This window comes from Streptomyces sp. NPDC002181 (assembly GCF_042890485.1).
GTDB lineage: Bacteria > Actinomycetota > Actinomycetes > Streptomycetales > Streptomycetaceae > Streptomyces.
This window is the reverse complement of record NZ_JBIASC010000012.1, coordinates 166,093-248,695: the sequence shown is the minus strand read 5'-3', so window position 1 is coordinate 248,695 and position 82,603 is coordinate 166,093. Positions and strand designations below refer to the sequence as shown.

At 71.8% G+C, this 82,603-nt stretch carries 88 protein-coding genes and 1 tRNA gene (1 of these 89 cut by a window edge); 50 read left to right on the top strand and 39 right to left on the bottom strand.

The features are described from left to right. Positions 1-122 precede the first annotated feature (122 nt). Positions 123-680 carry a GNAT family N-acetyltransferase gene (locus ACFYXV_RS27010; protein WP_389384243.1) on the top strand — a complete coding sequence of 186 codons (558 nt, stop codon included), beginning with the start codon at positions 123-125 and terminating at the stop codon, positions 678-680. A gap of 8 nt (positions 681-688) precedes the next feature. Here the strand turns inward: ACFYXV_RS27010 and ACFYXV_RS27005 are convergent, their stop codons facing one another. From ACFYXV_RS27005 to ACFYXV_RS26980, 6 genes are all read right to left on the bottom strand, one after another. Continuing rightward, positions 689-2,200, bottom strand: a complete 1,512-nt coding sequence (locus ACFYXV_RS27005) for a type VI secretion protein (protein ID WP_389384241.1) — start codon at positions 2,198-2,200, stop codon at positions 689-691. After that, entirely contained in the window at positions 2,201-3,619 is a 1,419-nt protein-coding gene (locus ACFYXV_RS27000; protein WP_366100777.1) for an ATP-binding protein, read from the bottom strand. A 19-nt stretch (positions 3,620-3,638) separates the two neighbouring features. Beyond that, positions 3,639-5,201, bottom strand: a complete 1,563-nt coding sequence (locus tag ACFYXV_RS26995) for an SCO6880 family protein (protein ID WP_385470364.1) — start codon at positions 5,199-5,201, stop codon at positions 3,639-3,641. Beyond that, complete coding sequence (locus tag ACFYXV_RS26990) at positions 5,198-6,517, bottom strand: hypothetical protein (RefSeq protein ID WP_389384240.1); 1,320 nt, start codon at positions 6,515-6,517, stop codon at positions 5,198-5,200. The genes ACFYXV_RS26995 and ACFYXV_RS26990 overlap by 4 nt, the downstream gene beginning before the upstream one ends. Beyond that, positions 6,507-7,349, bottom strand: coding sequence for a hypothetical protein (locus ACFYXV_RS26985; RefSeq protein WP_389384239.1), 843 nt, complete (start codon positions 7,347-7,349; stop codon positions 6,507-6,509). Before ACFYXV_RS26985 ends, ACFYXV_RS26990 begins: the two co-directional genes overlap by 11 nt. Positions 7,350-7,428: 79 nt before the next feature. Next, positions 7,429-7,737 (bottom strand): hypothetical protein, encoded by a 309-nt coding sequence (locus ACFYXV_RS26980; RefSeq protein WP_008742356.1) that lies wholly within the window; start codon positions 7,735-7,737, stop codon positions 7,429-7,431. A 403-nt stretch (positions 7,738-8,140) separates the two neighbouring features. Here ACFYXV_RS26980 and ACFYXV_RS26975 point away from each other — a divergent pair, with 403 nt between their 5' ends. Continuing rightward, on the top strand, positions 8,141-8,833 hold the full coding sequence (locus tag ACFYXV_RS26975) for a hypothetical protein (RefSeq protein WP_385470358.1): 693 nt from the start codon (positions 8,141-8,143) through the stop codon (positions 8,831-8,833). 60 nt (positions 8,834-8,893) lie between these two features. Here ACFYXV_RS26975 and ACFYXV_RS26970 read toward each other — a convergent pair whose 3' ends face one another. Then, complete coding sequence (locus ACFYXV_RS26970) at positions 8,894-9,721, bottom strand: pentapeptide repeat-containing protein (RefSeq protein ID WP_389384238.1); 828 nt, start codon at positions 9,719-9,721, stop codon at positions 8,894-8,896. Between the two features lie 69 nt (positions 9,722-9,790). On the opposite strand from ACFYXV_RS26970, the gene ACFYXV_RS26965 reads away from it, so the two are divergent. The 3 genes from ACFYXV_RS26965 (at position 9,791) to ACFYXV_RS26955 (ending at position 12,768) form a co-directional block, all read left to right on the top strand. Continuing rightward, positions 9,791-10,585: a thioesterase family protein gene (locus tag ACFYXV_RS26965; protein ID WP_389384237.1), complete on the top strand. Its 795-nt coding sequence runs from the start codon at positions 9,791-9,793 to the stop codon at positions 10,583-10,585. Between the two features lie 236 nt (positions 10,586-10,821). Then, entirely contained in the window at positions 10,822-11,832 is a 1,011-nt protein-coding gene (locus tag ACFYXV_RS26960; RefSeq protein ID WP_385470373.1) for an NlpC/P60 family protein, read from the top strand. A 219-nt stretch (positions 11,833-12,051) separates the two neighbouring features. Next, positions 12,052-12,768: a phosphatase PAP2 family protein gene (locus ACFYXV_RS26955; protein ID WP_389384236.1), complete on the top strand. Its 717-nt coding sequence runs from the start codon at positions 12,052-12,054 to the stop codon at positions 12,766-12,768. 18 nt (positions 12,769-12,786) lie between these two features. Here ACFYXV_RS26955 and ACFYXV_RS26950 read toward each other — a convergent pair whose 3' ends face one another. After that, the gene (locus ACFYXV_RS26950) at positions 12,787-13,020 is read right to left on the bottom strand and encodes a hypothetical protein (RefSeq protein ID WP_385470350.1); all 234 of its coding nucleotides are present in this window, start codon (positions 13,018-13,020) and stop codon (positions 12,787-12,789) included. A 459-nt stretch (positions 13,021-13,479) separates the two neighbouring features. On the opposite strand from ACFYXV_RS26950, the gene ACFYXV_RS26945 reads away from it, so the two are divergent. Both ACFYXV_RS26945 and ACFYXV_RS26940 read left to right on the top strand, forming a co-directional pair. Next, positions 13,480-14,313 (top strand): hypothetical protein, encoded by an 834-nt coding sequence (locus tag ACFYXV_RS26945; protein ID WP_389384235.1) that lies wholly within the window; start codon positions 13,480-13,482, stop codon positions 14,311-14,313. A gap of 141 nt (positions 14,314-14,454) precedes the next feature. Beyond that, complete coding sequence (locus ACFYXV_RS26940; RefSeq protein ID WP_167352574.1) at positions 14,455-14,607, top strand: hypothetical protein; 153 nt, start codon at positions 14,455-14,457, stop codon at positions 14,605-14,607. An 87-nt stretch (positions 14,608-14,694) separates the two neighbouring features. Here ACFYXV_RS26940 and ACFYXV_RS26935 read toward each other — a convergent pair whose 3' ends face one another. Further along, positions 14,695-15,093 carry a metal-sensitive transcriptional regulator gene (locus ACFYXV_RS26935; protein ID WP_385470346.1) on the bottom strand — a complete coding sequence of 133 codons (399 nt, stop codon included), beginning with the start codon at positions 15,091-15,093 and terminating at the stop codon, positions 14,695-14,697. Positions 15,094-15,255: 162 nt separating this feature from the next. Between ACFYXV_RS26935 and ACFYXV_RS26930 the strand changes: the two genes are divergently transcribed. Then, entirely contained in the window at positions 15,256-15,876 is a 621-nt protein-coding gene (locus ACFYXV_RS26930) for a DUF47 domain-containing protein (RefSeq protein WP_030858724.1), read from the top strand. 5 nt (positions 15,877-15,881) lie between these two features. Next, a complete protein-coding gene (locus ACFYXV_RS26925; RefSeq protein ID WP_030858722.1) occupies positions 15,882-16,883 on the top strand; it encodes an inorganic phosphate transporter in 1,002 nt (333 codons plus the stop codon). 138 nt (positions 16,884-17,021) lie between these two features. On the opposite strand, the gene pstB is transcribed toward ACFYXV_RS26925, so the two are convergent. The 7 genes from pstB to mshD all read right to left on the bottom strand — a co-directional run bounded on the left by pstB (position 17,022) and on the right by mshD (position 26,025). Beyond that, positions 17,022-17,798, bottom strand: coding sequence for a phosphate ABC transporter ATP-binding protein PstB (gene pstB / locus ACFYXV_RS26920; RefSeq protein WP_385470343.1), 777 nt, complete (start codon positions 17,796-17,798; stop codon positions 17,022-17,024). A 30-nt stretch (positions 17,799-17,828) separates the two neighbouring features. Continuing rightward, on the bottom strand, positions 17,829-18,911 hold the full coding sequence (gene pstA / locus ACFYXV_RS26915) for a phosphate ABC transporter permease PstA (RefSeq protein WP_385470341.1): 1,083 nt from the start codon (positions 18,909-18,911) through the stop codon (positions 17,829-17,831). Then, positions 18,911-19,900 carry a phosphate ABC transporter permease subunit PstC gene (gene pstC / locus ACFYXV_RS26910; protein ID WP_383347089.1) on the bottom strand — a complete coding sequence of 330 codons (990 nt, stop codon included), beginning with the start codon at positions 19,898-19,900 and terminating at the stop codon, positions 18,911-18,913. The genes pstA and pstC overlap by 1 nt, the downstream gene beginning before the upstream one ends. A gap of 129 nt (positions 19,901-20,029) precedes the next feature. Beyond that, positions 20,030-21,169 (bottom strand): phosphate ABC transporter substrate-binding protein PstS, encoded by a 1,140-nt coding sequence (pstS, locus tag ACFYXV_RS26905; RefSeq protein WP_383347086.1) that lies wholly within the window; start codon positions 21,167-21,169, stop codon positions 20,030-20,032. A gap of 322 nt (positions 21,170-21,491) precedes the next feature. Beyond that, entirely contained in the window at positions 21,492-22,475 is a 984-nt protein-coding gene (locus ACFYXV_RS26900) for a CHAD domain-containing protein (RefSeq protein ID WP_385470338.1), read from the bottom strand. Then, positions 22,456-24,750, bottom strand: a complete 2,295-nt coding sequence (locus ACFYXV_RS26895) for an RNA degradosome polyphosphate kinase (protein ID WP_385470336.1) — start codon at positions 24,748-24,750, stop codon at positions 22,456-22,458. Before ACFYXV_RS26895 ends, ACFYXV_RS26900 begins: the two co-directional genes overlap by 20 nt. A 342-nt stretch (positions 24,751-25,092) precedes the next feature. Further along, positions 25,093-26,025 carry a mycothiol synthase gene (gene mshD, locus ACFYXV_RS26890; RefSeq protein WP_385470334.1) on the bottom strand — a complete coding sequence of 311 codons (933 nt, stop codon included), beginning with the start codon at positions 26,023-26,025 and terminating at the stop codon, positions 25,093-25,095. Between the two features lie 175 nt (positions 26,026-26,200). Here mshD and ACFYXV_RS26885 point away from each other — a divergent pair, with 175 nt between their 5' ends. After that, positions 26,201-28,015, top strand: a complete 1,815-nt coding sequence (locus ACFYXV_RS26885) for a bifunctional metallophosphatase/5'-nucleotidase (RefSeq protein ID WP_385470332.1) — start codon at positions 26,201-26,203, stop codon at positions 28,013-28,015. A 144-nt stretch (positions 28,016-28,159) separates the two neighbouring features. Here the strand turns inward: ACFYXV_RS26885 and ACFYXV_RS26880 are convergent, their stop codons facing one another. Further along, positions 28,160-28,942: an alpha/beta fold hydrolase gene (locus ACFYXV_RS26880; RefSeq protein ID WP_389384234.1), complete on the bottom strand. Its 783-nt coding sequence runs from the start codon at positions 28,940-28,942 to the stop codon at positions 28,160-28,162. A 144-nt stretch (positions 28,943-29,086) separates the two neighbouring features. Here ACFYXV_RS26880 and ACFYXV_RS26875 point away from each other — a divergent pair, with 144 nt between their 5' ends. Both ACFYXV_RS26875 and ACFYXV_RS26870 read left to right on the top strand, forming a co-directional pair. Continuing rightward, entirely contained in the window at positions 29,087-29,656 is a 570-nt protein-coding gene (locus ACFYXV_RS26875) for a TetR/AcrR family transcriptional regulator (protein ID WP_385470328.1), read from the top strand. Positions 29,657-29,757: 101 nt separating this feature from the next. Beyond that, positions 29,758-30,660, top strand: coding sequence for a phosphatidylinositol-specific phospholipase C (locus tag ACFYXV_RS26870; RefSeq protein WP_385470326.1), 903 nt, complete (start codon positions 29,758-29,760; stop codon positions 30,658-30,660). Here ACFYXV_RS26870 and ACFYXV_RS26865 read toward each other — a convergent pair. The 5 genes from ACFYXV_RS26865 to ACFYXV_RS26845 all read right to left on the bottom strand — a co-directional run bounded on the left by ACFYXV_RS26865 (position 30,640) and on the right by ACFYXV_RS26845 (position 36,007). Further along, complete coding sequence (locus tag ACFYXV_RS26865; protein ID WP_385470324.1) at positions 30,640-32,091, bottom strand: sensor histidine kinase; 1,452 nt, start codon at positions 32,089-32,091, stop codon at positions 30,640-30,642. The genes ACFYXV_RS26870 and ACFYXV_RS26865 overlap by 21 nt on opposite strands. Beyond that, entirely contained in the window at positions 32,088-32,843 is a 756-nt protein-coding gene (locus ACFYXV_RS26860) for a response regulator transcription factor (protein ID WP_389384233.1), read from the bottom strand. The genes ACFYXV_RS26865 and ACFYXV_RS26860 overlap by 4 nt, the downstream gene beginning before the upstream one ends. A 54-nt stretch (positions 32,844-32,897) precedes the next feature. Further along, the gene (locus ACFYXV_RS26855; protein WP_389384232.1) at positions 32,898-34,031 is read right to left on the bottom strand and encodes a S1C family serine protease; all 1,134 of its coding nucleotides are present in this window, start codon (positions 34,029-34,031) and stop codon (positions 32,898-32,900) included. A 125-nt stretch (positions 34,032-34,156) separates the two neighbouring features. After that, positions 34,157-35,179, bottom strand: a complete 1,023-nt coding sequence (locus ACFYXV_RS26850) for a LacI family DNA-binding transcriptional regulator (RefSeq protein ID WP_385470320.1) — start codon at positions 35,177-35,179, stop codon at positions 34,157-34,159. Between the two features lie 24 nt (positions 35,180-35,203). After that, positions 35,204-36,007 (bottom strand): response regulator transcription factor, encoded by an 804-nt coding sequence (locus ACFYXV_RS26845; protein WP_383499246.1) that lies wholly within the window; start codon positions 36,005-36,007, stop codon positions 35,204-35,206. A 451-nt stretch (positions 36,008-36,458) separates the two neighbouring features. Between ACFYXV_RS26845 and ACFYXV_RS26840 the strand changes: the two genes are divergently transcribed. The 13 genes from ACFYXV_RS26840 to ACFYXV_RS26780 all read left to right on the top strand — a co-directional run bounded on the left by ACFYXV_RS26840 (position 36,459) and on the right by ACFYXV_RS26780 (position 46,414). Continuing rightward, positions 36,459-36,713 carry a MoaD/ThiS family protein gene (locus tag ACFYXV_RS26840; protein WP_030157092.1) on the top strand — a complete coding sequence of 85 codons (255 nt, stop codon included), beginning with the start codon at positions 36,459-36,461 and terminating at the stop codon, positions 36,711-36,713. A 10-nt stretch (positions 36,714-36,723) separates the two neighbouring features. Further along, a complete protein-coding gene (locus ACFYXV_RS26835) occupies positions 36,724-38,394 on the top strand; it encodes a hypothetical protein (protein WP_389384231.1) in 1,671 nt (556 codons plus the stop codon). Between the two features lie 168 nt (positions 38,395-38,562). Beyond that, a complete protein-coding gene (locus ACFYXV_RS26830) occupies positions 38,563-39,273 on the top strand; it encodes a DUF2993 domain-containing protein (protein WP_389384230.1) in 711 nt (236 codons plus the stop codon). Between the two features lie 155 nt (positions 39,274-39,428). Then, complete coding sequence (locus ACFYXV_RS26825) at positions 39,429-39,518, top strand: Ms5788A family Cys-rich leader peptide (protein WP_350875872.1); 90 nt, start codon at positions 39,429-39,431, stop codon at positions 39,516-39,518. Positions 39,519-39,751: 233 nt separating this feature from the next. Then, positions 39,752-40,597, top strand: a complete 846-nt coding sequence (locus tag ACFYXV_RS26820) for a sulfurtransferase (protein ID WP_385470313.1) — start codon at positions 39,752-39,754, stop codon at positions 40,595-40,597. 60 nt (positions 40,598-40,657) lie between these two features. Beyond that, entirely contained in the window at positions 40,658-40,948 is a 291-nt protein-coding gene (locus ACFYXV_RS26815; protein WP_030030422.1) for a DUF1416 domain-containing protein, read from the top strand. A 57-nt stretch (positions 40,949-41,005) separates the two neighbouring features. Next, positions 41,006-41,341, top strand: coding sequence for a DUF3099 domain-containing protein (locus ACFYXV_RS26810; protein ID WP_385470371.1), 336 nt, complete (start codon positions 41,006-41,008; stop codon positions 41,339-41,341). Positions 41,342-41,455: 114 nt separating this feature from the next. Further along, a complete protein-coding gene (locus ACFYXV_RS26805; protein WP_389384229.1) occupies positions 41,456-42,268 on the top strand; it encodes a hypothetical protein in 813 nt (270 codons plus the stop codon). Next, a complete protein-coding gene (locus tag ACFYXV_RS26800) occupies positions 42,265-43,089 on the top strand; it encodes a hypothetical protein (protein ID WP_389384228.1) in 825 nt (274 codons plus the stop codon). Before ACFYXV_RS26805 ends, ACFYXV_RS26800 begins: the two co-directional genes overlap by 4 nt. After that, positions 43,086-44,033 (top strand): hypothetical protein, encoded by a 948-nt coding sequence (locus ACFYXV_RS26795; RefSeq protein WP_385470307.1) that lies wholly within the window; start codon positions 43,086-43,088, stop codon positions 44,031-44,033. The genes ACFYXV_RS26800 and ACFYXV_RS26795 overlap by 4 nt, the downstream gene beginning before the upstream one ends. A 280-nt stretch (positions 44,034-44,313) precedes the next feature. Continuing rightward, positions 44,314-44,886 (top strand): FABP family protein, encoded by a 573-nt coding sequence (locus ACFYXV_RS26790; protein WP_030718398.1) that lies wholly within the window; start codon positions 44,314-44,316, stop codon positions 44,884-44,886. 93 nt (positions 44,887-44,979) lie between these two features. Continuing rightward, positions 44,980-45,435, top strand: a complete 456-nt coding sequence (locus ACFYXV_RS26785) for a Fur family transcriptional regulator (protein ID WP_383347029.1) — start codon at positions 44,980-44,982, stop codon at positions 45,433-45,435. A 10-nt stretch (positions 45,436-45,445) separates the two neighbouring features. Beyond that, a complete protein-coding gene (locus ACFYXV_RS26780; protein WP_385470305.1) occupies positions 45,446-46,414 on the top strand; it encodes a YgfZ/GcvT domain-containing protein in 969 nt (322 codons plus the stop codon). A 19-nt stretch (positions 46,415-46,433) separates the two neighbouring features. Here the strand turns inward: ACFYXV_RS26780 and dtd are convergent, their stop codons facing one another. Next, positions 46,434-46,859: a D-aminoacyl-tRNA deacylase gene (dtd, locus tag ACFYXV_RS26775; RefSeq protein ID WP_383347023.1), complete on the bottom strand. Its 426-nt coding sequence runs from the start codon at positions 46,857-46,859 to the stop codon at positions 46,434-46,436. A gap of 162 nt (positions 46,860-47,021) precedes the next feature. Between dtd and ACFYXV_RS26770 the strand changes: the two genes are divergently transcribed. The 3 genes from ACFYXV_RS26770 (at position 47,022) to ACFYXV_RS26760 (ending at position 49,766) form a co-directional block, all read left to right on the top strand. Then, positions 47,022-47,657: an AmfC protein gene (locus tag ACFYXV_RS26770; RefSeq protein WP_385470302.1), complete on the top strand. Its 636-nt coding sequence runs from the start codon at positions 47,022-47,024 to the stop codon at positions 47,655-47,657. A gap of 81 nt (positions 47,658-47,738) precedes the next feature. Beyond that, on the top strand, positions 47,739-48,983 hold the full coding sequence (locus ACFYXV_RS26765; protein WP_385470300.1) for a GNAT family N-acetyltransferase: 1,245 nt from the start codon (positions 47,739-47,741) through the stop codon (positions 48,981-48,983). Positions 48,984-48,989: 6 nt separating this feature from the next. Then, positions 48,990-49,766 carry a putative protein N(5)-glutamine methyltransferase gene (locus tag ACFYXV_RS26760; RefSeq protein ID WP_389384227.1) on the top strand — a complete coding sequence of 259 codons (777 nt, stop codon included), beginning with the start codon at positions 48,990-48,992 and terminating at the stop codon, positions 49,764-49,766. 17 nt (positions 49,767-49,783) lie between these two features. Here ACFYXV_RS26760 and ACFYXV_RS26755 read toward each other — a convergent pair whose 3' ends face one another. Then, positions 49,784-50,143 (bottom strand): deoxyxylulose-5-phosphate synthase, encoded by a 360-nt coding sequence (locus tag ACFYXV_RS26755; RefSeq protein ID WP_385470296.1) that lies wholly within the window; start codon positions 50,141-50,143, stop codon positions 49,784-49,786. A 90-nt stretch (positions 50,144-50,233) separates the two neighbouring features. On the opposite strand from ACFYXV_RS26755, the gene ACFYXV_RS26750 reads away from it, so the two are divergent. Further along, positions 50,234-50,716 (top strand): helix-turn-helix transcriptional regulator, encoded by a 483-nt coding sequence (locus ACFYXV_RS26750; protein WP_385470294.1) that lies wholly within the window; start codon positions 50,234-50,236, stop codon positions 50,714-50,716. Between the two features lie 10 nt (positions 50,717-50,726). Beyond that, positions 50,727-50,921: a hypothetical protein gene (locus tag ACFYXV_RS26745; RefSeq protein WP_385470292.1), complete on the top strand. Its 195-nt coding sequence runs from the start codon at positions 50,727-50,729 to the stop codon at positions 50,919-50,921. A gap of 199 nt (positions 50,922-51,120) precedes the next feature. Here ACFYXV_RS26745 and ACFYXV_RS26740 read toward each other — a convergent pair whose 3' ends face one another. After that, complete coding sequence (locus ACFYXV_RS26740) at positions 51,121-51,327, bottom strand: cold-shock protein (RefSeq protein ID WP_385470290.1); 207 nt, start codon at positions 51,325-51,327, stop codon at positions 51,121-51,123. 228 nt (positions 51,328-51,555) lie between these two features. Here ACFYXV_RS26740 and ACFYXV_RS26735 point away from each other — a divergent pair, with 228 nt between their 5' ends. The 4 genes from ACFYXV_RS26735 (at position 51,556) to ACFYXV_RS26720 (ending at position 53,772) form a co-directional block, all read left to right on the top strand. After that, a complete protein-coding gene (locus ACFYXV_RS26735) occupies positions 51,556-51,945 on the top strand; it encodes a hypothetical protein (RefSeq protein ID WP_385470288.1) in 390 nt (129 codons plus the stop codon). 318 nt (positions 51,946-52,263) lie between these two features. Then, the gene (locus tag ACFYXV_RS26730; RefSeq protein ID WP_383347002.1) at positions 52,264-52,674 is read left to right on the top strand and encodes a helix-turn-helix domain-containing protein; all 411 of its coding nucleotides are present in this window, start codon (positions 52,264-52,266) and stop codon (positions 52,672-52,674) included. Positions 52,675-52,700: 26 nt separating this feature from the next. Next, complete coding sequence (locus ACFYXV_RS26725; RefSeq protein WP_385470285.1) at positions 52,701-53,282, top strand: hypothetical protein; 582 nt, start codon at positions 52,701-52,703, stop codon at positions 53,280-53,282. A 142-nt stretch (positions 53,283-53,424) separates the two neighbouring features. After that, positions 53,425-53,772 carry a DUF2516 family protein gene (locus ACFYXV_RS26720; protein ID WP_366100734.1) on the top strand — a complete coding sequence of 116 codons (348 nt, stop codon included), beginning with the start codon at positions 53,425-53,427 and terminating at the stop codon, positions 53,770-53,772. A gap of 48 nt (positions 53,773-53,820) precedes the next feature. Here ACFYXV_RS26720 and ACFYXV_RS26715 read toward each other — a convergent pair whose 3' ends face one another. The 3 genes from ACFYXV_RS26715 to ACFYXV_RS26705 all read right to left on the bottom strand — a co-directional run bounded on the left by ACFYXV_RS26715 (position 53,821) and on the right by ACFYXV_RS26705 (position 57,457). After that, entirely contained in the window at positions 53,821-55,122 is a 1,302-nt protein-coding gene (locus ACFYXV_RS26715; RefSeq protein ID WP_389384226.1) for a PP2C family protein-serine/threonine phosphatase, read from the bottom strand. A gap of 233 nt (positions 55,123-55,355) precedes the next feature. Next, positions 55,356-56,417, bottom strand: coding sequence for an NlpC/P60 family protein (locus tag ACFYXV_RS26710; RefSeq protein WP_389384225.1), 1,062 nt, complete (start codon positions 56,415-56,417; stop codon positions 55,356-55,358). A 227-nt stretch (positions 56,418-56,644) separates the two neighbouring features. Continuing rightward, positions 56,645-57,457, bottom strand: a complete 813-nt coding sequence (locus ACFYXV_RS26705) for a class I SAM-dependent methyltransferase (protein ID WP_385470279.1) — start codon at positions 57,455-57,457, stop codon at positions 56,645-56,647. A 252-nt stretch (positions 57,458-57,709) separates the two neighbouring features. Here ACFYXV_RS26705 and mshA point away from each other — a divergent pair, with 252 nt between their 5' ends. Continuing rightward, positions 57,710-59,080 (top strand): D-inositol-3-phosphate glycosyltransferase, encoded by a 1,371-nt coding sequence (mshA, locus tag ACFYXV_RS26700; RefSeq protein WP_389384224.1) that lies wholly within the window; start codon positions 57,710-57,712, stop codon positions 59,078-59,080. Then, positions 59,073-59,561 (top strand): YbjN domain-containing protein, encoded by a 489-nt coding sequence (locus ACFYXV_RS26695; protein WP_385470275.1) that lies wholly within the window; start codon positions 59,073-59,075, stop codon positions 59,559-59,561. Before mshA ends, ACFYXV_RS26695 begins: the two co-directional genes overlap by 8 nt. 39 nt (positions 59,562-59,600) lie before the next feature. Here ACFYXV_RS26695 and ACFYXV_RS26690 read toward each other — a convergent pair whose 3' ends face one another. Further along, on the bottom strand, positions 59,601-60,911 hold the full coding sequence (locus tag ACFYXV_RS26690; protein ID WP_389384223.1) for an MDR family MFS transporter: 1,311 nt from the start codon (positions 60,909-60,911) through the stop codon (positions 59,601-59,603). Between the two features lie 164 nt (positions 60,912-61,075). Here ACFYXV_RS26690 and ACFYXV_RS26685 point away from each other — a divergent pair, with 164 nt between their 5' ends. Together ACFYXV_RS26685 and ACFYXV_RS26680 are read left to right on the top strand one after the other, a co-directional pair. Further along, entirely contained in the window at positions 61,076-61,834 is a 759-nt protein-coding gene (locus ACFYXV_RS26685) for a phosphoglyceromutase (protein ID WP_385470273.1), read from the top strand. Positions 61,835-62,794: 960 nt separating this feature from the next. Then, positions 62,795-63,097 (top strand): hypothetical protein, encoded by a 303-nt coding sequence (locus ACFYXV_RS26680; RefSeq protein WP_385470271.1) that lies wholly within the window; start codon positions 62,795-62,797, stop codon positions 63,095-63,097. A gap of 227 nt (positions 63,098-63,324) precedes the next feature. Here the strand turns inward: ACFYXV_RS26680 and ACFYXV_RS26675 are convergent, their stop codons facing one another. Both ACFYXV_RS26675 and phoU read right to left on the bottom strand, forming a co-directional pair. After that, positions 63,325-63,477 carry a hypothetical protein gene (locus ACFYXV_RS26675; protein ID WP_199809224.1) on the bottom strand — a complete coding sequence of 51 codons (153 nt, stop codon included), beginning with the start codon at positions 63,475-63,477 and terminating at the stop codon, positions 63,325-63,327. 99 nt (positions 63,478-63,576) lie between these two features. Continuing rightward, entirely contained in the window at positions 63,577-64,254 is a 678-nt protein-coding gene (gene phoU, locus ACFYXV_RS26670) for a phosphate signaling complex protein PhoU (RefSeq protein WP_030157050.1), read from the bottom strand. Positions 64,255-64,470: 216 nt separating this feature from the next. Between phoU and ACFYXV_RS26665 the strand changes: the two genes are divergently transcribed. Next, entirely contained in the window at positions 64,471-65,697 is a 1,227-nt protein-coding gene (locus ACFYXV_RS26665; RefSeq protein ID WP_383346979.1) for a sensor histidine kinase, read from the top strand. A gap of 35 nt (positions 65,698-65,732) precedes the next feature. After that, positions 65,733-66,413 carry a response regulator transcription factor gene (locus ACFYXV_RS26660; RefSeq protein WP_007265514.1) on the top strand — a complete coding sequence of 227 codons (681 nt, stop codon included), beginning with the start codon at positions 65,733-65,735 and terminating at the stop codon, positions 66,411-66,413. Positions 66,414-66,514: 101 nt separating this feature from the next. Here the strand turns inward: ACFYXV_RS26660 and ACFYXV_RS26655 are convergent, their stop codons facing one another. Continuing rightward, positions 66,515-67,192, bottom strand: coding sequence for a DUF461 domain-containing protein (locus ACFYXV_RS26655; RefSeq protein ID WP_389384222.1), 678 nt, complete (start codon positions 67,190-67,192; stop codon positions 66,515-66,517). Between the two features lie 591 nt (positions 67,193-67,783). On the opposite strand from ACFYXV_RS26655, the gene ACFYXV_RS26650 reads away from it, so the two are divergent. From ACFYXV_RS26650 to ACFYXV_RS26625, 6 genes are all read left to right on the top strand, one after another. Next, entirely contained in the window at positions 67,784-68,266 is a 483-nt protein-coding gene (locus ACFYXV_RS26650) for a CarD family transcriptional regulator (protein WP_003953493.1), read from the top strand. A gap of 258 nt (positions 68,267-68,524) precedes the next feature. Then, entirely contained in the window at positions 68,525-69,271 is a 747-nt protein-coding gene (gene ispD, locus ACFYXV_RS26645; RefSeq protein WP_385470266.1) for a 2-C-methyl-D-erythritol 4-phosphate cytidylyltransferase, read from the top strand. Further along, positions 69,261-69,770 (top strand): 2-C-methyl-D-erythritol 2,4-cyclodiphosphate synthase, encoded by a 510-nt coding sequence (ispF, locus tag ACFYXV_RS26640; RefSeq protein WP_385470264.1) that lies wholly within the window; start codon positions 69,261-69,263, stop codon positions 69,768-69,770. Before ispD ends, ispF begins: the two co-directional genes overlap by 11 nt. 87 nt (positions 69,771-69,857) lie before the next feature. Next, the gene (gene cysS, locus ACFYXV_RS26635) at positions 69,858-71,258 is read left to right on the top strand and encodes a cysteine--tRNA ligase (protein WP_385470262.1); all 1,401 of its coding nucleotides are present in this window, start codon (positions 69,858-69,860) and stop codon (positions 71,256-71,258) included. 101 nt (positions 71,259-71,359) lie between these two features. Continuing rightward, positions 71,360-72,331, top strand: a complete 972-nt coding sequence (gene rlmB, locus ACFYXV_RS26630) for a 23S rRNA (guanosine(2251)-2'-O)-methyltransferase RlmB (protein ID WP_048475743.1) — start codon at positions 71,360-71,362, stop codon at positions 72,329-72,331. A 201-nt stretch (positions 72,332-72,532) separates the two neighbouring features. Beyond that, on the top strand, positions 72,533-74,098 hold the full coding sequence (locus tag ACFYXV_RS26625) for a DoxX family protein (RefSeq protein WP_389384221.1): 1,566 nt from the start codon (positions 72,533-72,535) through the stop codon (positions 74,096-74,098). 121 nt (positions 74,099-74,219) lie between these two features. Here the strand turns inward: ACFYXV_RS26625 and ACFYXV_RS26620 are convergent, their stop codons facing one another. The 3 genes from ACFYXV_RS26620 to ACFYXV_RS26610 all read right to left on the bottom strand — a co-directional run bounded on the left by ACFYXV_RS26620 (position 74,220) and on the right by ACFYXV_RS26610 (position 76,742). Then, on the bottom strand, positions 74,220-74,999 hold the full coding sequence (locus ACFYXV_RS26620) for an NDP-sugar synthase (RefSeq protein WP_389384220.1): 780 nt from the start codon (positions 74,997-74,999) through the stop codon (positions 74,220-74,222). Positions 75,000-75,053: 54 nt separating this feature from the next. After that, on the bottom strand, positions 75,054-75,467 hold the full coding sequence (locus ACFYXV_RS26615) for a hypothetical protein (RefSeq protein ID WP_030157024.1): 414 nt from the start codon (positions 75,465-75,467) through the stop codon (positions 75,054-75,056). Positions 75,468-75,653: 186 nt separating this feature from the next. Then, positions 75,654-76,742, bottom strand: coding sequence for an ABC transporter ATP-binding protein (locus ACFYXV_RS26610; RefSeq protein ID WP_385474943.1), 1,089 nt, complete (start codon positions 76,740-76,742; stop codon positions 75,654-75,656). 221 nt (positions 76,743-76,963) lie between these two features. Here ACFYXV_RS26610 and ACFYXV_RS26605 point away from each other — a divergent pair. Further along, positions 76,964-77,038: transfer RNA gene (locus ACFYXV_RS26605), tRNA-Thr, on the top strand. Between the two features lie 44 nt (positions 77,039-77,082). Here ACFYXV_RS26605 and ACFYXV_RS26600 read toward each other — a convergent pair. Next, positions 77,083-78,465, bottom strand: coding sequence for an NAD(P)/FAD-dependent oxidoreductase (locus ACFYXV_RS26600; protein ID WP_385474941.1), 1,383 nt, complete (start codon positions 78,463-78,465; stop codon positions 77,083-77,085). Positions 78,466-78,677: 212 nt separating this feature from the next. Between ACFYXV_RS26600 and ACFYXV_RS26595 the strand changes: the two genes are divergently transcribed. Beyond that, entirely contained in the window at positions 78,678-79,571 is an 894-nt protein-coding gene (locus ACFYXV_RS26595) for an aminoglycoside phosphotransferase family protein (RefSeq protein WP_389384219.1), read from the top strand. A 30-nt stretch (positions 79,572-79,601) separates the two neighbouring features. Then, positions 79,602-80,081, top strand: coding sequence for a GNAT family N-acetyltransferase (locus ACFYXV_RS26590; protein ID WP_385474938.1), 480 nt, complete (start codon positions 79,602-79,604; stop codon positions 80,079-80,081). 94 nt (positions 80,082-80,175) lie between these two features. Here the strand turns inward: ACFYXV_RS26590 and ACFYXV_RS26585 are convergent, their stop codons facing one another. Both ACFYXV_RS26585 and ACFYXV_RS26580 read right to left on the bottom strand, forming a co-directional pair. Continuing rightward, positions 80,176-80,682: an FBP domain-containing protein gene (locus ACFYXV_RS26585; protein WP_383342748.1), complete on the bottom strand. Its 507-nt coding sequence runs from the start codon at positions 80,680-80,682 to the stop codon at positions 80,176-80,178. 90 nt (positions 80,683-80,772) lie between these two features. Continuing rightward, the gene (locus ACFYXV_RS26580) at positions 80,773-81,777 is read right to left on the bottom strand and encodes a zinc-binding dehydrogenase (protein ID WP_383343117.1); all 1,005 of its coding nucleotides are present in this window, start codon (positions 81,775-81,777) and stop codon (positions 80,773-80,775) included. A 107-nt stretch (positions 81,778-81,884) separates the two neighbouring features. Here ACFYXV_RS26580 and ACFYXV_RS26575 point away from each other — a divergent pair, with 107 nt between their 5' ends. Continuing rightward, positions 81,885-82,562: a pentapeptide repeat-containing protein gene (locus ACFYXV_RS26575; protein ID WP_389384218.1), complete on the top strand. Its 678-nt coding sequence runs from the start codon at positions 81,885-81,887 to the stop codon at positions 82,560-82,562. 32 nt (positions 82,563-82,594) lie between these two features. Here ACFYXV_RS26575 and ACFYXV_RS26570 read toward each other — a convergent pair whose 3' ends face one another. Further along, on the bottom strand, positions 82,595-82,603 hold the 3' end of the coding sequence (locus tag ACFYXV_RS26570) for a hypothetical protein (RefSeq protein ID WP_383495768.1). 495 nt of this gene lie beyond the right edge of the window; 9 of the gene's 504 nt are visible here — the last part of the coding sequence; the start codon falls outside the window, past its right edge; its stop codon occupies positions 82,595-82,597.

The following is an 82,603-nucleotide window of genomic DNA, read 5'->3' as shown; positions in this document are numbered from 1 at the left end:
GGGGGGACCCTGTGGGAGAGTAGGACGCCGCCGAACAATCATTGTGAAAAGCCCCGTACCGGGTATCCGGTACGGGGCTTTTTGCGTTTACGGGCATTCGGTCCTGTGGTTGGATCCGGGCTATGGATGATCAGTATGTGATGCGTGCCGTCCGGGCCGACGAGTGGGAAAAGGTCAAGGATCTGCGGATCGCCGCGCTCAAGGACCCGGCTGCGCCGGTGGCCTTTCTGGAGACGCTGGAGCAGGCCGAGGCCAGGGCGGACGAGTTCTGGCAGGACCGGGCCAAGGGGGCTTCGCACGGTCGGCATGCGCGGCAGTTCGTGGCCGAGGCGCCGGGCGGGGAGTGGGTCGGGTCCGTGACCGTCCTCGTCGAGGAACACGGGATCGCCGACTTCTTCGAGCGGGCCGTCGAGCAGACCCAGGGGCACCTGGTGGGTGTGTACGTCCGCCCCGAGCAGCGGGGGAGCGGGCTCACCGAGAGGCTTTTCGCCGCCGCGCTGGAGTGGGCCTGGGCGCTGGAGGGGCCGGCGCTGGAACGCGTACGGCTCTTCGTGCACGAGAACAACGCGCGGGCCGCGGCCTTCTACCGGCGGTTCGGGTTCCGGCCGAGCGGGCACGTCGTGCCGGTGCCGGCGGATCCGGCAGCCAAGGAGTTCGAGTACGTGCTGCCGCGGCCGTAGCGCACGCCCTAGTGCTGGAGTGCGGCCGCCTCCGGCCAGCGGGCGCGGGCCTGCTCGCGGCTGCGGCACAGGGCGAGGAGGGGGAGGGATTCCTCCTGGAGCAGCTCGGGGAGCTGGGGGATCGGGGCCACGGCCGCGACGTCCTCCAGGACCAGGGTGAGTGGTGGGTCGAGCCGGCCGTGGGATGACCGTACGGCCATGCGGCGGCCGTGCTCGACCACGCTCGCGGCGAGTGCGGTGAGCAAAGGCATCGCACCCGGGTGGGTACGGGGATCTTCCAGCGATTCGCCCACCACGTAGAGGGTGCCCCCTTCGGCCGCGAACGATGCCAGCGTCAGTGCATCTGTTCGGTTCGGGTTGCAGGCTTCGCGGATGTGGATCGACGTGAGGCAGGAGAGGGCACGGGCCGTCAGGTGCTGGGCCTGCTCGCGGCGTTCGGGGTGGGCGGTGAGGGCGCTCTCCAGCTCGCCGGCTGCGCCGGGGGCGGCCTGGGGGTGTATGCGGAGGATGCGTACCGGGTCCTGGGCGCTGTTGCCCTGGGCCCAGCGGTGGAGCTGCTTGAACGGGCGGTCTTCGAGGGCCACCGCCTGCAGCCAGCTGCGGAGGAGCGTTTCCGCCGTGTCGGCGATGGCGGCGTCCATACGGGCCTGGGGGCGTACGGGAGCCAGCAGCGCGATCGCGCGGGCCGCGGCGGTGTCGCGGTCGGCGCAGGCGTCGGCCGGGTTCCAGTGCATGCGGGCCGGGGTGTCGCAGAGGTGCGAGGGGTCGTAGAGGAGGACCGGGCCGAGTTTGGCGCGGGCGTCCTTCGTCTCCGCCCACAGAGCGGGGGAGGAAGTGACGACGAGGGCCGCGCCTTCGGCTGCCGCCAGGGCCTGGAGGGCGAGGGCGTGGCGCTCGGCCGGACTGCCGTAGGCCAGGTGGCCCTGGAGGTCGCTGCTGCCGTGGGCTCCGCTCCCGGATCGGGCCCCGGACCCGAACGCCGTCGCGGCCGGGCCGGACGGTGCGGGTGCCGGGTGGGGCAGCGGGGCCGGGACGGGCAGTGGCTGCGTGGTGGGCTGGGGTGGGCCGGCCGGGGGCGGGATCGGGGGCGGGATCGGGGCTGTGACGGCCGGTTCGGCCGGTTCGGCCGGTTCGGCCGGAGTGGCCGGAGTGGCCGGAGCGGAGGGCTTCCTGTGGCGGGACCTCGTACGGGCGATGACGCCCATGACGAAGACCGTCAGCACGAAGACGATCAGGAGCTGGCTGATGAAGAGGCCCCAGAAGAGCCCCCAGCCCGAGAGGGCCTGGGGGTCGGTGTCCGGCCAGGCTCCCGGGACGTCGTGGGGTTGGGTTATCAGGGCGCGGACCGCCCCCGGCGTGTGGGTGAACGTCACCGTTGACGGCCAGGCGCCCTTCGAGAAGAGCGCGGCCAGGCCCGTCGACGTCCAGACCAGGGCTGCCAGGCCCAGGAGGAAGGCGAGGAGGGCGATCAGGAGGGCGTCCGGGATGCCGCCCTGCTCCTTTCCCGTGCGTTCTTGCATTTACGCCACCGTTGTCGCCGAGCCCGGGCCGCCGTTGCGGTGGCGTTCCATCAGGAGGGCTCTTTCCTCCGCCTCCAGCTCGGCCGCCAGCAGGTCGTCGGGGAGCTGGGACGGGGACGAGGACTCCGTCATGGCGCGGTCCGTGTAGACCAGGGGGCGTTCCGCCTCCGTGATCAGGTGTTTGACCACCTGGACGTTGCCGTTGACGTCCCAGACCGCGATGCCGGGGGTGAGGGTGGGGATGATCTCCACCGCCCAGCGGGGCAGGCCGAGTACCCGGCCCGTCGCTCTGGCCTCGTCCGCCTTCTGGGCGTAGATCGTGCGGGTCGAGGCCATCTTGAGGATGGCGGCGGCCTCGCGGGCGGCCGCGCCGTCGACCACGTCGGAGAGGTGGTGGACGACGGCCACGAAGGACAGGCCGAGGCGGCGGCCGAACTTCAGGAGGCGCTGGAACAGCTGGGCCACGAAGGGGCTGTTGATGATGTGCCAGGCCTCTTCGACCAGGAAGATGCGCTTCTTGCGGTCCGGGCGGATCCAGGTGTGCTCCAGCCAGACGCCGACGATCGCCATCAGGATCGGCATGGCGATCGAGTTGCGGTCGATGTGCGAGAGGTCGAAGACGATGAGGGGGGCGTCGAGGTCGATGCCCACCGTCGTGGGGCCGTCGAACATGCCGCGGAGGTCGCCGTCGACCAGGCGGTCGATCACGAGGGCCACGTCGAGGCCCCAGGCCCGTACATCGTCTATGTCGACGTTCATGGCCTCCGCGGATTCGGCCTCCGGGTGGCGGAGCTGTTCCACGATGTCCGTGAGGACCGGCTGGCGGTCGCGGATGGTGTCGACGACGTAGGCGTGCGCGACCTTGAGGGCGAAGCCGGAGCGCTCGTCGAGGCCGTGGCCCATGGCGACTTCGATGATGGTCCGGAGCAGCGCGAGCTGGCCGGTCGTGGTGATCGCCGGGTCGAGGGGGTTGAGGCGGATCCCGTCGTCGTTGGCGGCGATGGGGTCCAGGCGGATGGGGGTTATCCCCAGCTGCTGGGCGATGAGGTTCCACTCGCCGACGCCGTCCTCGCCCTGGGCGTCGAGGACGACGACCTGGCGGTCGCGGAAGCGGAGCTGGCGCAGGACGTAGGTCTTCTCGAGCGCCGACTTGCCGTTGCCGGACTCGCCGAGGACCAGCCAGTGCGGGGCCGGCAGCTGCTGGCCGTACAGCTGGAAGGGGTCGTAGATGTAGCCCTTGCCGCTGTAGACCTCGCGGCCGATGATGACGCCGGAGTCGCCGAGTCCGGGGGCGGCGGTGGGCAGGTAGACGGCCTGCGCCTGCCCGGTGGAGGTGCGTACGGGCAGGCGCGTGGTCTCGACCTTGCCGAACAGGAAGCTGGTGAAGGCGTCCGTCAGAGCGGACATGGGATCTCGCATGGGCGGCACTTCCCTCCGGCTAGCGACGGATGCCGGTGGCGAACGGCAAGGTGTTGACGAAGGCGCGGTGGTGCTCGCGGTCGCACCACTCCAGCTTCAGGTAGGACTTGCCCGCCGAAGCGCGGATGGTGCGCTTGTCGCGGGCGAGGGCCTCCGGGGATCGGGAGGACACCGTGATGTACCCGACCAGGTTGACTCCTGCGGCACCGCTGGCGAGATCTTCACCCCTCTGGTCGAGCCGGCCGTGGGCGGCGATGTCGCGGGGGTCGACGGTGCGGTTCATCTTGGCGGCGCGGCTGGCGTCGGCCTCGTCGTTGGTCTTCTCGGTGAGCATGCGCTCGATGGCCACCTCGGTGGGCTCCAGATCCATGGTGACGGCGACGGTGCGGATCACGTCGGGGGTGTGGACGAGGAGGGGCGCGAGGAAGTTGACGCCGACCGGGGTCATCGGCCATTCCTTCACCCAGGCCGTGGCGTGGCACCAGGGGGCGCGGGTGGAGGACTCGCGGGTCTTGGCCTGGAGGAAGGTGGGCTCGACCGCGTCGAGTTCGGCGGGCCAGGCGTTGCGCTTGGTCATGGCCTGGATGTGGTCGATGGGGTGGTCCGGGTCGTACATGGAGTGCACGAGGGAGGCTAGGCGGCCCTGGCCGAGGGGCTGGCGGACGCGGATGTCGGCTTCGGCGAGGCGGGCGCAGATGTCGGTGAGTTCGCGGGCCATGACGATGGCGAGGCCGGCGTCGCGGTCGAGCTTGCGGCCCTTGTGGGGGGTGCCGGCGCGGGCGATGGTGTGGGCCTCGGCGGCGAGTTCGCGCGTGTAGTGCATGCAGGCGACGAGGTAGGCGCGGTGCTGCTCGGAGGAGGTGGAGACCATCGACTGGAGCTGGTCGTACGAGTCGCGCAGCCAGACGGGGGCGCTCGTGTCGCCGCGCTGGGCGACGTCCTTGGCGTGGGCGTCGGGGTCGGCGGGGAGCGTACGGGCGAGCATCTGGAGGCGGGTGACGAAGCCGTCGCCGTTGGCCACGTGCTTGAGGAGGGTGCCGAAGCGGTCGACGAGGGCTTCCTGGTCCTCGCTGTCGCGCAGGCCGACGCCGGGGCCCTCGATCTCGATGGCGGCGGTGACGGTTCTGCGGTCGGCGTGGAGGAGTACGGCGATCTCGTCGGGGCCGAAGGGGGCGGCGAGCCAGTTGATGCGGCCGATGCCGGGGGGCGGGCCGACCTCGACCTCGCGGCCGTCGGCGGCGCGGACGCCGGCTTCCATGGCGGAGGAGCGGTACGTCGTGCCGCGGCGCAGGGTGCGCTTGTAGCTGCGGTTGATCTCGAACCACTTGTAGAAGGTGCGGCCCTTGTACGGGACGTACACGGCGGCCAGCGCGAGCATGGGGAACCCGGCGAGGCTGACGATGCGCAGGGTGAGGGCGGGGACGAGCAGGCCGCTCATCATGCCGAGGAACGCGCCGACGATGATCAGGGCGATCTCGCCGCTCTCGCGGTTCTTGCCGACGATCGCGTTCGGCCGGGCCCGGCCGATGAGATACGTGCGGCGGGGCGCGACCGGGTGCAGCTGGTGGGACTGGGTCGTCAACGCCCGTCACCTCCTGTGTTCCTCGTACTCGATCCGGAGCGGGGCGCGGGTGCGGCGGAGGGGACGGATCCGCCGCCTCCGCTGCCGGAGGTGGGGCGGCTGCTGTGGGCGGCCACGCCTCCGGAGAGGGGGTTGGCGGGGCGGGGGGCGCTGGAGCCGCCGCCGTCACCGCCGCCGCGGTGGGCGCCGCGGCTGCTGTGGGTCTTGATGCCCTGGGATACGAGGGAGGCCGGGGAGCTGATGACGGCGGCGGCTTGGGCGCCGTCGGTGGCCTTGCTGCGGTTCGAGCGGGCGGAGGCGATCTCGTCGCCGAAGCCGGGGACGAAGCGGTAGATCATCGCGGAGGCGAAGATGGCCAGGAGGATGATCGCGAGGCCGGAGACGACGGCGGAGAAGGCGTTGGGGCCCTTCTCGCCGGCGAGGGCTCCGGCGAGGCCGAGGACGATGACGATGACCGGTTTCACGAGGATGACGGCGATCATGATGCCGGCCCAGCGGCGGACGTGGCCCCAGAGGTTGCGGTCGACGAGCCCGGCGTAGACGACGACGCCGAGGAGGGCGCCGACGTAGAGGAGGGCGGCCCGGATGAAGAGTTCGAGGAAGAGGACGCCTGCGGCGAGGACGGTGACGAGGGAGACGACGATCAGCATGATCGGGCCGCCGCCGATGGAGTCGCCCTTCTTGAGGGCTTCGATGAAGGAGCCGAAGAAGACGTCGGTCTGGCCGCCGCTCGCCGATGCGATGACTTCCGTGACGCCGTCGGTGGCGGAGACGACGGTGTAGAGGATCAGGGGGGTGAAGGCGGAGGCGAGGACGGTGAGCCAGAGGAAGCCGACGGCTTCGGAGATGGCGGTGGTGAGGGGGACGCCGCGGATGGCGCGCTTGGCGACGGCGAAGAGCCAGAGCACGAGGGTGAGGATGGTGGAGGCGGCGAAGACGACGGCGTACTGCTTGAGGAAGGCGCCGTTGGTGAAGTCGACGTTGGCCGTGCCGTTGATCGCTTTGCTGAGCTCGGTGACGATCCAGGCGGCGGCGTCGGCGCAGCCCTTGGCCAGGGAGGCGAGGGGGTTGAGGGCGTCGGCGGGGTCGCTGGGGGCGAGGCCCGTGCGGGGGGCGCCTGCGGCGCCGTCGCCTCGTTCGCAGTAGTCCTTGGCGGGGCCTCGGATCAGGTCGCAGGGGTCGTTGCTCGCCTTCGGGCTGGGCGCGCTCGGGTCGGGCGAGGGAGCGGCCACCGCGCGGGCGGAAAGGAGGACCACAGTGGTCTGCAGCGTGGCTGCGACGGCTGCGAAGGACAGACCGCGACGGCTAGCGTGCATAGGTGAGCCCCCCGAACTGCGATACGGCGGCGGCCATCTCCTCGGCGGAGGCAGCCCTCTGGTCCCGGCCGACCGGGGCCGGGCCGTCCTTCTGCGTGAAGTCGGCTACGCGCCAGTCGCCGTTGGTCCAGCGGAGCTCGAAGGTGTTCGTGTACCAGCTCTCCGCGACCGGGTTCTTCGATCCCTCGCCCGCGAGACCGAACAGGGTCGAGTGCCAGACGGAGACGGTGGCGGCGTCGGTGGAGAACTTCTCCACCTTGGTCCCGACGGGGTTCGTACGGGAGACGAACTGGAGGCCCTTCGGGGCCTTGCCGGCTGAGTCGAGGCCGATGCGCGCCAAGAACTGCGCGTCCGTGTAGACGCTGTCGAGGTTGCTCTGGCGAGCGGTGGCCACGTCCGGTGCGTACACGGCCTGGACGATGGCCTTTCTGCGGACGCTGTCGAACATTCCGTCAGAGCCGAGCGCGACCGCGAAGTTGGCAGCGGCGGACTGCGCTCCTTGTTCGGTCTGCGCGAACCCGGCGGGGATGGCGCCGTTCTTGCCGTCCACCGGGCGGGTGCCCGTGGCTGCCGTGGAGGCGGGGGAGGGCGGGGTGTCTGCCGACGGGGGGGTCGGGGTGTCTCCGGACTGGTTGGCGAACGCGATCGCCGCGATCAGGAGGACCACCACGCCGACCACCGTCACCAGGCTGCGCGAGGCGCGCGGGGTGCGGCGGGGGGTGCCGTACGGGTCCGACGGGGAGTCGGGGAGACGGGTGCGGGTCTGGCCCGTGCCGCCGACGTCGCCGTGGCCGCCGCCGGCGCCGCCGCCGTACTGGTCCTCGTTGCTCATCTCGCGTCCGCCCCCTCTGCGTCGTACGTCGGTGGTGTGGTGATTCCTGGTCAGGTCCGGTGGCCGGTGGGCGGTCCGGCTAGACGGCCATTCCGTAGACGATGGTGAAGAGGGTGCCGAGGGAGCCGATGATGAACACGCCGGTCAGGCCGGCGACGATCAGGCCCTTGCCCTGTTCCGCGCTGAAGGTGTCGCGCAGTGCGGTGGCGCCGATGCGCTGCTTGGCCGCGCCCCAGATGGCGATGCCGAGGCAGAGGAGGATCGCGACGGCCATGACCACCTCGATCATGACCTTCGCTTCGTTGCCGAGACTGCCGAACGGCCCCCAGTTCGGGGCGATTCCGCCGATGATGGTGGTGATGTCGCCCTTTTCGGCTGCCAGGATCATGTAACTCACCGCCCCTGTATGGGTAGTTCCGCTGGCCCGTGCCCGACGGCAGGGGTCACGTACTATCTTCGCTGATGAAACCGCCGTCGTGCGTCGACTTGACGGCTCTCTTTACCCGATCTCCCGCGCTTTGACCCGTCTGTGCGCTCTGACCTGGGCGGGGGCGGCGGGTGTACGGGAGAACATATGGTCACTCTGTGTATCACGGGGGGTGACCCCGGGCAATGATTGCCCTCTCGGCGTGCGGGGGGCCGCTCGGGTGGCCGCCGTTCGGCGCAGTGTGCGGGCGTGTCGTTGGGCCGAGCCGCTGACGTTCGTCCGACATTCCGTCAGTCGTTCCATCTTCCGGCGGGTTGCGGGAGATGCTCCTGGCCGTTTGGTCGAACGATGCGAGGAGTGAGGGATGGGTTCCGCAGTGAAGGTCGGTCGGCGCGCGTGGCTTGCCGGTGGTTTCGCAGTCCCGCTGGCGATCGCGCTGGTGGGCGCCTCGGTTCCGGCGATGGCCGCCCAGGGGGCGGGCGCGGCGGTCGCGCCGGGCTGGAGCAGCAGCAGGTGTCCGGAGCCGGATGCGAGGACGCTGCCGGCCAAGGCTCCGGGCAAGGCGGCGAAGGCCGGCAAGGCGAAGAAGGCGGCGAAGCCCGCGAACCCGTGCGCCGGGCAGAAGGGTGACCGCGGGCCGCAGGGGCCCAAGGGCGACAAGGGTCCGAAGGGCGACCGCGGGCCGCAGGGGCCCAAGGGTGACAAGGGTCCGAAGGGTGACAAGGGCCCGGGCGGTCCGCACGGGCCGTGCGAGGACGTCGACACGGCGCTGGGGCTGAGCGACACGGAGTTCAGTGTCGTGCTGCACCGGGGCCGGACCACGCTGGGAGCGCGGGAGACGGCGCCGGTCGGCTCGTACACCTGGAAGGACCTCACGACGCAGCTGAACCCGGGGCATCCGCGGAACGCGTGCGGGGTGTCGCTCGCCGCCGTGGGTTACACGGTGTACGTGAAGGTGCTGACGACCACGGGCGACGTGTTCGAGAACCAGTGCACGTACACGCCGGCGGCAGCGCTGACCTGTCCGTCGGGCTGGACGGCCATCATCAGGCCGTGAGTCGGGGCCGGTACCGGTACCCGTACTGGTATCCGTACCAGTAGGGGTACCGGCGGCGGGTTACGCGGTCCAGTGGGCGGGGCGGACCAGGGTCGGGGGGATCTTGGTCGCCGCGTCGCCCCGGGCCGCGCCCAGCTGGGGCTGGGTCAGGAACAGGGCCCCGCGCAGGTCCGCTCCGCGCAGGTCGGCGTCGCGGAAGTCGGCGCCGATCAGGTCCGCGAGGCGCAGGTCCGCGCCGCTGAGGTCGGCGGCGATCAGGTAGGCGCCGCGGAGGTTGGCGCCGCGCAGGTCGGCGCCGGCGAGGCGGGCGCCCATGAGGTCGGCGCCGCGGTGGTTCTTCTTGCGGGCCGGGGCCTTGGCGCGGGCCAGTTCGCTCGCCCCGAGGAGGAGCGTGTTGACACGTCCGCGCAGGGCGCCGACGTCCAGGCCGGTCAGGGCGCCGGCTTCGGCCGTGGTCCACCGCGCGGTCTCTGCCTGTGCGCTTCGCAGGTCCGCGTGGAGCGGAGCGGCGGCGGGGAGGGCGAGTGCCCCGGTGATGTAGAAGAGCAGCTCGTGCAGTTGCCGCATCACCGGGAAGACCTCGTACATCGCGGTGGCCGTGTCCGGGTGGGTGCGCCAGTCGCGGCCGCCGAAGGTCGTCTGAGAGACCTGCTGGCCCGCGCCGAAGCAGTCGAAGACGGTGCAGCCCTGGAAGCCCTTGTCGCGCAGCCGGGTGTGGATGCCGCAGCGGAAGTCCTCCCGGAGGTTCTTGCAGGGGGTTCCGGCGGCCTTGTTCACGGCGAAGTCGTTGGACTTGGCGAAGGGCAGGGCGACGCAGCAGAGCGCGAAGCAGTTCGCGCAGTCTGCCTGCAGGACGGGGAGTGCGGGGCGGGCGGGGGTGGTGGGCACCCCTCCATTCTCCCCGGCGGGGGACGTGGGTCTGGCGGGGGCGGGTTACCTGTCGGTAGCGTTCCGGCCATGGCGATCTCCGAGGCGTTCTACGAGCGGGTCGATGCCGGGCGGTTCCTGGCCACCGAGTACACGCGCGGGCCCTGGGACCCGGGCGCGCAGCACGCCGGTCCGCCGGCCGCGCTGCTCGGGCGGGCGGTGGAGGAGCGGGAGGGCGCCCGCGCCGACATGCGGATCGCGAGGATCACGTACGAGATCCTGCGGCCCGTGCCGATCGGCCCGCTGGAGGTCACCACCTCCGTGCTCCGGGCCGGCCGCGGCACCGAGGTGGTCGAGGCCGCCCTCGCGCCGGCCGGGGGTGCTCCGGTGATGCTCGCGCGGGCGCTGCGGATCCGGGTGGCGGGGGAGGCCGTGCCGGGTGTGGTGCCGGGGCCGCAGCTGCCGCCGCCGGGGGAGGTGGGGCCGACGCCGTTCTTCCCGGTGCCGTGGGAGACCGGCTACCACTCGGCGATGGAGACCCGGTTCACCGAGGGCGCGTTCGTGGAGCTGGGGCCGGGCACGTGCTGGATGCGGATGAAGGTGGCACTCGTCGCCGGGGAGGAGACCCGGCCCCTGGACCGGGTGCTGGTCGCCGCCGATTCGGGCAACGGGATCAGCTCGGTGATGGACTTCGCCCGGTACGTGTTCGTCAACGGCGACCTGACCGTGCACCTGCACCGCCACCCGGTGGGCGAGTGGGCCTGCGTGGAGGCCCGTACGAGCGTGGACGCGGCCGGGATCGGGCTGGCGGACGCGCGGCTGCACGACGAGAAGGGGCCCATCGGGCGCAGCGCGCAGAGCCTGTTCGTCGCACCGCGCTCCTGACGCGGGGCTGCCGGGCTGCCCGGGCGGCTTCGGCGGCGGGGTGCGCCCCGGTGTGCCTCCGGCCGACGGCCGGGAGGACTGGACGCCGGTCTTCTGCCCCGCCGAGGATGGCTCTGTGACGTACGCGGGCATTCACTTCCCGGGCTTCCGAGTGGCGTAGTGGATCGGGCGACACGAGCGAATCGCACGTGAAAGCGACGGGGATGGGGGAGTGTTGACGGGTGCGCAGATTCTGGATGGCAGGCGGGATCGGGATCGGGCTCTGTCTGAGCTTCCTCGTGCTGATCGTGGTCGGTACGTACTCGGCCGCGGCGGGCCTCGCCGGAGCCGGGGCGGCTGGGGGCCGTGCACTCGGGCTGGCCAAGGGGGCCGTTCCCGCGAAGTACCAGAACCTGGTGCAGAAGTGGGGCACTCTGTGCCCGGCCATGACCCCGGCGCTGCTCGCCGCCCAGCTGTACTCGGAGAGCGGCTGGAATCCGAGTGCGGTCAGCCCGGCCGACGCCCGCGGCATCGCGCAGTTCATCCCGGGCACCTGGGCCGGGCACGGCATCGACGGGGACGGTGACGGCGACCGCGACATCTGGGATCCCAACGACGCGATTCCCTCGGCGGCTTCGTACGACTGTGAGCTGGCCAAGGACGTGGCGGGCGTGCCCGGGGACGCGACGGGGAACATGCTCGCGGCGTACAACGCGGGAGCGTACGCGGTCATCAAGTACGGCGGGGTGCCGCCGTACAAGGAGACCCAGGGGTACGTGAAGGCCATCACGACCCTCGCGAAGAGCTTCGAGCGGCCCGTCGGGCGGGTGGCGCCCTCGCAGCAGGCGGCAGGGGCGATCTACTTCGCGCAGAAGCAGTTGGGGACCCCGTACTTGTGGGGCGGGAACGGGACGCCGGACCAGGACGGGCGGTTCGACTGCTCGGGGCTGACGAAGGCGGCGTACGAGTCGGTGGGGATCGAGTTGCCGCGCGTGGCCAACGACCAGTACAACGCGGGTGCGCATCCCTCGCGCGATGAACTGCTGCCCGGAGACCTGGTGTTCTTCTCCGATGATCTGACGAACTCCCGGGCGATCCACCACGTCGGCCTCTACGTGGGCGGCGGATACATGATCAACGCGCCGTACACCGGCGCCGTGATCCGGTTCGACAAGATCGACAGCCCGGACTACTTCGGGGCGACGCGTGTCACCAAGGACGGGGCCGCGGCCCTGCCGGACCGGAGCGTCGACGCCAAGTCTCCGTGACCGCGGCGGCCTTGCCCACGCTGCGTCAACCCCGGGCCCTGAGCTGCGACGACGAGTCTCTCTTCGATAACGTTGCCGTGATCATTCGGTGGAGAGTGGAACGTACTGTTCAGAACGGGCGTTCCATGGACGCAGGCTTGATCAACGGGGGGGGGGTCAGGGGCGCACACCGGCGTGCGCCCGCGGGGAACCGAGCAAGGGCTAAGGGGCCGTATCGCCATGGCTGGACTCACGACCGGTGGGCCGAACGTGGACGTAAGCCTGCTGTACGACATCAACGGACTGGCGCGGCACGCGCCGGCCGGAGTCGACCGGGCCGTCGCCCTCGTCGGCTCGTACGGGATCCCGCTGGTCCTGGTGCTCCTCCTCCTGTGGTGCTGGCACGGTACGCGCCGACAGGACGAGGCCACGGCCGCCGAGTCGTTCGCCGCGCTCGTGTGGGCCCCGCTCGCCGCCGGGCTCGTCCTCCTCGTCAACGTCCCGCTGCGCGCGTTCGTCGCCCGGCCGCGGCCGTCCGCCGCGCACAACGGCCTGGACGTGCTCGCCTCCTACTCCGGCTCCGGCGACTTCTCCTTCGTCAGCGGCCACGCCGGCCTCGCGATGGCGCTCGGCGTCGGCCTGTTCATCGCGAACCGCAAGCTCGGGCTCATCGGGATCGGGCTGGCCCTCGCCGAGGGGTTCTGCCGGGTGTACCTCGGCGTCCACTACCCCACCGACGTCATCGGCGGCTTCGCGCTCGGCACCGCCGTCGTCCTGCTCGCCGCCCCGCTCGCGATGGCGCTGTTGACCCCGGTGGTGCGGGCGGTGGCCCGCTCGCCGCGCGCGGGCCGGCTGGTCCGCGCCAAGCGGCGCGCCCTGCCCCGCCCGGTGGACCTCGCGCAGCCGCAGACCCCGCCGCCGGGCTGCCGCCCGCACGAGAGCGACCTCGCGGCGTAGGACCGGGGACCGCGCGGGTCACGGATCGCCGCGCTCCGTGCGCCGGTCCTCGGAGTCCTCTTCGCGCCGGTAGCGGGAGCGCAGCCACAGACCGGTGGCCGCGGCCGCGACGGTGGTCGCCCCGATGGCCAGGGCCACGTCGGCCGGACCGTCCGCCGAACCCGTCGGGCGGGCCGAGGCCGCGGCGGCGGGCGTGAGCGTGAGGAGCAGGGCCCAGAGGAGGGCGGCGACGCGGGGTGCGGGTCCTGGCATGCATCCAGGGCATCCGCTCCCGGGAGCCCCGGCCAGCCGGGCCGTCCGAACGGGCGATCCGCCGGGTGTACCGGACGCCCGGACCCCCGGACGCCGGACCCCCGGGACTCAGGCCGAAGTGTGCCGGTCCGCGTCTCTGCGGGCCAGATCGCGGGAGCGGCGGGCCGGGCCTCTCCAGCCGCAGGTGCACGAGGCGAGGCAGAAGGACCCGCGCTCGGCGGTGCTTGTGGTGTGGCCGGTGGGCCCGGTGGGTGGCCGCTCCATGGGACGGGCGTGCGGCACGACGTCAAGCGGAGGGACAAGCGACGCTTTGCTGTGCGAATCCACATCACCACGGTACCCGGACCGTGCGGCGCCCCGGGACGGCGGCGGCCCGTGACGGGAAACCGCGGACCTCGTTAACCGGAGCGGGTGGGGGCCTCGGGCAAGCAGCGGTCATGCGTTGGGGGTTGGCAGGCGATGGTGGTGCACCAGCACAGGCGGCGGCACGGGCGTGCGGGTGAGGCGGTGCTCGCCCTGGGCGCGGCCGCGGCCCTGGCCGCGATGAGCGGGTGCGCGGGCGAGGGCCGGGCCGACGCCCGTCCCCCCGCCGACCCGGCCGCGACCGTACGGGGAGCCGCCGACCGGCTGGCCAAGACCGGCAGCGCGCAGGCCCGCACGGCGATGGAGATGGCCACCGGCGGGACCCGGGTCACGATCCGCGGCGAGGGCGGGGTCGACTTCAAGAACCGGATGGGCCAGCTCCTGGTGATGCTCCCGGCCGACGCGGCCGGCAAGGACGAGCACCGTCCCATCACCGAGCTCCTCGTCCCCGGGGCCCTGTACATGAAGAACCGGGGCGCGGGCGTGCCCGACGACAAGTGGGTACGGGTCGACACCGCGAGCCTCGCCGACGGGAACCTGGTCACGGGCGGGGCCACCGATCCACTGGTCGCGGCCGAGCTGCTGCGCGGCGTACGGGAGGCGACTTACGTGGGAGAGACCGAGGTGGCGGGCACCAAGGTGCGGCACTACCGCGGGACCACCGACATCGGCGAGGCCGCGAAGCACGCCTCGCCGGCGGTGAAGGGGGCGCTGGAGGCGGCGGCGAAAGGGTTCAGCAAGGACGCCGTCCCGTTCGACGTCTACCTCGACGAGCAGGGGCGGCTGCGGAAGGTCCGGCACCGCTTCAGCTACGTCAACAATGGCGTGATCGATGTCTCCTCGACCACCCTGCTCTACGGGTTCGGGACCCCGGTGAAGGTCGTATTGCCCGCAAGCGGGGACATTTACGCCGGGAAGATCGCGCAATAGCCGGGCGGGCGGTGCCGGGGCGGCGCCATCGGGCCATGGCCCGGTATCCGGAAATGGTCCATCCGTGTCATGCGCACAGCGCCCCGCCCTCCATACGCTGAGACGGCCCCTGACCGATGACGGCAGATCGAGGTGACACGCGTGACTCCCGCGGGCGGTTCGACGGTGCAGGATCACGTGGCTCTCGCCGAGATCGAGCTGTGCGGCGAGCTGATCATCGCGGCGTCCGCGGCGGACGAGGAGCGGCTCAGCCAGGACCGGATCGACGAGGTCCTGATGGGTCTCGGGTTGTAACCGTCGAAGCCGTCGAAGCCGGTGCGGTCGTCACAGCCAGTGCAGCCGGTGCAGCCGGTGCGGCCCGTGCGGCGCCCGCGTGCCGGGTCAGGTGCGCAGCAGGCGCGCGATCGCCTTCGTCGCTTCCTCGACCTTGGCGTCGATCTCGTCCCCGCCCTTGACGGCGGCGTCGGCGACGCAGTGCCGCAGGTGCTCTTCGAGCAGCTGGAGCGCGAAGGACTGGAGGGCCTTGGTGCTCGCCGAGACCTGGGTGAGTATGTCGATGCAGTAGACGTCCTCGTCGACGAGCCGCTGCAGGCCGCGGATCTGGCCCTCGATGCGGCGCAGCCGCTTGAGGTGCTCGTCCTTCCGGTGGTGGTAGCCGTGCACCACGCCGGTACCGGCGGCGGTTCCCGTACCGGTGGTGACGTCGGCTCCGGAGCCCTCCGCCTCGATGGCAGTCATGCGTCCTCCCGTGGTCCGGATCGAGGGGTGCATACCCCTCATGGGTATAGGGTACTGGGCCCCGGACGGAGCGGCAGGGGCCCGTGGTCCCCACTCTGCCTGATGGAGGACACTGGGTAATCGCCCGGAACCGCCGGTTAGCCCTGGCCGGGGGTTGCGCCTAGCATCAGCCTGACCGAATCCAATGCACCCCGAGGACCTCACGTGCGATTTCGTCTGACCCCCAGGGAGACGAGCTTCTACGACATGTTCGCCGCATCCGCGGACAACATCGTCACGGGCTCGAAGCTCCTGATGGAACTGCTCGGAGCGGACTCCTCCGCCCGGGCCGAGATCGCGGAGCGGATGCGGGCAGCCGAGCACGCGGGGGACGACGCCACCCACGCGATCTTCCACCAGCTGAACTCCTCCTTCATCACGCCGTTCGACCGCGAGGACATCTACAACCTGGCCTCGTCGCTCGACGACATCATGGACTTCATGGAGGAGGCCGTCGACCTGGTCGTCCTGTACCAGGTGGAGGAGCTCCCCAAGGGTGTCGAGCAGCAGATCGAGGTACTGGCGCGGGCGGCCGAGCTGACCGCCGAGGCCATGCCGCACCTGCGGACGATGGACAACCTGACCGAGTACTGGATCGAGGTCAACCGCCTTGAGAACCAGGCGGACCAGATCCACCGCAAGCTGCTCGCGACGCTCTTCAACGGCAAGTACGACGCCATCGAGGTGCTGAAGCTCAAGCAGATCGTCGACGTGCTCGAAGAGGCGGCCGACGCGTTCGAGCACGTCGCGAACACGGTGGAGACCATCGCGGTCAAGGAGTCCTGAACCTCGTGGACACCTTCGCTCTGATCGTGACCATCGGTGTCGCGCTCGGTTTCACGTACACCAACGGTTTCCACGACTCGGCGAACGCGATCGCGACCTCGGTCTCGACCCGCGCGCTGACCCCGCGCGCCGCCCTGGCGATGGCCGCGGTGATGAACCTCGCCGGTGCCTTCCTGGGCAGCGGGGTCGCCAAGACGGTCAGTGAGGGCCTGATCGAGACGCCCGAGGGCAACCGGGGCATGTGGATCCTCTTCGCGGCGCTCGTCGGCGCGATCGTCTGGAACCTGATCACCTGGTACTTCGGTCTTCCCTCCTCCTCCTCGCACGCGCTGTTCGGCGGCATGGTCGGTGCGGCGCTGGCCGGCGGCACCGGTGTCATCTGGAGCGGGGTGATCGACAAGGTCGTCATCCCGATGTTCGTCTCGCCGGTCGTCGGCCTGGTCGTCGGTTACCTGGTGATGGTGGCCATCCTGTGGATGTTCCGCCGGTCCAACCCGCACAAGGCCAAGCACGGCTTCCGTATCGCGCAGACCGTGTCCGCGGCCGGCATGGCGCTCGGCCACGGTCTCCAGGACGCGCAGAAGACCATGGGCATCGTCGTGATGGCCCTGGTCATCGCCGATGTGCAGGCCGCCGACGCGCCGATCCCGGTCTGGGTCAAGATCGTGTGTGCCGTGATGCTGTCGCTCGGTACGTACGCGGGCGGCTGGCGCATCATGCGGACCCTCGGCCGCAAGATCATCGAGCTGGACCCGCCCCAGGGCTTCGCCGCCGAGACCACCGGTGCCTCGATCATGTTCGGCTCGGCGTTCCTGTTCCACGCGCCGATCTCCACCACCCACGTGATCACCTCGGCGATCATGGGCGTGGGTGCGACCAAGCGGGTCAACGCGGTCCGCTGGGGCGTCGCCAAGAACATCGTGCTGGGCTGGTTCATCACCATGCCGGCCGCGGCCCTGGTCGCCGCGCTCAGCTTCTGGATCGTGGACCTGGCCTTCGTCGGCTAGGCCGTTTCCCGGTCGCGACCGGGAAACGAAAGCGGGCCGGCTCCCCCCACCCAGGGGGAGCCGGCCCTTTTCTTTCGCCTTGCGGTGGCACCGCCATGCAGCACCGCAGGACGTTGTTCACATCCGAGGGGCTTCGGCCTAGCCGAAGCGGCCCGAGATGTAGTCCTCGGTCGCCTGCACGGACGGGTTCGAGAAGATCCGGTCCGTGTCGTCGATCTCGACGAGCTTGCCGGGCTGGCCGACCGCCGAGAGGTTGAAGAAGGCCGTGCGGTCGGAGACGCGGGCGGCCTGCTGCATGTTGTGCGTCACGATGACGATCGTGAAGCGCTCCTTGAGCTCGCCGATCAGGTCCTCGATCGCGAGGGTGGAGATCGGGTCCAGGGCGGAGCAGGGCTCGTCCATCAGCAGGACCTCCGGCTCGACCGCGATGGCGCGGGCGATGCACAGACGCTGCTGCTGGCCGCCGGAAAGGCCGGAGCCCGGCTTGTTCAGGCGGTCCTTGACCTCGTTCCAGAGGTTCGCGCCCTTCAGGGACCGCTCCACGATGTCCGTGAGCTCGGACTTCTTGAAGCTGCCGTTCAGGCGCAGGCCCGCCGCCACGTTGTCGAAGATCGACATGGTGGGGAAGGGGTTGGGACGCTGGAAGACCATGCCGACCGTGCGGCGGACCGCGACCGGGTCGACGCCGGCGCCGTACAGGTTCTCGTCGTCCAGGAGCACCTTGCCCTCGACGCGGCCACCGGGGGTGACCTCGTGCATGCGGTTCAGGGTGCGCAGGAAGGTGGACTTGCCGCAGCCGGACGGGCCGATGAAGGCGGTCACGGAGCGCGGCTCGACGGTCATCGAGATGTCGTCGATGGCCTTGTGGGTGCCGTAGAAGGCGGACAGTCCGCTGACGTCGATTCGCTTAGCCATGAGGGGTCACTTCGCTTTCAAATAGTCGCGTCAGCGACCGGTCTTGGGGGCCTTCCAGCGGGCGATGCCGCGGGCCACCAGATTGAGGATCATGACGAAGGCGATCAGGACGAGCGCTGCGGCCCATGCCCGGTCGTAGGAGGCGTCACTGCCGACCTTGTACTGCTCCCAGATGTACAGCGGGAGCGAGGACTGGGCACCTTCGAAGGGGTTCGGGTTGATCAGCTGGGTACCGAAGACCAGCAGCATGATCGGCGCGGTCTCACCGGCGATGCGGGCGACGGCCAGCATGACGCCGGTCGCGATGCCGCCGACGGCGGTGGGGAGCACGACCTTGAGGATCACGCGCCACTTCGGCACGCCGAGGGCGAGGGCGGCCTCGCGCAGCTCGTTCGGGACGAGCTTCAGCATCTCCTCGGTGGAGCGGACCACGACGGGCATCATCAGGATCGACAGGGCCATCGAGCCGGCGAAGCCGGAGGGGCCGAAGCCGAGCGCCAGGTTCCAGGTCGTGAGGATGAACAGACCCGCGACGATGGACGGGATGCCGGTCATGACGTCGACGAAGAAGGTGACGGCCTTGGCCAGCTTGCCCCTGCCGTACTCGACCAGGTAGACGGCGGTCAGCAGGCCGATGGGCGCTGCGATCGCGGTGGCCAGGGCGACCTGCTCGATGGTGCCGAGCAGGGCGTGGTAGACGCCGCCGCCCTGCTCGAAGCTGGTGACGCCGTTCATCGAGTGGCTGAGGAAGTCGCCGTCGAGGGCCTTGATGCCGCGGCTGACCGTGGTCCAGATCAGCGAGAGCAGCGGGATGACCGCGAGGACGAAGCAGACCCACACGAGGGAGGTCGCGACGCGGTCCTTGGCCTGGCGGCCGTTCTCGACGATGAAGCTGGAGAGGTAGGTGATCGCGACGAACAGGAGCGAGGCGATCAGGCCCCACTGGACCTTGCTGTGCAGGTCGGCGACGACGCCGATGCCGCAGCCGAGGGCGATCGCGAGGACGGCGGTGCCGGCCGGGGCCCAGCGGGGGAGGCCGCCTCGGGTCAGGCGGGCGGGGGCGGCGGACTTCGGGGCCCGGGCGGGCCGCTGGTCCTGGAGTGCGTGGCTCATCAGGCGTTCGCCCCCGAGAAGTCCTTGCGGCGAGCGATGATCAGGCGAGCTGCACCGTTGACCAGCAGGGTGAGCAGGAAGAGGACCAGGCCGGAGGCGATCAGTGCGTCGCGGCCGAACTCGTTGGCCTCGTCGAACTTCGCGGCGATGTTCTGCGCGAACGTGCCGCCGCCCGGGTCCAGGATGTGCCCGTTGATGAGGAAGCTCGGGGAGAGGACGGTCGCGACGGCCATGGTCTCGCCGAGGGCGCGGCCGAGGCCGAGCATCGAGGCGGAGATGACGCCAGAGCGGCCGAAGGGCAGCACCGACAGGCGGATGACCTCCCAGCGGGTCGCGCCGAGGGCCAGGGCGGCCTCTTCGTTCATGCGCGGGACCTGGAGGAAGACCTCGCGGCTGACGCTGGTCACGATCGGCAGGATCATGATCGCGAGCAGGATGCCGACGGTGAAGAGGGAGCGGGCGACGCCGACCTGGGTCTTGTCGAAGACGTAGGTCCAGCCCATGTACTCGTCGAGCCAGAGGTTGAGGCCGGCGAGCTGCGGGACCAGGAAGAGCGCGCCCCAGATGCCGTAGATGATCGACGGTACGGCGGCCAGCAGGTCGACCACGTACGCGAGGGGTGCGGCCAGCTTGCGCGGCGCGTAGTGCGAGATGAAGAGGGCGATGCCGACAGCGATCGGAACCGCGATGGCCATCGCGATGATCGAGCTGACGACGGTGCCGAAGAGCAGGACGGCGATGCCGAAGACGGGCGGGGTGGCCGACGCGTTCCAGTCGAAGGTGGTGAGGAAGTTGCCCTCGTTCTTCGACAGTGCGATCGAGGCGCGGTAGGTGAGGAAGATGGCGATCGACGCCATGATCACCAGGAGCAGGATGCCGGATCCCTTGGAGAGCCCGGCGAAGATCTTGTCACCGGCGCGGCCGGTGGACCTTGCGCTCTTGGAGACAGGCGGAGCCTGGTCTATCTGGGTGGGTGTGGTGGAAGCCATGATCTTTCCGGTCTGGGTGGGGGGCCATGCCCCCTGGCGGCGGTGCACCGGATCCCCTGGGTGGAGGGGAGGGTCCTCAGGGCCGGGCAGTTCGGACGGGAACTGCCCGGCGCCTGGGGGTTTCAGCGATTAGGACAGCGAGTTGATGACTTCGCGGACCTTGGCGTTGATCTCGGCCGGGATCGGCGCGTAGCCGTTCTCGGAGAGGACCTTCTGGCCCGCGTCAGAGGCGGTGTAGTTCAGGAAGGACTTGACGGTGGGGAGCGTCTCGGCCTTGTTGCCCTTGTCGCAGACGACCTCGTACGTCACCAGGACGATCGGGTAGGCACCCTCGGCCTTGGTGGTGTAGTCGAGCTTCAGTGCCAGGTCGGAGCCGGTGCCGGCGATCTTGGCGGCGGCGATGGCCTTGGAGGCGCTCTCGGAGGAGGCCTTGACCGGGGCGGCCGCGCCGGTGTTCACGTCGACCGTCTTGATGCCCTGGGCGCTGGCGTAGGAGAGCTCGAAGTAGCCGATCGAGCCGTCAACCTGCTTGACCTGGGTGGCGACACCCGCGGAACCGGTGGCGCCGAGGCCGCCCGGGGCGGGCCACTTCTTCGCGGCCTCGTACGTCCAGGCCTCGGGAGCGGCGGCCTTGAGGTACTTGCCGAGGTTCTCGGTGGTGCCCGAGTCCTCGGAGCGGTGGAAGTGCTGGATGGCGGTGGAGGGAAGGGTGACGCCGGGGTTCAGCTTCTTGATCGCCTCGTCGTCCCACTTCTTGATCTTGTCGTTGAAGATGTTGGCGATCGTGGTGGCGTCCAGGTTCAGCTTGTCCACGCCGGCGACGTTGAAGCCGAGCGCGATCGGGCCGCCGACCATGGGCAGGTCCACGCCCTGGCCACCGGTGCAGATCTTCTTCGACTCCTCGATGGCCTCGGGCTTCAGCGCCGAGTCCGAGCCGGCGAAGCCGACGGTGCCCTGGTTGAAGGCGACGATGCCCTCACCGGAGGAGGAGGACTTGTAGTTGACCTCGACGCCGGAGCAGGCGGCCATGTAGTTCTTGACCCACAGGTCCACGGCGTTCTTCTGGGCGGAGGAGCCGGAGGCGAGCAGCTTGCCCTTGGCGCCGTCGCACTTGATGTCGCCCGCGGCGGCGGCCGACGGCTTGCCGCTGGCGGCGCCGCCATCCTTCGTGTTGTCGTCCGAGCCGCACGCCGTGAGGACCAGGGCGCCGGACACGACAAGCGCCCCGAGGGCGGAGGCACGAAGCATGTTCTTGCGCTGAAGCTTCACTTTTCGGGTGTTCCTTCCAGAAGCCGCCGGCCGCTTTCTGTATCGGGGCGGCGTGCGAAGAGGACTACGTCGGATCGCACGGCGTGTCGTTCGATCTGGTGGGCGACGCGCTCCGTGCACCACTGAAATTAGGCAGATCAGGTGAAGCGGCCGACCGGGGCAAGTGAACGGATGGTGAACCGTGGCGGACGGCCTGGTGTGGATGGCCGGGTTTGCTCCGGAGTGTCATCCGCCGTTGTCCCTTCGTTACCGTTATGTGACCGGCTTTGGGTGGCCGGTTCCTTTCGGTCGGGGCGCCGTGCTTCGCTGCGGTCCGCCGTGGTTACGGAGCCGCGGCCGTCACCGGCTGCCACAGGTCCTGGAAGGTGAACCGGGCCGCCTCCACCTCGTGCCGCTGGTCGGCGTGGAGCACGCCCAGGGCGTACGCCGTCGCCGGGGCGATGCGCGGGGTGCGCGCCGCCGTCGCCGAGGCGGCCGCGGCCTCCGAAGCGTCGCGGTGGCGGTCCAGGGCCCGGCCGGCCTGCGCCAGGCGGGCGACGTCCTCGCCCAGGGCCTCCCGGGCGTAGCGGTGGACCCGCAGCAGCCTGCGCACCTCGTGCCAGGAGCCGTCGTGCTCGGCGTTGTACGGCTGGGACTCGGCGGCGTGCGGGAGCGCCGAGACGGCCGCGGACAGCCGGGTGTGGGCCACCTCCGCCAGCGGGATCAGCACCTCGTCCACCCGCCCGCGGGCGGCGACCGGGTCCAGCGGCACCTCGGAGGCCAGTACGGCCACGGCGTCGGCGACCGCGTGGAAGCGGGAGGAGCCCAGCGCCTGGAGGGTCGCCGAGTGGGCGCGGGTCCGGGCCAGCGTCAGCTGCCGCTCCAGCAGGGCTCCGGCGCGCGCCGAGCCCACCGTGAGCGCGCCCGCGGCGCCCCGGGGCGCGGGCACCTCCGGGGAGCCCGACAGCCGGTGCAGCGCGTCCAGCAGCCGGGTCAGCCGGGCGGCGTACGCGTGCTCGTCCGCGAGGGTCGAGGACAGCCACACCAGCTCGGTGCGCAGCCCGTCGGCCCAGGAGGACTCGGTCACCACCCGGAAGGTGGACAGGGACCCGCTGATCCGGCGCGCAGCCCCCCGCAGGCTGCGCGCCGCATCGCTGCCCGCCGCGGCGTCGGCCCCTCCCCCGGACTCCGTCCGCGGGGACCCCCACTCCTCGTGGAGGCGCAGCCCGCGCAGGAAGGCCGTGGCCTGGGCCCGCAGGTACGTGCCGAGCACGTCCCCCGCGGAGCCCTCTCCACGTGCTGTCAGGTCATGGTTTGGCAGAGCCACGCCGGCGCCTCCGGGCGTCTATGAGCATCTCCTGAACGTGCCGCAGCGGCTGGCCTTCGTGGTCCGTGCTGTGCCGGGTCCATTCGCCGTCCGGGCCCAGGTGCCAGGAGGAGGTGGCGTCGGACATGCCGGTCTCCAGCATCCGGTCCAGAGCCGCGCGGTGGGCCGGGTCGGCGACCCTGACCAGTGCCTCGATGCGGCGGTCGAGGTTGCGGTGCATCATGTCGGCGCTGCCGATCCACACCTCGGGCTCGCCGCCGTTGCCGAAGGCGAAGACCCGGGAGTGTTCCAGGAAGCGGCCGAGGATCGAGCGGACCCGGATGTTGTCCGAGAGCCCGGGGACCCCGGGGCGCACGGCGCAGATGCCGCGGACCCAGATGTCGACGGGCACTCCCGCCTGGGAGGCCCGGTAGAGCGAGTCGATGAGGGCCTCGTCGACGATCGAGTTCATCTTGAGGCGCACGTACGCGGGGCGGCCGGCCCGGTGGTGGGCGGCCTCCTTGTCGATCCGCGAGATCAGGCCGTCGCGCAGCGAGCGCGGGGCCACCAGCAGGCGGCGGTAGGTCTCGCGGCGCGAGTAGCCGGACAGCCGGTTGAAGAGGTCGGAGAGGTCCGCGCCGACCTGCGGGTCGGCGGTGAGCAGGCCGAGGTCCTCGTACAGGCGGGCGGTCTTGGGGTGGTAGTTGCCGGTGCCGACGTGGGAGTAGCGGCGCAGCGTGTCGCCCTCCTGGCGGACCACGAGGGACAGCTTGCAGTGGGTCTTGAGGCCCACCAGGCCGTACACGACGTGGCAGCCGGACTCCTCCAGCTTGCGGGCCCATTTGATGTTGGCCTGCTCGTCGAAGCGGGCCTTGATCTCGACGAGTACGAGGACCTGCTTGCCGGATTCGGCGGCGTCGATCAGGGCGTCCACGATCGGGGAGTCGCCGGAGGTGCGGTACAGGGTCTGCTTGATCGCGAGGACGTCCGGGTCGGCGGCGGCCTGCTCCAGGAAGGCCTGCACCGAGGTGGAGAAGGAGTCGTACGGGTGGTGCAGCAGCACGTCCCGCTCGCGCAGCGCGGCGAAGATGTCGGGCGCGGACGCGGACTCGACCTCGGCGAGGTCGCGGTGGGTGCCGGCGACGAACTTGGGGTACTTCAGCTCGGGCCGGTCCAGGGAGGCGATGCCGAAGAGGCCGGTCAGGTCCAGCGGGCCGGGCAGCGGGTAGACCTCGGCGGCGGTGACGTTCAGTTCCTGTACGAGGAGGTCCAGGATGCCGGGGTCGATGGACTCCTCGACCTCCAGGCGCACCGGCGGGCCGAAGCGGCGCCGCATGAGTTCTTTCTCCAGGGCCTGGAGCAGGTTCTCCGCGTCGTCCTCCTCGACTTCCAGGTCCTCGTTGCGGGTCACCCGGAACATGTGGTGGTCGAGGACCTCCATGCCGGGGAAGAGCTCCTCCAGGTGCGCGGCGATGACGTCCTCAAGGGGGACGTAGCGCTGCGGAGAGGCCTCCAGGAAGCGCGAGAGCAGCGGCGGGACCTTGACGCGGGCGAAGTGGCGGTGCCCGCTGACGGGGTTGCGGACGACGACCGCGAGGTTCAGCGAGAGCCCGGAGATGTACGGGAAGGGGTGCGCGGGGTCCACGGCCAGCGGGGTGAGCACCGGGAAGATCTGGTTGCGGAACAGCGTGAAGAGGCGGGCCTGCTCCTTCTCGGTGAGGTCCGGCCAGCGGATGAGGTGGATGCCCTCTTCGGCGAGCTGCGGGGAGATGTCCTGCTGGAAGCAGGCGGCGTGCCGGGCCATGAGCTCGCGCGAGCGGGTCCAGATCAGGTCCAGCACTTCACGGGGCTGCAGGCCTGAGGCCGAACGGGTGGCGACTCCGGTCGCGATGCGCCGCTTGAGGCCGGCGACGCGGACCATGAAGAACTCGTCGAGGTTGCTGGCGAAGATCGCCAGGAAGTTGGCGCGCTCCAGGAGCGGGGTCGCCGGGTCCTCGGCCAGCTCCAGGACGCGCTCGTTGAAGGCCAGCCAGCTGCGCTCGCGGTCGAGGAAGCGTCCCGGGGGGAGCTCGTCGCCGTCCTTGTCGTCGTAGCCGTCCAGGTCGGCGTCGAGATCGGGCGCGAGGCCCGGCTCCATGCCGGAGTGGGGGCGGTGCGCGGCTATGGAGCCGATCCGCGCGGGCTTGGCAGCCGGTCCGGGGGTGCCTGCGGCGGAGGTCGCGGAGGCTTCGGCGGACGTGTGAGACGGGTGCTGGGCGGGGACCTCGGTGGGGCCTGCGCTGGGCTGGGGGCTCATGACTCCATTGTTCCGCGCAGGGGGCAGGACAGGCGCGTCGGACGGGGTTCCCGTCAGTCGGAGTCGGGGCTGCATGCGGGGAGAGTCGCAAGCGTGCATGAAGGTCCGGTGAATGGCGCATGGCTTCCAGGCTCCGGGTGGTGCACGAGTACGTCTTTTACGTGATTTCCGCGCCCGGAATGCTCCGGCGCGTCCCCTGTGTCCCTGGTGTGCGCCCGGAGTGCGGGGCCTGTCCGTGGACGGGCCCTCGCTCTCCGTGCCGGACCGGCGAGCCCTGGGGGGTGTCGTCAAAGTCCCTTCTGGTCGGCCACTGTGACGACACCCCCTCGGCCGGTCCGCGCGTCAGCTTTCCGTGCGGTACATCAGGTCCACCTCGTGGGTGCTGAAGCCGAGGCCCTCGTACACGGCCAGGGCCGCCGGATTGTCGGCGTCCACGTACAGCATCGCGGTGGGCAGGCCCGCCTCCGCGAGGTGGTTCAGGCCGACCGCGGTGAGGGCCTTGCCGAGGCCGCCGCCCTGGGCGCCGGGGCGGACGCCGAGCACGTAGACCTCCCCGAGCCGCTCCTCGGCGTGCACCTTCGTCCAGTGGAAGCCGATCAGCTCCCCGTCCCGCTCGGCGAGGAAGAAGCCCTTGGGGTCGAACCAGGGCTGCGCGATCCGGTCGTTGAGGTCCCGCTGCGTCAGCGAGCCCTGCTCGGGGTGGTGGGCGAAGGCGGCCGAGTTCACCGCGAGCCAGGCCGCGTCGTCCTGGCCGGGCACGAAGGTCCGTACGCTCACACCGGCGGGCAGCGCCACCTCGGGCAGCGCCGGCCCCTCCGGCCCCAGCGGGCGGCGCAGCTGGCGCAGCTCCCGGAACAGGGTCAGCCCGAGCACCTGGGCGAGGTGGCGGGCGGCCGATTTGCCGCCGTGCGCCCACACCCGGATCCGCTTGCCCGAGGCGGCCAGCAGGGCCGAGCCCAGCGCCCGCCCGTGCCCGCGCCCGCGCAGCGCGGGGTGGACGACGAGCTCGGCGGCGGGGGCCTCCACCGGATCGGTGTCCTCCAGCTGTCCGTACCCGGCGAGCCGGCCCTTCTCGGTGAGCAGGAAGTGCCGGATCCCCTCGCGGCGCCCGCCGCGCAGCTGGAGACGGCCCTGCTCGGACACGGCGGTGGTGCCGTCCGTACGGGCCGCGTCCTCGATGAGGGCGAGCACGGACCCGGCCTGTTCCTCCGTCAGTTCGTCGAGGGTCTGAATCTGGCGTCCCGGCTCCAGGGCCGCTGCTGCGTCGTCAGTCATGCGTCGAGCCTACGACCGCGGGGGGCGCCCGCGGTGGTGTGCGTGCAACGGGCCGACGGTGAGCCGTCTCCTGCATGTAACCAGTCCGACACCCCTACCCCCTGTCGTGCTACGCGCGTTGACCATAGGCTGCCGCCGACCTCCCGAGTTTTACCGCTGTCCAAAAGGGGACTAAATGTCAGCGACGCCACAACGGCACCGCCGAAACCGCCGGTTGACCTTCGCCGCCATCGCCGTCACGGCCGGTGCCGGAGCGATGGTCGCGGCCGCACTGCCGGCCGGTGCCGCGAGTGGTGGCGGTGCGGCCAAGAGCCGCACCGTCGATGTGCAGATGCTGTCGTTCAACGACTTCCACGGCACGCTGGAGCCCCCGCAGGGCTCCTCCGGCACCGTGAGCGAGCGTCAGGCGGACGGCACGACCAAGGCGATACCCGCCGGTGGTGTCGAGTACCTGGCGACCAGCCTGCGCGAGGCCCGCAAGGGTCACGAGTACTCCGTCACGGCCGCGGCCGGCGACATGATCGGCGGCAGCCCGATGCTGTCCGGTCTCTTCCACGACGAGCCCACCGTCGAGGCGCTGAACAAGCTGAAGCTCGACGTCAGCAGCGTCGGCAACCACGAGTTCGACGAGGGCAAGACCGAGCTGCGCCGCATGGCGTACGGCGGCTGCCACCCGGTCGACGGCTGCTTCGAGCCCGGCAAGGAGTTCACGGGCGCCGAGTTCAAGTACCTCGCGGCGAACGTCACGGACGAGAAGACCAAGCGTCCGATGATGAACCCGACCTTCATCTGGCAGAAGGGGGACGTGAAGATCGGCTTCATCGGCGTCACCCTGGAGGGCACGCCGGACGTCGTCACCGCCGACGGGGTCAAGGGCCTGAAGTTCGGCGACGAGGTCGAGACGATCAACAAGTACGCCGCCGAGCTGAACAAGCAGGGCGTCAAGTCGATCGTCGCGCTCATCCACGAGGGCGGCCTGCCCGCCAACGGCGCCTACAACTACGACTGCGACTCCCCGGGTGCCGGAGCCGGTATCTCGGGCGCGATCGTGGACATCGCCAAGAACGTGGACCCGAAGGTCGACGCCCTGGTGACCGGCCACACGCACCAGGCGTACGCCTGCAACATCCCGGACCCGGCGGGCAACCCGCGCATGGTGACCTCGGCCGCCTCGTACGGCCGCCTCTTCACGGACACCACGCTCACGTACGACCGCCAGACCAAGGACATCGTGCGCACCGCGGCCCTCGCGCCGAAGCCGGTCAACAAGCTCGTCAGCCGGAACCAGCCCAAGGCTCCCGACATGACCGAGCTGATCAGCCGCTGGAACACCCTCGCCGCCCCGGTCGCGAGCGCCCCGCAGGGCTACATCTCGGCGGACATCGCGGGCCGTGGCTCCGAGGCCCCCGAGAAGCCGCTCGGCGACATGATCGCCGACGCGCAGCTGGAGGCCACGGCCCCGGCCGCCAAGGGCGGCGCGCAGCTCGCGATCATGAACCCGGGCGGCATCCGCGCCGACCTGGCCTACAAGGCCGCGGGTGACGAGGGCGACGGCGTCGTGACGTACGGCGAGTCCTACACGGTCCAGCCGTTCAACAACCTGATGAACGTGGTCGACCTGACGGGCGCGCAGCTGATCACCGCGCTCCAGCAGCAGGTCAGCGGCCCGGTCAACGGTGCGAGCCCGAAGATCCTTCAGGTCTCCAAGGGCTTCACGTACACCCTGGACATGACGAAGGCGGGCGCGGACCGCATCGTCGTGGACTCGGTGAAGCTGAACGGCGCGGCGATCGACCCCGCCAAGACCTACCGGGTCGCGATGAACGAGTTCCTCGCGGGCGGCGGTGACGGCTTCACCGTCCTGAAGGACCACAAGAACAAGCTGGTCGGCGTGCCCGACCTGGAGGCCTTCAACGCCTACCTCGCGAAGTCCTCGCAGGCGGCCCCGATCGCCCCGCCGGCGGCGGACCGCATCACGGTCGTCAAGTAACACCCGCGCGGTCGAGCGACACCCGCGCGGTCGAGCACACCCGCACGGTTTTCGACCGACACCTGGCGCGCCCGAAGGGGCGGTGGGCCTTCCCGGCCCGCCGCCCCTTCGGCGTGTCCGCCCCGGACCCCCGTACCGGGGCGGTCAGAGGTCCGCGAGGAACGCGCGGACCGCCTCGTGGAACTCCCCGGGGTGGGTGAACGGCAGGAAGTGGTCCCCGTCCACAGGTGTGTACGAGGTCCCGGGCCGGCGGGCGACCATCGCGTCGGCCGTCTTCTGCGGGAGCGTCTGGCTGCGGGTGCCGTGGATCAGCAGCGCCGGGCAGCCGCTCCCGAGCCAGGCGTCCCAGTGGTCGCCGCGGCAGGCCTCGGCGGAGTCGATCATGTCCTGCGGGTGGAAGGGCAGCCGCCAGCCGCCGTCGGGGAGCGGGCGCAGGGCCTGCTCGACGAACTGCGAGCCCACCGGCCCGGCCGCGGCGAGGAGTTCCTCGCGGGTGGGGGCGGTGTAGCGCATGTCGCGCAGGAAGCCGAAGAGCGCTCCCGCCGTGTCGGGCTCGATGTCCACGGTGGCGTCCGCGTCGACGAGGGCCGAGACCCGGTCGGGGTGGGCGGCGGCCAGGTGGTAGGCGTTGAACCCGCCGAGGGAGTAGCCGAGGACGGCCACGGGGGAGTCCAGGCCGAGGTGGTCGAGGAGGGCCACGGCGTCCGAGACGTAGCCCTCGCGGCCGTATTCGGCGGCCCGGTCGGAGTCGCCGTGGCCGCGCTGGTCGGGGGCGATGACCCGCCAGGCGTCGCCCAGGGCGGCGGCGAGACCGGCGAAGGCGAGGCCCTCGGACATGCCGCCGTGCAGGGCGAGCAGCGGGCGGCCCGGGCCGCCGAAGTCCAGGTACGACAGTGCGCGGCCGTCGATCGTCAGCGTGTGGCGCATGGCTTGGCTCTCCCATGTGTGACCGGTGGTGACGGATACGAGCCTGCCAGGATTTGGGCAAGCGCGCAATACGTTTGTATTGGGCGCTTGCCCAAGGAGGTGCGGGGAGGGGGTGCGCGCAGCGCGCGCGGATACGATCCCGGCATGGGAAATCGCGAGGACCTGTTGGCCGGAGCGCGCCGCTGCCTGGAGGAGAAGGGCTACCTGCGCACGACCGTGCGCGACATCGCCGCGGCGTCGAAGGTGTCCATGGCCGCGATCGGCTACCACTTCGGCTCGCGCGAGGCCCTGCTCAACCTCGCCCTCTTCGCCGCCATGGACGAGTGGGCCGCGGGCTCCGGCCGGCTCGCCGGCCAGGGCGCCACCGCCGCGGAGCGCTACGCCGACACCTGGGACCGCAAGATCCGCGACTTCGGCGAGATGCGCTGGCTCTGGATGGCCAACGTCGAGGCCTTCGTCCACGCCCAGTCCGCGCCGGAGCTGCTCGCCACCCTCGCCGAGGGTCAGCGCCGGTCCCGCCGCATGGTGGCCGCGCAACTGCGCGGCGTCCCCGAGGACGAGGTCACGGAAGAGGACGTACGGGCCCTCGGCTCGGTGCACATCGCGCTGCTGAGCGGGGTGATGGTGCAGGCGCTGACCGACCCCGGGCAGGCGCCGACCGGCCGGGAGCTCGCCCAAGGCCTGCGCACCATGGCCGAGTTGCTCGAAAGCTAGTGGCTACCGAAGGGTAGTAATGGCGCGTCCCGCACGCCAGAATCCCGGGGGCACCAGCCGGCGCGGGCCGGCATCCAACACCGGGTCGCAAAGGGGCGGGCATGGCACTGGATCGTCGGGCATTCATGATCGGGGCGGTGGCGGCGGGAGCGGGAGCCGCCGTGGGACTCGGCGCGGGGACGGCGTCGGCCTCGGCCTCGGCCGGCCGTGCGCCCGCCGCGCGGGCCCTGTCCACGCAGGACTGGATGGCCGGGCTCGGGGACACGACCGCCCTCCAGCGGATGACCATCCCCGGCACCCACGACTCGGGCGCCACCAAGGGCGGGCTCTACGTCGCCTGCCAGAACACCTCGATCGCCCAGCAGCTCGACTCCGGTATCCGCTTCCTGGACGTCCGCTGCCGCGTCACCGGCGGCTCCTTCGCCATCCACCACGCGGCGTTCTTCCAGGACCTGATGTTCGGGGACGTGCTCGTCGCCTGCTGGAACTTCCTCGCCGCGCACCCCTCCGAGACCGTGCTCATGCGGCTCAAGCAGGAGTACTCGGAGGACAGCGACGCCACCTTCCGCGCCGTCTTCGACGACTACCTCGACAACCGGGGCTGGCGCCCGCTCTTCCGGATCGCGGACTCGCTGCCCACCCTCGGCCAGGCCCGCGGCAAGGTGGTCCTGCTCGCCGACAACGGCGGTCTGCCCGGACTGCGCTACGGCGACGGCAACGTCTTCGACATCCAGGACGACTACAACACCGAGCCCTTCGCCAAGCGCGGCCGGATCGAGAACCAGTTCCGCAAGGCCGTCCAGCAGCCCGGGAAGCTGTTCGTGAACTACGTCAGCACCGCCGCCTACATGCCGCCGCGCTGGAACTCCGACCGGCTCAACCCGCAGGTGCACTCGTTCGTCGACGGCGGGGAGCTGGCCGGCCGGACCGGGCTCGGGATCGTCCCGATGGACTTCCCCAACACCCGCTCCGGACTGGTCGCCTCACTCATACGGCACAACTGACGGCTGCCCCGGCCGGTCCGGCGGCGGCGCCGGGGCGCCCGGGACGCGGAGCACCGCCTCCGTGCCCGGGCCGCCGCCCGGGGCCGCCCGCAGCTCGACGCTGCCGCCCGCGCGGCGCACCGTACGGTCCACGATCGACAGGCCCAGCCCGCTGCCGGGCAGGGCGCGGGCCGAGGAGGAGCGCCAGAACCGCTCGAACACGTGCGGCAGGTCCTCAGCCGGGATGCCCGGCCCGTGGTCGCGCACGGTCAGCTCGCCCGCCCGCAGCGCGACCTCGACCGTGCCGCCCGGCGGGCTGAACTTCACCGCGTTGTCCAGCACGTTGACCACGGCCCGCTCCAGCGCCGCCGCCTCGCCCCGTACGTACCAGGGCGCGATCTCGTCCGTGAAGTGCAGCTCGGGTCCGCGCAGCCGGGCGCGGGACAGCGCGCTCTGCGCGATCTCGTGCAGGGCCACCACCTCCAGCCTGGCGGGCGGCGCCGCGTCCGGGCGGGACAGCTCCTGGAGGTCGCCGATCAGCGCCGCCAGCTCCGTCATCTGCGCCTTGACCGAGGCCAGCAGCTCCCTGCGGTCCTCGGGCGGGATGGCCCGGCCGGTCTCCTCGCTGCGCGCGAGCAGCTCGATGTTGGTGCGCAGCGAGGTCAGCGGGGTGCGCAGCTCGTGGCCGGCGTCCGCGATCAGCTGGGCCTGGCGCTCCTGGGAGGAGGCGAGGGCCGCGGTCATGGAGTTGAAGGACCGCGACAGGCGGGCGATCTCGTCGTCGCCCTCGTCGGGGATCCGTACGGTCAGGTCCTCGGTCCGGGCGATGTGCTCGACGGCCCCCGTCAGCTCGTCGACCGGCCGCAGCCCCGTACGGGCCACCCACAGGCCGGCCACGCCCGCCCCGGCGACACCGATGCCGGAGACCAGGATCAGCACCCAGGCCAGGGTGGACAGCGGTTTGTCGATGTCGGCCAGCGGCCGGGCCACCGAGACGGCGAAGACCGGGCCGCCGGGCTGGGTCTGGGCCGCGAAGGTGTAGACGCGCATCGCGACGCCGTTGTCGGTCGTCGCGTCGTGCAGCGCCTTGGGCTTGCGGCCCGCGGCGACCTGCTTGTCCGTATCGGTCACCGGCAGGTCGGTCTGCCCGCTCACCCAGCAGTGGCTGCCGTCCGCGGTGACGATCTGGACCGTGGCGTTCAGGTTTTCGGCGATGTCCTGCTGGGCCTGGGTCGGCGGGCGCACCGGGCAGCCCTGGCGCAGCCGCTCCAGCACCTGCGCGGTCGGGTTGGTGGACATCAGGGACTGGTTCAGCTGGTTGCCCAGCTGGGCCCGCACCATCACCCACGACACCGCGGAGACCGTGGCCACGGCCAGGGCAACGGCCGTGGCCACCAGCAGCGCGATGCGCGAGCGCAGCGGGAGCGCGCGGAATCTGGCCGACGGGCTCACTCTGGCCCTCCGGAATCGCCGGCCCCGGCGACGCGCAGCACGTAGCCCACCCCGCGCACGGTGTGCACCAGGCGGGGTTCGCCGCCGGCCTCGGTCTTGCGGCGCAGGTACATGACGTACACGTCCAGGGAGTTGGAGCTGGGTTCGAAGTCGAAGCCCCAGACGGTCTTGAGGATCTGCTCGCGGGTCAGGACCTGGCGCGGGTGCGCGAGGAACATCTCCAGCAGCGTGAACTCGGTACGGGTCAGCTCGACCTGGCGTCCGGAGCGGGTGACCTCGCGGGTGGCGAGGTCCATGCGCAGGTCACCGAAGGCGAGGGTGTCCGTGTCGTCGGCGGACCCGTCGCCGCCGGCGCGCGGGGCCGCGTACGCGCTGCGGCGCAGCAGGGCGCGGACGCGGGCGAAGAGCTCGTCGAGCTCGAAGGGCTTGACGAGGTAGTCGTCGGCGCCCGCGTCGAGGCCGGTGACGCGGTCGCCGACGGTGTCGCGGGCGGTGAGCATCAGGATCGGGGTGGTGCTGCCGGAGGCGCGCAGCCGGCGGGCCGCCGTGAGGCCGTCCATCCGGGGCATCTGGATGTCGAGGACGATCAGGCCGGGGTCGTACGCGGCCGCCTTCTCCAGCGCGTCGAGTCCGTCGACGGCGGTCTGCACGTCGTACCCCTCGAAGGCGAGGCTGCGGCGCAGGGCCTCCCGCACCGCCGGCTCGTCGTCGACGACGAGGATGCGGTGCGGGTCGCCTTCGGCCGGATTCATTCTCGGTCCCCCAGGGGTGATCGTCGTGGTCGGTCGTACCAGGCTCGCACGAACCTAGAAGGAGGTCCCGAAGCCGCCGATGCCGGAGCTGTTGCCGCTGTTGCCGCTGTCGCCGCCGCTGCCGGTTCCCCCGGGGCCGCCCTTGCGGAGGGAGTCGAGGTCGGCCTTGATCGTGTTCACCGGGATGGCGAAGCCGAGGCCGACGCTGCCGGCACTGGAGCTGTCGCTGGACGGGGAGTAGATCGCGGAGGGCATGCCCACGATCTCGCCGTTCATGTTGACGAGGGCGCCGCCGGAGTTGCCCGGGTTGAGGGAGGCGTCCGTCTGGATGGCCTTGTACGAGGTGGTGTTCGACCCGGTGTCCCCGTTGAACTGCTGGCCGTCGTACGAGAACGGCCAGCCGCCGCCACCGCCGCCGCCGCGCTGGCGCTGCGGGGACTGCTGCTCGGACTTGGGTACGTTGACCTCGCGGTTCAGGGCGGAGACGATCCCGCTGGTGACCGTGCCGGTGAGGCGGTCGGGGGAGCCGATGGCCACGACCTGGTCGCCGACCTTGAGGCCGTCGGAATTGCCGAGCTTGGCCGGCTTGAGGCCACTGGCGCCCTGGAGCTTGATGAGGGCGAGGTCCTTGCCGGGGTCGGTGCCGACGGTCTTGGCCGTGTACTTCTTGCCGTCGCTCATCGTCACCTGGATCTCGGTGGCCCCGTCGACGACGTGGTTGTTGGTGACGATCTCCCCGTCGGAGGTGACCACGATGCCGGATCCGGTGCCCTGCCCGGAGCCGGTACGGGTGTCGATCCGCACGACGGACGGGCTGACCTGCTCGGCGACCCCGGAGACGGTGCCGGAGCTCGACTGCGACACGTTCGTGCCGCTGATGCCGCCGCCGCTGTGGTCCCGGCCCGCCAGCAGCTGCTGCACGCCGGCGGCGGTGCCGCCCCCGACGACGGCTGCGGCCAGCGCCACGGCCACGAGCAGCGCGACGGGCCGCTTGGCCCGGGCCGCGTGCGCGGGCCCCTCGGCGGGCGCCGGCGCCACCGGCGGCTGGTGCGCTTCGTGCCACCCGGGCGCCGGAGCCGCCGCCGGCGGCGGGTACGCGGGCGGCGGCGGGTACTCCCCGAAGCCGGCGCTCTGGGTCGGGCGGTTCTCCTGCGGGTACTCGCCGTCGCGGCGGAAGCTCTCGGTCATGTCTATGACTCTGTCCGCGGATCATGAGAGCTTCCTGAGTCCACCCTGAGAAGCCCGACAGAACCGCGTATGCCCGAAATAAGCCCGCCCGCCGGGACGTCGGCCCGGGGCGCGTGAAAATGGGGTCAGCGGCAGCCGCAGGAGCGGCGGACCACCAGGGCCGACGGGAACTGCTTCAGGCGTTCGCGGCGGGAGCCGGCCACGCGCAGGGCGTCGTCCAGGACGAGGTCCACGGCCGCGCGGGCCATCGCCGGCCGGTCCGAGGCGATCGTCGTCAGCGGCGGGTCCGTCAGGGCCGCCTCCTTGACGTCGTCGAAGCCGGCCACCGCCAGCTCACCGGGGACGTCGATGCGCAGTTCGCGCGCCGCGCGCAGGACGCCGATGGCCTGGTCGTCCGTGGCGCAGAAGACGGCCGTAGGCCGGTCCGGCCGCGCCAGGACCTCCAGGGCGACCGTGTACGCGTCGTAGCGGTTGTACGGGGCCTCGATCAGCCTGCCCTCGATCGAGCGGCCCGCCTCCAGCATGGCCCGGCGCCAGCCCTCGACGTGGTCGGCGACCGGGTCGCCGACCGAGGGGGTGTTCTCGATGCCGCCGATGCAGGCGACGTACTCGTGCCCGTGCTCCAGCAGGTGCCGGGTGGCGAGCTGGGCGCCGCCGATGTCGTCCGTGACGACCGCGACGTCGTCGATCGCCTCGGGGCGCTCGTGCAGCAGCACCACGCGGGCGTCCCAGGCCTCGATCTCGCTGGCGGCCTGCTCGCTCATGCCCTGGCTGACCAGGATCAGGCCCGAGACCCGCATCCCGAGGAAGGCCCGCAGGTAGTGGACCTCGCGCTCGGTGCGGTAGTCGGAGTTGCCGACCAGGACCATCTTTCCGCGCTCGGCGGCAGCCTGCTCGACCGCGTGCGCCATCTCCGCGAAGAACGGCTGGCGCGCGTCGGGGACGATCATGCCTATGAGGTCGGTGCGCCGCGAGGCCATCGCCTGGGCGACCCGGTCCGGGCGGTAGCCCAGATCCTTGATCGCGGCGAGTACACGCTCGCGCGTGGCCGGGGCGACCGGCCGGGGTCCGTTGTTGATGACGTAGCTCACGACGGCGGTAGACGTACCCGCAAGTCGTGCAACGTCATCCCGCGTCACCTTGGCCACGCTCGGGAGTCTACGCGGGGTGACCTACCTCTGGGCAGGCCGTCCTGCGGACGAGGCGATCACAGGAGGTTCCTCCATACGGGGGACGCCGGAGGAGGCCTGCGCCGCCGCCTTGGCGGCCGCCTGGGCCGCCGCTTCCGCGGCCGCCCGCTCGACCTTCTCCGGTGTGACGAAGCGGTAGCCGACGTTGCGGACCGTACCGATCAGCGACTCGTGCTCGGGGCCCAGTTTCGCGCGCAGCCGCCGTACGTGCACGTCCACCGTCCGGGTGCCGCCGAAGTAGTCGTACCCCCAGACCTCCTGGAGCAGCTGGGCGCGGGTGAAGACCCGGCCCGGATGCTGCGCGAGGTACTTGAGCAGCTCGAACTCCTTGAAGGTGAGGTCGAGGACCCGCCCCTTCAGCTTCGCCGAGTACGTCGCCTCGTCGACCGACAGGTCGCCGTTGCGGATCTCCATCGGGGAGTCGTCGGAGCCGAGCTGCTGGCGGCCGGTGGCCAGTCGCAGCCGCGCCTCGACCTCGGCCGGGCCCGCGGTGTCGAGGAGGACGTCGTCGATGCCCCAGTCGGCGGTGACGGCCGCGAGGCCGCCCTCCGTGACGACGAGGATCAGCGGACAGCCGGGGCCGGTCGAGCGCAGCAGCTGGCAGAGGGAGCGGACCTGCGGCAGGTCGCGGCGGCCGTCGACGAGGATCACGTCCGCGCCGGGGGTGTCCACGAGCGCCGGGCCCTCGGCGGGGGCCACCCGGACGCTGTGCAGGAGCAGGCCGAGGGCGGGCAGCACCTCGCTGGACGGTTGGAGGGCATTGGTCAGCAGCAGGAGTGAGCTCATGCCCGACCACCTTCCCGGATCGGGCGTTCGTGCACGGTTCGCTGGTCCATCACGTCGGTTCCTCCTCGGTCCCGTCGAGGACTTTCGCGGTACTGCTTCGTACGTGGTGCGGTGTCGCTGTCCGCCGGTCCCCGCGCCCTGAGGTCCGCACGGACACCAGTGTTCTCGGTCCGTTCAACGTGCTGAAAGCACAAAAGGACCCGGGGGCAACGTTGCCCGGATCCTCTCGCCAGCAGAATAGCCCACCTGCCGCCGCTCGGCCGGGTCGGGCCTCTCCCGCTTCTGTGGTTCCTGCCACCCTTGCGGCCAGCGTATGCCCCGGTTTCACCGGATCGATGGACGTACGGGAGTCCGCCCGGGCGCACGCGGGGCGCGCGGAGGCACGCCGGATCCGGGGGCCGGAGGGTTCATCATGGAGGCCGACGGTAGAGAGCCGACGATAGGAGCTGCAGTGGCAACCGGAACCATCCGCTACTGGGCGGCGGCCAAGGCCGCGGCCAAGACGGCGGAGGAGCCGTACTCGGCGCGGACACTGGCCGAGGCGCTCGACGCCGTGCGGGAACGCCACCCCGGTGAGCTGACGCGGGTCCTGCAGCGCTGCTCCTTCCTCGTGAACGAAGAGCCCGTGGGCAAGCGCCCGCACGATGCCGTACCGCTGACCGAGGGGGGCACCGTAGAGGTGCTCCCGCCGTTCGCGGGCGGGTGAGCGGAAACCGATGAGCACTCCCGAGGAACAGCAGCAGCAACAGCAGCACCAGCAGCAGCGTCAGGAGCCGGACCCGTACGGGACCCAGACCTGGCAGTCGGACACGTGGGAAACCGGCTACCAGCCGGTGCAGCAGGCGCAGGCGCAGGCGCAGGCGCAGGCTCAGCCGCCGCTGGGTGCGCTGCCGGGCCAGCCGGTGGCCCCGGAGGGCTGGTTCCGCGACGAGGCCCCGGCCGCGCAGCCGCAGGGCTGGCCCCGGCCGGAGGCCGCGGCCCCCGAGCAGCCCGCGTACCCGTCGCCGCAGCAGCCGGTGGCGCCGGAGGGCTGGTTCCGCGAGGAGCCGCCCGCGGCGGGCTGGGCGCCGGGCGCCGGGGCGTGGGCCGACGGCTCCGCCGCGGAGCAGACGGCGTACCTCCCGCCACAGGGCGCCGCTCCGGCGGCCGGTGCCGCCGAGCAGACGGCCTACCTCCCGCCGTACCCGGGCGCGGAAGGGGGCCTGGGCGCCGCCGCGGCGGCCGAGACCGCGTACCTGCCGCCGTACCCGGGCCCCGGCGCGGCGGAGCCGCAGGCCGCCGCCGGTTCGCCGTACCCCGCCGCCGCCGACGGGCCGCAGGCGCGGGCCGTTGCTCCGGAGGGGTGGTTCCGGGACGAGGCGCCCGCCGCCCAGGCCCCGGCCCCCGCCCCCGCCGCCGACTGGCGGGAGGCGCCCGCCGGATCCGGCTCCGCAGCCGAGCAGACCGCCTACCTCCCGCCGCAGGCCGCCGCCGAGCAGACGGCCTTCCTGCCGCCGTACGCCGGCACCGCCGCGGCGGACACCCCGTACCCCGGCACCGGCACCGGCGCCGGCGCCGAGGAGCCCGCCCCCGGCGCCGACGGCGAGGAGCCCGCGTACTCCCCGCCCACGCTCGGAGGCAACACCGTGCGCGCCGTCGATCCGGCCCAGGCGCGTGCCGAGGGCCGGTCGCCGATCATCGACCCCGGGCCGCAGCCGGCCATACTGACCGCCGCGCTCGGGCTGCTGCTCGCCGGTGCCGCCGCCGTCGGGGAGCTCGCGCTCCTCGGGCCGCTGATCGTCCTCCAGGCACTCACCGCCGCCGGCTGGTTCCGGCTCAACGGCATGTGGCCCGCCCGCCAGGGCATCGCCCTCGCCTTCCTCGGAGCCCTCGTCGCCGACGCGGCCGTGCTCGCCGTGGACGACGCGTACGGCCCCGGCGCGATCATCGGCACCCTCGGCGCCTGGGTCCTGCTCACCCTCGTCCTCCAGCTGCGCAGCCACGCGGACCCCGACGAGCGGATGTACGGGCTGATGGCCTCCGTGGCCTCCGCCGCGCTCGCCATCGTCTGCGCCGGCTACCTGGCCGCCGGCTCCGCGGCCGTCAGCGTCGGCGCCGCGGCCGTCGCCGTGGCCGTCTTCGCCCGCGCGCTGCCGTTGCCGACCCCGGCCTCCGTCGGCGTCTCGCTGGCGGCCGCGACCGGAGCCGGCATCGCCGTCGGCGGGCTGACTTCCGTCGGGGTCGGCGGGGCGCTGCTGGGCCTGGCCGCCGGGGTGTGCGCGCTGATCGGGCTGCGGGTGGCCGCGTACGACTACCCGTCCAAGTTCGTGCACATGACGGCCGGCGTCGCGCTGCCGCTGGCGGCCGCCGCTCCCGCCGTCTACCTGATCGGCCGGGTGGTCGGCTGACGCCGGCCTCCGCCGGCCGACAGACGACAGACGACAGGCGACAGGCGACAGCCGTCAGGCCCGGCCCGGGCGCCATGCCCGGGATCCGGGCCTGACGGCTTCCGTACGCCCGGTCGTGGTCCACTGGAACGTACGTACGTATCGGTCGGTCAACAGGGGGAGGGGCACGTGCGGTTCCTGCGCGTCGTCGTGATCATCGCAGTGGTGCTGGGGGCGCTGTTCGCCGGCGCCGACCGATGGGCGGTGAACTACGCCGAGAACCGCCTGGCCGAGCGCATCCAGGCGCGCCAGGGGCTCGCGGGGTCCACGGCGGTGGACATACACGGGTTCCCGTTCCTGACCCAGGCGCTGAGCCACGACCTCGACCGCGTCGACGTGAAGCTCACGGGCGTGGAGGCCGTCTCGGACGGGCGCAAGACGCGGCTCTCGCAGCTCGACGCCGGCTTCCACGGCGTGACGCTGAACGGGGACTACAGCGGGGGCACCGCGAAGCGGGCCGAGGGCACGGCGCTCGTCACGTACAAGGACCTGACCGAGGCCTCGCAGACCGGTGTGACCGTCACGTACGGCGGCGCGCCCGGCAAGGTGAAGGTCACGGCGGCCGTGGAGGTCCTCGGCCGCAAGCTGGCGCCCAGCGTCGTGTCGACCGTCGCGCTCGTGGACGCCCCCGGCGGCGGCAAGATGGTCCGCGTCCGCGCCGACGACGTGCCGGGCGAGGGGCTGCCCGGGATCGAGAGCGCCGTCCGCAAGAAGACCGACTTCGACCGCCGGCTCGACAGCGGCCTGCCGTCCGGGCTCAAGCTGACCGCGCTGACCTCGGACGAGTCCGGCGTACACCTCACGCTGAGCGGTACGGACGTGGTGCTGGCCGGATCGTGAGACGGCGCGGTCCGATCCGCAGAAGGACGGGCCGCGCGAGGGCCTCCGGAGGCGGTGCGGCGGCCGACGGGGGCGTGTGCGTCCCAGTATCCGGACGATCCCGTCTCGAAATATGACACGCCGGTGACAGGGCGGCCGATTCGTCCCTACGATCCATGGCTATGAAGCATCAGCAGGCGGACCTCACGAAGCGACGGGCAGTAGACCTGTGTCGCGTCGCCGCCATGCTCTGTCGATCCATGTGACCTGTGAGCGCTTCCGCTCCATCAGCCGGACGACCGTCCTGCCCGCGTGACCGCACCGCAGCCGCCCCCTCCTGCCCACTGACGCCTCCCCGCGCAGTGCCGGGGGAGCCGACCGCGGCCGGTACGCACCAGGAAAACCCGCAGAACCCGCAGAACCCGCAGAAAAAGCACCACCTGCAGAACCTGCACCTGCACAGCACGCCCCGCCGCACACTGCCCCGGAGGAGACCACCATGAGCCGCAGCGACGTCCTCGTAGACGCCGACTGGGTCGAGGCCCACCTGAACGACGCGAACGTCGTCATCGTCGAGGTGGACGAGGACACGTCCGCGTACGACAAGAACCACATCACCAACGCCGTCCGGATCGACTGGAAGCAGGACCTCCAGGACCCGGTCCGCCGCGACTTCGTGGACCAGGAGGGCTTCGAGAAGCTCCTCTCCGCCAAGGGCATCTCCAACGAGGACACGGTGGTCCTCTACGGCGGCAACAACAACTGGTTCGCCTCCTACGCCTACTGGTACTTCAAGCTGTACGGCCACCAGGACGTCCGCCTCCTCGACGGCGGCCGCAAGAAGTGGGAGCTCGACTCCCGCGACCTGGTCGACGGCACCGAGGTCCCGAACCGCCCGGCCACCCAGTACGAGGCCCAGCCGCAGGACGCCTCCATCCGCGCCTTCCGCGACGACGTCGTGGCCGCGATCGGCTCCCTGAACCTGGTCGACGTCCGCTCGCCCGACGAGTTCTCCGGCAAGCTGCTCGCCCCGGCGCACCTTCCGCAGGAGCAGTCGCAGCGCCCCGGCCACGTGCCGAGCGCCCGCAACATCCCGTGGTCGAAGAACGCCAACGACGACGGCACCTTCAAGTCCGACGAGGAACTGACCGCCCTCTACCAGGCCGAGCAGGTCGACCTGGCGAAGGACACCATCGCGTACTGCCGCATCGGCGAGCGCTCCGCGCTCACGTGGTTCGTGCTGCACGAGCTCCTGGGCCAGGAGAACGTCAAGAACTACGACGGCTCCTGGACCGAGTACGGCTCCCTGGTCGGCGTGCCGATCGAGCTCGGCGCCAACAAGTAGTCCCGCCGGGTACGCGACGCCCGCAGGCAGTACGAAGACCTCTAGGACAGGACAGAGAACATGTGTGGAGCTCAGATCGGCGGGCCCGACCTCGCCACGCTCAAGCCCGGTGAGACCGCCATCCAGGGTCAGGTGACCAAGGACGGCGAGCCCGTCAGCGGGTACGTGCGCCTGCTCGACTCGACCGGCGAGTTCACGGCCGAGGTCCCGACCTCGGCGACCGGCCAGTTCCGCTTCTACGCGGCGACCGGCTCGTGGACCCTGCGCGCGCTGGTGCCCGGCGCCCAGGCGGACCGCGCCGTGGTCGTGGCCGAGGCCGGCGGCGTGACGGACGTGGCGATCGCGGTCTGAGCACCGCACGCCTGACATGACCGGCCGAAGGGCCGCACCCCCGGGGGTTGGACGCCACTGGAACGGGGTGCGGCCCTTCGTGCCGTCCCGGCCCTGCGCACCGGCCCCCTCCGGTCCTACCCTGGAGTCATGTACGCCCGGCGGCGCCGCGTCTACTTCGTCCTCATGGGCGGATGCGTCTTCCTCTTCGTATCCGCCTGGGCCTTCGTGCGGCTGTTCTCGGTCGAGGCGGCCGTGGCCCTGTGCGTGGTCGCCATGGTCATCCCGCCGGTCGCCGCGATGATCGCGAACCGCCGCGGTCCGGACGACCGCTGGTGGGACGACCCCTCGGGGGACCCGAAGTCCGACGAGTGGTGGGACGAACTGGACGGAAAGCGGCGCCACGAGGACTGAAACGCCGCGAGATACGAACGTAATAAGCGTGCGTACAACCACCCCCCTCGCGTACACGTCATGCGTGTGCACGGGTGATCACCCGATGCCCCGTGTCCTGTGGGGGGGACTTCCTTGGAACACGCACAAACCAGCTCCGAACGGCCGGCGGGGGAGGAGACCGGGACCGCGGCCGAGACCGGGACCGGGACCGCGGCCGAGACCGCCGTCCGTCCGCGCGCCGGGCGCCGCACGGTCCTGCTGATCGCCGGGGCCGCCGTGCTCGGCGTGCTCGCGGGCACGGTCACCGGCTACGCGATCCAGTACCACCGCGAGCCCACGCCGCTGCCGCCGCTGGCGCAGCAGAAGATCGACCAGCCGAAGCCGCAGGCTCCGAACGAGTCGACGAGCTCGCGCTCCATCAATGCCAACCGCTGGTACAAGACGGACGACGACCTGGTCAAGACGCTGATCGAGGCTCCGTCCGGGGTGGAGGTCCGCAACCGCGGGACCGAGTCCCCGGACGAGTTCTCGGCGGACTTCTACAAAGAGCCGGGCAGCGGCCTCGACAGCCAGCTCAGGAACGACATACGGCGGATCGCCCGGCTGGAGTGGGCCCAGGACGACCGGAACTTCGTCGAGGTCCGTCTCTTCCAGTACAAGGACCGCTCCGGAGCCGACTCGTACCAGCACGCCCACAGGTACATGTCGGAGAAGGACCACGCGGGCAACGCGGGCAAGGACCTGCCCGGCGTGCCCGCCGAGTACGGCCATCTGTGGGTGGATTCCGCGCAGCGCGAGACGGAGGGTTACCTCCCGACGAAGTCGGCGCGGGTGGTCGCCCGGCGCGGGGACATCGTCATGGATATCAAGTACATGAACAACCGCGGCGTCATCGACGAGAAGGACATCGTCGAGATCGCCAAGCGACAGTGGGAGCGGCTGTGAGCGACCCGCAGGACAGCAGCGCCGCAGCGGCCGCCGCGGCCGGCCCCGACACGATGCCCGCCGCCGGGCCGCGGGCGCGGCGGCGCCGCACCGTGACCCTGATCGCGGGCGGGCTCGCCGTCGTCCTCCTCGCCGGCGGGGCGCTCTGGGGGGCCGACCGGATCGCCGGTGCCGACCGCACCGCGCCGACCCGCTACTGGATCGAGGCGGGCGTCGATCCCCTGCCCACCGGTGCCCCGGAACCGGACCCGACGGTGCCGCCGAACGAGCTGACGGGCAAGCTGCTGCCGATGCCGTCCGGTTTCGAACTCGGCCCCGACATCGACGTCGACGGCAACGACTTCTACGTGTCGGGCGAGCGGGCGCTCCTTGCGCTCAAGGACGGGCACTCGGGGCTCTCCGGGGACCAGCGGGCTGAACGGGACAAGGGGCTGGCCGAACTGAAGCTCAAGGGCATGGCCGGACGCAGCTACTTCGATCGCAGCACCAACCGGGTGATGGAGATCCGCCTCACCCAGGCCGACCCCCAGGCCCTCGCGAAGTTCTCCGAGTTCAGCAAGAAGCTGCTGGAGCTCATCGGGGACGATCGCGACGCACCGAAGATCGAGGGCTTCCCCGATGCCAAGTGCGCACTGCAGGCCCTCGGCAAGGCGAAGCTGGAAGAGCAGCACAAGATCGACACCATCGACTGCGTGGCCCTCCAGGGCGATGTGCTGGTGGCCTTCCGGATGTACAGGTCGAGGCCCTTCGCCGCGAACGAGGCAGCCGTCCTGTTCAAGCAGCAGCTGAGCCACCTGAAGTCCCCCGGGGAGTCCGTGTGACCGAGCAGAACACCGCCGACGCGGCCGTACCGGCTCCCGAGGCCGCCGTACCGGCTCCTGAGGCCGCCGTACCGGCTCCCGAGGCCGCCGCACCGGCCGGCCAGCCGCAGCTCCCGGCGCCCGCCGCGGCACCCGTCGTGCCCAAGGACCGCCGCAAGCTGTTCGCCGCCCTGCGCTGGACGGCCGCCGCGGCCGTCTTCGCCGCGGTCGGCGCGGGGGTCGCGTACGGGATCGCCGGGGCCGAGCGCACCGACGTCCCCGGCCTGTCCACCCGGGACGACGGCCGCTGGACCTACCCGACCCTGTCCAAGCCCGCCCTGCCCGCCGGCGCCGCGCCGGCCAGGCCCGACGGCAGCAGAGGAGCCGAGACGCATTACGCGCCGCTCACGAGCCTGCTGCTGCCGGCCCCCCAGGGCAGTACGCCGGACGCCGGGCTCAAAGCCGACAAGGACCAGCTGGTCTCCGCCGACGCCTTCCTGGAGGAGTACGCCCCCGACAGCCGGGCGAAGCTGAAGACGGAACTGGAGTACGAAGGGCTGCGCCAGATCGCCGCCCGCGGCTGGACCACCCCCGACGGGACGCGCACGCGGGTCTACCTGCTGCGCTTCCACGCCGCGGGCTTCGTGGACGGCTTCCACGGCTGCACCTACGACACGCGGCCGGCCGGCGCCCCCGTCCTGGAGCTGGACCCGGCCTGGAGCGACGTCAGGAGCAAGCAGCCCGTCGTCACGGACCAGCACGTCGCCGGGTACCCCGTCGGCCTCACCAGCACCGACATCAGCCTGTACCAGGAGCCCAAGCCGGCGAACGGCGACGAACAGACCAAGCTCGGGTGCCTCCAGGCGGGTGACATCCAGGCGGTGATCGTCCAGACCCGCAAGGGCGAGGTGGCCACCGTCCCCTTCCACCAGACGGTGATCCTGCAGAGCCAGCTGCTGAGCTGACCGATCACGGGCGGAAACGGCCGTGCGGCCCACCTCGCGGAGTGCACCGGTCCCCGGGCCAGTAGGCTTGGGGACCGGCCCCGTACACGCCCACATCACTCCGAGGAGCACCCCGTGCTTGAGGCAATCTTCACCTCCCTGCTGGTCCTGGTCTGCGTCGGCGTGCTCGCCTTCACCGGCCTCGCAGTGAAGAAGCTGTACCAGGGCCAGCGCTGATCGTCCGATCGGCCGCCCTCCCGGACCCGGAACCCCTCCCCACAGATCGCCTGAGCAGCCACACATGATCCAGATCCCGTCCGACCTGAACCCGGGCCTCGTCCCCCTCGCCTTCCTCCTCGGTACCTGGGAAGGCGCGGGCGTCTTCGACTTCCCCGGCGAAGAGAAGTGCAACTTCGGCCAGGAAGTCGTCTTCAGCCACGACGGCCGGGACTTCCTGGAGTACACCTCCCACAGCTGGGTCCTCGACGCCGAGGGCAACAAGGTGCGGCCGCTGGAGTCGGAGTCCGGCTACTGGCGCATCGACAAGGACCGCAAGGTCGAGATCGTCATGGTCCGCGACCAGGGCGTCGTCGAGGTCTGGTACGGCGAGCTCGCCGACCAGAAGCCGCAGATCGACCTGGCCACGGACGCCGTGGCGCGGACCGCGGCCTCGGGCCCGTACAGCGGCGGCAAGCGGCTCTACGGCTACGTGAAGAGCGACCTCATGTGGGTCGGCGAGAAGGCCACCCCGGACGTCGAGCTGCGCCCGTACATGTCGGCCCAGCTCAAGAAGGTCGTCACCCCGGAAGAGGTCGCCGAGATGGCGCGCAACCTCCCGGACATGCCGGACGACGGCATCGCCTTCTTCCGCTGACGGATCCGTCAGCGGATCCGGCAGGCGGATCCCTCCACGATCGGGGACCGCGGGCTCGGCCCGCGGTCCCCTTCGCGCGCTTACACTGGCCGGGTGGGGAGCATCGGAGACACCGAGAGTGCCGACTGGAAGAGCGACCTGCGGCAGCGCGGATACCGGCTGACCCCGCAGCGCCAGCTCGTGCTGGAAGCGGTCGACAGCCTGGAGCACGCGACACCGGACGAGATCCTCGCCCAGGTGCGCAAGACCGCCTCCGGGGTCAACATCTCCACCGTCTACCGCACGCTTGAACTCCTGGAGGAGCTCAAGCTGGTCTCGCACGCCCACCTCGGGCACGGGGCCCCCACGTACCACCTCGCCGACCGGCACCACCACATCCACCTGGTCTGCCGCGAGTGCACCGACGTGATCGAGGCGGATGTGGACATCGCCGCCGAGTTCACCGCGAAGCTGCGCGCCACCTTCGGTTTCGAGACCGACATGAAGCACTTCGCGATCTTCGGACTCTGCAAGAAGTGCGCCGCCAAGGAGCAGGACGCCCCGTCGTAGGCTTGGTGGCATGACCAGCAGCCCCTTGCTCCATCTCCCCGGCGCCGTACCGGCCGAAGGCCGCGACGAGGGCGTCGCCGCCCACTACGGAGAGCTGTACGGCGAACAGCGCGCGCTCGCCGACGGCCGCGGTTTCGTCGACCTCTCGCACCGCGGAGTCGTCACCGTCACCGGACCGGAGCGGCTGAGCTGGCTGCACCTGCTGCTCACCCAGCACCTGACGGAACTCCCGCCCGGGCAGGCCACCGAGGCGCTGATCCTCTCCGCCAACGGCCACATCGAGCACGCGCTCTACCTCGTCGACGACGGCGAGACCGTGTGGGCGCACGTGGAGCCCGGCACCCAGGAGGCGCTGATCGCCTACCTGGAGTCGATGAAGTTCTTCTACCGCGTCGAAGTCGCCGACCGCACCGCCGACTTCGCCGTCGTCCACCTGCCGGCCGGCTCCATCGCCGAGGTCGCCAAGGAGCACCCCGTACGGGAGACCCCGTACGGCCGCGACGTCTTCCTGCCCCGCGACGGGCTGGAGGCCTTCGCCGCCTCCCACGGCCCCGCCGCGGGCCTCCTCGCCTACGAGGCGCTGCGCGTCGAGGCGCACCGGCCGCGGCTCGGACTGGAGACCGACCACCGCACCATCCCGCACGAGCTGGGCTGGATCGGCACCGCCGTGCACCTCCAGAAGGGCTGCTACCGCGGCCAGGAGACGGTGGCCCGCGTCCACAACCTGGGGAAGCCCCCGCGCCGCCTGGTCTTCCTGCACCTGGACGGCTCCGAGGTGCTGCTCCCGGCGCACGGCACGCCGATCCGGCTCGCCGCCGACGGGGAGGAGGGCCGCCAGCTGGGCTTCGTGACCACCGCGGTCCGCCACCACGAGCTCGGCCCGATCGCGCTCGCGCTGGTCAAGCGGAACGTGCCGGTCGACGCCCCGCTGCTGGCCGGCAACACGGCCGCCGCGCAGGAGGTCGTCGTCGCGCCGTGACGGCGGCGCCCGGGCGCCCCTAGATGTCGATGACGATGGTGAACGGGCCGTGGTTGGTCAGCGAGACACGCATGTCCGCGCCGAACCGGCCCGTCTCCACCGTCGCCCCCAGCGCCCGCAGCTGCCGGACGACCTCGTCGACCAGCGGCTCGGCGACCTCGCCGGGCGCCGCCGCGTTCCAGGTGGGGCGCCGGCCCTTGCGGGCGTCCCCGTAGAGCGTGAACTGGGAGATCACCAGCAGCGGGGCGTTCACGTCGCTGCAGGACTTCTCCGCCTCCAGGATCCGTACGGACCACAGCTTGCGCGCCAGCTGCGCCGCCTTCTCCGGGGTGTCGTCGTGGGTCACCCCCACCAGCACGCACAGCCCCTCGCCGACGATCTCGCCCACGGTCTCGCCGGCCACGACGACGCTCGCGCCGTCCACCCTCTGCACCACTGCTCGCATACCACCTGTGTATCAGGCGTGCACCCATCAGGGGCCGATCGGGTGGAGTGGGACTGCACCCGCACCACGGAGAGTGGCACGATGCACGCAGGCGGTGCTTCCCTCCGGTCCCATGGGCCGGGAGAGACCCCATGCACCGGTCGAGGGGACGGACACGTTCACATGAATACTTCTGGTACCTCCGTACCTGCTTCACCCGCACCGGCATCACCCGCGGCCACTCCGACGGGCAGCGCGGTCCGACCGCCCGCGCAGCGCACGGGCGGGGAGCAGGCGCCGACCACGCCCGCCGCCGCGCCCGCCGCCGGCCCCGCCACCGCGCTCGGGCTGCCGGAGCTCCGTACGCTGCGCCGCGACGCGCAGCGCGACGAGGCCGACCTGAGCTACGTGCGCAGGCTCCTCCAGGGCCGGATCGACATCCTGCGTGCCGAACTGGCCCGGCGCAGCGACCCGGAGGCGCCGGTGACCCCGGATCCGCCGGTGGTGGACCGGCTCTCGGAGATCCTCGCCGACGCGCCCTCCAGCCGCAGCGCCTCCGCCCGGCACGTCACGCTGTGCACCCCGCACAGCGAGGAGTTCCGGCTGCTGGCGGCGGAGATGCTCTCCGACGTGGAGCTGTCGGACCTGGCGGCCCGCACCGACGGCGAACTGCACGACGCGATGGCCCGGTTGGTGCGGTACGAACAGCAGGTCTCGCGGCGCAGACAGCAGTTGCAGCGGACGGCGGACGACTGCAGCGCGGAGATCACCCGGCGCTACCGGGAGGGCGAGGCACAGGTGGACGACCTGCTGGCGTAGCCGTGGGTTGCCCGTCCGGCGTGGTCCGGCGCGGGTAATTCGCGCGACTGCGGCCGGGGGCGGCGGTTAGCGTGGCCGGTCATGAGTGCTGCCGTCCGGCCGATCGCCGAATCCGAATTCCCCGAGTGGCTGCGAGCCGTGAACAGCGGCTTCCTGCGCCCAGTACCCGTCACCGAATCCGAAATCGCCCAGCGGGCCGAGCACACCGACTTCGCCCGTACGCTCGGCGCCTTCGACGAGTCCGGCGGCCGCATCGTGGCCACCTTCCGCTCCTTCGCCCAGGAGCTGACCGTCCCGGGCGGGTCGAGCGTGCCCGCGAGCGCCGTCACCAACGTCGCCGTCCTGCCCACGCACCGCCGCCGCGGTCTGCTGACCCGGATGATGGCCACCGAGCTGGCGGCCGCACGGGAGCGCGGTGACGTCGTGTCCACGCTGATCGCCGCCGAGTACCCGATCTACGGGCGGTACGGGTACGGGCCCGCCGCCTCGATCGCCGAGTGGGAGATAGACGTGAGCCGCACCGGGCTCGACCCCCGCTGGTCGGGGCCCGCGGACGGCGGCCGGATCGAGCTGGTGGACGCGGCCGGGGCGCGCGCGATAGGCCCGGGTCTGCACGAGCGGCTGCGGGCGGTCTCGCCCGGAACGGTCAGCCGCACCCCGCGCTGGTGGAACGTGGCCACCGGGCTGGAGGAGATCCCTTCCCGCCCGTACAAGGCGAGGTTCTACGCCGTGTACCGGACGGCGGAGGGCGAAGCGGCCGGCCTCGCCGCGTACGCGTCCGACGCGCACTGGACGGACGCGAAGGTCCCGCTCAACACCCTGCAGGTCGATGACCTGATCGCGGTCACCCCCGAGGCCCAGCGCGCGCTGTGGCACTTCCTGTGCTCGATCGACTGGGTACGGCGCGTGCGCACCGGTTACCGGGCCCCCGACGACCTCGTGGCGCAGCTCCTGCCCGACCCGCGCGCGGCCGGGATCGTGACGGCCTCGGACTTCCTGTGGGTGCGGGTGCTGGACGTCGTACGGGCGCTGGGCGCGCGGACGTACGCCGTGCCCGGGGTGCTCGTACTGGAGGTGGCGGACCCGGCGGGTCCGGCCGCCGGGCGCTACCGTCTGGACGCGGGCACGGGGAAGTGCACGGTCACGCAGGAGCCGGCCGACCTGCGGCTGGACGCGTCGGCGCTGGGCGCGCTGTACCTCGGCGACGAGTCGGCGGTACGGCTCGGCGCGCTCGGGCGGATCGTGCAGGAGCGGCCGGGGGCGCTGGCGCTCGCGGACGCGGTCTTCCGCACGGCGCGCCGCCCGTGGTGCCCGGACGTCTTCTGAGAGGGATTGGATCCAGTGACTTCGATTGTCGAGACCCTGCGCGCGGCGGGCTGCGTCTTCGCGGAGGAGGAGGCGCAGCTGCTGACGGCCGCCGCCGAGGACGACGGGCACCTGGCGGACCTGGTGGCCCGCCGGGCGGGCGGTGAACCGCTGGAACACGTCGTCGGGTGGGCGGAGTTCTGCGGGCTGCGCATGCGTGTGGGCGCGGGGGCGTTCGTACCGCGGCGGCGCACCGAGTTCCTGGTGCGGGAGGCGGTGACGCTGGGCCGTCCGGACGCCGTCGTACTGGACCTGTGCTGCGGGGTCGGCGCCCTGGGCGCGGCGGTGGCGGCGCAGCTGGGCGCCGGGGTGGAGCTGCACGCGGCGGACATCGATCCGGCGGCGCTGGAGTACGCGCGGCTGAACGTGGCCCCGTACGGAGGGCGGGTCCACGAGGGCGATCTGTACGCGGCGCTGCCCGACTCGCTGCGCGGGCGGGTGGACCTGCTGCTGGTCAACGCCCCGTACGTGCCGACGGAGGAGATCGGGCTGCTCCCGGCGGAGGCCCGCGAGCACGAGCCGCTGACCTCGCTGGACGGCGGCCCGGACGGCCTGGACATCCACCGCCGGGTGGCGTCGGGGGCCCTGCCGTGGCTGGCCCCGGGCGGCCGCCTGCTGATCGAGACGAGCGCCCGCCAGTCCCCGCGTACGGCCTCGGCGCTGTCGGCGGGGGGCCTGGCGGTCCGCGCCACCACCTCGGAGGAGCTGCACGCCACCCTGGCGATCGGCACCCGCGCGGCCTGAGGGGCCGGGGCGGCCCGCTAGGGGGTGGTGAGGGCCCGGGCGAGGGGCCGGCCGGTCCTGCGGGCCCGCTCCGTACCTTCCCGCACCTCGCGCAGGGTGCGCGGGCGGTAGCCGGGTCCGCAGCCGCAGCAGGCCTGCCGGAAGTCGACCCCGGCGGCCAGCAGCGCGCCGACCACGCGCCAGCCGTCGACGTCCCGGCGCGGCGGCGCCGCGAAGGCGTCCCCGGCGCACACCAGCGCCCCGCGGCACCTCGGGCACAGGTGGTCCCGCTCTGCGCCGTGCTCGTCGTAGCGCGCGAGCTTGAGGGAGATCCGGCACGTCAGACAGACGTGGGCGAAACGGTGGGGCACGGCGAGTTCCTCCTCGTAGAGCCGCACGGCCGCGGGCTGTCCCGCGAGGGTACGGACAACGCGGCTGCCGGGCCAATGAGTTGTCCGGGGCCCGGCGGGGGCGCGTACGCTGGCGGGGTGACGCTCGATGACCTCAGACGGCTGCGGCGGGCCCGGGACATGATGGACCGCGAGTACGCGCGGCCCCTCGATGTGGCCGAGCTGGCGGGCGTCGCCCTGATGTCGGCGGGGCACTTCTCCCGCAGCTTCCGGGCCGCCTTCGGCGAGACCCCGTACAGCTACCTCATGACCCGGCGCGTGGAGCGGGCGAAGGCGCTGCTGCGGCGGGGGGACCTGAGCGTCACGGAGGTCTGCTTCGAGGTCGGCTGCACCTCGCTCGGCTCCTTCAGCTCCCGTTTCACCGAGCTGGTCGGCGAGAGTCCGAGCGCGTACCGGGCCCGCAGCCACGAACCGGGCGCGGCCATCCCGGCGTGCGTCGCCAAGATCCTCACGCGGCCGGTCAGGAACGGCCCGGCGACGAGCGGGCCCGTCGAGACCGACGCGGCCGGGAGCGCCACCGCCGAGAGCCGTCCGGAAGCGGGATCCGGCGCCCGCGCCTAGCGTCGGCCGCATGGCGATCGGGCTGTCCCAGTGCTTCGTCGCGGTCGACGACCACGACAAGGCGCTCGCCTTCCACCGCGACGCCCTCGGCCGTGAGCTCCGCAACGGCGTGGCGTGCGAGGGGATGCGAGCGCATCCGCGCCGCGGGGGAGACGTCCTCCAGGAGCCGGCCGACCAGCCGTACGGAGTCGCTTGTCCACGCTGACTTCTCTTTGCGCGCAGAAGCGGAGCGGTTCACTCGCGATGTCGTTGCAGTTGCGGGCGTGATGCCAGAAACTCATCGAGAATGAACCGCTCCGAGATCATGCTGCCTGAATAGGCTATTTTCTCGAGGTGAGATATTTCCCCCCTCACCGAAGGGGGTGGTTTGTGCGCCGCCCCTTCGGGCAGTGCAAGCGCTAGCGCTAGCGCAGAACAGTCACGTTTGCGGCCTGGGGACCCTTGGAGCCCTGCTCGGGGTCGTAGCTCACACGGTCGTTCTCTTCAAGGCTCTTGTAGCCGTGACCGGCGATGCAGCTGTAATGAACGAAAACGTCGGGGGTATTTTCATCGGGCGCGATGAAACCGAAGCCCTTTTCGCTGTTGAACCACTTGACCGTGCCAGTTGCCATGATACTTCTCCGTGCTGCTACTAATTTGACCGGAGAGCTGAATCAGCTATCTCCGGAACGTGATTCCTCAATCAAACCACCACGGGGCGATCATTGCAGGCCTCTTCGGTCAGCGGATGAGGCAACCCGGAAGACCTGGGGGTCTGCCTCTCTGCCTCTGCCGGGCGACCCCGCCTCGAAGGACGGTAGGAGGGCTACCGGAATTCGAATGGCGATATGGTGGCTTCCGTGAACCGCGCAGAGGGAATGCGATGCTGGCAGGCGTTTGCGATGGATAGCGTTGACTCGATCGTCGGGCCGTACCGTGCCGCTGAGCTGGTGAACGAGTACAGGAAAAAACTCCGGGAAGAGGACCGTCTTTCCGATAAGGCGGCCCTCGCGGTAGCCTGCACTGCCTATGCCTTCGGCAGCATATACGTCCTCGCGGGTGTGGGGCAGATGTGGGAATCGCGCGCATCGGCCGGTGTTGATGAACCTGAGCGCGTCCGCATATCGGAGAAGCTCTACGATGGCCAAATTGGGCATTGCGTGAAAGCCGTTACGGCGTGTGGGGTCATCGATCTCATTCCGTTGGAACGTCTCTCGGAGGAATATTCCCTCCTGTCCTGGCCGGACTGAATCGGATCCCTGCGGTCATCTCCGCTGCGCCGAGGCCCTCGACGCGCTCGGCATGGCTTGCCCGTGTCCTGGCCCGCGGCGTCGCTCCCGCTCTCACCATCGATGGCGGCAGCGGCATCGACCACCTGAAAACTGCTCGACACCAGCCACCGCAGACGCCACCTGCACGAACAGCTCCGCGTCGCGGACTGGGAGCAACACGCACCCCAACACCTCGCCACCGTGCCCTCCTGGCGACCGGAACCCGGGCCCGCGCCCGTGGGTGATTTTGCAAGCAGCTGCTTGCAATAGTTAGCAAGGTGCGGCAGGATCGGGGCCATGGCATCGCTCAACGTCGGAAATCTCGGCGAATACCTCCGCGAGCAGAGGCGGCAGGCCCAGCTCTCGCTGCGGCAGCTGGCCGACGCGGCGGGGGTGTCGAATCCGTACCTGAGCCAGATCGAGCGCGGGCTGCGCAAGCCGAGCGCGGACATCCTCCAGCAGCTGGCCAAGGCGCTGCGGATTTCCGCGGAGACGCTGTACGTGCAGGCCGGGATCCTCGACGAGCGCGATCGCGACGAGGTCGAGACGCGGGCCGTCATACTCGGCGACCCGTCCATCAACGAGCGGCAGAAGCAGGTGCTGCTCCAGATCTACGACTCGTTCCGCAAAGAGAACGCGGCCGAGGCCGACCCGGCCGATCCGTCCGCCCCGTCCGGCGGGGACGACGCGATGCACCCTACGAACTGAACTGTGATCCGGGAGGACCAGCCACCATGGCCATCGCCGATGACCTGAAGAAGACCCTCACCGACCCGACGCCGCTCTACTTCGCCGCCGGCACCGCCGACCTCGCGGTGCAGCAGGCCAAGAAGGTGCCGGGGCTCATCGAGCAGCTGCGCGCCGAGGCCCCCGCGCGCATCGAGGCCGTGAAGAACACCGACCCGAAGATCGTCCAGGAGAAGGCGCGCGAGGCGCAGGAGGCGGTCGCCGCCAAGTTCGCCGACGTGCTGACCGCGATCGACCCGAAGAAGCTCGGGGAGACCGCGCAGGACCTGGCGCTGCGCGGGGTCGGCGTCGCCGCCGAGTACGCGGTGCGCGCCAAGGAGACGTACGACAAGGTCGCCGAGCACGGCGAGCAGGCCGTGCGGACCTGGCGGGGCGAGGTCTCCGAGGAGATCGTCGACATCGCGGTCGCCGTCGAGCCGAAGTCGGAGCAGGAGCAGGCGCCCGAGCAGCCGGCGGACGAGCCCGAGGCCGCCGGTTCCCCGGCAGAGGACAAGCCCGCCGCCCGGCGCGTCACGGCGCGCAAGAACAACGTGAAGAAGGCCACCGTCGCCGCCGGCGACGAGAGCTGAATCCCGAACGGGAATCGAATGCGGTGATGGCGGGCCGGGCACCAGTGGGGTGTCCGGCCCGTTGTTGTTTGAGAGAGCCGCCCTGCCGGTAGCGTGGAGGCAGGCGGCATCGGGCGTGCGAGCGTGAGAAGGCGGTCAGGCGATGTTGATGAACGGGTTCGATAACGGAGTGCTTCCGTTGCTCGGGTTCGCCATGCTGGCACTCGCCGTCGTGGCTTTCGTCTTCGCGCTGCTGGCGCGCGAGGACGCGTACCGTGCCGCCGACAAGCAGAGCAAGACGTTCTGGCTGGTCATCCTCGGGGTCACCGTGCTGGTGGATTTCTTCCTGGGGATGCTGTTCCTGGAGATCGCCGGGCTGGTGGCCACCATCGTGTTCTTCGTCGACGTGCGCCCGGCCCTCAAGCAGGTCTCGGGCGGCGGCCGGGGCGGCCGGCGCAGTGGCGGGAGCAGCAGCGACGGTCCGTACGGCCCGTACAACGGCGGGCGCTGACCGCGGGGCCCGGCCCCGCTCGGCCCCGCCCTGCCCTGCTCGGCCCCGTCAGGACGCGTTGCGGGAGAGCAGCACCACGGCCACGTCGTCGGTGAGCTCGCCGCCGTTGAGGCGGCGGGCCTCGGTGACGGAGGCCTCCAGCAGGCCCTCGCCGGTCAGACCGCGGTCGAGGTGCCGGTTGATCATCTCGACCATGCCGTCCTGCCCCAGCCGCTCCTTGCCCTCGCCGATGCGGCCCTCGATCAGCCCGTCGGTGTAGAGCATCAGGCTCCAGGTGCCGCCCAGCTCGACCTGGCGGCGCGGCCAGCGGGCCTTGGGCAGCAGGCCGAGCGCCGGGCCGCTGTTCTCGTACGGCAGGAGCTGTGCGCGGCGGCCCGGCCGGGATATCAGCGGGGCCGGATGGCCGGCCAGGCACAGGCCGGCGCGGCGGCCGTCGGGGGAGATGTCCACGGTGCACAGGGTCGCGAAGATCTCGTCGCCGGGGCGCTCCACCTCCAGGACCTCCTGGAGGGTCGACAGCAGGTCGTCGCCGCACAGCCCGGCCAGGGTCAGCGCGCGCCAGGCGATGCGGAGCTCGACGCCGAGGGCGGCCTCGTCGGGGCCGTGGCCGCAGACGTCGCCGATCATGGCGTGGACGGTGCCGTCGGGGGTGCGGACGGTGTCGTAGAAGTCCCCGCCGAGGAGGGCGCGGCTGCGGCCGGGGCGGTAGCGGGCGGCGAAGCGGAGGTCGGAGCCTTCGAGGAGGGGGTTGGGGAGCAGTCCCCGCTCCAGGCGGGCGTTCTCCTGGGCCCGAAGTTTCGATTCTGCGAGCTTGTACTGGGCGATGTCCGCCCGTTTTCTCTCCACCGCGTAGCGAATGGCCCGGCTCAGCAGCCGGCCGTCGAGCTCGTCGCGGAAGAGGAAGTCCTGCGCCCCGACCCGTACGGCCTCGGCGGCGCGCTCGGCGTCGGCCTCGGCGGTGAGGACGAGGACGGCGTGGCGGGGCGCTATCCGGAGCACCTCGCGCAGGGTGTCCAGCTGGTCGACGACCGCGGTGCGCGTGCCGCCCGCCGTGGTGGATCCGGCGGCGGGCAGGGAGAGGTCGAGCAGGATGCAGTGCACGTCATGGGTGAGCAGGCGCGCGGCCTCGGTGAGGTTGCGGGCGGTGCGGAGCCGGATGCGGTGCCGGTCGGCGTCGAGGATCTCGGGGACGGTGAGTCCGCCCCCGGGGTCGTCCTCGATCACCAGCAGGGTCAGGGACGCCTGGGGTGCGGTGGCGTGCGCGGCGGGTACGTGCGCGGGTGCCGGCGGGGTTGCCTGAGCGCTCTCCGTGGCGGGGGTGTCCCTCTGCCGCGGTACGGGTACGGCCATCGTCTCCGGTTCCTTCCCTCCCCCCGAGGGTGCGTCCGGCAGACCCTAGCGGGCGGTGGCCGTGGAGCGGAATGCCGCTCTGGGCCAGGGCCGCTGTCATATGCCGTTATCGCGGGGGAAAGTCCGCCTCACTGAGTGCCCACTGAATGAGAAACGTCACGGAAACGGCGATCGCCATCCCGCCCACCGAGACGTCGCCGGGCCCTGCCGGGTTCCCTCGCGGCAGGCCGCCGTTACGCGTCGGGGCGGACCACTGCCCTGATCGGCATCGAGCCGGCGCCGGCCAGGGTGACGTTGCGGCCCGGGCGGGGGGCGTGGATCATCGCGCCGTCGCCCACGTACATCCCGACGTGGCTCGCGTCGTCGAAGTAGATGATCAGGTCACCGGGCCGCATGTCCTTGATCGCGACCTTCGGCAGCAGCCGCAGCTGCTCCTGCGACGTGCGCGGGATGCCCTTGCCCGCCGCCCGCCAGGCCTGCGAGGTGAGGCCGGAGCAGTCGAAGGAGTCCGGGCCCACGGCGCCCCACACGTACGGCTTGCCCATCTGCGCCGTGGCGTACTGGACCGCCTTCTTCCCCGACTCCGACGCCGAGCTGTTGATCTCCTTCAGCACGCCCGTCGACAGCCAGGCGGTCTGCGCCTTGTACTGGGCTTCCTGCTCCAGCTGGATCAGCCGGGCCTTCTCCTCGGCCTCCAGCTTGCTCTCCAGCGACTCCGCCGACTTGATCTTCTCCTCGATCTGCTTCTTCGAGTTCTCCTGCTTGATCCGGTTGGCTTCGAGCTTCTCCCACTGCGCGCTCGCGTCCTTCGCGTACTTCTGCAAGTCGCTCTGCGTGCGGTTCAATTCGGACAGCAGGTCGGTGGTCGCCTTCTCGCCCTGGCGGATCCGGTCCGCCCCGTCGAGGAACTGGCTGGGGGTGCCGCTCAGTGCCAGCCGCGCGCCGGCCGGCATCCCGCCCGAGCGGTACTGGGCGCGCGCGGCGGCCCCCGCGCGGTTCTTCAGGCCCGTGATCCGGTCCTGGCCCGCCACGACCTGCTTCGCGATCTCGACGATCTTGGCGGACTGCGCCTTGGCCTCGCCCTCCGCGAGGTTGTACGCGTCCGTCGCCGTTCCCGCCTGGCGGTACAGCTCGTCGATCTCCTGGCGCACCTGCTCAAGGGACTTGGCGCCGGGCTCGGGCGTCGGGGCCGCCTGGGCCGAGCCCGTCATGGCCGACACCGCCAGCAGCGCCGTCGCACACAGCAGGGTGAGAGCGGACACGCCCCGCCGCCGCCTTCGCTCCACGGTCCCCATGGTCCCCCCAAGGTGCCCCGAGTCGGATCCGGTGTCAGATCTGACTATTCGTCAGTAACTTTGCGCTGCCTTCGGGATGGTGCCACGAGTGGGTGAATTCCAACACCCTCGCGAGTGGCGTCCCGATCTTGCCTCCGGTGACGGGATCGGACCCCACCCAGTCCCCCACACCCGTCCCCGACGACTCAACGGGCCACCCCGGCGACCGGTTCCCCGCCGCGCCACATTCACCCCGCCGGGCGCAACGCCTCCCAGCGCACCGTCAGTTCCCCCTGCCGCCACCGCCCGGGCCCGTCCGCCAGCGGCCAGTCCGCGGCCAGCGCCCGCGCCGTCCGGATCCAGCGCTGCCGCGCCCCGTACGAGGCGTACGGAGCCGCCGCCGCCCACGCCCGGTCGAAGTCGCGCAGGAACGCGTGGACCGGTTCCCCCGGCACATTGCGGTGGATCAGCGCCTTCGGCAGCCGCTCCGCCAGGTCCGAGGGGCGCTCCAGGGAGCCCAGGCGGGTGGCGAAGGTCACCGTGCGCGCCCCCTCGGGCCCGAGCGCCACCCACACGTGCCGCCGCCCGATCTCGTCACAGGTGCCCTCGACGAGCAGCCCGTCCGGGGCCAGCCGGGCGCACAGCCGCTCCCACACCGCCGCGACCTGCTCCTCGTCGTACTGGCGCAGTACGTTCGCCGCGCGGATCAGCGCCGGGCGGACCCCGCCCTCCAGCGGCACCTCGAACCCGCCGTGCCGGAAGCTGAGCCCTTCCCGCTCGTACGGCTTCGCCCCCGCGACCCGCGCCGGCTCGATCTCGATGCCGACCACGCGCACCCGCGGCGCCGCCTCCCGCAGCCGGGCCAGCAGCTCCACCGCCGTCCACGGCGCGGCCCCGTAGCCGAGGTCCACCGCGACCGGAGCCTGCGCGCGCCGCAGCACCGGCCCGTGCGTGGCCGCGATCCAGCGGTCCATGCGGCGCAGCCGGTTCGGGTTCGTCGTCCCGCGCGTCACCGTGCCCACGGGGCGGCGCGGGGGCGGGGCGGCGGAGCGGGAGGACATGCGCCGAGGGTAAGCGGAGCGCACCCACCTGACGGAATCCGTCCCCCGGGCAGGCCCCCGATCCGAACGCCGGGGAAAAATGCACGCTTCCCCGGAATGCGGGACGAGGCCATCCGGGTTGCACTGCTTGAAGGGCGCCCCGTGCGCTCCTTCCGGCATGCCCTGTCCGTGTCCCGTCCCCGCCCCGCACGGTGGTCCACCCGCTCCACCGTGCGCCGTCCGAGTGTCGTCCGAGCGAGAGGAACTGCTCCCTTGAGCCAGTACGTGTCCCGCCTCGGCGGCCGCATCGCCGCAGCCCGCGGCACCCGCCTCGACCCGCCCCGGCTGCGCCTGCCGGCCGTCGGCCACCACCGCAAGCCGCGCCGCGTGGCCATGCTCAGCGTGCACACCTCACCGCTGCACCAGCCCGGCACCGGCGACGCCGGCGGCATGAACGTGTACATCGTCGAGCTGGCCAAGCGCCTCGCCGCGATCAACATCGAGGTCGAGATCTTCACCCGCGCCACCGAGGGCGGCCTGCCGCACGTGGTCGAGCTGGCCCCCGGCGTCCTCGTGCGGCACGTGGACGCGGGCCCGTACGAAGGCCTCGCCAAGGAGGAGCTCCCGGCCCAGCTGTGCGCCTTCACCCATGGCGTCATGCAGGCCTGGGCCGGCCACCGGCCCGGCTACTACGACCTCGTCCACTCCCACTACTGGCTCTCCGGCCACGTGGGCTGGCTCGCCGCCGAACGCTGGGGCGTCCCCCTCGTCCACGCCATGCACACCATGGCCAAGGTGAAGAACGCCGCGCTCGCCGCGGGGGACACCCCCGAGCCCGCCGCCCGCGTCATCGGCGAGACCCAGATCGTCGCCGCCGCCGACCGGCTCATCGCGAACACCACCGAAGAGGCCGACGAGCTCGTCCGCCACTACGAGGCCGACCCCGGCAAGGTGGCCGTCGTCCACCCCGGCGTGAACCTCGACCGCTTCACCGCCGGCGACGGCCGGGCCGCCGCCCGCGCCCGCCTCGGCCTGCCCCAGGACGCCGTCATCCCGCTCTTCGCGGGCCGGATCCAGCCGCTCAAGGCCCCCGACATCCTGCTGCGCGCGGTCGCCGAGCTCGTCGACCGCGACCCGACGCTGCGCCGGCGCCTGTTCGTCCCCGTCGTCGGCGGGCCCAGCGGCAGCGGGCTCGCCAAGCCGGAGGGGCTGCAGAAGCTCGCCGCGAAGCTCGGCATCGCCGACATCGTCCACTTCCACCCGCCGGTCCGCCAGGACGCGCTCGCCGACTGGTTCCGGGCGGCGTCCGTGCTGGTCATGCCCTCGTACAGCGAGTCCTTCGGACTCGTCGCGATCGAGGCCCAGGCCACCGGCACGCCCGTACTGGCCGCCGCGGTCGGCGGGCTGCCCGTCGCCGTCAACGACGGGGTGACGGGGATCCTCGTAGCCGGGCACGACCCGGTGGACTACGCGCGCGAGCTGCGGCGCTTCGTGGACGAGCCCGGGCTCGCGGACCGGATGGGCGCCGCGGCGGCGCGGCACGCGCAGTTCTTCGGCTGGGACACGGCGGCGAGCGGCACGGCGGACGTCTACACCGCGGCCATGCACGATCACCGCCGTCGCGTACGCTCCCACCATGGCTGACACCGCCGCGATCATCGAGAGCACGCTGACCGAGGCCGGACTGGGCTGGGAGAGCCCCGAGCCCGGCTCCTACGTCGTCCAGCTCCCGGGCACGCGCAAGCTGTCCACGACCTGCTCGCTCCGGGTCGGCCGGCACTCCCTGTCGGTCAACGCCTTCGTGATCCGCCACCCCGACGAGAACGCGGCGGGCGTCCACCGCTGGCTGCTGGAGCGCAATCTCAAGCTGTACGGGATGGCCTACGCGGTCGACCCGCTCGGCGACGTCTACCTGACGGCCCGGCTCCCGCTGTCGGTCATCACCCCCGAGGACCTGGACCGGCTGCTCGGCACGGTCCTGGAGGCGGCGGACGGCGCGTTCAACACCCTGCTGGAGCTGGGCTTCGCGAGCGCGATCCGGCGCGAGTACGAGTGGCGGGTCTCGCGCGGCGAGCCGACGCGCAACCTGGACGCCTTCAAGCACCTGACGCAGCCGTCGTCCTGAGCGCGGCCCCTCCCGTACGTACGGGAGGGGAACCGCCGCCTACGCCTCGGCGACGGCCGGGGCGGCGGCCGGAACCGGGGCCGGGGCGGCGGCAACCGGGGCCGGGGCGGCCGACGCCGTGACCACGGACCCGGAGCCGGGCTCGCTCTCGGCGAGGCTGCGCATCAGCAGCCAGTACCCGAGGGCCGCCACCGTGCCCAGCACGGCCACGGCGGCCCAGAGCCAGCCCGCGCCCCACCGGTCGATCATGAAACCGGCCATCAGCGGGGCCACCAGCGAGGCCACCGCCCAGGACATCGTGTACATGCCCTGGTAGCGGCCGCGGCCGTGCAGCGGGGAGAGCCGGGCCACCAGGCCCATCTGGGTCGGCGAGTTGACGATCTCGGCCAGCGTCCACACCAGGACCGTCAGCCCCAGGCTCCACACCGACCCGGCGAAGGCCGTCAGCGCGAACCCGTACCCGGCGAGCAGCGCCGAGACCACCAGCAGCTTCTGCGGGTCGCCCTTCTCGATGAAGCGGGTGACCGGGAGCTGCAACAGCACGATCAGCACCCCGTTGACGGCGATGACCAGACCGTAGTCCCCGGTGGAGAACCCGCCCGTGCCCATGGCCAGCGGCAGTCCGAACGACCCCTGCGTGAAGATCAGCGAGATCAGGAACGACAGCCCGACCACACCCATGAAGCGCCCGTCCCGCAGCACCGTGCCGAGCCCGATCTCCGGCTCGGCGGCCGCCCGCTCCGCCGCGGTCCGCTCCGGCCGCGACTCCGGCAGCTTCACGTACACGAGCACCGCGCACACCAGCGTGAGCGCGGCCTCGCCGAGGAAGCCGGCCAGGTAGCTGTACTCGGCGACGAAGCCCGCCACCGTCGCCGAGACGGCGAAGCCGAGGTTGATCGCCCAGTAGTTCAGCGCGAAGGCCCGTACCCGGTCCTCGGGACGGACGATGTCCGCCATCATCGCCTGCACCGCCGGGCGCGAGGCGTTCGAGGTCATGCCGACCAGCAGCGCCACCGCGGCGATCGCCGCCGGGTGCTCCATGAAGCCGAGCAGCGCCACCGAGAACGCCGTCGAGGCCTGGGCCGCCAGCATCGTGGGGCGCCGGCCGAGGCGGTCGGTCATCACGCCCGCGCCGAGCGAGGAGACGACCCCGCCGAGCCCGTGCAGGGCGACCACGAGTCCCGCGAAGGAGGCCGAATAGCCCCGGTCCACGGTCAGGTACAAGGTCATGAACGTGGCGACGAAAGCCCCGAGCCGGTTCACCAGGGTGCTGGTCCACAGCCACCAGAACTCGCGGGGGAGGCCGGCCACGCTCTCGCGCGCCGCCCGTCTGAGACCGGCGACCGACATGATGGATTCCCCCCGATGATGTAAGCGTCTCTCCTGCTCACCGCACCCTACGGGTGGGGGGTCGGCGAAGGCCACCGGATTGACGCGCACCGTCAATCCACGGCTCGTGGGCGGGCCGTGGACACGCGCGCGGGCGCCCCCGCGCGTCCATTAGGCTCGTACGCATGGCCGACGCACCGTACAAGCTGATCCTCCTCCGCCACGGCGAGAGCGAGTGGAACGCGAAGAACCTGTTCACCGGCTGGGTGGACGTCAATCTCAACGAGAAGGGCGAGAAGGAGGCGGTCCGCGGTGGTGAACTCCTGAAGGACGCCGACCTCCTCCCCGACGTGGTCCACACGTCCCTCCAGAAGCGCGCGATCCGCACCGCCCAGCTCGCGCTGGAGGCCGCCGACCGCCACTGGATCCCGGTCCACCGCTCCTGGCGCCTGAACGAGCGCCACTACGGTGCGCTCCAGGGCAAGGACAAGGCCCAGACGCTCGCCGAGTTCGGCGAGGAGCAGTTCATGCTGTGGCGCCGCTCGTACGACACCCCGCCGCCGGCCCTTGAGGACGGTACGGAGTTCTCCCAGTCCGGGGACCCGCGCTACGCGACGATCCCGCCGGAGCTGCGCCCGAAGACGGAGTGCCTGAAGGACGTCGTCGTCCGCATGCTCCCGTACTGGTACGACGGCATCGTCCCCGACCTCCTCGCGGGCCGCACGGTCCTGGTCGCCGCGCACGGCAACTCCCTGCGCGCGCTGGTCAAGCACCTGGACGGCATCTCCGACGCCGACATCGCGGGCCTGAACATCCCGACCGGCATCCCGCTCGCCTACGAGCTGGACGCCGAGTTCAAGCCCCTCAAGCCGGGCGGCACCTACCTCGACCCGGCCGCCGCGGCCGCCGCCATCGAGGCCGTCAAGAACCAGGGCAAGAAGTAACCCTGACGCACGAAAGAGCCCCTCACCTGCTGGTTCTCAGCGAGTGAGGGGCTCTTCGCGGTGTTGGGGCCGTCCCTGGGCCGTCAGGCGCTACGGGGCCGGTAGACGGACGCGATGGCTGCCCGGGTCCGTTCCCGGCTGCTGGGCATCAGGTGGACGTAGACGCGAAGCGTCAGCCCGGGATCCGAATGACCGAGGTACTCCGCGAGCGCCTTGATGTTCTCCCCAGCGTCAAGCACCCGGCTGCGCTCCGCTCCGCAGGGCGGGCTTCCCGGCTCCGCTCGGGGCGACGCTCCTGCCTTCGGCCCGCTCCGCCCCCGCTGCGCCGACGCCCGCCCCTGCAAGACGGGATAGGCCAAAGGGCATGAGTCGAGCCCAGTTCCTGCGGGCTGGCGTTTTCATCACGCACAAGCATGCCTCCGGCGGGGGCGCTCCGACTCCGGGATGGCGGGGGCGCCGCTGGCGGGTGCCAGCCGTGGATGGCTGAGGCGGGGGAACTCCCATCCCATCTGCCATCGGCCCAGGACAAGCCGAGCAGACACGGCACCGGGCGTCCAGGTCGTTCGTCCAGTTGGGCGCTCCACCTGGACGCCCGGCACCGCGTCCGCTCCACATGCGTGTGGGCCGACGGCAGACGGGATGGGAGTTTGGGAAGGGGGTGGGTTGCGACCGGCGTCCAGCGACTAGCGGTCGGTCGGAGTCGGAGAGATCTTGGCGTTGGCCAGCGCGGCACCAAAGCGTTCTTGGATACTTCTCCTCCTTGCTGCTCTTGGGGGAGACATGCGCTCGTACGTGGTCGTCGTAGCCGTGGTAGTGACCGTGGTTGGCCTGGCAGGCTGCGGGAGCAGTGACACGGCCCGGCCGGCACCGACAGCCACAGTCTCCGCACCAGCGAGTGCTGCGTCATCCGCCGCCGCTAAGGCGCAGTTGGCGCCAGTCTGGGCGCCGAGGTTGGAGGCTGTGGCCAGCACAGGTGTTGCCGACTGTATGGCGCCGTCCACTGCTGTGTGTGCGCAGGCCATCAAGGAGATCATGGCCGTGGTGGGGAAGATCGATTCTGCGATCACGGCCACCGGCCGACGGTACCCACGAACGACAGCACAAATCGTCAAAATGCAGGACGCGCAGAAGACCTATGCCGATCAAGGATGTGAGGGCGATCCGGCCGCCGATGACGACAACTCTCTGTGCTCGGACGTGGTCGCCATCACCATTGGTAGATCCACGCTGCAAATGACCCTTGGCGCCGACGACTTGTCTTGATGGGCATCTGGCCTGTTGGCGCTTGCTCTGGGCCGTCTGTGGGCCGTGGGACGGTGACCGAGGCTGGCCAAGGGTGACAACCGCTGACCGTTCGACCGCAGGTCAGGGGCATTCGTCTGCGGGGCGCGCCCGGCGAAAGGCCCCCTGTCCGCTGGTGTCCGCGGGCAGGGGGCCTCTCCTTGCTCCTGGTGCCGTGGCGGCCGGGCCGCCGAGCCGGTTCGACGGGGTCAGCCGCCGCACTGGCAGGGCGCGCCGGACTGGCAGCCGCAGCCGCAGCCCGAGCCGCAGCCGCAGGCCGCGAGCAGCGGGAGCCGCAGCGGCTCGGGCCGCGGCTGTTGCTGCTCGTGCTCCGGGGTGATGGGGACGGGGGAATCGGGCATGCATCCTCCTCGCAGGCGGCGTGCGTGGCGTCGTACTGCCTTCGCCTTATTCATGCCCAGCCGTACGGGCGCGTCAACGGCGCACTGGAGCAGAACGGCTCAGACGCCGTCGACCACCGTGGGCGCCTGCAGCTCGTCCGCGTGCTCGCCCGTCACCAGGTAGACCACGCGCTTGGCCACCGACACCGCGTGGTCCGCGAAGCGCTCGTAGTAGCGGCCCAGCAGGGTCACGTCCACCGCGGTCTCGATGCCGTGCTTCCAGCGGTCGTCCATCAGGTGCTGGAAGAGCGTGCGGTGCAGCTGGTCCATCTCGTCGTCGTCCTGCTCCAGCTGGAGGGCCAGGTCGACGTCCTTCGTGATGATGACCTCGGCGGCCTTCGCCATCAGGCGCTGCGCCAGCTGCCCCATCTCCAGGATGGTGGCGTGCAGGTCCCGCGGCACGGCGGTGTCCGGGAAGCGCAGCCGCGCCAGCTTCGCCACGTGCTGGGCCAGGTCGCCCGAGCGCTCCAGGTCGGCCGACATGCGCAGCGAGGTCACCACGATGCGCAGGTCGGTGGCGACCGGCTGCTGGCGGGCCAGCAGCGCGATGGCGCGGGCCTCCAGGTCGTGCTGGAGGTCGTCCACCTTCTGGTCGGCGGCGATGACGCTCTCGGCGAGCTTCAGGTCGGCGTCGAGCATGGACGTCGTGGCCCGCCCGATCGCGGAACCGACGAGCCGGGCCATCTCGACCAGGCCTTCCCCGATCGAGTCCAGTTCCTCGTGGTACGCGTCACGCATGGCTTGTCCCTCTCTTGCCTACTGCCTCTGCTGCCCGTGTGGGACGGGCCGGGGCGGCCTCGTGCCCCCACGTTGACACGGTGCGGCGCAAACGCGTCCGACTCCGGCATCACAAGTGAATCAACCCCGTCGCCACGGTGAACTCTGGGCGACGACTGTTCGAGGTGCCACCCGAACGGCTGTGGAAGTGCCGTCGGGCCTGCTTAACCTTGAGTCATGGACGTGAACGCGGCGGTCGCCGCAGCTGCAGCGATCGCCGGTCTTTGCACCGGTGTGATCGCGATGCTGGCGTTCCGCTGGAGCGAGCGCGACCAGGCCCGCCCCACCCGGAGCTCCATGCGCCCCGACATCAACGCGGTGCTCCCGCCCGGCGTGGACACCGTCCTCTCCGTGCTCCGCTCCTCCGCCGTCGTCCTCGACGAAGGCGACGCGGTGGTCAAGGCCAGCTCGGCGGCGTACGCCCTCGGATTGGTACGCGGCGGCAAACTGGCCGTCGAGCCCATGCTCCACATGGCCCGTGACACCCGCCGCGACGGGGAGATACGCCAGGTCGAGCTCGACCTGCCCCGGCGCGGCACCGGCCGCGGCGAGGCCCTCGCGGTCTCCGCGCGCGTCGCCCCGCTCGGCTCCCGGCTGGTCCTGCTGCTGGTCGAGGACCTCACCGAGGCCCGCCGCATCGAGGCCGTACGGCGCGACTTCGTCGCGAACGTGTCGCACGAGCTGAAGACGCCGGTCGGAGCCATCTCCCTGCTGTCCGAGGCCGTCATGGACGCCTCGGACGACCCCGAGGCGGTCAGCCGCTTCGCGGGCCGCATGCAGATCGAGGCCACCCGCCTGATCAACCTCGTGCAGGAGCTCATCGACCTCTCCCGGGTGCAGAACGACGACCCGCTGGAGGACGCGGAGCCCGTACGGGTGGACACGCTGGTGGCCGAGGCCATCGACCGCTGCCGCCACACGGCGTCCTCCAAGCAGATCACCATGGCCGCGGGCGGTACCGCCGACCTGCGTGTCTGGGGCAACCGCGGCCAGCTCGCGGCGGCCCTCGGGAACCTGGTCGAGAACGCCGTCAACTACAGCCCCGCCCGCACCCGCGTCGGCATAGCCGGACGCAGGGTCGCGGCACCTGGGGGAGACTTGATCGAGATCGCCGTGACCGACCAGGGCATCGGCATCCCGGAAAAGGACCGCGAGCGCATCTTCGAGCGCTTCTACCGCGTGGACCCGGCCCGCTCCCGCGCCACGGGAGGAACCGGCCTCGGCCTTGCGATCGTGAAGCACGTGGCGGCCTCGCACGGCGGGGAGGTGTCCGTCTGGAGCTCCGAGGGTCAGGGCTCCACGTTCACCCTGCGCCTGCCGGAAGCGGCCGCCCCGGCACCCGCACCCGCGACCGGCCCGGCCGCGGAGCCCGCCCCCGCACCGAGCCACCCCACCCCTGCCTGAACAGAACCAGCCATTCCTGCCCCGGAGGTCCTTCCGTGACCCGAGTGCTCGTCGTCGAGGATGAGGAATCCTTCAGCGACGCCCTGTCCTACATGCTCCGCAAGGAGGGCTTCGAGGTCGCCATCGCCGCGACCGGGCCCGACGGGCTCGACGAGTTCGAGCGCAACGGCGCCGACCTCGTCCTCCTCGACCTGATGCTCCCCGGGCTGCCCGGCACGGAGGTCTGCCGGCAGCTGCGCGGCCGCTCCAACGTGCCCGTCATCATGGTGACGGCCAAGGACAGCGAGATCGACAAGGTCGTCGGGCTGGAGATAGGAGCCGACGACTACGTCACCAAGCCCTTCTCCTCGCGGGAGCTGGTCGCCCGCATCCGCGCGGTCCTGCGCCGCCGCGGCGAGCCGGAGGAGGTCACCCCGGCCGCGCTGGAGGCCGGCCCCGTACGGATGGACGTCGACCGCCACGTGGTCACCGTCGCCGGAGCCAAGGTGGACCTCCCGCTGAAGGAGTTCGACCTGCTGGAGATGCTGCTGCGCAACGCGGGCCGCGTCCTGACCCGCATGCAGCTGATCGACCGGGTCTGGGGCGCCGACTACGTCGGCGACACCAAGACCCTGGACGTCCACGTCAAGCGCCTGCGCGCCAAGATCGAGCCCGACCCGGGCGCGCCGCGCTACCTGGTCACGGTCCGCGGCCTGGGCTACAAGTTCGAGCCGTAAACCGCCGTGCCGCCGCCCTGACCCCTGACCCACGGGGGCGGGCACACGAAAGGGCCCCGTCCGCTCCGGCGGACGGGGCCCTTCGCGCGTGGTGCCGGGGCTCAGTGGCCGGCGCTGTGCGAGGGGGAGCCCGACGGGGACCCCGAGGCCGTGCCCGCCGGGGCGCCCGAGGCGGCGCCCGAGGGGTTCGCGGCCGGGGAGCCGGACGGGCTGCCCGCCGGGGCGCCGGAGGGGCTGCCCGAGGGCGCGGCGCCGGGGGCGGCGACCGGGGCCTCGGTCGGGCCGAAGCCCGCGTACATGCCGGTGCCCGGGACGACGAAGGCCGCGATCTCCACGTCGCCCGCGTTGCTCAGCTGGAAGACGAGCGGCTGCGCGTTGCCCTTCTGCACGGCCTCGCCGCCCTCGATCACGGCGGAGGGGTTGCCCTTGCCGCCCAGCACGATCGAGCCGCCGGCCGGCACGGTGACCTTGGACGCGCCCTCGGCGGGCTTCAGCACGACCTTGGTCTTGCCACCCACGAGGGTGATGGCGTCAAGCGTCTGCGGCTTGATGCCGGTGTTGAAGAGCGTCGCGGAGACGGCCGCCGGGCCCTTCTTCTCCTCGCCCTGGGTGATCACCAGTGCGTTCTGGATCTTGATGTTGCCCTTGGTGACAGCGGCGTTGTCGGGCTTGATCTGGAGCGTCTCCGCGTTGTTGCCTGCACCGCAAGCGGCCAGCGAGGCGATCGAGAACACGATGGCGGTGGCGGCGAGGGCGCCGCGTCGAAGGCTGCGGCTCACGGCGGCGGCAACTCCTTGGACGTACGGAACGGAAGGGTGGGCAGTCTCGGAGCGGCCGAGGTAAAGCCGCCCTAAGGGTGTGTCAGCGCGCTTAGGTTACCGAGCCGCCGCCCCGCCCCCGCACCCGACCCTCCGCAGCGCACGGGCCGCCCTGCACCGGCCCCGCGATCTTGCATTCGCCCCGCGCCGTTCATCTGCCGATCATGTGCCGCCCGCATATCCCCGGCGCGGCCCCCGGTGATCAATTCCGGGATTCCTTCGAACGGCTCTCCGTGATCAATTCCGGATTGGGCCGGAACCGCTCCGTACGAGTGGCCGCCAGTCGAACGGAGTAGTTCGGTTTCCCGGCTTCGAAACCGGCAAAACGGGACGTACGTCACACGCCCGGGGTCGGTGGCCGGGTGTAGCGTGGCCGTTTCGCCCGGTCCGCACAGCGCCTCCGACCTGCGAATACCCCCCTCCGGAAGCCCTTTGCAGCACGTTCGTGTCGCTGTTGTCAAGCCCCGAGATGGGCCCTGACCTGCGAAAACGCCATTCATAACAGTCAGTTCTCGTGTTACCCTGGATAGCCACGGAAGGGGTACCTGTCACATGACGTTCAAGGTTGGCGACACCGTGGTCTATCCCCATCACGGGGCCGCGCTGATCGAGGCCATCGAAACTCGCCAGATCAAAGGCGTGGACAAGACCTACTTGGTGCTCAAGGTCGCCCAGGGCGACCTGACGGTTCGTGTGCCTGCGGACAATGCGGAGTTCGTCGGTGTTCGCGACGTAGTCGGCCAGGACGGGCTGGACCGGGTCTTCGAGGTGCTTCGTGCACCGTATGCCGAAGAGCCGACGAACTGGTCCCGGCGCTACAAAGCAAATCTGGAGAAGCTCGCTTCTGGCGATGTCATCAAGGTCGCCGAAGTGGTGCGTGACCTGTGGCGTCGTGAGCGTGAGCGCGGGCTTTCCGCGGGCGAGAAGCGCATGCTCGCGAAGGCGCGCCAGATCCTGGTGAGCGAGCTCGCGCTCGCGGAGAACACCAACGAGGACAAGGCAGAGGCCCTCCTCGACGAGGTTCTCGCGTCCTGACGCGAGAAGTCCTTCACACAGTTGTGCCGCGGTGCCCGATGACAAGCCCTCTCCTCCACGAGAGGGCTGTTGCCGGGCGCTGCGGCATGTCTGTACCCACACCTTTGCTGCACTTTTCCCACCGGCGTGCCGGGTCCTGAAGCCTGCCCGACCAGCCTGCTCGACCGGTCGTCACGGAAGGGGCGAGGGCGTCGCACCCGGCACCCTTCAGGCCATACCCATGTCGGCCGAAGTCACAAACCTGGCTCGGAGCTACTGATGTCTGACGAATCGCGTCCCCACCGCACCGCCGCGGTGATCCCGGCCGCCGGCCGGGGGGTACGCCTCGGTCCCGGTGCCCCCAAGGCCCTTCGGGCCATCGGCGGCACCCCCATGCTCATCCACGCCGTCCGCGCCATGGCCCGCTCCCGGGCCGTCTCCCTCGTGGTGGTCGTGGCCCCGTCCGACGGCGCCGCCGAGGTGCGCCGCCTCGTCGACGAGCACACGCTGCCCGACCGGACCGAGATCCTGGTCGTCCCCGGCGGCGAGACCCGCCAGGACTCCGTACGCGCCGGCCTCGCCGCGCTCCCCGCGGACATCACCTCCGTCCTCATCCACGACGCGGCCCGCCCGCTCGTCCCCGTGGACACCGTCGACTCCGTCGTCGAGGCCGTCCGCGACGGCTCGCCCGCCGTGGTGCCCGCGCTGCCGCTGGCCGACACCGTCAAGGAGGTCGAGCCCGGCGGGCCCGGCGAGGCCGAACCGGTCGTCGCCACCCCCGAGCGGGCCCGGCTGCGCGCCGTGCAGACCCCGCAGGGCTTCGACCTCACGACCCTCGTACGGGCGCACGAGGCCATCGCCGTCGACGGCGAGGGCGCCACCGACGACGCCGGAATGGTGGAACGGCTCGGCATCACCGTCATGGTGGTCCCCGGCCACGAAGAGGCCTTCAAGGTCACCCGCCCGCTCGACCTGGTCCTCGCCGAGGCCGTACTCGCCCGCAGGAGGGCCACCGATGCCTACTAGCCCCGCCGCTTCCGCCGCCCCCCTGATCCCGCTCGTCGGCATCGGCACCGACGTGCACGCCTTCGAGACCGGGCGCGAGCTGTGGTGCGCCGGGCTGCTCTGGGAGGGCGAGGACGGCCTCGCCGGGCACTCCGACGGCGACGTCGCCGCCCACGCCGCCTGTGACGCGCTGTTCTCCGCCGCCGGCGCCGGCGACCTCGGCGCGCACTTCGGCACCTCCCGCCCCGAATGGTCCGGCGCCGCCGGCGTCACCCTCCTGGCGGAGGCCGCCCGCATCGTCCGCGCCGAGGGCTTCGAGATCGGCAACATCGCCATCCAGGTGATCGGCGTCCGCCCGAAGATCGGCAAGCGGCGCGAGGAGGCCCAGGAGGCCCTGGCCGCGGCCGCCGGAGCCCCCGTCTCCGTCTCCGGCACCACCACCGACGGCCTCGGCCTCACCGGCCGCGCCGAAGGCCTCGCCGCCATCGCCACCGCACTGGTGTACCGGACGAATCCGTAGTCCCGGGGACACCGCTTCCGCAACAAAGCGCCCCCGCGCCCCGAAAGGGTCGCGGGGCACTGCTACAGGCCCACTACCCTGGATGCCGTGACTATTCGCCTGTACGACACCAGCGCCCGGCAGATCCGCGACTTCACCCCGCTCGTGCCGGGCTGCGTCTCGATCTACCTCTGCGGCGCCACCGTCCAGGCGGCGCCGCACATCGGGCACGTCCGCTCGTACCTGAACTTCGACATCGCGCGCCGCTGGTTCACCTACCGCGGCCTCGACGTCACCTTCATCCGCAACGTCACCGACATCGACGACAAGATCATCCGGAAGGCCGAGGACCAGGGCCGCCCGTGGTGGTCCATCGGCTACGAGAACGAGCGCGCCTTCAACGACGGCTACGACGCGCTGGGCTGCCTCCCGCCCACGTACGAGCCGCGCGCCACCGGCCACGTGCCCGAGATGATCGAGATGATGCGCACGCTCATCGAGCGCGGCCACGCCTACGAGGCCGACGGCAGCGTCTACTTCGACGTGCGCTCGTTCCCGGGCTACCTGGAGCTGTCCAACCAGGACATCGACGACCTGCGCCAGCCCACCGAGCAGGGCATCACCGGCAAGCGCGACCCCCGCGACTTCGCCATGTGGAAGGCCAGCAAGCCCGGCGAGCCCGACTGGGAGACCCCGTGGGGCCGCGGCCGTCCCGGCTGGCACCTCGAATGCTCCGCGATGGCGCACAAGTATCTCGGCAGCGCCTTCGACATCCACGGCGGCGGGCTCGACCTGATCTTCCCGCACCACGAGAACGAGATCGCCCAGGCCAAGGCCTTCGGCGACGCGTTCGCCCAGTACTGGGTGCACAACGCCTGGGTCACCATGTCCGGCGAGAAGATGTCCAAGTCCCTGGGCAACTCGGTGCTCGTCTCCGAGATGGTCAAGACCTGGCGCCCCATCGTCCTGCGCTACTACCTCGGCACCCCGCACTACCGCTCGATGATCGAGTACAGCGAGGAGTCGCTGCGCGAGGCCGAGTCCGCCTTCGCGCGCATCGAGGGCTTCTGCCAGCGCGTCGTCGAGAAGGCCGGCAAGACCGTCGACCCGGCCCCCGAGGTCCCGCCGGCCTTCGCCGAGGCCATGGACGACGACCTGGGCGTCCCGCAGGCGCTGGCCATCGTCCACACCACGGTCCGCCAGGGCAACAGCGCGCTGGCCGCCGACGACAAGGACGCCGCCATCGCCCGGCTCTCCGAGGTGCGCGCCATGCTCGGCGTCCTCGGCCTGGACCCCCTCGACCCGCACTGGGCCGGGGAGTCCGACCGGGGCGAGGACCTCCACGGCGCCGTCGACACCCTCGTGCGCCTCGTCCTGGAGCAGCGCGAGTCCGCCCGCGCCCGCAAGGACTGGGCGACCGCCGACGCCATCCGCGACCAGCTCCAGCAGTCGGGCCTGGTCATCGAGGACGGCCCCACGGGACCGCGCTGGTCCCTCGGCCCGCGCTGAGCCGCGGCCGCCCGGAGCAGTCCGACTGTGCCGCCCGGCCCCCCGGGCGGCACACTCTTCATACGTACATATCGCAGCATCAACGAAAACAGGTAGAGGTCATGGCCGGGAACAGCCAGCGCAGGAACCGCCGCACGTCCAACAAGAAGGGCGCCACGGTCGGCAGCGGTGGCCAGCGGCGCAAGGGCCTGGAAGGCAAGGGCCCCACGCCCAAGGCCGAGGACCGCAAGAAGCACAAGGCGAACCGCATCGCGGGCGCCATGGCCCGCCAGGCCGCCAAGCGCCGCCCGGCCCCGCGCCGCGGCGGCCCCAAGGGCACCAGCGAGATGGTCGTCGGCCGCAACCCGGTCTTCGAGGCGCTGCGCGACGGCGTCCCCGCCACCACCCTCTACGTCCAGCAGTTCATCGACAACGACGAGCGCGTCCGCGAGGCCCTCCAGCTCGCCGGCGAGCGCGGCAACATCAACCTGATGGAAGCCCCGCGCCCCGAGCTCGACCGCATGACCAACGGGCTCAACCACCAGGGTCTGGTCCTCCAGGTCCCGCCGTACGAGTACGCGCACCCGGAGGACCTCACCTCCGCCGCGTACGACGAGGGCGACGACCCGCTGATCGTGGCCCTCGACGGGGTCACCGACCCCCGCAACCTCGGCGCGATCGTCCGCTCCGTCTCCGCCTTCGGCGGCCACGGCGTGGTCATCCCCGAGCGCCGCGCGGCCGGCATGACCGCCGGTGCCTGGAAGAGCTCGGCCGGCACCGCCGCCCGCACCCCGGTCTCCCGCGTCACCAACCTGACCCGTGCCCTCCAGGACTTCAAGAAGGCCGGCATCGCCATCGTCGGCCTCGCCGCCGAAGGCACGCACGAGGTGCAGGACCTGGAGGCGCTCGGCGGCCCCGTCGTCATCGTCGTCGGCTCCGAGGGCAAGGGCCTCGGCCGCCTCGTCGGCGAGAACTGCGACTACCTCGTCCGCATCCCGATGCCGGGCGGCGCCGAATCGCTGAACGCCGGTGTCGCCGCGGGCGTCGTGCTCTACGAGGCGGCCCGCCGCCGGGCCACCCGCGGCCGCGTCTGACCCCCGGGCGGCACCTCCGCCCTGGTGGCGGCGGCACCGCGGCCCTGGTGGCGGCACCGCCGCCTTGATCCACTTGGCTCATGGAACGTGACCCGTGAGCGTGCCACCCCGCCCCTTTCGGGCGGGGTGGCTTGATCTTGACGGGTCTCGGACACATCCCTGCTGTCAAGGCAGTGTCCTAAACACTGATCACTCGGTTAGATGAGTGTGGACACCAGAACGTCAGGGTTCGACGACCAGCCCGCGCTGAGCATGGTCAAGGTGCCGTGCGACCCCGCACAGGTCATCGTCAACCACGCCAGCTTCCGCGTGCGGCTCGCACCGAGCCCGAGCGCGCGTTCCAAGCCCGCGAACGCCCCCGGCCGCGTGCCCGTCCTCGGCGGCGCCGCGGTCGCCGCCGCTGCCGGCGCGGGCCGCCGCCGGGCCCCCGTCGTCTGGAGCGGCAAGTCAGCCCCCGGCGACACCGCCGCCATGGGCGGACTCCTCCAGGCCGTACGCGAACACGGGCGCGGACACGACGAGTTCGACGGAGGCGCCACCCAGACCATCCCCCGCGTCGACCTCGCCCACGACCTCGCCGAGGACACGCTGGCCACGCCGACCGTCATCGGCCAGCGCACGTACGGAGACCCGGACGAGACCCGCCCGCTGGCCCCCGTACGCGACCTCTCCCACGACCCCCGGTACGCGGGCGGCGGCGGCCCGTACGACGGCCTCGACGCCGGACCCGCCACCGACTACCGCCGCACCCCCTCCGACACCCGCGGGCAGGCCTCGTACTACCCGGGCCGCCGGATGAACCTCGGCGTCGTGCTGCTCCCGCTGCGCGTCTTCCTCGGCTTCATCTGCATCTACGCCGGCATGGGCAAGCTGTGCGACCCCGTCTACTTCGACGGCGGCGAACGCGGCTCCATGGTCACGTGGCTGCGCACCCTGCACCCCTGGGCGCTCGCCGAACCCCTGCGCGACTTCGCGCTCGCCCACCCCGTCGGGGCCGGGCTCAGCGTGGCCTTCCTCCAGGTCATCGTCGGCGTGCTGACCGTCCTGGGCCTGTGGCAGCGGTTCGCCGCCTGCATCGGCGCCCTGCTGTCCGCCGCCCTCCTGATGACGGTCAGCTGGAAGACCGTCCCCGCCTACGACGCCCCCGACATCATCTACCTCGCCGCCTGGAGCCCGCTGATCATCGCCGGCGCCCCCGTCTACTCCCTCGACGGACGCCTCGCCGGAGAAGCCTGGCGGACCCTCGGGCCGCGCTCCGAGATCTGGCGGCTGCGCCGGCGCGTCCTGCGCCGCGGAACCATCATGGCCACCGTCGTCTGCGGACTCACCCTGCTCATCGGCTCGCTCCTCGGCGGCGCCGTCCGCTCCACCACCGTGGTCACCGTCCCCGGACCCGGCGAGGCCCCCAGCAACTACCTCCCCGGCTCCCCGCTCCCGCAGGCCCCGTCCGCCGGCAAGCAGCAGCAGCCCCGGCAGCAGCCCGCCACCCAGCAGCCCTCCAAGGCCGCCGAACCCACCGCCAGCGCCTCCGCGCCCGCGGCCAAGTCCGGCCGCGGCAGCACCGGTTCCACCGCCAAGCAGAGCGCCGGCACCGGCTCGCAGTCACCGACCGCGACCCGCGGCTCGGGCAGCGGCTCGAACTCGGGCAGCTCGCCCAAGCAGTCCACCCCGAAGCCCCCGTCCTCCAGCTCCGGCAACGGAGGCGGCAGCGGCGGCGGGGACACCGCCCCGAAGAAGCCCGGACTCGTCGGCGGCCTCCTCGGCTGACGACCGTACGGAAAGAGGGGGCCCGGCGCGCGAACTGCGCGCCGGGCCCCCCTCTTTCCGCGTTCCGTACCCCGCCCCGCCCCGCCCCGCACCGAGCCTCCTCGCTGCCGTACGGAGGGCCTCAGGATCCGCTCTGGGCGGCCAGCTCCCGCGCCGCCTCGGTCAGGTCCTTCGCCGTGTCGATCGCCCGCCAGTAGGCCCCCTGTGGCAGCGGGAAGCCCGCCAGCCGCCGTTCGCGGGCCAGCCGCGGGAACGTCGTGCGCTCGTGATCGCCCAAATCCGGCAACAGCGCCGCGAATTCGGGACCGAAGACGTACACCCCCGCATTGATCAGATACGGCGAGGGCGGCGACTCGATGAAGTCCAGCACCTGCCCGAACTCATTGGTCTCCACCGCCCCCCACGGGATCCGCGGCCGGGCCAGCGCCAGCGTCGCCGTAGCCCCGCGCTCGGCGTGGAACTCCGCCATCTCCCGCAGCGAGAACCGCGTCCAGATGTCCCCGTTCGTCGCGTACCAGGCCCGCTCCGGGTACGGCAGATGGCGAGCCGCGTACTTCAGCCCGCCCCCGCGCCCCAGCGGTTCCTCCTCCACCACCGTGGTCACCCGCAGCGGCAGGTCCGCCTTGGCCAGCCACTCCTGGAGCACCTCCGCGAGGTGCCCGCACGAGATCACGGCGTCCGTCACCCCCTCGGAGGCCAGCCAGGCCAGCTGGTGCCCGATGATCGGCACCCCGGTCCCCGGGATCTCCACCATCGGCTTCGGCCGGTCGTCCGTATACGGACGCAGCCGCGAACCCTGGCCTCCCGCCAGTACGACCGCCTGAACAGGCGCTTGGGCGAGGGAGGCCGGATACGCGGCCGCGGAAACGGAGGTGCGGGACACGGGGGGTGCGTCGGTCATGGCCGCCAGGGTAGAGGCCCCGGCGCGGGTGAGGGCGGCGACGCCCGTCAGCCGTCAGCCCATCGAGGCGACACCGGTCGCGTACGCGGTGTCGCACACGGGACGCGCGAAGGACTGCGCCTTCGTCGGGCCGTACACGTCCACGGCGGCCCGGCCCAGCGCCCGCGCGATCCCCACGCAGTGCTCGGCCAGCGACGGGCGCCGGTCCACCTCCTGCTGGAGGTGCGTCAGTACGTCACCCGGAGCCTCGCCCTGCTGGAGCTCGCCCAGCAGCTTGTCGCGCAGCACGTCCTGTGCGGCGCGCGGCTTCGCGGGGACGGACACGTCCTCGGCGGAGGCGGTCAGGATCTGGGAGGGCGTGTTGTCCGCCCAGGGGACCATGGTGACCGCGAGGGTCCCGGACAGGACCAGGACGACGGGCAGGACCAGGGCGAGGGAACGGCCGATACGGCGGGCAGTGTGGGTCACGAGGGCGAGAGTAGCGCTCGGTGAAGATTTGGCGACATTTAGTCACCCGGTCGGGGGATGGTTCGACGTGGCTTTTCGATTTAAGGGTTGACGACCGGGGTCGAATGGCCCGGTCTGCCCGGGATGCGGAGCGGGGCGCCCCTCCTCCGGGAGGAACGCCCCTGTCCGCACTCGCTCTTGGCCGCGTCAGCCGGAGAGGCGCTCACCCGAGGAGGTCGAGAACACGTGGATCTCGTCGGCGCGCGGCACCACGTGCAGCGTCGAGCCCTTCTCGGGCACCTGGCGGCCGCCGACGCGCACCACGATGTCCTGAGCGCCCTCGGCCTCGGTGGTGCGGCCGTACACGTAACCGTCGGCGCCGAGCTCCTCGACGACGTTGACCGTGATCGTCAGGCCGCCCCCGGTGCCGATGTCGAAGTGCTCCGGGCGCACGCCGACCGTGACGGTGCGGTCGCCCGCGTCCGCGGCGGCGGACAGTGCCTCGCGCGACACCGGGACCACGCTGTCGCCGAACTTCACGCCGCCGTCGGCGATCGGGACCTCGACCAGGTTCATGGCCGGGGACCCGATGAAGCCGGCGACGAACAGGTTCGCCGGGCGGTCGTACATGTTGCGGGGGGTGTCGACCTGCTGGAGCAGACCGTCCTTGAGGACCGCCACGCGGTCGCCCATCGTCATGGCCTCGACCTGGTCGTGGGTGACGTAGACGGTGGTGATCCCGAGGTCGCGCTGGAGCGCGGCGATCTGGGTACGGGTGGACACGCGCAGCTTCGCGTCGAGGTTCGACAGCGGCTCGTCCATGAGGAACACCTGCGGCTTGCGCACGATGGCGCGGCCCATGGCGACGCGCTGGCGCTGACCGCCGGAGAGCGCCTTCGGCTTGCGGTCGAGGTACTGGGTGAGGTCGAGCATCTTCGCCGCGTCCTCGACCTTCCTGCGGATGGTCGCCTTGTCCTCGCCGGCGATCTTGAGCGCGAAGCCCATGTTGTCGGCGACGGTCATGTGCGGGTAGAGCGCGTAGTTCTGGAACACCATCGCGATGTCCCGGTCCTTGGGCGGCAGGTGCGTGACGTCGCGGTCGCCGATGCGGATCGCGCCGCCGTTGACGTCCTCCAGGCCGGCCAGCATGCGCAGCGAGGTGGACTTGCCGCAGCCGGAGGGCCCGACGAGGACGAGGAACTCGCCGTCCTCGATGTGCAGCTCCAGCTCGTCGACGGCGGGCTTGTCGCCGCCGGGGTACAGCCGGGTCGCCTTGTCGAAAGTGACAGAAGCCATGGTGATGAATCCCTTCTACCGGCAGGAACGTGCCGGACGATCCGAGTGGAAGGTCTAGTCCAGTAAGCAGGACTCCGCCTGACGCTACCCGCCGTTCCCCGTCCTGTCAGCACCCCGGGACCCGTGACTTCCGCCTCGCCCGGAGCCGTCCGCCGACCATCCGGGGCCGGGCAATGTGATGGCCCGGCGGATGGGGCGCTGTGTAAAGTGAGGGCGGTTACGCCTCCTTAGCTCAGTCCGGCCAGAGCAACGCACTTGTAATGCGTAGGTCGTCGGTTCGAATCCGACAGGGGGCTCCGCCGAAAGCCCGGCTCAGACCCGTCTGAGCCGGGCTTTCGCGTCAGTGGCGGCCCGAGACGCGGTCGGCCAGGCGGGCCAGCGGGGTGGTCCGCGGGGTGTGGGTCTTCGTCTCGTGGCGGTCCGCCTCGCGGTAGGCCGCGTACAGGGCCTGGACGCCGAGCCAGCGGAAGGGTTCCGGTTCCCAGCGGCGGACCCGGTGGCCGACCCAGGGGAGCGCGGTGAGGTCCGTGGAGTCCCCGAGGACCAGGTCGCGCAGGGTGCGGGCCGCGAGGTTCGACGTGGCCACGCCCGAGCCCACGTAGCCGCCCGCCCAGCCGAGGCCCGTCGTGCGGTCCAGGGTGACCGTGGCGCACCAGTCGCGGGGGACGCCGAGGACGCCGGACCAGGCGTGGGTGATCTCCACCCCGGTGAGGAGCGGGAAGAAGGACGTCAGGAGGTTCGTGAGCGACGTGATCGTCGACTGCTGCGTGGTGCCGTCCGTGTCCGTGCGGGAGCCGAAGCGGTACGGGACGCCCCGGCCGCCGATCGCGATGCGGTCGTCCGCGGTGCGCTGGGCGTACATGTAGGCGTGGGCCATGTCGCCGAGGGTGCAGGCGTCCGACCAGCCGATGCGGGACCAGACCTCGGGCGGCAGTGGGGCCGTCGCGATCATCGAGGAGTTCATCGGGAGCCACGAGCGCTTCTGGCCCTTGAGGGCGGCGGTGAAGCCCTCCGTGCAGCGCAGGACGTACGGGGCGCGGACGGTTCCGTACGGGGTGACGGCCCGGCGGGGGGCGATTTCGGTGACGGGCGTGGTTTCGTGGATGACCACCCCGAGGCGTTCGCAGGCGGCGGCCAGGCCCTTGACCAGCTTGAGAGGGTGGATGCGGGCGCCGTGCGGGGTCCAGGTGGAGCCGACGGCGTCGGCGATGTCGATGCGGGCGCGGGTGTCGGTGGCGTCGTAGAGCTCGCGGTCGCTCTCGCCGAAGGCGAGCTCGGCGCTGTGGAAGGCCTTGAGGCGGCTGAGCTGTGCGGGGGTGCGGGCGACTTCGAGGACGCCGCCGCGGTGGATGTCGGCGTCGATGGACTCCTTGGCGGCGGTGTCGATGACCTCGGTGACGGTGTCGTTCATGGCCCGCTGGAGGCGCCGGGCGGCTTCGTGGCCGTGGAGTCCGGCGTAGCGGTCGCGGCCGGCGATGCCGTTGTAGAGCCAGCCGCCGTTGCGGCCGGAGGCCCCGTAGCCGCAGAACTTCTGCTCCAGGACGGTGACGCGGAGGTCGGGGGCGGCGGTCTTGAGGTAGTACGCGGTCCACAGGCCGGTGTAGCCGCCGCCGACGATGACGACGTCGGCCGTGGCGTGGCCGGTGAGGGGGGCGCGGGGTGGCTGGTGGGTGGCCGTGTGATCCGTCGCGTACCAGAAGGAGATGCCGCCGTTGATCGTCATGGGGAGTTGGTACAGGGCGTGGCGCAGGGGTGTCCAGGTACCGGATGTCGGGTTTTGGGGTGGCGGAGGTGGCCGTCTGGCTGATGTGGCGCGGTGGTGCGGTCCGTAGGGTGCCGCCCGGGGGGTTCGTACCGGTCCTGCGCGGTTTCGACGCGGCGGCGTTCAGGGGGCGCGGGGGGCCGTCGGCGTCGGCGGTGCGGCAGCCTGGGGGCATGGTGGAGATTCCGGACGGGCTGGTGCGGGCGCAGATCGGGTACGAGGGGGAAGCGGGGCGGGAGTTCATCGCCGGGCTGCCCGCGCGGGCGGCGGAGTTCCTGGAGCGGTGGGAGCTGCGGCGCACCGGGCCCGCGATGCACGGGGTGACCGCCCTGGTGCTGCCGGTGGAGCGGGCGGACGGGTCGGCGGCCGTGCTGAAGCTGGGGCGGGTGGACGAGGAGAGCGCGGGGGAGCCGCTCGCGCTGCGCGCGTGGGACGGGCGGGGCTGCGTACGGCTGTTGGCGCACGACGCGGAAACCGGCGCGCTGCTGCTGGAGCGGCTCGACGAGCTGCGGCCGCTGTCGGGGCTGGCGGAGCGGGATGCGCGGCAGGCGGTACGGGTCGTGGGGGAGTTGCTGGCCCGGCTCACGCGGGTACGGGCTCCGGCCGGCGTGCGGGGGCTCGGGGGTGTGGCGGCGGGGATGCTGGAGTCCGTACCGGCGGCCCTGGAGCGGGTGGCGCCGGGGCGGGCGCGGGGGCTGGTGGCCGACTGCGCGGCGGCGCTGGCGGAGGTGGCGGGCGAGCCGGGGGACCGGTTGCTGCACTGGGACCTGCACTACGGCAATGTGCTGGCGGGCGGGCGGGAGCCGTGGCTGGCGATCGACCCGAAGCCGCTGGCGGGTGATCCGGGCTTCGAGCTGCTGCCGGCGATCCGGAACGAGTTCGCGGTGGACGGGGTGCGGTGGCGGTTCGACGCGCTGACGGCGGCGCTGGGCCTGGACCGGGACCGGGCCCGCGCGTGGACGCTGGGCCGGGTGCTGCAGAACTGCCTGTGGGACGTGGAGGAGGGGGAGCGGGAGCTCGACGAGGAGCAACTGCTGGTGGCGGAGGTCCTGCTGGGCCGGCGGTGACACCCTTCGGGGGGTGTCTAGGCTGCCGGCATGATCCGTAGCGCTGTTGTCGAAGACGTTCCCGTCATCCACGCCATGATCCGCGAACTCGCGGAGTACGAGAAGGTGCCGCACGAGGCGCGGGCCACGCCGGAGCAGTTGCGGGAGGCGCTGTTCGGGGAGAGGCCGGCGGCGTTCGCGCACATCGCGGAGACGGAGGACGGGGAGGCCGTCGGTTTCTCGGTGTGGTTCCTGAACTTCTCGACGTGGCGAGGGGTGCACGGGATCTACCTGGAGGACCTGTACGTACGGCCGGGCGTGCGCGGCGGCGGGCACGGGAAGGCGCTGCTGGCGGAGCTGGCGCGGATCTGTGTGGAGCGCGGGTACGAGCGCCTGGAGTGGGCGGTGTTGAAGTGGAACGCGCCGACGATCGCGTTCTACGAGGCGCTGGGGGCGCGGCCGCAGGACGAGTGGTCCGTGTACCGGCTGACGGATGAGCCGTTGAAGCGGCTGGGTGCGGCGCGGGGCTGAGGGCGGGGCCCTGCGACCGTGCGGGCCCACCCCCGCACCGGCCCGACCCGGGCCCGGCGCGGGGGTGGAGGGGTGCGCCGGGGCGGGGGCGGGGTCAGGCCGCCGTGATCCTCGCCGTGAAGGAGTCGAGGTTCGTGCGGGTGCGCTCGATCTTCTCGGGGAGGGTCAGGGTCTCCTCGTACCGGCCGGCGCGCAGCTTCGGCGCTCGCTTGCCCCTGACGTAGAGGGAGCAGGCGAGGTCGGCGCAGACGTAGATCCCGACGGTGTTGCCCTCGCGGCCGCGGGCTCCGGCGAGGGGTGCGACCAGGAGGGAGACGCCGGAGGCGGCGTGGCCGGTGAGGCAGATCTGGCAGACGCTGGACTTGAGGGCGCTGGTGCGGCTCGTGCCCGGGACGCGCAGGGTGATGCCGACGGGGGTGCCGTCGGCGTCCCGGCGCACGAGGTGGGCGCGCAGCGGGGCACCGGGGTCTACCCAGCCGAGGAAGTCGAGGTCTTCCCAGGGGAGTTCGCTGAAGTCCAGCGGGAGTTTGAGGCGTGCGGCCTCGCCCTTCGTGCAGTTCACGAAGGAGGAACGGATCTGTTTTTCGGTGAGCGGGTCCACGTGGTTGGACGGTACGTGGGGGTACGGGCCGCTGTCATCCGATATTGCCGGCGGGGGCGCGGGTGTGGGCGGGGGCGGGGGCGGGGTGCCTCAGGGTTCGAGGACGACCTTGCCGGTGGTGGCGCGGGTCTCCAGGTCGTGGTGGGCGGCGGCCGCCTCGGCGAGCGGGTAGCGCTGGAGGGCGGGCCGGAGCCGGCCCGTGGCGGCTTCGGCGAGGGCGCGGGTTTCGAGGTGGCGCAGCGGGTCTTCGCCGCCGCCGGCCGCCGCGGCGCGCCGGAGCATGGCGGGGCCGAGGACGTTTTCGGTGGTGATGCCGCGGGCGGTGTGGCGGGCGCGGTCGGCGTCGGTGAGGGGGACGGGGCCGGCGGACCAGCCGAAGACGAGGTGGAGGCCGCCGGGGGCGAGGAGGTCGAGGGCGGCGCGGGCGGTGGGGCCGCCGACGGAGTCGAAGAGGACGGTGGCGCCGGCGGGGTGGGCTTCGCGTACGGCCTCCGGCCAGTCGGGGGTGGTGTAGTCGAGGGCGAGGTGGGCGCCGTTCGCGGCGGCCAGGGCGGTTTTGGCGGGGCCGCCGGCGAGGGCGATCACGGTGGCTCCGGCGGCCAGGGCGTACTGGACGAGCAGGGTGCCGATGCCGCCGGCGGCGGCGGGGACGAGGGCGGTGGAGCCGGGTCCGAGGTCGGCGAACTGGAGGATGCCGAGGGTGGTGCGGCCGGTGCCGATCATGGCGACGGCCTGGGCGGGGTCGAGGCCGGGCGGTACGGGGTGCAGGCGGTCGGCGTCGGCGACGGCGTACTCGGCGTAGCCTCCGGGAGCGAAGCCGAGGTGGACGACGACCTGGCGGCCGAGCCAGACGGGGTCGGTGCCGGGGCCGAGGGCGTCGACGGTGCCGGCGACTTCGCGGCCGGGGATGGTGGGGAGCTCGGGGAGGGTGTGGACGGGGCTGTGCACGCCTTGGCGCAGGGCGGTGTCGAGGAGGTGTACTCCGGCGGCGGCCACGGCGATGCGGACCTGGCCGGGGGCGGGTACGGGGGTTTCGGTGCGCTCGTGGACGAGGTTCTCGGCGGGGCCGAAGGCGTGGAGGCGGATGGCGCGCATGGTCTGCGGGGTCTGCGGGGTGTCCATGGGGACAGGTTCTGACCTCAAGTGCGGTTGAGGTCAAGGCTCCGGCGGGCGTTGTCAGTGGGGCGGGGGACGATGGAGGAATGGCGGCCAAGGGACAGCAGCGGGAGACGGTGAAGGCGGCGCGGCGGCCGGAGGTGCGGCTGCCGGAGCTGAGCGCGTGGGAGGGCGGTGGGCTGGAGCCGGACGGGGACTACGACGGGCTGGAGTTCGCCGACCTGGACTTCGCGGGGCAGGAGGGGATCGGGGCCCGGTTCATGGACTGCGCGCTGCGGCGGTGCGCGCTGGACGAGACGGGGCTGGCGAAGGCCCGGATCCTGGATTCGGTGCTGGAGGGGGTCCGGGGGGTGGGGACGGACCTGTCCGGGGCATCGCTGCGGGACGTGGAGCTGGTGGAGGCGCGGCTCGGCGGCGTGCAGTTGCACGGGGCCGTGCTGGAGCGGGTGGTGTTCCGCGGCGGCAAGATCGACTACCTGAACCTGCGCAAGGCTCGGCTCAAGGACGTGGTCTTCGACGGGTGCGTGCTGGTGGAGGCGGATTTCGCGGGCGCGGTGCTGGAGCGGGTGGAGTTCCGCGGGTGTGCGCTGCGGGGTGCCGATTTCACGGGGGCGCGGATGGCGGACGTGGACCTGCGGGGGGCCGCGGAGCTGGACATCGCGCGCGGGGTGGGGGCGCTGGCCGGTGCGGTGATCAGCCCGCCCCAGCTCTTCGACCTGGCCCCGGCCCTGGCGGCCCAGCTGGGACTGCGCGTCCTGCCGTGACCCCGTGGCGGGGGGCCGTGGCGCAGGGCGGCCTACGCCGG

Bases quoted from the DNA above. Each gene is read 5' to 3' on its own strand.
- ACFYXV_RS27010 (WP_389384243.1), top strand. From the start codon at position 123: ATGGATGATCAGTATGTGATGCGTGCCGTCCGGGCCGACGAGTGGGAA.
- ACFYXV_RS27005 (WP_389384241.1), bottom strand. From the start codon at position 2,200: ATGCAAGAACGCACGGGAAAGGAGCAGGGCGGCATCCCGGACGCCCTC.
- ACFYXV_RS27000 (WP_366100777.1), bottom strand. From the start codon at position 3,619: ATGCGAGATCCCATGTCCGCTCTGACGGACGCCTTCACCAGCTTCCTG.
- ACFYXV_RS26990 (WP_389384240.1), bottom strand. From the start codon at position 6,517: ATGCACGCTAGCCGTCGCGGTCTGTCCTTCGCAGCCGTCGCAGCCACG.
- ACFYXV_RS26985 (WP_389384239.1), bottom strand. From the start codon at position 7,349: ATGAGCAACGAGGACCAGTACGGCGGCGGCGCCGGCGGCGGCCACGGC.
- ACFYXV_RS26980 (WP_008742356.1), bottom strand. From the start codon at position 7,737: ATGATCCTGGCAGCCGAAAAGGGCGACATCACCACCATCATCGGCGGA.
- ACFYXV_RS26975 (WP_385470358.1), top strand. From the start codon at position 8,141: ATGGGTTCCGCAGTGAAGGTCGGTCGGCGCGCGTGGCTTGCCGGTGGT.
- ACFYXV_RS26965 (WP_389384237.1), top strand. From the start codon at position 9,791: ATGGCGATCTCCGAGGCGTTCTACGAGCGGGTCGATGCCGGGCGGTTC.
- ACFYXV_RS26960 (WP_385470373.1), top strand. From the start codon at position 10,822: ATGGCAGGCGGGATCGGGATCGGGCTCTGTCTGAGCTTCCTCGTGCTG.
- ACFYXV_RS26955 (WP_389384236.1), top strand. From the start codon at position 12,052: ATGGCTGGACTCACGACCGGTGGGCCGAACGTGGACGTAAGCCTGCTG.
- ACFYXV_RS26950 (WP_385470350.1), bottom strand. From the start codon at position 13,020: ATGCCAGGACCCGCACCCCGCGTCGCCGCCCTCCTCTGGGCCCTGCTC.
- ACFYXV_RS26945 (WP_389384235.1), top strand. From the start codon at position 13,480: ATGGTGGTGCACCAGCACAGGCGGCGGCACGGGCGTGCGGGTGAGGCG.
- ACFYXV_RS26935 (WP_385470346.1), bottom strand. From the start codon at position 15,093: ATGAGGGGTATGCACCCCTCGATCCGGACCACGGGAGGACGCATGACT.
- pstB (WP_385470343.1), bottom strand. From the start codon at position 17,798: ATGGCTAAGCGAATCGACGTCAGCGGACTGTCCGCCTTCTACGGCACC.
- pstA (WP_385470341.1), bottom strand. From the start codon at position 18,911: ATGAGCCACGCACTCCAGGACCAGCGGCCCGCCCGGGCCCCGAAGTCC.
- pstC (WP_383347089.1), bottom strand. From the start codon at position 19,900: ATGGCTTCCACCACACCCACCCAGATAGACCAGGCTCCGCCTGTCTCC.
- ACFYXV_RS26895 (WP_385470336.1), bottom strand. From the start codon at position 24,750: ATGAGCCCCCAGCCCAGCGCAGGCCCCACCGAGGTCCCCGCCCAGCAC.
- mshD (WP_385470334.1), bottom strand. From the start codon at position 26,025: ATGACTGACGACGCAGCAGCGGCCCTGGAGCCGGGACGCCAGATTCAG.
- ACFYXV_RS26885 (WP_385470332.1), top strand. From the start codon at position 26,201: ATGTCAGCGACGCCACAACGGCACCGCCGAAACCGCCGGTTGACCTTC.
- ACFYXV_RS26880 (WP_389384234.1), bottom strand. From the start codon at position 28,942: ATGCGCCACACGCTGACGATCGACGGCCGCGCACTGTCGTACCTGGAC.
- ACFYXV_RS26875 (WP_385470328.1), top strand. From the start codon at position 29,087: ATGGGAAATCGCGAGGACCTGTTGGCCGGAGCGCGCCGCTGCCTGGAG.
- ACFYXV_RS26870 (WP_385470326.1), top strand. From the start codon at position 29,758: ATGGCACTGGATCGTCGGGCATTCATGATCGGGGCGGTGGCGGCGGGA.
- ACFYXV_RS26860 (WP_389384233.1), bottom strand. From the start codon at position 32,843: ATGAATCCGGCCGAAGGCGACCCGCACCGCATCCTCGTCGTCGACGAC.
- ACFYXV_RS26855 (WP_389384232.1), bottom strand. From the start codon at position 34,031: ATGACCGAGAGCTTCCGCCGCGACGGCGAGTACCCGCAGGAGAACCGC.
- ACFYXV_RS26845 (WP_383499246.1), bottom strand. From the start codon at position 36,007: ATGAGCTCACTCCTGCTGCTGACCAATGCCCTCCAACCGTCCAGCGAG.
- ACFYXV_RS26835 (WP_389384231.1), top strand. From the start codon at position 36,724: ATGAGCACTCCCGAGGAACAGCAGCAGCAACAGCAGCACCAGCAGCAG.
- ACFYXV_RS26825 (WP_350875872.1), top strand. From the start codon at position 39,429: ATGGCTATGAAGCATCAGCAGGCGGACCTCACGAAGCGACGGGCAGTA.
- ACFYXV_RS26820 (WP_385470313.1), top strand. From the start codon at position 39,752: ATGAGCCGCAGCGACGTCCTCGTAGACGCCGACTGGGTCGAGGCCCAC.
- ACFYXV_RS26815 (WP_030030422.1), top strand. From the start codon at position 40,658: ATGTGTGGAGCTCAGATCGGCGGGCCCGACCTCGCCACGCTCAAGCCC.
- ACFYXV_RS26790 (WP_030718398.1), top strand. From the start codon at position 44,314: ATGATCCAGATCCCGTCCGACCTGAACCCGGGCCTCGTCCCCCTCGCC.
- ACFYXV_RS26780 (WP_385470305.1), top strand. From the start codon at position 45,446: ATGACCAGCAGCCCCTTGCTCCATCTCCCCGGCGCCGTACCGGCCGAA.
- dtd (WP_383347023.1), bottom strand. From the start codon at position 46,859: ATGCGAGCAGTGGTGCAGAGGGTGGACGGCGCGAGCGTCGTCGTGGCC.
- ACFYXV_RS26770 (WP_385470302.1), top strand. From the start codon at position 47,022: ATGAATACTTCTGGTACCTCCGTACCTGCTTCACCCGCACCGGCATCA.
- ACFYXV_RS26765 (WP_385470300.1), top strand. From the start codon at position 47,739: ATGAGTGCTGCCGTCCGGCCGATCGCCGAATCCGAATTCCCCGAGTGG.
- ACFYXV_RS26745 (WP_385470292.1), top strand. From the start codon at position 50,727: ATGGCGATCGGGCTGTCCCAGTGCTTCGTCGCGGTCGACGACCACGAC.
- ACFYXV_RS26740 (WP_385470290.1), bottom strand. From the start codon at position 51,327: ATGGCAACTGGCACGGTCAAGTGGTTCAACAGCGAAAAGGGCTTCGGT.
- ACFYXV_RS26730 (WP_383347002.1), top strand. From the start codon at position 52,264: ATGGCATCGCTCAACGTCGGAAATCTCGGCGAATACCTCCGCGAGCAG.
- ACFYXV_RS26725 (WP_385470285.1), top strand. From the start codon at position 52,701: ATGGCCATCGCCGATGACCTGAAGAAGACCCTCACCGACCCGACGCCG.
- ACFYXV_RS26720 (WP_366100734.1), top strand. From the start codon at position 53,425: ATGTTGATGAACGGGTTCGATAACGGAGTGCTTCCGTTGCTCGGGTTC.
- ACFYXV_RS26715 (WP_389384226.1), bottom strand. From the start codon at position 55,122: ATGGCCGTACCCGTACCGCGGCAGAGGGACACCCCCGCCACGGAGAGC.
- ACFYXV_RS26710 (WP_389384225.1), bottom strand. From the start codon at position 56,417: ATGGGGACCGTGGAGCGAAGGCGGCGGCGGGGCGTGTCCGCTCTCACC.
- ACFYXV_RS26705 (WP_385470279.1), bottom strand. From the start codon at position 57,457: ATGTCCTCCCGCTCCGCCGCCCCGCCCCCGCGCCGCCCCGTGGGCACG.
- ACFYXV_RS26695 (WP_385470275.1), top strand. From the start codon at position 59,073: ATGGCTGACACCGCCGCGATCATCGAGAGCACGCTGACCGAGGCCGGA.
- ACFYXV_RS26690 (WP_389384223.1), bottom strand. From the start codon at position 60,911: ATGTCGGTCGCCGGTCTCAGACGGGCGGCGCGCGAGAGCGTGGCCGGC.
- ACFYXV_RS26685 (WP_385470273.1), top strand. From the start codon at position 61,076: ATGGCCGACGCACCGTACAAGCTGATCCTCCTCCGCCACGGCGAGAGC.
- ACFYXV_RS26675 (WP_199809224.1), bottom strand. From the start codon at position 63,477: ATGCCCGATTCCCCCGTCCCCATCACCCCGGAGCACGAGCAGCAACAG.
- phoU (WP_030157050.1), bottom strand. From the start codon at position 64,254: ATGCGTGACGCGTACCACGAGGAACTGGACTCGATCGGGGAAGGCCTG.
- ACFYXV_RS26665 (WP_383346979.1), top strand. From the start codon at position 64,471: ATGGACGTGAACGCGGCGGTCGCCGCAGCTGCAGCGATCGCCGGTCTT.
- ACFYXV_RS26650 (WP_003953493.1), top strand. From the start codon at position 67,784: ATGACGTTCAAGGTTGGCGACACCGTGGTCTATCCCCATCACGGGGCC.
- ispD (WP_385470266.1), top strand. From the start codon at position 68,525: ATGTCTGACGAATCGCGTCCCCACCGCACCGCCGCGGTGATCCCGGCC.
- ispF (WP_385470264.1), top strand. From the start codon at position 69,261: ATGCCTACTAGCCCCGCCGCTTCCGCCGCCCCCCTGATCCCGCTCGTC.
- rlmB (WP_048475743.1), top strand. From the start codon at position 71,360: ATGGCCGGGAACAGCCAGCGCAGGAACCGCCGCACGTCCAACAAGAAG.
- ACFYXV_RS26625 (WP_389384221.1), top strand. From the start codon at position 72,533: ATGAGTGTGGACACCAGAACGTCAGGGTTCGACGACCAGCCCGCGCTG.
- ACFYXV_RS26620 (WP_389384220.1), bottom strand. From the start codon at position 74,999: ATGACCGACGCACCCCCCGTGTCCCGCACCTCCGTTTCCGCGGCCGCG.
- ACFYXV_RS26610 (WP_385474943.1), bottom strand. From the start codon at position 76,742: ATGGCTTCTGTCACTTTCGACAAGGCGACCCGGCTGTACCCCGGCGGC.
- ACFYXV_RS26600 (WP_385474941.1), bottom strand. From the start codon at position 78,465: ATGACGATCAACGGCGGCATCTCCTTCTGGTACGCGACGGATCACACG.
- ACFYXV_RS26595 (WP_389384219.1), top strand. From the start codon at position 78,678: ATGGTGGAGATTCCGGACGGGCTGGTGCGGGCGCAGATCGGGTACGAG.
- ACFYXV_RS26590 (WP_385474938.1), top strand. From the start codon at position 79,602: ATGATCCGTAGCGCTGTTGTCGAAGACGTTCCCGTCATCCACGCCATG.
- ACFYXV_RS26580 (WP_383343117.1), bottom strand. From the start codon at position 81,777: ATGCGCGCCATCCGCCTCCACGCCTTCGGCCCCGCCGAGAACCTCGTC.
- ACFYXV_RS26575 (WP_389384218.1), top strand. From the start codon at position 81,885: ATGGCGGCCAAGGGACAGCAGCGGGAGACGGTGAAGGCGGCGCGGCGG.